This window comes from Curtobacterium sp. TC1, assembly GCF_019844075.1.
Taxonomy (GTDB): domain Bacteria; phylum Actinomycetota; class Actinomycetes; order Actinomycetales; family Microbacteriaceae; genus Curtobacterium.
The window spans coordinates 1537755-1651000 of record NZ_CP081964.1 but is presented as its reverse complement, the minus strand read 5'-3'; the positions used below and the strand labels follow the sequence as shown (position 1 = coordinate 1651000).

109 protein-coding genes, 2 pseudogenes and 1 riboswitch (1 of these 112 only partly in view) are annotated in these 113246 nt (G+C 70.4%); of the genes and pseudogenes, 50 read left to right on the top strand and 61 right to left on the bottom strand.

The window, feature by feature from the left end:
* Together mraZ and KZI27_RS08950 are read right to left on the bottom strand one after the other, a co-directional pair.
* Window positions 1-123, bottom strand: partial view of a division/cell wall cluster transcriptional repressor MraZ gene (mraZ, locus tag KZI27_RS08955; RefSeq protein ID WP_071254530.1) — the beginning only. 309 nt of this gene lie to the left of the window's left edge; 123 of the gene's 432 nt are visible here — the first part of the coding sequence; the start codon lies at window positions 121-123; the stop codon falls past the left edge of the window.
* Window positions 124-604: 481 nt separating this feature from the next.
* Entirely contained in the window at window positions 605-1000 is a 396-nt protein-coding gene (locus tag KZI27_RS08950; RefSeq protein WP_222660699.1) for a DUF3040 domain-containing protein, read from the bottom strand.
* A 110-nt stretch (window positions 1001-1110) separates the two neighbouring features.
* Here KZI27_RS08950 and KZI27_RS08945 point away from each other — a divergent pair, with 110 nt between their 5' ends.
* The gene (locus tag KZI27_RS08945; RefSeq protein ID WP_222660697.1) at window positions 1111-2229 is read left to right on the top strand and encodes a polyprenyl synthetase family protein; all 1119 of its coding nucleotides are present in this window, start codon (window positions 1111-1113) and stop codon (window positions 2227-2229) included.
* 70 nt (window positions 2230-2299) lie between these two features.
* Here KZI27_RS08945 and KZI27_RS08940 read toward each other — a convergent pair whose 3' ends face one another.
* Entirely contained in the window at window positions 2300-2656 is a 357-nt protein-coding gene (locus KZI27_RS08940) for an Rv2175c family DNA-binding protein (protein WP_222660695.1), read from the bottom strand.
* Between the two features lie 171 nt (window positions 2657-2827).
* On the opposite strand from KZI27_RS08940, the gene KZI27_RS08935 reads away from it, so the two are divergent.
* Together KZI27_RS08935 and pknB are read left to right on the top strand one after the other, a co-directional pair.
* Complete coding sequence (locus tag KZI27_RS08935; protein ID WP_261784189.1) at window positions 2828-4126, top strand: LysM peptidoglycan-binding domain-containing protein; 1299 nt, start codon at window positions 2828-2830, stop codon at window positions 4124-4126.
* A gap of 82 nt (window positions 4127-4208) precedes the next feature.
* Window positions 4209-6278: a Stk1 family PASTA domain-containing Ser/Thr kinase gene (gene pknB, locus KZI27_RS08930; RefSeq protein ID WP_222660693.1), complete on the top strand. Its 2070-nt coding sequence runs from the start codon at window positions 4209-4211 to the stop codon at window positions 6276-6278.
* A 171-nt stretch (window positions 6279-6449) separates the two neighbouring features.
* On the opposite strand, the gene KZI27_RS08925 is transcribed toward pknB, so the two are convergent.
* The 3 genes from KZI27_RS08925 to KZI27_RS08915 all read right to left on the bottom strand — a co-directional run bounded on the left by KZI27_RS08925 (window position 6450) and on the right by KZI27_RS08915 (window position 9669).
* Window positions 6450-7835: a class II 3-deoxy-7-phosphoheptulonate synthase gene (locus KZI27_RS08925; RefSeq protein WP_222660691.1), complete on the bottom strand. Its 1386-nt coding sequence runs from the start codon at window positions 7833-7835 to the stop codon at window positions 6450-6452.
* A 93-nt stretch (window positions 7836-7928) separates the two neighbouring features.
* Window positions 7929-8654 (bottom strand): lysophospholipid acyltransferase family protein, encoded by a 726-nt coding sequence (locus KZI27_RS08920; protein ID WP_222660690.1) that lies wholly within the window; start codon window positions 8652-8654, stop codon window positions 7929-7931.
* A gap of 61 nt (window positions 8655-8715) precedes the next feature.
* A complete protein-coding gene (locus tag KZI27_RS08915) occupies window positions 8716-9669 on the bottom strand; it encodes an ROK family glucokinase (RefSeq protein WP_111085799.1) in 954 nt (317 codons plus the stop codon).
* Between the two features lie 122 nt (window positions 9670-9791).
* Here KZI27_RS08915 and KZI27_RS08910 point away from each other — a divergent pair, with 122 nt between their 5' ends.
* Window positions 9792-11735 (top strand): AMP-dependent synthetase/ligase, encoded by a 1944-nt coding sequence (locus KZI27_RS08910; RefSeq protein ID WP_222660688.1) that lies wholly within the window; start codon window positions 9792-9794, stop codon window positions 11733-11735.
* 125 nt (window positions 11736-11860) lie between these two features.
* Here the strand turns inward: KZI27_RS08910 and KZI27_RS20230 are convergent, their stop codons facing one another.
* From KZI27_RS20230 to KZI27_RS08900, 3 genes are all read right to left on the bottom strand, one after another.
* On the bottom strand, window positions 11861-11992 hold the full coding sequence (locus tag KZI27_RS20230; RefSeq protein WP_260233057.1) for a hypothetical protein: 132 nt from the start codon (window positions 11990-11992) through the stop codon (window positions 11861-11863).
* 125 nt (window positions 11993-12117) lie between these two features.
* The gene (locus tag KZI27_RS08905) at window positions 12118-12621 is read right to left on the bottom strand and encodes a peptide deformylase (protein WP_222660686.1); all 504 of its coding nucleotides are present in this window, start codon (window positions 12619-12621) and stop codon (window positions 12118-12120) included.
* A gap of 1 nt (window position 12622) precedes the next feature.
* Window positions 12623-16033, bottom strand: a complete 3411-nt coding sequence (locus KZI27_RS08900) for a pyruvate carboxylase (protein WP_222660684.1) — start codon at window positions 16031-16033, stop codon at window positions 12623-12625.
* 60 nt (window positions 16034-16093) lie between these two features.
* Between KZI27_RS08900 and KZI27_RS08895 the strand changes: the two genes are divergently transcribed.
* Window positions 16094-16915: a ParA family protein gene (locus KZI27_RS08895; RefSeq protein WP_111085803.1), complete on the top strand. Its 822-nt coding sequence runs from the start codon at window positions 16094-16096 to the stop codon at window positions 16913-16915.
* Window positions 16916-17329: 414 nt separating this feature from the next.
* On the opposite strand, the gene KZI27_RS08890 is transcribed toward KZI27_RS08895, so the two are convergent.
* The 5 genes from KZI27_RS08890 to KZI27_RS08870 all read right to left on the bottom strand — a co-directional run bounded on the left by KZI27_RS08890 (window position 17330) and on the right by KZI27_RS08870 (window position 21413).
* Window positions 17330-17890, bottom strand: coding sequence for a MerR family transcriptional regulator (locus tag KZI27_RS08890; RefSeq protein ID WP_123312967.1), 561 nt, complete (start codon window positions 17888-17890; stop codon window positions 17330-17332).
* Window positions 17891-18074: 184 nt separating this feature from the next.
* Window positions 18075-18779, bottom strand: a complete 705-nt coding sequence (locus KZI27_RS08885) for a MerR family transcriptional regulator (protein ID WP_222660683.1) — start codon at window positions 18777-18779, stop codon at window positions 18075-18077.
* Complete coding sequence (locus KZI27_RS08880) at window positions 18779-19258, bottom strand: FHA domain-containing protein (RefSeq protein WP_111085805.1); 480 nt, start codon at window positions 19256-19258, stop codon at window positions 18779-18781. The genes KZI27_RS08885 and KZI27_RS08880 overlap by 1 nt, the downstream gene beginning before the upstream one ends.
* A 113-nt stretch (window positions 19259-19371) precedes the next feature.
* Complete coding sequence (locus KZI27_RS08875) at window positions 19372-20376, bottom strand: FecCD family ABC transporter permease (RefSeq protein ID WP_222660681.1); 1005 nt, start codon at window positions 20374-20376, stop codon at window positions 19372-19374.
* 2 nt (window positions 20377-20378) lie between these two features.
* A complete protein-coding gene (locus KZI27_RS08870; RefSeq protein WP_123312969.1) occupies window positions 20379-21413 on the bottom strand; it encodes a FecCD family ABC transporter permease in 1035 nt (344 codons plus the stop codon).
* A gap of 178 nt (window positions 21414-21591) precedes the next feature.
* Here KZI27_RS08870 and KZI27_RS08865 point away from each other — a divergent pair, with 178 nt between their 5' ends.
* Complete coding sequence (locus KZI27_RS08865) at window positions 21592-23100, top strand: S1C family serine protease (RefSeq protein ID WP_261784188.1); 1509 nt, start codon at window positions 21592-21594, stop codon at window positions 23098-23100.
* Here KZI27_RS08865 and KZI27_RS08860 read toward each other — a convergent pair.
* On the bottom strand, window positions 23097-24260 hold the full coding sequence (locus KZI27_RS08860; RefSeq protein ID WP_222660679.1) for a hypothetical protein: 1164 nt from the start codon (window positions 24258-24260) through the stop codon (window positions 23097-23099). The two genes, KZI27_RS08865 and KZI27_RS08860, sit on opposite strands and share 4 nt — an antisense overlap.
* Before the next feature lie 171 nt (window positions 24261-24431).
* Window positions 24432-24689, bottom strand: a complete 258-nt coding sequence (locus tag KZI27_RS08855; protein WP_222661532.1) for a hypothetical protein — start codon at window positions 24687-24689, stop codon at window positions 24432-24434.
* 33 nt (window positions 24690-24722) lie between these two features.
* Here KZI27_RS08855 and KZI27_RS08850 point away from each other — a divergent pair, with 33 nt between their 5' ends.
* A complete protein-coding gene (locus KZI27_RS08850; protein ID WP_123292446.1) occupies window positions 24723-25085 on the top strand; it encodes an RNA-binding S4 domain-containing protein in 363 nt (120 codons plus the stop codon).
* 43 nt (window positions 25086-25128) lie between these two features.
* Here the strand turns inward: KZI27_RS08850 and KZI27_RS08845 are convergent, their stop codons facing one another.
* From KZI27_RS08845 to KZI27_RS08830, 4 genes are all read right to left on the bottom strand, one after another.
* Window positions 25129-26094: a DnaJ domain-containing protein gene (locus KZI27_RS08845; protein ID WP_222660677.1), complete on the bottom strand. Its 966-nt coding sequence runs from the start codon at window positions 26092-26094 to the stop codon at window positions 25129-25131.
* 96 nt (window positions 26095-26190) lie between these two features.
* Window positions 26191-27282 (bottom strand): winged helix DNA-binding domain-containing protein, encoded by a 1092-nt coding sequence (locus tag KZI27_RS08840; RefSeq protein WP_222660675.1) that lies wholly within the window; start codon window positions 27280-27282, stop codon window positions 26191-26193.
* Window positions 27279-28025, bottom strand: coding sequence for a phosphotransferase enzyme family protein (locus tag KZI27_RS08835; protein WP_222660673.1), 747 nt, complete (start codon window positions 28023-28025; stop codon window positions 27279-27281). The genes KZI27_RS08840 and KZI27_RS08835 overlap by 4 nt, the downstream gene beginning before the upstream one ends.
* A 130-nt stretch (window positions 28026-28155) precedes the next feature.
* Window positions 28156-29058: an NUDIX hydrolase gene (locus KZI27_RS08830; RefSeq protein ID WP_222660671.1), complete on the bottom strand. Its 903-nt coding sequence runs from the start codon at window positions 29056-29058 to the stop codon at window positions 28156-28158.
* Between the two features lie 81 nt (window positions 29059-29139).
* Window positions 29140-29235, top strand: a riboswitch (TPP riboswitch).
* Between KZI27_RS08830 and thiM the strand changes: the two genes are divergently transcribed.
* The 3 genes from thiM to thiD all read left to right on the top strand — a co-directional run bounded on the left by thiM (window position 29224) and on the right by thiD (window position 32299).
* Complete coding sequence (gene thiM, locus KZI27_RS08825; RefSeq protein WP_222660669.1) at window positions 29224-30084, top strand: hydroxyethylthiazole kinase; 861 nt, start codon at window positions 29224-29226, stop codon at window positions 30082-30084. It overlaps the preceding riboswitch by 12 nt.
* On the top strand, window positions 30081-30824 hold the full coding sequence (gene thiE / locus KZI27_RS08820) for a thiamine phosphate synthase (protein WP_222660667.1): 744 nt from the start codon (window positions 30081-30083) through the stop codon (window positions 30822-30824). The genes thiM and thiE overlap by 4 nt, the downstream gene beginning before the upstream one ends.
* Window positions 30821-32299 carry a bifunctional hydroxymethylpyrimidine kinase/phosphomethylpyrimidine kinase gene (gene thiD, locus KZI27_RS08815; protein ID WP_222660665.1) on the top strand — a complete coding sequence of 493 codons (1479 nt, stop codon included), beginning with the start codon at window positions 30821-30823 and terminating at the stop codon, window positions 32297-32299. Before thiE ends, thiD begins: the two co-directional genes overlap by 4 nt.
* A 67-nt stretch (window positions 32300-32366) precedes the next feature.
* Here the strand turns inward: thiD and KZI27_RS08810 are convergent, their stop codons facing one another.
* From KZI27_RS08810 to KZI27_RS08795, 4 genes are all read right to left on the bottom strand, one after another.
* Entirely contained in the window at window positions 32367-32876 is a 510-nt protein-coding gene (locus KZI27_RS08810) for a metallophosphoesterase family protein (protein WP_222660663.1), read from the bottom strand.
* Window positions 32873-33343 (bottom strand): MarR family winged helix-turn-helix transcriptional regulator, encoded by a 471-nt coding sequence (locus KZI27_RS08805; protein ID WP_222660661.1) that lies wholly within the window; start codon window positions 33341-33343, stop codon window positions 32873-32875. Before KZI27_RS08805 ends, KZI27_RS08810 begins: the two co-directional genes overlap by 4 nt.
* A gap of 82 nt (window positions 33344-33425) precedes the next feature.
* Window positions 33426-33887: a VOC family protein gene (locus KZI27_RS08800; RefSeq protein WP_222660659.1), complete on the bottom strand. Its 462-nt coding sequence runs from the start codon at window positions 33885-33887 to the stop codon at window positions 33426-33428.
* Window positions 33888-33909: 22 nt separating this feature from the next.
* Complete coding sequence (locus KZI27_RS08795) at window positions 33910-34206, bottom strand: GNAT family N-acetyltransferase (RefSeq protein WP_222660658.1); 297 nt, start codon at window positions 34204-34206, stop codon at window positions 33910-33912.
* Between the two features lie 76 nt (window positions 34207-34282).
* Here KZI27_RS08795 and KZI27_RS08790 point away from each other — a divergent pair, with 76 nt between their 5' ends.
* Both KZI27_RS08790 and KZI27_RS08785 read left to right on the top strand, forming a co-directional pair.
* Window positions 34283-34918, top strand: coding sequence for an NADPH-dependent F420 reductase (locus tag KZI27_RS08790; RefSeq protein WP_222660656.1), 636 nt, complete (start codon window positions 34283-34285; stop codon window positions 34916-34918).
* A gap of 192 nt (window positions 34919-35110) precedes the next feature.
* The gene (locus KZI27_RS08785) at window positions 35111-36202 is read left to right on the top strand and encodes a hypothetical protein (protein WP_222660654.1); all 1092 of its coding nucleotides are present in this window, start codon (window positions 35111-35113) and stop codon (window positions 36200-36202) included.
* A 29-nt stretch (window positions 36203-36231) separates the two neighbouring features.
* On the opposite strand, the gene KZI27_RS08780 is transcribed toward KZI27_RS08785, so the two are convergent.
* Window positions 36232-37089 (bottom strand): LysR substrate-binding domain-containing protein, encoded by an 858-nt coding sequence (locus tag KZI27_RS08780; protein WP_123292823.1) that lies wholly within the window; start codon window positions 37087-37089, stop codon window positions 36232-36234.
* 146 nt (window positions 37090-37235) lie between these two features.
* Between KZI27_RS08780 and KZI27_RS08775 the strand changes: the two genes are divergently transcribed.
* A complete protein-coding gene (locus tag KZI27_RS08775; protein ID WP_123312984.1) occupies window positions 37236-38558 on the top strand; it encodes an MFS transporter in 1323 nt (440 codons plus the stop codon).
* Window positions 38559-38787: 229 nt separating this feature from the next.
* Here KZI27_RS08775 and KZI27_RS08770 read toward each other — a convergent pair whose 3' ends face one another.
* Window positions 38788-39435, bottom strand: a complete 648-nt coding sequence (locus KZI27_RS08770) for an NAD(P)-dependent oxidoreductase (RefSeq protein WP_222660652.1) — start codon at window positions 39433-39435, stop codon at window positions 38788-38790.
* Window positions 39436-39547: 112 nt separating this feature from the next.
* Here KZI27_RS08770 and KZI27_RS08765 point away from each other — a divergent pair, with 112 nt between their 5' ends.
* Window positions 39548-39910 (top strand): winged helix-turn-helix transcriptional regulator, encoded by a 363-nt coding sequence (locus tag KZI27_RS08765; protein WP_222660651.1) that lies wholly within the window; start codon window positions 39548-39550, stop codon window positions 39908-39910.
* A 170-nt stretch (window positions 39911-40080) separates the two neighbouring features.
* On the top strand, window positions 40081-41112 hold the full coding sequence (locus tag KZI27_RS08760; RefSeq protein ID WP_222660649.1) for an NADPH:quinone reductase: 1032 nt from the start codon (window positions 40081-40083) through the stop codon (window positions 41110-41112).
* Window positions 41113-41181: 69 nt separating this feature from the next.
* Here the strand turns inward: KZI27_RS08760 and KZI27_RS08755 are convergent, their stop codons facing one another.
* Window positions 41182-41367, bottom strand: coding sequence for a hypothetical protein (locus KZI27_RS08755; protein WP_205462139.1), 186 nt, complete (start codon window positions 41365-41367; stop codon window positions 41182-41184).
* Window positions 41368-41408: 41 nt separating this feature from the next.
* Window positions 41409-42218 (bottom strand): hypothetical protein, encoded by an 810-nt coding sequence (locus KZI27_RS08750; RefSeq protein ID WP_222660647.1) that lies wholly within the window; start codon window positions 42216-42218, stop codon window positions 41409-41411.
* Between the two features lie 113 nt (window positions 42219-42331).
* Here KZI27_RS08750 and KZI27_RS08745 point away from each other — a divergent pair, with 113 nt between their 5' ends.
* Together KZI27_RS08745 and KZI27_RS08740 are read left to right on the top strand one after the other, a co-directional pair.
* Window positions 42332-43228 (top strand): patatin-like phospholipase family protein, encoded by an 897-nt coding sequence (locus KZI27_RS08745; protein WP_222660645.1) that lies wholly within the window; start codon window positions 42332-42334, stop codon window positions 43226-43228.
* Window positions 43225-45285 (top strand): alpha/beta fold hydrolase, encoded by a 2061-nt coding sequence (locus KZI27_RS08740; protein ID WP_222660644.1) that lies wholly within the window; start codon window positions 43225-43227, stop codon window positions 45283-45285. The genes KZI27_RS08745 and KZI27_RS08740 overlap by 4 nt, the downstream gene beginning before the upstream one ends.
* Window positions 45286-45376: 91 nt before the next feature.
* Here the strand turns inward: KZI27_RS08740 and KZI27_RS08735 are convergent, their stop codons facing one another.
* Complete coding sequence (locus KZI27_RS08735) at window positions 45377-46570, bottom strand: acyl-CoA dehydrogenase family protein (RefSeq protein ID WP_222660643.1); 1194 nt, start codon at window positions 46568-46570, stop codon at window positions 45377-45379.
* Window positions 46571-46617: 47 nt separating this feature from the next.
* Between KZI27_RS08735 and KZI27_RS08730 the strand changes: the two genes are divergently transcribed.
* Together KZI27_RS08730 and KZI27_RS08725 are read left to right on the top strand one after the other, a co-directional pair.
* Window positions 46618-47229: a QsdR family transcriptional regulator gene (locus KZI27_RS08730; protein WP_222660642.1), complete on the top strand. Its 612-nt coding sequence runs from the start codon at window positions 46618-46620 to the stop codon at window positions 47227-47229.
* Entirely contained in the window at window positions 47226-47669 is a 444-nt protein-coding gene (locus KZI27_RS08725) for an acyl-CoA thioesterase (RefSeq protein WP_222660641.1), read from the top strand. The genes KZI27_RS08730 and KZI27_RS08725 overlap by 4 nt, the downstream gene beginning before the upstream one ends.
* Before the next feature lie 157 nt (window positions 47670-47826).
* Here the strand turns inward: KZI27_RS08725 and KZI27_RS08720 are convergent, their stop codons facing one another.
* The 3 genes from KZI27_RS08720 to KZI27_RS08710 all read right to left on the bottom strand — a co-directional run bounded on the left by KZI27_RS08720 (window position 47827) and on the right by KZI27_RS08710 (window position 52080).
* Window positions 47827-47976 (bottom strand): hypothetical protein, encoded by a 150-nt coding sequence (locus tag KZI27_RS08720; RefSeq protein WP_222660640.1) that lies wholly within the window; start codon window positions 47974-47976, stop codon window positions 47827-47829.
* A gap of 47 nt (window positions 47977-48023) precedes the next feature.
* Window positions 48024-48464, bottom strand: a complete 441-nt coding sequence (locus tag KZI27_RS08715) for a VOC family protein (RefSeq protein WP_222660639.1) — start codon at window positions 48462-48464, stop codon at window positions 48024-48026.
* Between the two features lie 157 nt (window positions 48465-48621).
* A complete protein-coding gene (locus tag KZI27_RS08710; protein ID WP_222660637.1) occupies window positions 48622-52080 on the bottom strand; it encodes a proline dehydrogenase family protein in 3459 nt (1152 codons plus the stop codon).
* Between the two features lie 105 nt (window positions 52081-52185).
* On the opposite strand from KZI27_RS08710, the gene KZI27_RS08705 reads away from it, so the two are divergent.
* From KZI27_RS08705 to KZI27_RS08690, 4 genes are all read left to right on the top strand, one after another.
* Window positions 52186-53088: a LysR substrate-binding domain-containing protein gene (locus KZI27_RS08705; protein ID WP_111086860.1), complete on the top strand. Its 903-nt coding sequence runs from the start codon at window positions 52186-52188 to the stop codon at window positions 53086-53088.
* Between the two features lie 135 nt (window positions 53089-53223).
* Window positions 53224-55080, top strand: coding sequence for a hypothetical protein (locus KZI27_RS08700; protein WP_222660635.1), 1857 nt, complete (start codon window positions 53224-53226; stop codon window positions 55078-55080).
* A 221-nt stretch (window positions 55081-55301) separates the two neighbouring features.
* On the top strand, window positions 55302-56927 hold the full coding sequence (locus KZI27_RS08695) for a putative Ig domain-containing protein (protein WP_222660633.1): 1626 nt from the start codon (window positions 55302-55304) through the stop codon (window positions 56925-56927).
* Window positions 56928-57051: 124 nt separating this feature from the next.
* On the top strand, window positions 57052-57684 hold the full coding sequence (locus KZI27_RS08690) for an FMN-dependent NADH-azoreductase (RefSeq protein ID WP_222660630.1): 633 nt from the start codon (window positions 57052-57054) through the stop codon (window positions 57682-57684).
* 2 nt (window positions 57685-57686) lie between these two features.
* Here KZI27_RS08690 and KZI27_RS08685 read toward each other — a convergent pair whose 3' ends face one another.
* The 3 genes from KZI27_RS08685 to KZI27_RS08675 form a co-directional block, all read right to left on the bottom strand.
* Window positions 57687-58067, bottom strand: coding sequence for a hypothetical protein (locus KZI27_RS08685; RefSeq protein ID WP_222660628.1), 381 nt, complete (start codon window positions 58065-58067; stop codon window positions 57687-57689).
* Between the two features lie 11 nt (window positions 58068-58078).
* A complete protein-coding gene (locus KZI27_RS20450; protein WP_410004031.1) occupies window positions 58079-58279 on the bottom strand; it encodes a type II toxin-antitoxin system HicA family toxin in 201 nt (66 codons plus the stop codon).
* Window positions 58280-58428: 149 nt separating this feature from the next.
* A complete protein-coding gene (locus tag KZI27_RS08675) occupies window positions 58429-59472 on the bottom strand; it encodes an MBL fold metallo-hydrolase (RefSeq protein ID WP_222660624.1) in 1044 nt (347 codons plus the stop codon).
* A 147-nt stretch (window positions 59473-59619) separates the two neighbouring features.
* On the opposite strand from KZI27_RS08675, the gene KZI27_RS08670 reads away from it, so the two are divergent.
* The 3 genes from KZI27_RS08670 to KZI27_RS08660 all read left to right on the top strand — a co-directional run bounded on the left by KZI27_RS08670 (window position 59620) and on the right by KZI27_RS08660 (window position 61103).
* Window positions 59620-60663 carry an ATP-dependent DNA ligase gene (locus KZI27_RS08670; protein ID WP_222660621.1) on the top strand — a complete coding sequence of 348 codons (1044 nt, stop codon included), beginning with the start codon at window positions 59620-59622 and terminating at the stop codon, window positions 60661-60663.
* A 138-nt stretch (window positions 60664-60801) separates the two neighbouring features.
* Window positions 60802-60963 (top strand): hypothetical protein, encoded by a 162-nt coding sequence (locus KZI27_RS08665; protein WP_159573681.1) that lies wholly within the window; start codon window positions 60802-60804, stop codon window positions 60961-60963.
* Window positions 60960-61103: a hypothetical protein gene (locus tag KZI27_RS08660; protein ID WP_185021377.1), complete on the top strand. Its 144-nt coding sequence runs from the start codon at window positions 60960-60962 to the stop codon at window positions 61101-61103. Before KZI27_RS08665 ends, KZI27_RS08660 begins: the two co-directional genes overlap by 4 nt.
* A gap of 6 nt (window positions 61104-61109) precedes the next feature.
* Here the strand turns inward: KZI27_RS08660 and ligD are convergent, their stop codons facing one another.
* Window positions 61110-62129, bottom strand: coding sequence for a non-homologous end-joining DNA ligase (ligD, locus tag KZI27_RS08655; protein ID WP_222660619.1), 1020 nt, complete (start codon window positions 62127-62129; stop codon window positions 61110-61112).
* Between the two features lie 32 nt (window positions 62130-62161).
* On the opposite strand from ligD, the gene KZI27_RS08650 reads away from it, so the two are divergent.
* The 3 genes from KZI27_RS08650 to KZI27_RS08640 are packed head-to-tail and all read left to right on the top strand — an operon-like array spanning window position 62162 to window position 64826.
* Window positions 62162-62998, top strand: coding sequence for a DUF429 domain-containing protein (locus KZI27_RS08650; protein ID WP_222660617.1), 837 nt, complete (start codon window positions 62162-62164; stop codon window positions 62996-62998).
* A 9-nt stretch (window positions 62999-63007) separates the two neighbouring features.
* Window positions 63008-64225, top strand: a complete 1218-nt coding sequence (locus KZI27_RS08645) for a glycosyltransferase (RefSeq protein WP_222660615.1) — start codon at window positions 63008-63010, stop codon at window positions 64223-64225.
* Between the two features lies 1 nt (window position 64226).
* A complete protein-coding gene (locus KZI27_RS08640) occupies window positions 64227-64826 on the top strand; it encodes a uracil-DNA glycosylase (RefSeq protein WP_222660613.1) in 600 nt (199 codons plus the stop codon).
* Window positions 64827-64844: 18 nt separating this feature from the next.
* Here the strand turns inward: KZI27_RS08640 and KZI27_RS08635 are convergent, their stop codons facing one another.
* A complete protein-coding gene (locus KZI27_RS08635) occupies window positions 64845-65273 on the bottom strand; it encodes a DUF6892 domain-containing protein (protein ID WP_222660611.1) in 429 nt (142 codons plus the stop codon).
* Between the two features lie 98 nt (window positions 65274-65371).
* Between KZI27_RS08635 and KZI27_RS08630 the strand changes: the two genes are divergently transcribed.
* Entirely contained in the window at window positions 65372-66826 is a 1455-nt protein-coding gene (locus tag KZI27_RS08630) for an APC family permease (protein ID WP_222660609.1), read from the top strand.
* Window positions 66827-67178: 352 nt separating this feature from the next.
* Entirely contained in the window at window positions 67179-67799 is a 621-nt protein-coding gene (locus KZI27_RS08625; RefSeq protein WP_123313009.1) for a hypothetical protein, read from the top strand.
* A gap of 28 nt (window positions 67800-67827) precedes the next feature.
* Here KZI27_RS08625 and KZI27_RS08620 read toward each other — a convergent pair whose 3' ends face one another.
* The 3 genes from KZI27_RS08620 to KZI27_RS08610 all read right to left on the bottom strand — a co-directional run bounded on the left by KZI27_RS08620 (window position 67828) and on the right by KZI27_RS08610 (window position 69467).
* Window positions 67828-68259 carry a hypothetical protein gene (locus KZI27_RS08620; protein WP_222660607.1) on the bottom strand — a complete coding sequence of 144 codons (432 nt, stop codon included), beginning with the start codon at window positions 68257-68259 and terminating at the stop codon, window positions 67828-67830.
* Window positions 68260-68601: 342 nt separating this feature from the next.
* Complete coding sequence (locus KZI27_RS08615) at window positions 68602-69087, bottom strand: DUF6264 family protein (protein WP_261784187.1); 486 nt, start codon at window positions 69085-69087, stop codon at window positions 68602-68604.
* On the bottom strand, window positions 69087-69467 hold the full coding sequence (locus KZI27_RS08610; protein ID WP_222660605.1) for a hypothetical protein: 381 nt from the start codon (window positions 69465-69467) through the stop codon (window positions 69087-69089). Before KZI27_RS08610 ends, KZI27_RS08615 begins: the two co-directional genes overlap by 1 nt.
* Window positions 69468-69543: 76 nt before the next feature.
* Here KZI27_RS08610 and KZI27_RS08605 point away from each other — a divergent pair, with 76 nt between their 5' ends.
* On the top strand, window positions 69544-69879 hold the full coding sequence (locus KZI27_RS08605; protein WP_222660603.1) for a hypothetical protein: 336 nt from the start codon (window positions 69544-69546) through the stop codon (window positions 69877-69879).
* A gap of 25 nt (window positions 69880-69904) precedes the next feature.
* On the opposite strand, the gene KZI27_RS08600 is transcribed toward KZI27_RS08605, so the two are convergent.
* The gene (locus KZI27_RS08600; RefSeq protein WP_410004027.1) at window positions 69905-70276 is read right to left on the bottom strand and encodes a DUF427 domain-containing protein; all 372 of its coding nucleotides are present in this window, start codon (window positions 70274-70276) and stop codon (window positions 69905-69907) included.
* Window positions 70277-70594: 318 nt separating this feature from the next.
* Between KZI27_RS08600 and KZI27_RS08595 the strand changes: the two genes are divergently transcribed.
* Window positions 70595-72028, top strand: coding sequence for an amino acid permease (locus KZI27_RS08595; protein WP_222660601.1), 1434 nt, complete (start codon window positions 70595-70597; stop codon window positions 72026-72028).
* On the opposite strand, the gene KZI27_RS08590 is transcribed toward KZI27_RS08595, so the two are convergent.
* Together KZI27_RS08590 and KZI27_RS08585 are read right to left on the bottom strand one after the other, a co-directional pair.
* Complete coding sequence (locus KZI27_RS08590) at window positions 72025-72201, bottom strand: hypothetical protein (RefSeq protein ID WP_185021381.1); 177 nt, start codon at window positions 72199-72201, stop codon at window positions 72025-72027. The two genes, KZI27_RS08595 and KZI27_RS08590, sit on opposite strands and share 4 nt — an antisense overlap.
* A 110-nt stretch (window positions 72202-72311) precedes the next feature.
* On the bottom strand, window positions 72312-72869 hold the full coding sequence (locus tag KZI27_RS08585; protein WP_222660599.1) for a hypothetical protein: 558 nt from the start codon (window positions 72867-72869) through the stop codon (window positions 72312-72314).
* Between the two features lie 83 nt (window positions 72870-72952).
* Between KZI27_RS08585 and KZI27_RS08580 the strand changes: the two genes are divergently transcribed.
* Window positions 72953-76369, top strand: coding sequence for a DEAD/DEAH box helicase (locus KZI27_RS08580; RefSeq protein ID WP_222660597.1), 3417 nt, complete (start codon window positions 72953-72955; stop codon window positions 76367-76369).
* A 36-nt stretch (window positions 76370-76405) separates the two neighbouring features.
* Here the strand turns inward: KZI27_RS08580 and KZI27_RS08575 are convergent, their stop codons facing one another.
* Window positions 76406-77185 carry an aldo/keto reductase gene (locus KZI27_RS08575; RefSeq protein ID WP_222660595.1) on the bottom strand — a complete coding sequence of 260 codons (780 nt, stop codon included), beginning with the start codon at window positions 77183-77185 and terminating at the stop codon, window positions 76406-76408.
* Window positions 77186-77332: 147 nt separating this feature from the next.
* Here KZI27_RS08575 and KZI27_RS08570 point away from each other — a divergent pair, with 147 nt between their 5' ends.
* The 4 genes from KZI27_RS08570 (at window position 77333) to KZI27_RS08555 (ending at window position 80243) form a co-directional block, all read left to right on the top strand.
* Window positions 77333-78112: an HNH endonuclease family protein gene (locus tag KZI27_RS08570; protein ID WP_222660594.1), complete on the top strand. Its 780-nt coding sequence runs from the start codon at window positions 77333-77335 to the stop codon at window positions 78110-78112.
* Between the two features lie 76 nt (window positions 78113-78188).
* Window positions 78189-78854, top strand: a complete 666-nt coding sequence (locus KZI27_RS08565; RefSeq protein WP_222660592.1) for a GOLPH3/VPS74 family protein — start codon at window positions 78189-78191, stop codon at window positions 78852-78854.
* A gap of 143 nt (window positions 78855-78997) precedes the next feature.
* Window positions 78998-79801, top strand: a complete 804-nt coding sequence (locus KZI27_RS08560; RefSeq protein WP_222660590.1) for an SDR family oxidoreductase — start codon at window positions 78998-79000, stop codon at window positions 79799-79801.
* A 25-nt stretch (window positions 79802-79826) separates the two neighbouring features.
* Window positions 79827-80243 (top strand): SseB family protein, encoded by a 417-nt coding sequence (locus tag KZI27_RS08555; RefSeq protein WP_222660588.1) that lies wholly within the window; start codon window positions 79827-79829, stop codon window positions 80241-80243.
* 126 nt (window positions 80244-80369) lie between these two features.
* Here the strand turns inward: KZI27_RS08555 and KZI27_RS08550 are convergent, their stop codons facing one another.
* The 6 genes from KZI27_RS08550 to KZI27_RS08525 all read right to left on the bottom strand — a co-directional run bounded on the left by KZI27_RS08550 (window position 80370) and on the right by KZI27_RS08525 (window position 86577).
* Window positions 80370-80786, bottom strand: coding sequence for a hypothetical protein (locus KZI27_RS08550; RefSeq protein WP_222660586.1), 417 nt, complete (start codon window positions 80784-80786; stop codon window positions 80370-80372).
* 64 nt (window positions 80787-80850) lie between these two features.
* On the bottom strand, window positions 80851-84345 hold the full coding sequence (locus KZI27_RS08545) for a TM0106 family RecB-like putative nuclease (protein ID WP_222660584.1): 3495 nt from the start codon (window positions 84343-84345) through the stop codon (window positions 80851-80853).
* 87 nt (window positions 84346-84432) lie between these two features.
* Window positions 84433-84933: a hypothetical protein gene (locus tag KZI27_RS08540; protein ID WP_222660583.1), complete on the bottom strand. Its 501-nt coding sequence runs from the start codon at window positions 84931-84933 to the stop codon at window positions 84433-84435.
* Between the two features lie 50 nt (window positions 84934-84983).
* Window positions 84984-85781 carry a hypothetical protein gene (locus tag KZI27_RS08535; RefSeq protein ID WP_222660582.1) on the bottom strand — a complete coding sequence of 266 codons (798 nt, stop codon included), beginning with the start codon at window positions 85779-85781 and terminating at the stop codon, window positions 84984-84986.
* Window positions 85772-86269: a hypothetical protein gene (locus KZI27_RS08530; RefSeq protein ID WP_222660581.1), complete on the bottom strand. Its 498-nt coding sequence runs from the start codon at window positions 86267-86269 to the stop codon at window positions 85772-85774. The genes KZI27_RS08535 and KZI27_RS08530 overlap by 10 nt, the downstream gene beginning before the upstream one ends.
* A 53-nt stretch (window positions 86270-86322) precedes the next feature.
* The gene (locus KZI27_RS08525) at window positions 86323-86577 is read right to left on the bottom strand and encodes a DUF1653 domain-containing protein (RefSeq protein ID WP_261784186.1); all 255 of its coding nucleotides are present in this window, start codon (window positions 86575-86577) and stop codon (window positions 86323-86325) included.
* 47 nt (window positions 86578-86624) lie between these two features.
* Here KZI27_RS08525 and KZI27_RS08520 point away from each other — a divergent pair, with 47 nt between their 5' ends.
* The 3 genes from KZI27_RS08520 to KZI27_RS08510 all read left to right on the top strand — a co-directional run bounded on the left by KZI27_RS08520 (window position 86625) and on the right by KZI27_RS08510 (window position 88370).
* Complete coding sequence (locus tag KZI27_RS08520) at window positions 86625-87224, top strand: TMEM175 family protein (protein ID WP_222660580.1); 600 nt, start codon at window positions 86625-86627, stop codon at window positions 87222-87224.
* A 226-nt stretch (window positions 87225-87450) separates the two neighbouring features.
* Entirely contained in the window at window positions 87451-87894 is a 444-nt protein-coding gene (locus tag KZI27_RS08515; RefSeq protein ID WP_222660579.1) for a thioredoxin family protein, read from the top strand.
* Window positions 87891-88370: a DUF4395 domain-containing protein gene (locus KZI27_RS08510; protein ID WP_222660578.1), complete on the top strand. Its 480-nt coding sequence runs from the start codon at window positions 87891-87893 to the stop codon at window positions 88368-88370. Before KZI27_RS08515 ends, KZI27_RS08510 begins: the two co-directional genes overlap by 4 nt.
* Before the next feature lie 181 nt (window positions 88371-88551).
* Here the strand turns inward: KZI27_RS08510 and KZI27_RS08505 are convergent, their stop codons facing one another.
* Window positions 88552-89493, bottom strand: coding sequence for an ADP-ribosylglycohydrolase family protein (locus tag KZI27_RS08505; protein WP_222660577.1), 942 nt, complete (start codon window positions 89491-89493; stop codon window positions 88552-88554).
* A 91-nt stretch (window positions 89494-89584) separates the two neighbouring features.
* On the opposite strand from KZI27_RS08505, the gene KZI27_RS08500 reads away from it, so the two are divergent.
* The 4 genes and pseudogenes from KZI27_RS08500 to KZI27_RS20445 form a co-directional block, all read left to right on the top strand.
* Window positions 89585-90229, top strand: a complete 645-nt coding sequence (locus tag KZI27_RS08500; protein WP_222660576.1) for an NUDIX hydrolase — start codon at window positions 89585-89587, stop codon at window positions 90227-90229.
* Window positions 90230-90462: 233 nt separating this feature from the next.
* Window positions 90463-91377 carry a MurR/RpiR family transcriptional regulator gene (locus KZI27_RS08495; protein ID WP_222660575.1) on the top strand — a complete coding sequence of 305 codons (915 nt, stop codon included), beginning with the start codon at window positions 90463-90465 and terminating at the stop codon, window positions 91375-91377.
* A gap of 8 nt (window positions 91378-91385) precedes the next feature.
* On the top strand, window positions 91386-92303 hold the full coding sequence (gene murQ / locus KZI27_RS08490) for an N-acetylmuramic acid 6-phosphate etherase (RefSeq protein WP_222660574.1): 918 nt from the start codon (window positions 91386-91388) through the stop codon (window positions 92301-92303).
* A pseudogene (locus KZI27_RS20445) lies at window positions 92275-93051 on the top strand (PTS transporter subunit EIIB); the annotation flags it as partial. The gene murQ and the pseudogene KZI27_RS20445, both read left to right, overlap by 29 nt.
* 30 nt (window positions 93052-93081) lie before the next feature.
* Here the strand turns inward: KZI27_RS20445 and KZI27_RS20440 are convergent.
* The 8 genes and pseudogenes from KZI27_RS20440 to KZI27_RS08460 form a co-directional block, all read right to left on the bottom strand.
* A pseudogene (locus tag KZI27_RS20440) lies at window positions 93082-93183 on the bottom strand (hypothetical protein); the annotation flags it as partial.
* A gap of 131 nt (window positions 93184-93314) precedes the next feature.
* Complete coding sequence (locus tag KZI27_RS08485) at window positions 93315-94040, bottom strand: M48 family metallopeptidase (RefSeq protein WP_222660573.1); 726 nt, start codon at window positions 94038-94040, stop codon at window positions 93315-93317.
* Window positions 94027-97113 (bottom strand): type I restriction endonuclease subunit R, encoded by a 3087-nt coding sequence (locus tag KZI27_RS08480; protein WP_222660572.1) that lies wholly within the window; start codon window positions 97111-97113, stop codon window positions 94027-94029. The genes KZI27_RS08485 and KZI27_RS08480 overlap by 14 nt, the downstream gene beginning before the upstream one ends.
* Window positions 97113-97838 (bottom strand): TIGR02391 family protein, encoded by a 726-nt coding sequence (locus KZI27_RS08475; RefSeq protein ID WP_222660571.1) that lies wholly within the window; start codon window positions 97836-97838, stop codon window positions 97113-97115. Before KZI27_RS08475 ends, KZI27_RS08480 begins: the two co-directional genes overlap by 1 nt.
* Window positions 97835-99058, bottom strand: coding sequence for a restriction endonuclease subunit S (locus KZI27_RS08470; protein ID WP_222660570.1), 1224 nt, complete (start codon window positions 99056-99058; stop codon window positions 97835-97837). The genes KZI27_RS08475 and KZI27_RS08470 overlap by 4 nt, the downstream gene beginning before the upstream one ends.
* A complete protein-coding gene (locus KZI27_RS08465; RefSeq protein WP_261784184.1) occupies window positions 99055-101151 on the bottom strand; it encodes an N-6 DNA methylase in 2097 nt (698 codons plus the stop codon). The genes KZI27_RS08470 and KZI27_RS08465 overlap by 4 nt, the downstream gene beginning before the upstream one ends.
* The gene (locus tag KZI27_RS20220) at window positions 101099-101503 is read right to left on the bottom strand and encodes a type I restriction-modification system subunit M N-terminal domain-containing protein (protein WP_261784226.1); all 405 of its coding nucleotides are present in this window, start codon (window positions 101501-101503) and stop codon (window positions 101099-101101) included. Before KZI27_RS20220 ends, KZI27_RS08465 begins: the two co-directional genes overlap by 53 nt.
* A 339-nt stretch (window positions 101504-101842) precedes the next feature.
* The gene (locus KZI27_RS08460) at window positions 101843-102589 is read right to left on the bottom strand and encodes a hypothetical protein (RefSeq protein ID WP_222660569.1); all 747 of its coding nucleotides are present in this window, start codon (window positions 102587-102589) and stop codon (window positions 101843-101845) included.
* Between the two features lie 163 nt (window positions 102590-102752).
* Between KZI27_RS08460 and KZI27_RS08455 the strand changes: the two genes are divergently transcribed.
* The 4 genes from KZI27_RS08455 to KZI27_RS08440 all read left to right on the top strand — a co-directional run bounded on the left by KZI27_RS08455 (window position 102753) and on the right by KZI27_RS08440 (window position 110073).
* Window positions 102753-104816: a nuclease-related domain-containing DEAD/DEAH box helicase gene (locus tag KZI27_RS08455; protein WP_222660568.1), complete on the top strand. Its 2064-nt coding sequence runs from the start codon at window positions 102753-102755 to the stop codon at window positions 104814-104816.
* A 44-nt stretch (window positions 104817-104860) separates the two neighbouring features.
* Window positions 104861-105853: a hypothetical protein gene (locus KZI27_RS08450; protein ID WP_222660567.1), complete on the top strand. Its 993-nt coding sequence runs from the start codon at window positions 104861-104863 to the stop codon at window positions 105851-105853.
* Entirely contained in the window at window positions 105846-107306 is a 1461-nt protein-coding gene (locus KZI27_RS08445; RefSeq protein ID WP_222660566.1) for a hypothetical protein, read from the top strand. The genes KZI27_RS08450 and KZI27_RS08445 overlap by 8 nt, the downstream gene beginning before the upstream one ends.
* A gap of 79 nt (window positions 107307-107385) precedes the next feature.
* A complete protein-coding gene (locus tag KZI27_RS08440) occupies window positions 107386-110073 on the top strand; it encodes a DEAD/DEAH box helicase (RefSeq protein WP_222660565.1) in 2688 nt (895 codons plus the stop codon).
* Window positions 110074-110145: 72 nt separating this feature from the next.
* Here KZI27_RS08440 and KZI27_RS08435 read toward each other — a convergent pair whose 3' ends face one another.
* Entirely contained in the window at window positions 110146-111417 is a 1272-nt protein-coding gene (locus KZI27_RS08435; RefSeq protein ID WP_222660564.1) for an exonuclease domain-containing protein, read from the bottom strand.
* A gap of 232 nt (window positions 111418-111649) precedes the next feature.
* Here KZI27_RS08435 and KZI27_RS08430 point away from each other — a divergent pair, with 232 nt between their 5' ends.
* Window positions 111650-112153 (top strand): HNH endonuclease, encoded by a 504-nt coding sequence (locus KZI27_RS08430; RefSeq protein WP_222660563.1) that lies wholly within the window; start codon window positions 111650-111652, stop codon window positions 112151-112153.
* Window positions 112154-112188: 35 nt separating this feature from the next.
* Here the strand turns inward: KZI27_RS08430 and KZI27_RS08425 are convergent, their stop codons facing one another.
* A complete protein-coding gene (locus KZI27_RS08425; RefSeq protein WP_222660562.1) occupies window positions 112189-113121 on the bottom strand; it encodes an NADP-dependent oxidoreductase in 933 nt (310 codons plus the stop codon).
* Between the last annotated feature and the right edge of the window lie 125 nt (window positions 113122-113246).

Genomic DNA, 113246 nt, shown 5'->3' with positions numbered 1-113246 from the left:
CACGACGCAGCGTTCCTGGCCGCGGGTCATCACGAGCCCCCCGGACAGTTCGTCCCGGAACTTGGCGGGGAGGATCACGCGACCCTTCTCGTCGAGCTTCGGGGCATGAGTACCGAGCAGCACGTCGGGCCTCCCCTCCGCTCCACCGGACCGTTGCAGGCCCCACTTTACTCCACTCCCCTCCCCATGCGCAGGAATCCGCTCCCTTTTCGCCCCGTGGCACCCCTTCTGGGGCCGTTTAGGCGCCGGTCGCGGCTGAGCCATCGCCGCGGATGCCTGTCATGGCGCGGATCCGGGCCGGAGCGGAGTGCGTGGAGGAAAGTGGAGGACTTTCGCAGCCGGTGGAGCGTCACGGCGGCGCGGCGGAGCACGGCTCGATGTGGCGCGGGGTGCCCGGCTGCTCACACCACGGCGCCGGCACCGCGCCGAGGTTCCACGACATGCCGTGCGCGAGTCGCCGAGGTTCTACGAACGGACGCCAGGGCGCGCGAGATCCCGAGATTTCGGAACCTCGACGACGCTCGCCCGCGCTCGCACCCGCGAACGCGAAAACGGGGCCGACCCGAAGGCCGACCCCGTCACGAGGGAGGAGTGTGGAGGGCTGTTACTGCCCCTGGTCGTTCCGCTTGTCCCAGCGGTCGTTCATCCGGTCCATGAAGGACCCACCGCCACCGCTGGCCGGACGAGCCGATCCACCGGACGCAGGAGCACCCGGTCGGGCGGGCTTCGCCTTCGGGGCACGCATGCCCGGGCGCAAGGCGAAGAGGACACCGGCGAGCATCACGACGAAGCCGAGGATGCCGAGCAGCGGGGCCTTGATCACGAGACCGACGATGACGATCGCGACGCCGGCGAGTGCACCGAGCACACCGAGCGTGATGGCCGTGTACGTCGGACGACCCTGTCGACGTGTGACACGCGCCACGAAATCGGAATCGTTCTGGTAGAGGCTGCGCTCCATCTCTTCGAGAAGGCGCTGCTCCTGTTCCGAGAGCGGCATCTGGGTTCCCTCTGTTCCTGGGATCGACGCGGGGTTGAACAACCGGGCTGGAAAACACTCGGTTGAATGGACCGATTCTATGTCCCAACCGCTCCACTAGGGTAGGGACTGTGGCTGAGAGTACGCGATTAGTGGACCTCGTATCGGCGCGTATCGACCGGGCACTCGACGAGCAGCGTGAGCGGCTCCTCGCGATCAGCCCCGATCTCGCCCCGTTCGACCTGTACGCCCGTGATCTGCTGTCCGGCGGCAAGCGCTTCCGGGCGCTGTTCTGCTACTGGGGATGGCAGTCGGTGGCGGGCCGTTCGGGCTCGTTCGACCCGCTCGCCGAGGGTTCCCGCCAGACCACGGCCGAGGCGATCGTCACGGTCGCCGCGGCGCTCGAGGTCTTCCACGCCGCGGCCCTCGTGCACGACGACATCATGGACCGCTCGGACACCCGTCGCGGGCGTCCCGCAGCGCACCGCCGCTTCGAGTCGCTCCACCAGGAGTCCGGTTTCGTCGGCGACCGCGGACAGTACGGCACGAACTCGGCACTGTTGCTCGGCGACCTGCTGCTCTCCCTCAGCGACTCGGTGTTCGACGAGGGCCTCGCACTCCTCGACCCGGTGCGCGGCCGCATCGTGCGCCAGGAGTTCCACGCCATGCGCCTCGACGTCACCGCGGGCCAGTACCTCGACGTGCACGAAGAAACAGCCTGGCCCGTCATCGACGAGTCCGAGCACCTGCTCCGCGCCCAGCGCGTCATCGTCTTCAAGTCGGCGAAGTACTCGATCGAGGCACCGCTCGTCATCGGCGCTCTGGTGGCCGGCGCGAGCGGGTCGCAGCTCGAGGGGCTCCGCGCCTTCGGGCTCCCCCTCGGCGTCGCCTACCAGCTGCGCGACGACATGCTCGGCGTGTTCGGCGACCCCGAGGTCACCGGCAAGCCCGCGGGCGACGACCTGCGCGAGGGCAAGCGCACCGTGCTCATCGCCTCGGCGCGCAAGGCACTGGCGAGCGGCCCGCGGCAGCTGCTGGACGAGCTCCTCGGCGACCCGGACCTCGACGAGGAGCAGGTGCAGATGCTCCGCGCCACCCTCACCGAGTCCGGTGCGGTCGCCGCCGTCGAGCGTTCCATCGACCGGCACGTGCAGCGCGCGAAGGCGGCGCTCGACGCGTCGCCGCTGACGCCGTCGGCACGCGAGCAGCTCGCGTCGCTGGCCGACACGGTCAGCCGCCGGTCGTCCTAGAGGCGACACCAGGACAGACGGGAGGCCCGTGGCGACACCGCCACGGGCCTCCCGTCCAACCGGAACGCGTCTAGAGCAGCGACTGCGCCACGCGACGCACCTCGGCCTTGCGACCGGCGCGCAGCGCCGCGATGGGCGAGACGCCCATCGAGTCGTCGACGGTGAGCATCCAGCGCACAGCCTCGTCGTCGGTGAAGCCGTTGTCGCCGAGCACGGTGAGGGTGCCACGCAGCTCGGGCAGGGGTTCGCGGTCCTCGATGAACTCGCTCGGCACGCGCAGGACGCCACCGACGCGAGCCGCCAGCAGGGTCCGCTCCTCGAACAGGCGGTGAATCCGACCGGGGCTGGTGCTGAACAGGTCCACCAGCTCGGGGACGGTCAGCCAGCGCTCGGAGAGGGTCAGGTCGTCGACGGGTGCAGCACTCACACGCCCATGGTGCCAGAGCGGGGCACCGAGTGAGTACGCCTCGTTCGTCACATTCGTCACACGCACCACATCCGGCTCTCTGGTTGACTTGGGAATCACACCATGCCAGCGTTGTGCCACCTGTGAGTGCGCGCATGCACGCGCACGGGACAGTCGAGATCAGGAGAAACCGTGGACAACGCCGCAGACGAAGCCGCCCGACGCGCACGATCCGCCCGGTTCGCGACCATGCCCATCGTCCTCGCGGGCACGATCGCGGTGACCGCCGGTCTGACCGGCCCGGTCGCCCACGCCGAACCCCGACACGACGACGCGGACGCGAACCACAAGCGCCACGTCGACCAGGACCGCAACGTCGGCAACCGCCCGGTCTTCGGTACCGCGGTCGCACGTCCCGCGCAGACCACCGTCAGGACGGTCGCCGCGACGACGAGGGCAGCGACCCCCACGACCTACACGGTCCGTCAGGGCGACACGGTCTCGGGCATCGCCGCCCGCTTCGGCCTGTCGGCGCAGGAGGTCCTGGTGCGCAACGGCCTCGGCTGGAACACGATCATCCACCCCGGGCAGACGCTGCACCTGGCGTCGACGCCCGCGGTGACGACGGCGCGCACGACCACGAGCGCCGGATCGACGTCCGGGTCGGGGTCCAGCACCTCGAGCTACCACGTCAAGTCGGGCGACACCGTGTCCGGCATCGCGTCGCGGGTCGGCGTGTCGACGACGGCGCTCCTCAGTGCGAACAAGCTCTCGCAGCGCAGCGTGATCTACCCCGGCCAGACCCTCCGGGTGCCGCACGGCTCGTCCGGTGGCGGCTCGGTGTCGACGGCCGCCGCGTCGTCGGGTTCGTCGGGTTCGTCGAAGTCGAGTGTGAAGATCTCCTCGGGCGACACGATCGGCTCGATCGCCGCGTCCCACCACGTCTCCGTCGCCGCGCTGTTGTCGGCGAACGGCCTGACCTACACGAGCACGATCTACGCGGGCAAGACCCTCGTCATCCCGTCGTCGAGCTCCGCCGCGGTGACTGCCGCCGCGCCGTCGCGTGCCGCGGTGAGCGCCGCCGTCGGACTGAGTGCCGAGCAGCGCCAGAACGCGGCCACCATCGTCGCCGTCGGTCGCTCTCTCGGGGTGTCCGACCGCGGCATCGTGGTGGCGTTGGCCGCGGCGATGCAGGAGTCGAGCCTGCGCAACCTGCCCCACGGTGATCGCGACTCGGTCGGGCTGTTCCAGCAGCGGCCGAGCCAGGGCTGGGGCAGTGCGGCGAAGCTGCAGGACCCGGCGTACGCGACGAAGCTGTTCTTCGGCGGGCGGAACAACCCGAACGCGGGCAAGACCCGCGGGCTGCTCGACGTGCCCGGGTGGTCGTCGATGAGCATCACCGACGCCGCCCAGGCCGTGCAGCTCTCCGCCTACCCGAAGGCCTACGCCAACTGGGCGAGCGCCGCCGAGGGCTGGCTGGCCACCCTCTGAGTCTTATCCGGAAGATCGAGATTGGGTCACGACCGGTGCGCCGGTGCGGTCCCGTGCAGTCTCGATTCGTAGAATGCCGCCGATGACCACCAACGCCGCCACGGATCCGATGATCGGTCGCATGATCGATCAGCGGTACCGCGTCCGCTCCCGCATCGCGCGCGGGGGCATGGCGACCGTGTACCTCGCGACCGACGTCCGCCTCGAGCGACGCGTCGCGATCAAGATCATGCACGGGCACCTGGCCGACGACCAGGCCTTCCGCGAACGCTTCATCCAAGAGGCGAGGTCGGCCGCACGGCTGTCCCACCCGAACCTGGTCGGTGTCTACGACCAGGGCGCCGAGGACGACACCGCGTACATCGTCATGGAGTACATCCCGGGCATCACGCTGCGGGACCTGCTGCAGGAGCACCACGCCCTGACGCCGGAGCAGGCGACCGACATCCTGCGGGCGGTGCTGGCCGGCCTCGCCTCGGCCCACCGCGCCGGGATCGTGCACCGCGACCTGAAGCCCGAGAACGTCCTGCTCGCCGACGACGGCCGCATCAAGCTCGGCGACTTCGGTCTGGCCCGGGCGACGACCGCGAACACCGCGACCGGGGCCGCCCTGCTCGGCACGATCGCGTACCTCTCCCCCGAGCTCGTCACCCGTGGCGCTGCCGACTCGCGCAGCGACATCTACGCGCTCGGCATCATGCTCTACGAGATGCTCACCGGCGAACAGCCCTACAAGGGCGAGCAGCCGATGCAGATCGCCTACCAACACGCGAACGACACGGTGCCCGTGCCGAGCGCAGCGGTGTCCGGCGTGCCGCCCGAGCTCGACGAACTCGTCGCCTGGTCGACCGCCCGCGACCCCGAGGACCGCCCGCGCGACGCCCGCGAGATGCTCGACCACATGGCCGGCAACCAGCAGCGCGCGACGGGCCAGTACCGGACCGCCGTGCTGCGGCCCGAGAACGCGACCGCGATCCTGCCGTCCGGCGGCGGCGCCACGGCCGGGGCCGGTGCAGCCGGTGCTGGTTCCCGCGCAGCTGCCGCCGACGCACCGGCGGCGGCGACCGACGCCACGGCCATCATCGACTCCCCCGAGCGGAGCCGCCCGGCGACCCGCAACCGCAACACCGGTCCGGGCCCCCGCCGCACCGGCGCGCAGCCCGGCGTGCTGTCCCCCGCTGGGCAGCGCCTGGCCGACCTGTCGGCGAAGCGCCGGAAGCGCGGCTGGATCGCACTGTCGGTCTTCGTCGTGCTCCTGCTCATCGGCGCGGGCTTCGGCTGGTACTTCGGGCCGGGGCCGGGTGGCAACGTGCGCATCCCCGAAGTGACGGGCAAGTCGGTCTCGCAGGCCCGGCAGCTGCTCGAAGCCCAGGGCCTGCACGCGGCGTCGAAGACCGGAACCCGGTTCGACGCCGTCGTCGCGAAGGGACAGGTGTCCGTCACGAAGCCGGCCGCGGAGCGCGAGGTGCAGAAGGGCACGTCCGTGCAGCTCGTCGTGTCGAACGGCCCGAGGATGATCGCGCTGCCGGCGATCGTCGGGCAGCCGATCTCCACCGTCACCGCCGCGCTCGACGACGACTTCGAACTGCAGGACAACCGGTACGAGTTCTCCGCCGACGCCGCGAAGGACACCGTCATCGCGGCGACCGGCCGAGCGTCGGGCGGCAAGGCGCTCGACTTGACCGCGGTCAAGGCCTACGGCGAGACCGGTCCGGTCACCCTCACGGTGTCCCTCGGAGCCGTGCCCGACGTCGTCGGCAGGACCGTCGACGAAGCGTCGGCAGCACTCGACGACGTCGGACTGATCCTCGGCGCGCGCACCGAGGAGTACAGCGAGACCGTCCCCTCCGGCCAGATCGTCTCCGCCGAGGTGCAGGACTCCCCCGCCGTGCGCGGCACCGCGATCGACGTCGTCGTGTCGAAGGGTCCGGCGCCGATCACCGTCCCGGAGGACGGCGTCGTCGGCGCGACGATCAACGAAGCCACCGCGACGCTCGAGGGCCTCGGGCTCAAGGTCGCCGTACCGGACTGCACGAACATCCTGTGCGGGTTGTACGACTGGAAGTCGAAGCTCCCGGTGACCGGCACCGACCCGGGCGCCGGTGCCACGGTGTACCGCGGCGACACGGTGACGCTCGCCTACGACCAGTAGCGGTCGCGCGCGCCCACCCCGAGTCTCGGCCTGAGCGACAGTCCTCGTGCTCGCGGGCCCGAGAACTGTCGCCTCCTCCGAGACTCGGGGCGGGCCCGGGGCGGGCCCGGAACGACGGACGGGAGGCGCGGTGCCAGCTGGCACCGCGCCTCCCGTCCGATGGTGGTCGCGCTACGCGCGCACGTGCGGGTGCGCGCCGAGCTCCTCGGCCACGAGGAACGCGAGCTCGAGCGACTGCATGTGGTTCAGCCGCGGGTCGCAGAGCGACTCGTACCGGGTGGCGAGGGTGGCCTCGTCGATGTGCTCCGAGCCGCCCAGGCACTCGGTGACGTCGTCACCGGTGAGCTCGACGTGCATGCCGCCCGGGTACGTGCCGACCTGGCGGTGCGCCTCGAAGAAGCCGAGCACCTCGTCCACGACGTCGTCGAACCGACGGGTCTTGTAGCCGGTGGGCGTGGTGAGGCCGTTGCCGTGCATCGGGTCGGTGACCCACAGCGGGTTGGCGTCCATGCCCTTGATCGCCTCGAGCAGCTTGGGCAGCTCGTCGCGGATCTTGCCGGCACCCATGCGCGTGATGAACGTCAGGCGGCCGGGCTCGCGGTTCGGGTCGAGCTTGTCGACCAGGGCCTTCATGTCGTCGACGCTCGTGGTCGGGCCGAGCTTCACGCCGATCGGGTTCCGCACCCGCGACAGGAAGTCCACGTGGGCACCGTCGAGGTCACGCGTGCGCTCCCCGATCCAGATGAAGTGGCCCGACGTGTCGTAGGCCAGACCCGAGCGCGAGTCGATGCGGGTCATCGGACGCTCGTAGTCCATGAGCAGGCCCTCGTGCGACGCGTAGAACTCGACGTGCTTGAGCGCCTCGAAGTCGGCACCGCAGGCGTCCATGAAGCGGATCGCGCGGTCGATCTCCTTGGCGAGGTGCTCGTACCGGGCGTTCGCCGGGTTCGACGCGAAGCCCTTGTTCCACGAGTGCACCTGGCGCAGGTCGGCGAAGCCACCCTGCGTGAAGGCGCGGACGAGGTTCAGGGTCGACGCGGCCGTGTGGTACCCCTGCACCAGGCGGCGCGGGTCGGCCGTCCGGCTCTCGGGCGTGAAGTCGTAGCCGTTCACGATGTCGCCGCGGTAGGCGGGCAGCGTGACGTCGCCGCGGGTCTCGAAGTCGCTCGAGCGCGGCTTGGCGAACTGCCCGGCCATGCGGCCCATCTTGATCACGGGCATCGAGGCGCCGTAGGTCAGCACGACGGCCATCTGCAGGATCGTCTTGACCCGGTCACGGATGGAGCCGGCGGTCGCACCGGCGAACGTCTCGGCGCAGTCACCGCCCTGCAGCAGGAACGCCTTGCCCTGGGCGGCGGCGGCGAGCCGCTCGCGGAGCTTGTCGACCTCGCCCGCGAAGACGAGGGGCGGCAGCGTGGCGATCTCGGCCGAGGCGGCTTCGGCCGCGCTCGCGTCGGGCCACGTCGGCTGCTGCTTGATGGGGAGCGTGCGCCAATAGTCGAGCCCCTCGATGACGTCCGGATCCTGCAGGGCGACGAAGTCGGTCGACTCGGACAAGGGCGTTACCTCGGTGTTCTGTGCGGGCGGCCCGCCTGGCCGTCGGAAGGCGGCAGAACGGGCGTCCTGGCGGGGTGCCGGGACCATCAGAGCCTAACGTGCGGGCGACGACTTCCGTTCCCGCATGACGGCCTCGCGTGCGGAGCTCGCGCGCTCCTTGACGCTGGTGGCGTAGACGTCGACGTACTCCTGCCGGCTCAGCCCGGCGAGCTCGTGCATGACCTCGTCGGTGACGCTCCGCAGGATGAACCGGTCGGTCTCGAAGCCCTGGAACCGCGAGAAGTCGAGCGGCTTGCCGAACACGACGCCGACGCGCTTGATCTTCGGGAACCGCTGCCCGATCTGCTGCACCTCGCGCGTGCCGACCATGGCGACGGGGACGACGAGGACCCGGCCCTCGAGGATCATCCGCGCGATGCCGGTGCGACCGCGGTAGAGCTTGCCGTCGGGGCTGCGGGTGCCCTCCGGGTAGATGCCGAGCTGCTCGCCGCGTGCCAAGACCTGCAGGCCGGTGCGGAGCGACGCCTCGGACGCCTTGCCGCCGGAGCGGTCGATGGGCAGCTGGCCGATGGCGTTGAAGAACGTCTTCGTCGCCCAGCCCTTGAGGCCGCGCCCGGTGAAGTAGTCGCTCTTCGCCAGGAAGGACAGCCGCCGGTCGAGCACGGCCGGCAGGATCACCGAGTCGATGAACGAGATGTGGTTCGACGCGAAGATGACCGGCCCCTTGGCGGGGACGTGCTCGCGGCCGACCACCCAGGGGCGGAACAGGGTGAGGATGAGCGGGCCGAGCACGAAGTTCTTCAGCAGCCAGTAGGTCATCGACGACTCCAGGTGGTGGGGCGGGCCAGAGCGACCTTACGCGGTGCGGACGAGGATGCGCCTACGCCGTGCGGGCGTGGATGCGGGCCAGGTCGGCGGCACCGACGACCCCGGCGTCGTTGACCAGCTCGGCGATCACGAAGTCCGGCTCGGGGTGGTAGCCACGCGCCGGCAGGTTGTTGAGGTACGCCTGCTTGATCGGGTCGAGCAGCCGGTCCCCCGCGCTGGCGACACCGCCGCCGAACACGAAGAGCTGCGGGTCGAGCACCGCCGACAGTGAGGCGCAGGCTTCACCGAGGTGCCGACCGAGACGGCGGAGGGCCGCGAGGGCACCCGGGTCGTCGGCCAGGATCAGGTCGCCAACAATGTGACCGTCGAGCTCGCCGCCGTTGGCTTCGCGCGCGTCGGCCAGGGCCGAGCCGATGCCGCCGGCGTCGGCGACGTCGTTCGCCATCCGCTGCAGGGCACGGCCGGAACCGTACTGCTCGATGCAGCCACGGGCACCGCAGCCGCAGGGCAGACCGTTCGGCACGATGCGCAGGTGCCCGATCTCGCCACCGGTGCCGAAGCCGCCGCGGAACAGGCGGTCCTCGGTCACGATGGCGCCGCCGACGCCGGTGCCGATGGTGAGCATGGTCATGTCGGAGACGAGGCGGCCGGCGCCGAAGCGGAACTCGGCCCAACCGGCGGCGTTGGCGTCGTTGTCGACCGTGATGTGCAGGTCGCCAAGGCGCTGCTGCAGCTTCTGGCGCAGCGGCTCGTTCCGCCACCGGATGTTCGGCGTGTAGTAGACGATCGACTGCGAGGCGTCGATGAACCCGGGAGCCGCGACGCCCACGGCGCCGACCTCGTGTCCCGAACTGAGTCGCTCGACCATCGAGACGACGTCGTCGAGCATGGCGTTCGGGTCCGCAGCGTTGGTGGCCACGCGGTCCTCGGCGATGATCTCGCCGAGTTCCGTCACGACCGCTCCCGCGATCTTGGTGCCCCCGATGTCGATTCCGATGGCGTGCACGGTCCAAGAGCCTACCGGTTCACCGCGAACTCACGGAACGCCCGGTCACGCGCCCTATGCTGGCTGTGACGCCTCGCAGGATGAGGCGCCCTCGAATCGAACCGGCAGACAAGGGAGTCACCGTGAACGATCAGCGACCCGAACGCGCCAGCGTCACCACCGACGGTGCTCTCGCCGACAGCGCAGTCACCGACAGCGTCGGCGTTCCGCCCGGGAGGCACGCATCGCGTCCGACCAGCGGCCCCGTCGCTCCTGACCACGGCTCCGCAGCGCGGCTGCTCGGCGACCGCGCCCGGCTGACGCCGTCGCGTCCGATCCTGGCCCAGCGCCACGGTGACACGTGGACGACGATCACCGCCAGCGAGGTCCTGGAGCGGGTCCGCGGCATCGCGAAGGGCTTCGTCGCCGCCGGCCTCGAGCCCGGCGCCCACGTCGCCATCCTGTCCCGCACGCGCCTCGAGTGGACCCTCGTCGACTTCGCGGTGTGGACCGCGGGGCTGGTCTCCGTCCCCGTCTACGAGACGAGCTCCCCCGACCAGGTCCGGTGGATCCTCTCCGACTCCGAGGCCGTCGCCATCGTCGTCGAGCAGGAGGAGCACGCGCGTCGGGTCGCCTCGATCGCACCGGACCTGCCGCACCTCGGACAGCACTGGACGATCGACGGCGGTGGGCTCGACGACCTGACCCGGCTCGGCGAGGACGTCACCGACGACGAACTCGACGCCCGGACGGCGACCGTGCACGGCCACGACGACGCGACCATCATCTACACCTCCGGGTCGACCGGGCGCCCGAAGGGATGCGTCCTGCGGCACGACAACTTCACCGCGACGGTCGAGAACGCCAGTGTCGCGATGCCCGAGGTCGTCGCGGACGGCGCCTCGACCCTGCTCTTCATCCCGATGGCCCACGTGTTCGCCCGGTTCATCGCGGCGATGTCGGTGTCGGCCGGTGTCCTGGTCGGCCACGAGCCGGACACGAAGGACCTCATGCAGGCGGTGTCGTCCTTCAAGCCGTCGTTCCTGCTGGCGGTCCCCCGGGTCTTCGAGAAGATCTACAACGCGTCCGAGCAGAAGGCCGACCTCGGCGGCAAGGGAAGGATCTTCCGGGCCGCGGCGGAGACAGCGGTCGCCCACTCCGAGGCGCTGGCCGCCGGGCGGGTGCCGCTCGTGCTCGGCCTGAAGTTCAAGCTCTTCGACAAGCTGGTCTACGCGAAGCTCCGGAACGCCCTCGGCGGTCGGACCGAGTACGCGGTCAGTGGTTCGGCGCCGCTCTCACCGCGGCTGTCGCACTTCTTCCGGTCGATCGGCGTGCTCATCCTCGAGGGCTACGGGCTCACCGAGACGACGGCCCCCGCGACCGTGAACCGCGCTGCAGAGCTCCGCATCGGCACGGTCGGCCGCGCGCTGCCCGGCGTCGAGATCCGGATCGCCGACGACCAGGAGATCCTGATCCGCGGCGTCGACGTGTTCGACCGCTACTGGCGGAACGACGAGGCCACGGAGCACGCCTTCACCGACGACGGCTGGTTCCGCACGGGCGACCTCGGGCGGCTCGACGCCGACGGGATCCTGACGGTCACCGGCCGCGCCAAGGAGCTCATCGTCACCGCCAGCGGCAAGAACGTCGCCCCCGCGCCGCTCGAGGACGGCATCCGCGAACACCCGCTCATCGGACAGGTCGTGGTCGTCGGCGAGGGCAAGCCCTTCGTCGCCGCCCTCGTCACGCTCGACCGCGAGATGCTCCCGGGGTGGTGCGAGAGCCGCGGGATCACCCCGGCGCTCTCCGCGCACGAGGCCGCGTACGACGAACGCGTGCTCAGCGCCGTGCAGGAGGCCATCGACACCGCGAACGGCCGGGTCTCACGAGCCGAGTCGGTCCGGTCGTTCACGATCCTGGACACCGAGCTGACCGAGGGATCCGGACACCTGACGCCGAAGCTCACGATCAAGCGGTCGGTCATCCTCCGCGACTTCGCGGCGGACATCGACCACATCTACTCGGGGTCGAAGGTGCAGACGACCGCGACGCCCGTCATCGAGGAGCGTCGCGGGCGCCGCGCGTAGCGCCCCGTCGTCTCGGCGTACCGGGGCGTTTCGGGCGTAGCAGGTCGTTTCTTCTGACCAGGTACGCCCGATTCCGCCAGGTGTGCGCGGGTTCCGGTGTGCGCGGGTTCCGGTGTGCGCGGGGCTCAGGCCTCCGGCGACTGCTCCGTCGCAGGGGCGTCGAGGACGGCGGTCGCACCAGTGGCGACGGTGGTGTCGGCCGGACGACGGTTGGTGCGGGTGCGGTGGGAGCTGAGCTCGTCAGTCTGACTGGTCATGCGGGAGTCCTGGGGGGATGGGATGGTCGTCGGTGTGAGGCCGACGCCGATACGGTACCCCTTCGTCAGGACAAAGCGACAATCCCCCGTGGGGGTGTCATGAGCAGGTGCTCAGCGGCACCCGGTCAGTGGAACCACTCCTGCGCCCGGATGTCCCGCAGCGCCTGCCGCCGCACCTCGGGATCGAGCGTCATCACGTAGACGGTGCCGTCGAGGTGGTCGACCTCGTGCTGCAGCGCCTCGGCCATCAGCCCGGTGCCCTCGAGCACCACCTCGGCGCCGTCGACGTCGACGCCGCGGACCCTGGCGTAGGGGTGTCGTCTCGTCGGGTAGCCGAGGCCGGGGACGGACAGGCACCCCTCCTCCATGAGTTCCGGCTCCCCCGAGACCTCGACGATCTCCGGGTTGAGGACGTAGCCGACCTCGCCGTCGACGTTGTAGGAGAACGCGCGGAGGCCGACACCGATCTGGGGCGCGGCCACGCCGGCGCGGCCGGGCTCCTTGACGGTGTCGATCAGGTCCTGCACGAGGTCGCGGACCCCGCTCGACCCGAGTGCGGCCGGAGCGATCGGGTCGGCGGGCGAACGGAGGACGGGGTCGCCGAACAGGCGGATGGGACGGACGGTCAATTTACTGCAGCACCACCAGGAGGTCGCCGGCGTCCACCTGCTGGGTCACCGGGATCGCGAGACGGCCGACGGTGCCCGCCACGGGCGCCGTGATGGCCGCTTCCATCTTCATCGCCTCGATGCTCGCCACGGCCGCTCCGGCCTCGACGACGTCACCGACGGCGACCTTGAGCGTCACCACACCGGAGAACGGTGCAGCGACGTGCTTCGGGTCGGACTTGTCGGCCTGCTCGGCGACCTTCGTCTCGACCTCGATCGACCGGTCACGGACCGAGACCGGGCGGAGTTGCCCGTTCATCGTCGCCATGACCGTGCGGATGCCCTTGTCGTCGACCTCGCCGATCGCCTCGAGCCCGACGAACAGGTTGACCCCCTTGCCGAGCGGCACGACGTGCTCCTGCCCGGGGCGCAGCCCGTACAGGTAGTCGACGGTCGGCACCACGGACAGGTCGCCGTACTGGTCGCGGACCCGCTCGAACTGCGCCGTGGGCTGCGGGAACAGCAGTCGGTTCAGCGCCTGCTGACGCTCGGGCCCCGGGGTGTCGAGGTGCGCGCGCTCGGCGTCCGGCACCGGCGTGATCTCGAGGCGGACGTCGCGGCCCGCCAGGACCTTCGTCCGGAACGGCTCCGGCCACCCACCCGGCAGGTCACCGAGCTCGCCGGCCATGAACCCGACCACGGAGTCCGGGATGTCGTACTTGTCCGGGTTCTGCTCGAAGTCGGCGGGGTCGGCGTCCACCGCGGCGAGCTGCAGCGCGAGGTCACCGACCACCTTCGACGACGGCGTCACCTTGGTCGGGCGTCCGAGGATCCGGTTCGCCTCGGCGTACCAGTCCTCGACCTGCTCGAACCGGTCGCCCAGGCCGAGCGCGATCGCCTGCTGGCGGAGGTTCGACAGCTGACCGCCGGGGATCTCGTGCTTGTAGACACGACCCGTCGGCCCGGGCAGCCCGGACTCGAACGGGGCGTAGGTCCGGCGGACCGCCTCCCAGTACGGCTCGAGGTCGCCGACCGCGTCGAGGGACAGGCCGGTGTCGCGCTCGGTGTGCGCCAGGGCGGCGACCAGGGCGGACATGCTCGGCTGGCTGGTCGTACCGGCCATCGGCGCCGAGGCCACGTCCACCGCGTCCGCACCGGCACGCGCGGCGGCGAGGAGCGTCGCGAGCTGGCCGCCGGCGGTGTCGTGCGTGTGCACGTGCACCGGCTGGTCGAAGCGCTCGCGCAGCGCGCCGACGAGCTTCTCGGCGGCGCCGGCGCGGAGCAGGCCGGCCATGTCCTTGATCCCGATGACGTGCGCGCCGGCCTCGACCATCTGCTCCGCGAGGCGGAGGTAGTAGTCCAACGTGTACAGGTCCTCGGCAGGATCGAGGAGGTCGGCGGTGTAGCAGAGCGCCGCTTCGGCGACGGCCGTGCCGGTCGCGAGCACCGCCTCCAGGGCCGGTCGCAACTGGCTGACGTCGTTGAGCGCGTCGAACACGCGGAAGACGTCGACGCCCGTGGCGGCGGCCTCGGCGACGAAGGCGTCCGTCACCTCGGTCGGGTACGGGGTGTAGCCGACCGTGTTGCGGCCGCGCAGCAGCATCTGGATCGGGATGTTCGGCATCGCCTCGCGCAGCGAGGCCAACCGCTCCCACGGGTCCTCGCCGAGGAACCGGAGGGCGACGTCGTACGTCGCCCCGCCCCAGGCCTCGACGCTGAGCAGCTGCGGCGTGAGCCGCGCGACGTACGGCGCGACCGCGACGAGGTCCTTCGTGCGGACGCGCGTCGCGAGCAGCGACTGGTGTGCGTCGCGCATCGTCGTCTCCGTCACCGCGAGCCGGGTCTGGGCGCGGAGTGCCCTCGCCCACTCGGCCGGGCCGGTCGCCAGCAGCAGGTCGCGCTGGCCCTCGGGCACCGGGGTACCGAGGTCGAGGGCGGGGAGCTTCGCGCTCGGTTCGGTGACCAGCGGCGACCGCTCGCCGTTCGGCTTGTTCACCGTGACGTCGGCCAGCCAGTTCAGGACCTTCGTGCCGCGGTCCTTCGACACGTGGCCGCTGAACAGCTGCGGGCGCTCCTCGATGAACTTCGTCGAGACGTCACCCCGGGCGAAGTCCGGGTCCTCGAGCACCGCCTGCAGGAAGGGGATGTTCGTGCTGACGCCGCGGATCCGGAACTCGGCGAGGGCGCGCTTCGCACGGGCGACCGCGGTCGGGAAGTCGCGTCCGCGGCACGTCATCTTGGCGAGCATCGAGTCGAAGTGCGGGCTGATCTGCGCACCGGTGGCGACCGTGCCGCCGTCCAGTCGGACGCCGGCGCCGCCGGGGCTGCGGTAGGTGGTGATGCGGCCGGTGTCCGGGCGGAAGCCCTGCGTCGGGTCCTCGGTCGTGATGCGGGTCTGCAGCGCGGCCCCGTGCACGGCGACCGTGTCCTGCGACAGGCCGAGGTCGGCGAGCGACTCGCCCGAGGCGATCCGCATCTGCGACTGCACGAGGTCGACGTCGGTGACCTCTTCGGTGACGGTGTGCTCGACCTGGATGCGCGGGTTCATCTCGATGAAGACGTGCTGTCCCTCGCGCTCGCCTTCGGTGTCCAGCAGGAACTCGACGGTGCCGGCGTTGACGTACCCGATGGACCGGGCGAAGGCCACGGCATCGCGGTGCAGCGCCCGCGCGATCGCGGGGTCGAGGTTCGGCGCCGGAGCGATCTCGACGACCTTCTGGTTGCGACGCTGCACGGAGCAGTCCCGCTCGAACAGGTGGATCGTGCCCGCCTCGGTGCCCGTCGCGTCGGCGAGGATCTGCACCTCGATGTGCCGGGGCCGGATGACCGCCTGCTCGAGGAACATCGTCGGGTCGCCGAACGCACTGTCGGCCTCGCGCATCGCCGCTTCGAGCGCCGCACGGAGCTCGGGCTTCGTCTCGACCCGGCGCATGCCGCGACCGCCACCACCGGCGACGGCCTTGGCGAACACCGGGAACCCGATGGCGTCGGCGCCGGCGAGGAGCTCCTCGATGTCACGACTCGCCGGGGTGCTCGCGAGGACCGGGACGCCGGCCGCGATCGCGTGCTCCTTCGCGGTCACCTTGTTGCCGGCCATCTCGAGCACGTGCTCACCCGGGCCGATGAACGTGATCCCCGCTGCGGCGGCCGCGGCGGCGAGCTCCGGGTTCTCGGACAGGAATCCGTACCCCGGGTAGATCGCGTCGGCACCCGACTCGCGCGCCACGCGGATGATCTCGGAGACGTCCAGGTACGCCCGGACCGGGTGGCCCCGCTCACCGATCAGGTAGGCCTCGTCGGCCTTCAGACGGTGCAGGGAGTTCCGGTCTTCGTACGGGTAGACGGCGACGGTGCGCGCCCCCAGTTCGTACGCGGCACGGAACGCACGGATGGCGATCTCACCACGGTTCGCCACGAGGATCTTGCTGAACACGACGTCCCTTTCAGCCCGGGTTGAGGTGAGACAACCCTAGTGGCGGTAACGTTGCTGATCGTGCATGTACTCAGCGTGAGCTCCCTCAAGGGTGGTGTCGGCAAGACGACGGTGACGCTCGGCCTGACTTCGGCCGCCTTCGCCAAGGGACTGCGCACGCTGGTGGTGGATCTCGACCCGCAGTCCGACGTCTCGACGGGCCTCGACATCAACCTCGCCGGACACCTCAACGTGGCCGACGTCCTCGAGAACCCGAAGGAGAAGATCGTCCGTCAGGCGATCGCCCCGTCCGGGTGGACGAAGGGGTCGCAGGGCAAGATCGACGTGATGGTCGGATCGCCCTCCGCGATCAACTTCGACGGTCCGCACCCGTCGATCCGCGACATCTGGAAGCTCGAAGAGGCGCTGGCCAACGTCGAGCAGGACTACGAGCTCGTCCTCATCGACTGCGCGCCGTCGCTGAACGCCCTCACCCGCACCGCGTGGGCAGCGTCCGACCGCGTCACCGTCGTCACCGAGCCCGGCCTGTTCTCCGTCGCCGCCGCCGACCGTGCGCTCCGGGCCATCGAGGAGATCCGCCGCGGTCTCTCCCCCCGCCTGCAGCCCCTCGGCATCATCGTGAACCGCGCCCGCGTGCAGTCGCTCGAACACCAGTTCCGCATCAAGGAGCTCCGCGACATGTTCGGCCCGCTCGTGCTCTCCCCGCAGCTGCCCGAGCGCACCTCGCTGCAGCAGGCGCAGGGTGCCGCGAAGCCCCTGCACGTGTGGCCCGGCGAGTCCGCGCAGGAGATGGCGCGCAACTTCGACCAGCTGCTCGAGCGCATCATGCGGACCGGCAAGATCGGTCCGTACGCCGACGGTGCGGGTGCGGCCGGAGCGTAGGCGGTAGGTCGTTCGGCGCCGGAGTCGTTCGGCGTCGGGGTCGTTCGGCGCTGGGTGTGCTCAGCGCCCGCTCTCGTTCGCCGAGGTTCCAGGACTCGCCGCTCAGGTTCGCCGAGGGTCCACTCCTGAGCTCCGAGCGCGCCGAGGTTTCGAGATTTCGGAACCTCGAGAGCGCACGGATCGAGGCTCCCGTCCGAGCATCCCGTCCGAGCATCCCGTCCGAGTGGCGCGCCCGAGTGTTGCGTCTACTGACGCCACGCGGCCGGTCGCTTGCGGGCGCGAGGTTCCAGGACACGCCGCTCAGGTTCGCCGAAGTTCCACTCCCGAGCCCCGACCGTGCCGAGGTTCCGAGATTTCGGAACCTCGGAGGCAGGCGTCTCGGGGCAGGGCGTCGGGGCGGGCGCGGACCCGGGGTCAGGACGCGCGGGAGGCGCGACGAGCGGCGAGCTCGTCGGAGGGATCGGCCGCCGCGGTGGCGTCGAGCTCGACCAGGGAGGTCTCGACCTCGCGCAGGACCTTGCCGACCGCGATGCCGAAGACACCCTGGCCGCGGGACACCAGGTCGATCACCTCGTCGTCCGAGGTGCACAGGTACACCGAGGCGCCATCGGACATCAGCGTCGTCTGGGCGAGGTCCGACACGCCCGACTCGCGGAGCTGGTTCACGGCGGTGCGGATCTGCTGCAGCGAGATGCCGGTGTCGAGCAGGCGCTTCACGAGCTTGAGCACGAGGATGTCGCGGAAACCGTAGAGACGCTGCGACCCGGAGCCGGCAGCACCGCGGATGGTGGGCTGCACGAGTTCGGTGCGGGCCCAGTAGTCGAGCTGACGGTACGAGATGCCGGCTGCCCGAGCGGCGACGGTGCCGCGGTACCCGTTCTGCTCGTCGTGTTCGGGGAGGCCGTCGGTGAAGAGCAGCCCGAGGTCGTACCGCGTCGTGTCCGACTCGGTGCCTGGGGTGTCGTTCCCACTCATGCGCTTGCCTTCCACGACGATCGAGCTCCCACCCGAAGGTTCAACGACGGGTTGAGAGTTGTTCCGAGGTCAACGGTAGCGACTCCGACCGCTCCCGCGCGGGACATCCGACTCGGCGCGTCCGGCGTGTCGAGGATACGCCCCACCCACTGACGCACAAGCCCCCGCGGAGCACCGGAACGGATCATGCGTCGAGACGACCGATCGCCGCGCGGATGAGGCTCGAGCGGATGACCTCGAGCTGGACGGCGATCTCGCGTGCCAGTTCGGTGGCCTTCGCCCGCGACGTGGCGTCGCCCCGGCGGGACACGGGCATGAGCGCGGATTCGATGAGCCCGACCTCGCGCTCGGCGGTGCTGCGGAGCGTGCGCAGGTGGCGCGGCTCGATGCCGGTCCGCTGCAGCTCGACGAGCGCCTTGAGGACGGACACGCTGTCCTCGCCGTAGGTCTCGGTGGCGGGGAGCAACGAGGCGGAGACCGCGTCCGCCAGGAGCATCGGGGACGCGCCGGCCGCGCGCGCGGCCTCGTCGCGGGTGTACCGACGTTCGCGCCCGAGGATCGAGGGGCGAGGGGCGTCCCCACCACCGGGGAGGACCGGTTCGCGCCCCGCGTCGAGGTCGGCGAGGTAGTCCTTGATGACCTTGAGCGGCAGGTAGTGGTCGCGCTGCAGGCCGAGGATCACCCGGAGGCGGTCGACGTCGGCCGCCGAGAACTTGCGGTACCCGCTGGCCGTGCGGATCGGCGTGACGAGCTCGCGCTCTTCGAGGAAGCGCAGCTTGGAGCTCGACAGGTCCGCGAACTCGGGCTTGAGGCGAGCGAGGACCTGCCCGATCGTGAGCAGGTCCGGTGCCGCTGACCCCGCCCGGGCCGCAGCGGACCGTGCGGCCACTACGCGTTCGCCAGGCGCGCCAGGTCGACCCGGGACGCGTAGAACGTCAGACGGAACTTGCCGACCTGGACCTCGGCCCCGTCGGTGAGCGGCGCTTCGTCGATGCGTGCACCGTCGAAGTACGTGCCGTTCAGCGAGCCGTTGTCCTTGACCGTGAAGGCCGTGCCCTGCCGCAGGAACTGCGCGTGCTTGCGGGAGACCGTGACGTCGTCGAGGAAGATGTCGGCGTCGGGGTGCCGACCGGCCGTCGTGACGTCGGAGTCGAGGAGGAACCGCGCACCCACGTTCGGACCGCGGCGCACGACGAGCAGCGCCGATCCGGACGGTAGGGCGTTGACCGCCTCGCGCTCTTCGGCTGAGACACCGGACTCGGCGGTGAGCGCCGCGCCCATGTCCATGCTGAAGGTCAGCGTGGTGTCGACCAGCCGCTGCTCCGGGGTCTTCTGACCGTCGGGCTGCGGGACCACTGGATCTGGCATCGGTGGACCTCCTCCTCTTGGCCCACCAGCGTATCGGAAAGGAGGGCTTCAGCGGCAGCCCCGAACTGGGCCTGTGGACGATCGTCCGCGGTGCGCGAACGCGCGGTCCGGGTTCAGCGCCCGCGCGCGAGCAGCCAGAGCAGGTACGGGGCGCCGACGACGCCCGTGACGACGCCGACGGGCAGGGCGTTGCCGGGGATCGCGAACTGGGCGATGAGGTCGCTGCCGAGCGTGATCGCCGCCCCGACCGCGGCGGCCGGCCCGAGGGCGACGCGGCCGCCCCCGACGAGGCGACGGGCGATCGGCGCCGCCATGAGTGCGACGAACGACACCGGGCCCGCCGTGGCCACCGCGGCTGCGGTCAGGCACACCGCGGTGAGGAGCAGGAGCACCTTCGCGCGGTCCGGCCGGAGCCCGAGGGCCGCCGCGACATCGTCGCCGAGCGTCAGGACGGTCAGGCGCGACGACTGCAGCAAGGCGAGCAGGAACAACACGACGAACGCCACACCGAGCACCCCGACCAGGTTCCGGTCGACGGCGTTCAGGCTGCCGGACAGCCAGAGCAGCGCGGTGCCGGCCTGGGTGACGGTACCGCTGGTGAGCATCCACCCCGTGATGCTCAAGCAGATCGCCGCGACGCCGATCCCGACGAGCACGACCCGGTTGCCGGTGATCCCCCGGCGCCAGGCCAGTCCGGCGATCACGACCGAGACGACGACCGCGCCGACGAGCACGACCGAGAAGAGCGTGCCGCCGGACGCCCCGAACAGCACGATCGCGGTGAGACCCGCCGCACTGGCACCCGAGGTGATGCCGATGACGTCCGGGCTCGCGATCGGGTTGCGGACCACGCTCTGCACGATGGCGCCGGCGACTCCCAGGCTCGCGCCGACCAGCACCGCACCGAGCACCCGCGGACCGCGCAGTTGCCCGATGACGAAGTCCGAGATGCGGTCGCCCTGACCGAACAGCGCGCCGGCCACCTGCGCCGGGGTGAGCGGGATCGAACCGACCCCGAGTCCGACGAGCACCAGCGCGACGAGCACGACGACGACGGCCGCCAGGACCACGAGCTCGCGCCGGGCACCGACGAGCGCACCCCGGAGGGACGTCGACACCGTCACAGGCCCCGCACCGCCCTCGACCGCACGAGCGCGATGAACACCGGCGCACCGATGAGCGCCGTGACGATGCCCACCTGCAGCTCGCCCGGGTACGCCACGACGCGCCCGATGACGTCGGCCACCAGCAGCAGCGCCGGGGCGACGATCGCGGAGAGCAGGATCGTCCACCGGTGGTCGGGGCCGCTCAGGCGACGGACGGCGTGCGGCACGGCGAGCCCGACGAACGCGACCGGCCCGGCTGCGGCCACCGCGGACCCGGCGAGCAGCACCGTCACGAGTCCGCCGACGGCTCGCACGAGCACCACCCGCTGTCCGAGCGACGCTGCGAGCTCGTCGCCGAGGGCGAGGGTGTTGAGCGACCGTCCGAGGCCGAACGCGATCACGAGACCGATCAGCACGGGGGCCGTGATGATGCCCGCGGTGCCGAGGTCCTTGCCGGCGAGTGCGCCGACCTGCCAGAACCGCAGCTGGTCGAGCAGGCTCGCGTTCGTCACGAGCACCGCGGTCGTGATCGACGAGAGCGCAGCGGCGACCACGGCGCCGGACAACGCGAGGCCGACCGGTGACAGCCCGCGGCGGGCGACGGCGGCGATCCCGTAGACGAGCAGTGCCGCGAGGGCCGCACCGACGAACGCGAACGGCAGGTACGCGGCCGTGCCGCTCACCCCGAACAGCGCGATGCCGGCCACCACGGCGAGGGCTGCCCCCGAGTTGATGCCGAGGACGCTCGGGTCGGCGAGCGGGTTGCGGGTCACACCCTGCATCACCGCGCCGGCGACACCGAGGGCCGCACCGGCGAGGAGCCCGACGACGGTGCGCGGGACGCGGTTGCCGAGCACGATGAGCCCGACCTCGTCGTTGCGCCCCGGGTGCAGGACGGTGTCGAGCACGGTGCCGAGCGGGATCGGCCGTGATCCGTAGGCGATCGACAGCGCACACGCCACGGCGAGGACGACGACGGCCAGCACGGTCGCCCCGACCAGGCGGGAGACGGAGGCGGGCGCCGGTGGCGCGGACGTGGAGGAGCGCATGGGGAGTAAGGCAACCCTAACGGACGCCTGCGCGACCGACCGGGCAGCGCACTCGGCGTCCCCCGAGCAAGCCCGGAGCATCCGCTGGGTCCGTTCATAGGCTCGTCATCGGATCGCCGCCTGTACTGGTCTCCATCGACACCCGCCCGGGTCGTCGAGGGACGACCGGAGAGCACCGATGAACGAGACCCCGAACCCCGCCGCCGACGCCGACCGCGAGCACGACGAGCAGGGCAGCGCCCGGACCGACGGCGCGGAGCAGCAGCGGCAGCAGCAGGCGTACGGGATGCGCTGGGAGGCACCGCACGCCGACCCCGCCACCCTCCGTCCGGCCTACGCCTTCGACGGCTCCGGCCCGTACCTCTACGGCCCGGACGGCTCCGGCCCCTACGCCTACTCCCCCGACGGCCGCGGCCCGTACCTGATCGGCAGCCCGGCGCTCACCGGCACCCACCACGCCTGGGCGCACACCGCGGCGACGGCGAACCACCCGGGTGCGGTCACGAAGCGCCCGCGGCGCCTCGGCCTGATGATCGGCTCCGGCATCGCGGCACTCGCCATCGTGGGCGCCGCCGGCGGCACCGCACTGGGTCTGTCCTCGCAGAGCACGACGACCACGTCGAGCCAGTCGCAGGGCACCACGACGCTGCCCGACAGCGGATCCGGTACCGGCGGCACCGGCAGCAGCGACGGGACGAACGGCTTCACGGTGCCCGGCGACGGCACCGGGAGCGGCACCGGGACCGGGACCGGGACGACCCAGTCCCCCGCCACCGCAGCGACGGCCGCCCAGAAGAAGGGCGTCGTGACGATCAACACCGTCCTGAACTACGACGAGTCCTCGCAGGCTGCCGGCACCGGCATGATCCTCAGCGCGAACGGCACGGTCCTGACGAACAACCACGTCATCCAGGGCGCCACGAGCATCACCGTCACCGACGAGACCACGGGCAAGGAGTACAAGGCCGACGTGGTGGGCACCGACGCCACGAACGACGTCGCCGTCCTGAAACTCGAGAACGCGTCCGGCCTGTCCACCGTCACGCTCGACGACGACGGCGAGCCGAGCACCGGCGACACCGTCACCGACGTCGGCAACGCAGAGGGCACGGGCAACCTCGTCGCCGCCGAGGGCACCGTCACGGCCACCGACCAGGACATCCAGGTGCAGAGCGAGTCCGGCACCGGCACCGAGTCGCTGTCCGGTCTGATCGAGATCGCGGCGGACATCGTCTCCGGCGACTCCGGCGGCCCCGTCGTCGACAGCGAGGGCGAGGTCGTCGGCATGGCGACCGCGGCGTCCTCGGGCACCGCGGACGTCACCGGGTACGCCATCCCGATCACCACCGCGAAGGCGATCGCCGAGAAGATCCTGGACGGGGAGTCCTCGAGCACGATCACCATCGGCCTGCCCGCGTTCCTCGGGGTCCAGGTCAGCAGCACCGCGGGCACCACGAATGGTGTGGCCGTCGCCGGCACGGTCGAGGGTTCCGGGGCCGCGAGCGCCGGCCTGACCGAGGGCGACACGATCACGAGCCTGGGCGGGACCACGGTCACGACCTCGGACGAGCTCACCGCCGCCGTGCAGTCGCACGCCGTCGGTGACAAGGTCGTGGTCGGCTACACCGACAGCACCGGAGCCGCCAAGACCGTCACCGTCACCCTGACCGCCGGCCCGGCCGCCTAAGCGGAAGGAAGCAGCGCCCGCACCACCGACCGGTACACGTTGGCCGGGGAGTCCGTCTGGAAGACGGTCTCCCCGGCCTCCGTCTTGCCCACCCGCGCGAAGCCGATCCCCTCGGCGCGCACGATCGTCACGGGCTTCGGCTTGCCCGGTCGCCGCAGGTACGACACCGTCCACGGCGCCGCCCAGAAGCGCGCGAGCCGCGGGTCCGCCTCGACGAGTGCCTCCGGCAGGTCCGGCGCGTCGGAACCGCCGGCCAGCCGACGGCCGAGCAGGTGCCCTGGCAGCGACCCCGTGCGGAACGGGAAGGTCCACGTCGGGCCGATGCCGAGCCTCCCGGCCGTCAGCGCGACCGCGCGGTCCGGCGTGACGGACGCGACCACCGCGCCCGCCTCGGCGGTCCCGTCCACGACGGTCTGCGACCAGGCCTGGAGGCGCGACTCGCCACCGTCGGGCAGGTGCTGTTCCAGCGTGATCGGCTGGGCATCGCCCTGCCACGGTTCGAGCAGTGTCTGGGTCGACTCCGGCAGCGTGCCGAGCCGGCCGACGAGGCCCGCCTCGATGAGTTCGCGGCCCGCCGCGGTGCGGAGGAGCGTCGGGTTCCAGCGGCGTCCGGCGAGGCTCTTGAGCGTGCCGACCGCGTCGGCGCTCAGGCGGGGGCCGTCGAGCTCCGGGCCGGGCACCGGGGCGGGCAGTGGTTCGAGGTCGCGCTCAGGGCGGACCGGGGACGGCTCGGTCGCGCGGACGCTCTCGAGGACCGCGAACACGAGTTCGTCGGTCTCGAGCAGTCGCGCCAGGGGGCGTTCGATCGTCAGGTCGACGCGGTGCCGCCCGGTGACGAAGAGCAGGTGTGCGCCGGCGACGTCGCCGTGTTCGTCGGGACGGACGTACTCGACCAGGCGCGCGGGAGCACCGGCGGCGGTCCAGGTGTCGCAGCCGACGAGCAGCAGGCCCTCGACGGAGCCGGGCAGTCTCGCGAGCAGCCCCGTGTTCTCGTCGCCGATCGCACGGTCGCTGGGGCGGGATCGGACGGTGAGGACGATGTCGTCGCCGGTGACGCGCAGGTCCGCCTGGGCTGAGTCCTCGCGGCGCCACTGGTCGGGGCGGCGGAGGGTGAGGCGGGCGGTGCGGTCCTCGGTGCCGAGCGGGACGGGGACTGCCATGGCACGAGGCTACGTCGGGTGCGGGGCGCGGAGGGGTGCGGCTCGCCGTGCACGCGCGGGCGGGCGGGGCGCGTGGCGTGCGCTTCGCATGGTGCGAGGTTGACCACTCCGTGCCGCGCAACAACCTCGCACCGGGTGAGCAACCTCGCACCGAGCCGCCAGTCGCACCCGTCAGCGGCGGGGCGCGCGCGGGGCCGGGGGCGGCGGGACGGGCTTCGCGGCGACGACGTCGGCGAGCCGGACCTCGACCGGGCCACGGCGGGTGGCGATCGTCACGGTGTCGGGGCTGCGGGCGACGAGGTCTCCGAGGGCGTCCTGTGCGCGGTCGCCCTGGTGCGCCCGGACCACGAGACGGTCTCCGACCTCGGCGTCGTGCAGCACGCCGAGCGCACGGGCCCGCGCGATCGCTGCCTGCTCCCCGGTGCTCACCCGCCCAGCGTAGGGGCCGCCTAGAGTGAGGGGATGGCCAAGGCTCGCGTGGACAGCTGGATCTGGGCGGTGCGGATCACGAAGACCCGCTCCGCTGCGACCGCCGCGTGCAAGGCCGGGCACGTCCGGGTGAACGGGGAGCGTGCGAAGCCTGCGCAGCCGATCGGCCCCGGCGACGAGGTCCGGGTCCGGCAGAACGGGTTCGACCGGATCGTCGTCGTGACGGGGATCATCCTGAAGCGGACGAGTGCGCCCGAGGCCGCGAAGCACTTCGAGGACAAGACGCCGCCGCGGCTCTCAAAGGAAGAGGCCGGGTTCGTCCCGATGCGTGACCGCGGTGCCGGACGCCCGAGCAAGCGGGAGCGCCGAGACCTCGAGAAGCTCCGCGGCTACTGACGCCGAGCACCGAGGCGCGCCGACCGCCGACGCCCGCCGGACGTCAGACGAAGCGGACGGTCTGCTGCAAGCGGTCGCGGATCTCGAACACGTCGACCGAGCCGGGCGGAGACCACACGCCGTTCAGGACCTGCCCGAGCGCACTGCGCCGGACGACGAGCGCGGTCGGCTTCTTCGGGGAGCCGACGAGCTGCACGTCGACCTCGACGGCGGAGTCCGGCACGACGAGCAAGCGGCCGGTGAACCGCACCCGGGTCTGCTTCTGCACGGCACGGGCGGCGCGGACCAGTTCCTTCACCGGCCGCTCGCCGGGTGCCAGGGTCTCGCCGACGATGTCGCCGTGCTCCACCCGCACCGGGGCGCCCCAGTCGATCGACTCGACGGCCCAGAGTCCGCTCGGGGTCAGGACGGCGTGGTCGAGCTTGCCCTCGGCGCCGGCGTCCAGGTCGTGCCACACCGTCACGCCGATGCCCATGTCCGAGACGATCGAGGCGGTGGCCTCCTCGGCGAGTGCTTCGCCGAGCAGCCGCCGGATGTGCCGGGGCGCGGACCGGATGAGGGTGGGGTCGTAGGGGTCCTCGATGGGGTCGCCGAGTCCGACCCATTCGCGTTCCGCCTGCAGGAAGACCTCGCGGGACCGTCCGCCGGGGTGTCCGTGGGACCGCGCGCGGGGGCGGGTGTCGCGACGGGCTGACGGAGGTGCGTAGGCGTCGCGACCGGAATCGGGCCTCCCGGTCGACGAACCGGACGCACCGGACGCGCTGAACGGCCCGGTACCGCTGCTGCTGAACGAGCCGCGGGAGCCGGCGTCGTACGCGCGGCGTGCAGCGGGCGTGCCGATGCGTTCCCAGGCGAGCTGGACGCGCCGGAAGTGCTGCGCGTCACCGCCGAGGTCGGGGTGGGATTCGCGGGCAGCGCGGCGGTAGGCGCGGCGGAGCGCGTCGTCGTCGGCGGTCGCGGGGACGCCGAGGACTTCGTACGGGGTGGCGTCGGCCGGGCTGTCGGTCATGGCCCTGCGACATTACCCGAGGCAGGGTACGAGTCCGCCGCGTGGTTGCTGGGGACGGCCTGGAGGGTTGGAAGGACTCGACACCACCGGCTGCGGTCAGCGGCTGGTCGCCTCCACCACCCCGAACGCGACGGGCGCGTCGAGGAACCGCGCGTACCGGGCGGCGGCCGCGTCGAGCGCGCGCACCGCAGCGGTGTCGAGCGCCGCGAAGGGCGTGACGGTGACGAGGACCCCGCCGGCGCGCTCGGTCCGCTTCCAGGTGCCGACGACCCGACCGCGGACGACGACCATCGGCAGGAACATCCCGTTGGCGCCGGGGACGACCCGGTCGGCGTGCGCGGGGTCGAGCTGAGCGGAGCGGTCGGCGTACCCGAGCAGGTACTCGTCGAACCCGGGCAGTAGGTGCACGATGGGTGTCCCGCCGGTGGTGGGACGGTCGGCGAGCGCGAGGAGTCCGTCGCCGAGGTCCTCGACGGCGTCGCCGGCTGCGGCTCGGGCACGGCGGAGGTCGCCGAGCGGGAGCTTCGTCCAGCCGGCGGCGTCGGTCTCGGTTGCGGGACCCCGGCCGCGCAGGTAGCCGACGAGGACGCGGCGGAGTGCTTCGTCGCGGTCCGGGACCTCGGCGGCCGCCGGTGCCCACTCGTCGAGGAGCACGAGTCCCTGGCCGACGCGGGCGGTGGGTCCCCAGGCGACGAGTCCCTCTTGGGAGAGCTGCAGCAGCAGGTGGTAGCCGCGGCCGGCGGCGGGGTCGATTCCGGCGGCGCGGTACTCCTCGAAGAGTTCGTCGCGGACGAGGGCACGACCGCCGGAGAGTGCGGCGACCGTGGCGTCCCGGGCTCGGTCGAGCAGGGGCCGGTCGATGCCGAGTTCGGTGGCGCGTCGGGCGATGCTCCGCAGGGTCCGTTCGGCGGTCAGGGAGAGCAGGAGTCGCAGGTCGTCGGGGCGCACGGCGTGCAGGGTGCCCCGCATCGGCCAGGAGCGGACGAGTCCACCGCGGTCGAAGGCGGCGCGGACGTCGTCGCGGCTTGCCCCGGGTGCGCGGACCCCGATGGCCCAGAGCGCCTGGCCGAGGTCCTGACCCTGCACGGCGGTCATCCGCTCGACGGCGGCGGTGGGGTCGAGCCCGGGGACCGCGATCCCCTGCGCGGCGAGCCGCAGCGTGCGGAGCTGCGCAGGGGTCGGGGTCACGCGACGGCGGCGGCGATGGCGTCGGCGTGCTGCTCGAGGTAGGCGACGTCGGCCCGGTACAGGTCGGCGTGCCCGTGTGCCAGGTCGCTGACGAACTTCGGGTTGCCCGCGGCGGCCTCGGTCTCCATGGTGGTGACCATCGCGACGAGGGACGCGGTCATCGTCTCGACAAGGACGCTGCGGGAGCGGGCGTCGAGGTCGTAGGCGCGGCAGAACTCCGCGGCACGGGCGAGCCGGTCCTCGAGGGCGGGGGCGGTCATGCCCTCGACGTCTCCGGTGGTGAACGGGGCGAACCGGTACACGGCACTCGCGACGTCCCAGACGCGGGGCCCGGGGTGTGCGGTGTCGAAGTCGATGAGCCCCACGGCCTGGATGCCGTCGTAGACGCAGTTGTACGGGGCGAAGTCGCCGTGCACGATCGTCTCGACGGGGGCACGGACCGCCTGTGACCAGAGGTCGCGTGTCGCGTCGAGCGGATACGTGGCTGCGGCGTCGTGGAACTGCCGGAGCAGCCGGGCGCTCGTGACGAGGGCGGCTTCGCTCGCGACGTCCTCGGTCCACGGGTACTCCCCCGCGACCCCGGGGACGAACGACACCGTCTCGAGGGTGTCGCCGTGCTCGATCGGCTCCGGTGCCGCGACGAACCCCTGTTCGTGCAGGTGTGCGAGCAGCCGGTGGACGGTCGGTGTCCACGGCCCGGCCGGGCGGTGGACTCGGTCGTCGGCCCTGGTGATCCGCTCCATGGAGAACCTCCTGTGTGTGCGTCTCCGTTGACGTCCGGCCAGCGTACCGACGAGTGGGTCGGCTCGTGACACAGCGGTGTGAACAACACGTCACAACGAAGGACACGGCGAGTCGTGCCGCGCCGCCCCGCTAGGACTGGTCGCGCAGCCAGGACGGTCCGTGCACGACAGCGTCGATCGCCTCGACGCGGGCGCGGAGCCCACGGTCGGCGGTGACCACCACGACGGGTCCGTCCCCCGCGTCCACCGCGGACTGCGCAGCCGAAACGATCGCGTCGTCGCCGGAGCCCGGCGCATGCACGACCTCGACCGGTCCGGACGCGTCGGTCCCGTCCGACGTGGCGCCACGGGCTGCGCCCTCGAGCACCACCGTCCACCGCGGCCACCACCGGGTGAACGGCAACGCGAGCAGGTCGGCCGCCACCCCGGACGCGGCGAGCGCCGTCACCGACGACAGCAGGCGCGCGGCGGCACCCGCGCGGTCCTTCCACCACCCGTCGGGCACGCTGCCGACGACGTTCGCGGCGTCGACGACGATGTGCGGCGTGGTGGTGATGGACGCGCGGAGGGCCGGCCACGACTTCCCGAACCCGGGGTGCAGCGGCAGGTCGTCGACGTCGTCGACGGGGATCCAGGAGAGCGCGATGCTCTCGCGGTCCGCGATGACCGGTTCGAAGGGCCGGGAGGCGCGCCCCACGACGGTCGTGTAGGTCCAGAACCCCAGGTCGAGCAGTGCGGTGTGGCGCAGGTCGACGCCGTCGTGCGGCACCCCGGCTTCCTCCGCGGACTCGCGGAGTGCGCCGGTGACGGCGTCCTCGCCCTGGTGTCGTGCGCCGCCGGGGATGCCCCAGGTGCCGCCGTGGTGGCTCCACTCGACGCGGTGCTGCAGGAGCACGCGTCCGGCGCCGTCGTCGACGAGCAGTCCGGCGGCGCCGAAGAGTCCCCAGGCCTTGGTGCCGTCGGGGCCGACCGCCCAGGCGTCGCCGGGGTCGCGGGGGCCCGGGGGCGGTCCGGGAGGCGTGGTGTCTGGCACCCGTCAACCCTGTCACACGGGGCCGGACATGTGACCGGAGACGACGGCCGTGGCACGACGCAGCGGCTCGTGTACGGTGTCGCTCGAGACACGGGGTGCCGCAACCAGCGGCTGAGATCACACCCGTCGAACCTGCTCGAGCTCGTACTCGCGAAGGGATCGTCCATGGAAACCGCTGCGCCCTCCCCTGATTGGGCCCACCGAACCGCCGAACTGCTCGAGGCCGTCCGTGCCCGGAGTCCGTTGGTGCAGTGCATCACGAACACCGTGGTGCAGAACGTCACCGCGAACGTGCTGCTCGCGCTCGGTGCGTCACCCGCGATGGTCGACGTCCCGACCGAGGCGGGGCCGTTCGCCGGGGTGGCGGACGCCCTGTTGGTGAACACCGGCACCCCGCACGCGGAACCGCGGGTGGCCGCGCTCGAGGCTGCTCGCGCCGCCCGCGACACGGGTACCCCGTGGGTGCTCGACCCCGTCGCCGTCGGCTCGCTGCCGGTGCGCACCGCCCTGGCCCGCGACCTGCTCGGGTTGCACCCGACGGTGCTGCGCGGCAACGCCTCCGAGGTGCTCGCCCTGCTCGGCGACTCGGCCGGTGGTCGCGGCGTCGACAGCACGGTGGGCACCGAGGACGCCCGTCTCGCGTCCGTGCAGGCGTCGGCCGGGAGGCTCGTGGCCGCGGTGGCCGTGTCGGGTCCCGTCGACCTGCTGGTCGCGCCGGGCACCGGTGTGGTGCGGGTCGCGAACGGCACCGACCTGTTGACGCGGATCACCGGGGGCGGGTGTGCCCTCGGCGCGGTCGTCGCCGCGTTCACGGCGGTCGCACCCGACGACGCCGGCGCGGCCGCGGTCGCCGCGACCGCGGTGCACACCATCGCCGCGGAGCTCGCTGCCCGCGAGGCCGGCGGCCCCGGCACCTTCCAGCCGCTGTTCCTGGACCGGCTGGCGTCGCTCACCCCGGAGGACGTCGTCCGCGAGGCCCGGATCACGGTCGAGGCTGAGCCTGCGTCCCCGGTGGTGCCGGCATGAGCGGGCCGCGGCGGGACGTCGGCGTCTACCTGGTGACCGACGGCGCGCTGGCCGACCGGCACGGTGTCGGGGTGCTCGGGGTGGTCCGCGCTGCGGTGCACGCCGGGGTCGGGATCGTGCAGGTGCGGGACAAGGACGCCTCGGCCCGTGACCTGCTCGCCCTGGCCGCCGCCGTGGCCGACGCTGTCGGGGACCGCGCGGTCGTGGTGGTCGACGACCGGCTCGACGTCGCCCTCGCCGCTCGGCACGCGGGGCACCGGGTGGCCGGGGTGCATCTCGGCCAGTCGGACGTGCCCGTGACCGTCGCCCGGGCGCTGCTCGGGCCGGACGCGCACGTCGGGTTGACGGCGAACACGCTCGAGCACCTGACTGCCGTCGAGCGGCTGCCCCGCGGTACCGTCGACCTGCTCGGCGTCGGGGTCGTGCACCCCACGGCGACGAAGGCCGACCACCCGCCGGCGCTCGGTCACGAGGGGTTCGCCCGGCTCGCGGCGGCGACCGAGGTACGGTGCGTGGCGATCGGCGGCATCACGCTCGACGACGTCGTGCCGCTCCGAGCAGCGGGCGCCGCCGGGGTCGCGATCGTGTCGGGCATCTGCGCCGCGGCCGATCCCGGATCCGCGGCGGCCGCGTACGTGACCGCGTGGGGCCCTGGAACCGGACACGCGGCGGAGGCGACGCGATCCGGTCGGGGCGATCCGTTCCTCCCGGCCTCCTCGCACCACGGGGCGGACTCGTGACCGTCCCGCGCGTCCTGGCCGTCGCCGGGACCGACCCGACGGGCGGTGCCGGGCTGCAGGCCGACCTCAAGGCGATCGCCGCGCACGACGGCTACGGCATGGGGGTGGTGACGGCCCTCGTCGCGCAGAACACGCACGGCGTGCGGTCGGTGCACGTGCCGGACGTCGCGTTCCTGCGGGAGCAGCTCGACGCGGTGTCGGACGACGTCACGATCGACGCCGTGAAGATCGGCATGCTCGGCACGGCACCGGTCGTCCGCGTCGTGACGGACTGGCTGCGGGAGCACCGGCCGCCCGTGGTCGTCGTGGACCCGGTGATGGTGGCGACGAGCGGGGACCGGCTGCTCGACGAGGACGCCGCCGCCGCGATGGGCACGTTGTTCGCCCTGGCCGACCTGGTCACGCCGAACCGGGCCGAGCTGGCGGTTCTGGCGGAGCTGGCCGGGGCTCCGTCGCGGGCTCCGCTGTCGTCGCTGGATGCCGCGCGGCTCGTGGCGTCGACGTGGGACGTCCTCGTGCTGGCGAAGGGCGGGCACGACGAGGGGCCGACCTCCGACGACGTGCTCGTGTCGCCGTCGGGGTCCGCTCGGCGGTTCACCGCTCCCCGCGTCGCGACGGCCAACACGCACGGCACCGGGTGCTCCCTGTCGAGTGCAATCGCGACGCTCGCTGCCCGGCACGGGGACTGGGAGCTCGCGGTCGGGGTGGCGAAGCCCTGGCTGACGGCGGCGCTGCAGGGAGCCGATGAGCTGCAGGTCGGGTCCGGCAACGGGCCGATCGACCACGGCGCCGTGGTCCGCGCCGCGCTGCCCGTGGTCCCGTCCACCGACGTGTGGTGGGAGGACGTCGGCTCCCTGCTGCGGTCGACGATCGCGTGCGGGTTCCTCGTGGGGCTGCGGGACGGGACGCTCGATGCGGACGTGTTCGCGGGGTACCTCGCACAGGACGTGCACTACCTGCGGGCGTACGAGCGGCACCTCGCGGCGCTGGCGGCGAGCGCTGCCGGTGCTGGTGCGGGTCCTGCGGCTGCCGCGTTCTGGGCTGCCGCGTCCGAGGGGTGCGCCGCCGAGGCCCGCGACCTGCACCACCGACGGCTCGCCGGCACCCACGCCGACGACCCCGTCCACCCGACGTGCGCCGGGTACCTGGCGCACCTGCAACAGGCGGCGGACTCCGGGTCGGCGGCCGTGCTCGCCGCGGCGGTGCTCCCCTGCTTCCGGGTCTACGCCTGGGTGGGCGCGCAGCTCGGCACGGCGCCGGACGGACACCCGTTCGCGGACTGGATCGCCGCGTACGGCGACGAGGGCTTCGCGGCGTCGAGCGCCGAGGCGACCCGGCTGGTCGAGGAGACGGCAGCAGCCGCGACCCCGGCCGAGCGGGGGCGGATGGCGCGGGCGTTCCGCCGCTCGACCGAGTGGGAGCTGGCGTTCTTCGAGATGCCGCTGACGGTTCCGGGGGCCCGAGTCTCGGCGTGAGCGACACTTCTCGCGGCCCCGGGCCCGAGAACTGTGGCCTGGCCCGAGTCTCGGCACCGCGGGTCCGTCAGCGCGCGGGCGGCGGCAGCCGCACCAGTTCGACGGTCAGGTCCGCGCCGGTCACCGTCCCGCGCATCCACGTGAAGTCCGGCTGCCGGCGACGATCGGTGGGCGACCCGGGGTTGAGCAGCCGCAGTCCGGACGGCGCGACGGTGTCCCACGGGATGTGCGAGTGCCCGAAGACGAGCACGTCGACGTCCGGGTACTCGGCGGCCATCCGGCGCTCCCGGCCCGTCGCGGCGCCGGTCTCGTGCACCAGGGCGAAGCGCAGGTCCTCGACGGCGAAGCGTGCGACGAGCGGGAGCCGGTCATCGAACTCGGGGCCGTCGTTGTTGCCGCGCACCCCCTCGAACCGGCGCGATCGGGCCTGCACGGCATCGAGGGTGGCGAGGTCGACCCAGTCCCCCGCGTGCACCACGAGGTCGGCGGCGTCGACGTCGGACCAGAGCGCCGCCGGTAGGTCCTTCGCCCGCTTCGGCAGGTGCGTGTCGGAGAGCAGGACGAACGAGGTCGTCACGTCGACGCGCGCCCGGGCGTCGGCAGCCCGGCCTCGTCCGAGGCGCCGAGCCGTTCCAGCAGGCCGGCGAGCAGGGCGATGTCGTCGTCGGACCAGCCGGCGAGCCGCTCCTCCAGCGCGTCGCGGTGCAGTTGCACGGAGCGTTCGAGCGCGGTGCGGCCGGCGTCCGTCGCCTCCAGGGGCTTCGCGTTGCCGGTGCCGCCGTCGGTCGTCCGGATCAGGCCCGTGGCGAGGAGCCCGGAGAGCTGGCGGGAGATCGTCGAGCGGTTCAGGCGCAGGTACCGGGCGATGTCGATGGCCATGCAGCCGGGGTGCTGCACCACGAAGTCGACGAGGGACTGGTCGACGACGCTCAATGCGTCGTCGGCCCCGCGGGCGCGGATGCTCGCGCGCCGGGTGATCCGGGCGAGTTCGGTGTAGGCCCGGCCGATCTCGCTGTTCCGGATCTGGGAGCTCGGGTGGTCCATCGTGGCTCCAGCCTGTCGGTGCCGGCGCCGGCCGGCGGTCTTCCGTGCCGACACCATACCGGGCGGTACGCGAGGTTCTGACTCAGTGGCCGGCGGCTGCGGCCCGGAGTGCGGGGATGTCGAGCTTCTGCATCGTCGTCATCGCCTGGAAGACACGGGCGTTCGCCTCGGGGTCGCCCGACCCGGTCATCAGCTCGCCCATCTTCGACGGCGTCACCTGCCAGGCGACACCCCAACGGTCGAACAACCAGCCGCACATGCTCGGCGTTCCGCCGTCGGCGAGCAGGGCGTCCCAGATGCGGTCGAGTTCGTCCTGCGTGTCCACGTCGACCTGGAACGAGACGGCGTCGGTGTGCGGGTGTCCCGGGCCGCCGTTCATCGCCCGGTACGGCTGCCCGAGCAACGTGAACTCGACGACCAGCGTCGCGCCGTCCGGGGTCTTCGCCACGCTGTCGATCGAGCTGCCGGGGAACAGGTCGACGTAGTACCGGGCGGCCTGCTCGGCCTGGTCGTCGTACCAGAGGAACGGGGTGATGGTGGGCATGTGGCCCTCTTCTCGCGTCGGCTCAGTCCGCGGCACTGCGGATGAGCAGGTCTGACTTCTCGGGGTGCTCGTCGAACCACTTGCCGACGAACCAGCACATCGGCACGACCCGCTTCGTCGAGTTCGACTCGACGTCCGCGACGGCGTACTCGACGAGCTCGGCCGCGTAGCCGTGCCCGCGGTGCTTCGGCACCGTGTACGTGTGCGGGAACGCGATCGCGTCGCCGTTCTCGCGGTAGTCGAGCACGCTCACGAGCTCACCGCCGACGTACATGGCGTAGCGGTCCTGGTCGGTCTCGTCGCGGAACTCGTGGTCCATGCCGCCATCATGCTCCGCCCGGGGCGCACGCGCTCCACGGGGAATGCTCGTGGCCGCCGAGCGTTGGATGGACACCATGACAACGATCGGCATCATCGGCGCAGGCAACATCGGATCCCAACTCGCACGACTCGCGGTGCAGCACGGCCACCAGGTGGTGATCGCGAACTCCCGCGGCCCCGAGACCCTGACCGACCTGGTGACCGAGCTCGGCGACCAGGCCCGTGCGGCCACCCGTGACGAAGCCGCCGCCGCGGGCGAAGTCGTCGTCGTCACCGTGCCGCTCGCCGCGATCGACACGATCCCGGCGGAACCGCTCGTCGGCAAGGTCGTCATCGACACGAACAACTACTACTGGGAGCGCGACGGCCACATCGCCGCGCTCGACGACGGGTCGACGACGACCGCCGAGCTGCTGCAGGACCACCTGCCCGGCGCGCGGGTCGTCAAGGCCTTCAACCACATCGGCGCCGCGGACCTCACCGGCCACGCCACCCCGGCCGGCACCCCGGACCGCCGCGCCCTCGTGGTCGCGGGCGACGACGCCGAGGCGAAGCAGGTCACCACGGACCTCATCGACCAGTTCGGCTTCGACGTCGTCGACGCCGGACCCCTCGCCGAGGGCTGGCGCATCCAGCGGGACACCCCCGGCTACGGCCCGCGCCTGACCGCCGACCAGCTGCGCGAAGCCCTGCAGGCAGCGACCCGCTGACGCCTCTGCGTCTCGGCCCCGCCCGGTCGCCGGTCATGCCCCGAACGGACCGGCGACCCCGGAACTGGGGCTGCGACATCCGCGACCGTTGCCGCTAGAACTGACGATGGATCAGTCGACGAAGGGAACACCGTAGTGGCGTCGCATCGCATGCAGGATTCGGAACGGCCGCGCCGTCCCGTCCCGTCCTGGGTGACCGCACCGGTCGTCGAACCGGCCGTGGCCGTCGAGCGGCTCGCCCCCGACGCCGCAGCGAGCACCGGCCAGGAGGCTCGTCACACCCCCGCCACGTCACGCACCGCCCACGGTGCGCCGGCACCCACCGCCGTGGTCGGCTCCGGCCCGCAGCCGACGGCCACGCTCGCCCCGACGGCCGTGCCGACGCCGGAGCCCGCGTCGATCGCGAGCCTCGTCGAGGACGACGTCGCGGTCCCCGACTACCCGCCGCAGCAGGACCTCCTGCCGCCGGCGCCGACCTCGCCGTCCGTGCACACCGTGCCGTTCGACACCGCCGCCGTGGCCTCCGCCCCCGCCCCGGTCTCGACGATCGACGCCGCTCCCCGCACCGCACCGGCTCCCGCGCCGTCGCCCGTTCCCACCGCCGGCCAGCCCCGGTTCTCGGTGCCCGGCCTGGAGCACGTCGTCGTCGAGGGCACCGAGCCCGAACCCGTCGGCCCGATCGGCTTCCGCACGCCCCGCCGCTTCGCCCACCAGCAGGCCGCCGCCACCGTGACACCGGCACCGACGCCGGCGTCCGCCCACGTGCGGTCCTTCGACGCGGTCCTGCAGGCGCCGTCGGCGCCGACCGCCTCGTCGACCGCACCGATGGCGCCGGACCCGGTCGTGCCCGTGACCGCACCCCGTGCCGAGGCGAGTGCGTCCGTCGGGGCCGAGCCGGGCCTCCCGACCGAACTGCTCGACCAGCCCGTGGCCGCAGCCGCCCAGCCGGAGCCGCGCCGTGCACTCGGTGCGACGCCCGGAGCGGTGCTGGGCGCCGTGGCCGGCATCGCGACGCTCGGACTCGCGGCGTGGTGGTTCACCGCGCCGGCGACCGTCCACGGTGTCGGTGTCGTGCTCGGACTCCTCGCGCTGGTGGTGTCGCTCGTGACGCTGCGCGACCGGGCGGCGACGTGGCAGCGGCCGGTCGCGCTGCTCGGCGCCGTGTTCGGTGGCGTCGGCACACTCGTGCTGCTGTGGGCCGTCGCCTCGGCGCTGCTGCCGCTCGCCGGTGTGACGCTGCCCGACCTGACCGGCACCGGGACGACTCCGACCCTCGCGCCGTAGCCCGCGCGTCCGCTGCACGCCGGTCGCGGTCAGACCGCGCGGACGACCCCGCGGGACAGGATCGCGTTCGTCAGGGCGTCGATCGGCTCGCGCTGCACCGTCGGGTTGGCGATGAGGACGTAGTCGACCGCCGGCAGGTCCGGCAGCCCCAACCGCTGCGACACCTTCACGAGGTCCGCCGGGATGAGCGAGTGCGGGAACACCGCCACGCCGATCCCCGCCCGCACCGCGGCCAGGACACCGTTGACGTCGCGGGTGTTGCAGGTGATCCGCCAGGTGCGGCCGGCGGCCTCGAGGGCGTCGATCGCCATCTGCCGGCTGATGCTCGGCGCCTGGTACGCGATGAGCGGCACGGGCTCGTCGCGTTCGACCGCGATGCCGTCCTGCGCCATCCACACCATCTGGTCGGTCGCGACGCGGGTGCCCTCGGCGGACTCCCCCGCGGTCTGCTTGATGAACACCAGGTCGAGCTGGCCGGCGTGCACCCGGCGCAGCAGCGGCGACGACTGGTTGACCGTCAGCTCGAGGTTCACCTGCGGGTGCAGCCGCCGGAAGTCGCGGAGGATGCGCGGCAACTGCGTGATCGCCAGGTCGTCGGCCGCGCCGAACCGGAGCCGCCCGCGGGTCGCCGACCCCGAGAAGTACGCGTCCGCGGTGGCGTGCGCGGCGAGGATCGTCCGGGCGAAGCCGGCCATCGCGTCGCCGTTGTCGGTGAGGGTGACGCCACGGGTGTCGCGTGCGACGAGGGTGCGGGACACCGCGGTCTCGAGCCGCCGGACGTGCTGGGACACGGTGGGCTGACTGATGCCGAGGCGGGCTCCGGCCTGCGTGAAGCTCTGCGTCTCGGCGACGGCGAGGAAGGTCTGCAGCAGGACCGGATCGAGCACGGGGCACCTCGTTCGTTCGCGGGCGTTCGCGCGGTCATTCGACATCGCAATGGATTGATAGCCACCATAGGGGTGTCGAATGGCCCTCGGTCACGTAGTTTCGTTGGGGTACCAGATCCGCAACGACGTCCGGAGAACCCCTCACCGTGAGTGCGTCATCGACGACCCTCCCCCCGCCCACCGAACCACTCCCGATCCAGGCCACCCGCCCGCCCTGGCGGCACACCCTCATCGCCCTGTCCGTGCCGAACTTCCGGCTGTTCACGGCCACCAACCTCGTCGCGATGACCGCCGGGTGGATGCAGCGCATCGCCCAGGACTGGCTCGTCCTGCAGCTGACCGGCTCGGTCGCGCAGGTCGGCATCACCGTCGCCTGCCAGTTCGCGCCGATGCTGCTGTTCGGGCTGCTCGGCGGGGTGCTCGTGGACCGGTTCTCGAAGCGCGCGCTGATGATGATCACGCAGGGCGCCTTCGCGGTGCTGTCCGCGCTGCTCGCCGTGCTGACGCTGGCCGGGGTCGTCGAGGCCTGGCACATCTGGGTGATCGCGTTCCTGGTCGGCATGGTCACCGTGATCGACAACCCAGCCCGGCAGGTGTTCGTCACCGAGATCGTCGGGCACCAGCACCTCCGCAACGCGATCAGCGTGAACTCGTCGGTGTTCCAGCTGGGCGGCATGATCGGACCGGCGCTGTCCGGCGCACTGCTCGTCGCCGTCGGGGCGGGGTGGTCGTTCGGCGTGAACGCGATCGCCTGCGTCGCCGTCGTCGTGACGCTCGGGTTCCTGAAGGTCTCGGAGCTGCACCGGACGCCCCCGGCACCCCGCGGCAAGGGGCAGCTGATCGAGGGGCTCCGCTACGCCGTGAACAAGCCGACGATCATCGTGCCGGTGATCCTCGTCGCGTTCTTCTCGGTGTTCGCACTGACGATGCCCGTGCTGCTGTCGGCCTTCGCGTCCCAGGTGTACGACGTCGGCGCCGCCGGGTACGGCGTGTTCAACTCCGCCGTGGCGATCGGCGCACTCGTCGGCGCCCTGCTCTCCACGCGGCGGGCGGTCGTGCGGCTCCGGACCATCGTGGGCGGGGTCTTCTGGACCGGGGTGCTGCTCGTGGTCTCCGGGTCCATCCCCGTGATCGCGCCGTTCACCGTGGCGCTCGTCGCCGTCGGGATGTCGCAGCTGCTGTTCCAGACCGCGTCGAACTCGCTCGTGCAGCTGTCCTCGAACGTGGCGATCCGCGGCCGGGTGATGTCGCTCTACGTGCTCGTGCTGCTCGGTGGTCAGGCGATCGGCGGGCCGCTCATGGGCCAGGTCGTCGACCACTTCGGGGCGCACGTCGGGATGATGGTCGCCGGTGGGGTGCCCGCGGCGGCCGCCGCCGTGATCGCGCTCGTCCTCGCCCGCCGCGGAGGCCTGCACGTGGCGGTGCGCATGCGCCACCACGTGCCGCTGCCGGCGATCGTCGCGCACTGAGCGGAGGGGTGGGCGCAGCCCGAGGCGCTGCGCGCCGACGCGTCGCGCCCCGAGGGTTGCGCGCGGACGCGTCGCGCCCCGTTGCGGGCGTCGCGCCCCGACTCACAGGGGCGCAATGCCCGCGACGGGGCGCGGACGCGGTCCGGGACGGGCGGGAGGGAGGCTCGGGGCGACCCCGCCACGCGCGTCCCGTCCCGTCCCGTCCCGTCCCGTCCCGCGAGCGGTTGCCTCAGTAGGCGACGCCGAAGCGCGTCTGGTGGTGTGCCGGGTTCGCGATCTCGTCGACGAAGGCCAGACCGAAGTCGTCACCGGAGATGTCCGAGTTGCCCTCGGCGTCGGCGAGCAGGACCTCGTCGGTCGTGCGGTACGTGCCGCGGCGCTCACCCGGGTTGTAGCTGCCGTAGCCGGCGGCCGGGCTGACGTAGAACCAGTCGACGTCGGTGTCCGAGGCACGGAGCGCGTCGAGGATCTGCGCGTGGCTCTTCGCCTCGCCCTTGAACGCGTCCGGGAACTCGGCCGAGTCGAACAGGCGCGGACCACCCTCGGCGACGAGCAGCGAACCGGCGCCGCCGACGATGCCGAGCCGCGCACCGGCGCTGGAGGCAGCGTCGACGAAGTGCTGGAACTTGTCCTTGAGCTCACTGCCGTCGGCCTGGACCGCGTGCAGCGCGACGACGATGACGTCGGCGTCCTTCGTGACCTCGGCCACGAAGTCGGCGTCGAACGCGTCGCCCTGCGCCAGGGTCAGGCCCTCTGCGGCGTCGAGCTTGCTCGTGTCGCGCGCGACGGCGGTGACGGCGATGCCACGGGAGAGGGCTTCGCGGGTGATGGCGGAGCCGGCGTAGCCGGTGCCTCCGAAGACGACGATGCTGGTCATGCTGTTCCTTTCGTGGGGCTGGTGCTGCTCACCGTACAAGAGTTACTCTCTTTGAGTAAGTAGGCACCTCACAGTGCGTAACGGAGCCCGTCGTCACGGAGGCCAAGCCAGCATGTCAGCACTCGAGTACAGCCCCTACGCGGCGGACTGCCCCAGCCGACAGTTGCTCGACCGCATCGGCGACCGCTGGAGTGTGCTGACAATCGGCACCCTCGCCGACGGGCCGCAACGGTACTCGGCGATCGCGAACCGGGTACAGGGCGTGTCGCAGAAGATGCTCACGCAGACACTCCGCGCGCTCGAACGGGACGGGCTCGTGACGCGGACGGTGTTCCCGGAGATCCCGCCGCACGTCGAGTACGAACTGACCGATCGCGGGCGGTCGCTCCGCCGGGTGCTCGAGCCGCTCGAGGCGTGGGCGACGTCCCACATGGACGACGTCGCCGTGTCGCGCGAGGAGTACGACGCGCGCTGACGGGCGCGGGCGGGCGCGGCGCGGGCGCGGGGGCGCGGGCGGACGGGCGCGGAGCACTTCGTGAGCAGGAATGGTCGGGTCGGCAGCGCGCACCCGACCATTCCTGCTCACGAAGCGTCGCCACGCCCACACTCGGAATCCCCGACGGCGGCGAGTGGTTGCCTGGGGACATGCGATCGATCGTCTACACGAAGCCCGGTGACAGCAGCGTCCTCGAACTCGTCGAGCGGGACGTCCCCGAACCCGGCGCCGGCGAGGTCCGCGTCCGCGTGGTCGTCTCCGGCGTGAACCCGACCGACTGGAAGGCCCGGGCCGGCGGCACCTACGGCGACGGCCTGCCGTTCCCCGAGATCACGCCGAACCAGGACGGCGCCGGCATCGTCGACGCGGTCGGCCCGGGTGTCGAGGACCTCGCCGTCGGTGACCGCGTGTGGCTCTTCATGGCCGCAGCCTCGCGTCCGACCGGCACCGCACAGGAGTACACCGTCGTGCCGGAGAGCCGCGCGGTCCGCCTGCCCGACGGCATCTCGTTCGACGTCGGCGCCTCGTTGGGGGTGCCGGCGATGACGGCGCACCGTGCCCTGACCACGCACGAGGACGGTCCGTCGCGACTCGGCCCCGGATCCCTCGACGGCTTCACCGTGCTCGTCGCTGGCGGTGCCGGCGCCGTGGGGCACGCCGCGATCCAGCTCGCCCGCTGGGCCGGCGCGACGGTGATCACGACCATCAGCTCGGACGACAAGGCCGCGCTCGCCACCGCCGCGGGCGCTCACCACGTCGTGAACTACCGGCAGGACGACGCCGCGGCTCGCATCCGCGACATCGCTCCCGACGGCGTCGACATCGTGGTCGAGGTGTCGATCCCACAGAACGCCGCCCTGGTCGCCGACGTGCTCGCGAACCACGGCGTCGTGTCGATCTACGCGAACAACGGCGGCGACGAGGCCTCGCTGCCGATCCGCCCGAACATGAGCGTCAACGCGCGGTACCAGTTCCTGCTGCTCTACACGATCGGCGACGAAGCACTGGCAGCCGCGGCCGAGGACGTCACCGAGGCACTGCACGACGGCGTGCTGCCGGTCGGCGAGGACGCCGGGCTCCCGCTCACGCGGTTCGACCTCGCCCGCACCGCGGACGCGCACGACGCCGTCGAGCAGGACACCGTCGGCAAGGTGCTGATCGATGTGCCCGAGGCGCAGTAGCCCCGAACCCGGACGACGAACGGCTCCCACGCACGTGGGAGCCGTTCGTCGTGGAGGATGCGGGAAGGGTCAGCGACCCAGGCGCGCGGCGATGGCTGCGGCGACCCGGATCCGGGCTGCTTCGCGCTCGCGCTCGAGGTTGGCGGCGATGACGTCGAGGTCTTCGTAGTCGGCGTCGGTGGTGGTGTCGTTCCAGTTGGGCGATGAGATCCGGGCACGCCCGAACGACGGCGGAGCAGGGTTCACGGTCGTCATGAGGGCATCGTACGTCGAGCGTCCGACAGAGCGTGTGAGCATCACGGGCCTTTCCTTGGATTGCGGTCGCGCTCGGGGAACGAGTAGGTCAACGAGAACGCCACGGCCATGAACGACGCCATCATCGCGATGTTCTTCGCGTCGAGATCGGTGAAGGCGTCGGGGACCGGGGAGTCGACGGTGAGCATGCCGAACGAGTACTGGTCGGACCGGATCACCACCGAGACGTACGAGGAGTACCGCGGTTCGAAGCCCGACACGTCCTGGTCGACATCGACGTCGGCGGAGCGGTCGCCGACGATCCGGGGTGACCCTCCGACCAGCACCCACTCGAGGTTGCGGTCGCCGTAGGGCGTGCCCGCGCGGAAGACCCCAGCGGTGTCGCCGGCGCCCCCGTGACCGATCGGTTCGAGCGCACGCAGATCGGTGGACAGCTGGTACACGTTGGCGCGGACGTCGGGCACCTTCGGCAGCAGGTAGAACGCCAGGGCCACGGCGATGCGGTCGGCGACGACGGAGAGTTCGGCGTGACGCTCGGAACGGGGCAGTTCGGCGAACCGGACGAGCCGGGTGGCGATCTGGCCGAACGCGTACCGGACCGCCGTCGACTGTTCGAGCTCCGCCGCGGTCGCGTTCTCCTCGGCCACCGCCCGCACAGCGTCGCTGCGTCGGGTCCGGACCACCTGCACCGCCACGGCACCGACCAGCACGACGAGCCCGAACACGACGAGCGACAGTCGGACCGCCGGAGTGACGAACAGGTTCGGCAGCTGGAACGCCGCGGTGGGCGCGGCCGCCACCACGATCGGCCACCCGACCGTGCCGACCCGTCCTGAACGCTGTTGCCCCATGACCACGACGCTAGGTCACGCCACCGACGCGATCGGAGTTGTCCACAGGGCAGTTCTCCACAGCGAGACCGGGTCTCCACCAGCGCGTCGCCGGCAGCTGGTAAGCAGGACCCATGACCGACGTCGCGACGCCCGTACCCGGAACCAGAGCCCTCGTCCTCGGCGGTGGTGGTGTCGCCGGGATCGCGTGGGAGGTCGGTGTGCTCTCCGCCCTGCAGGACGCCGGCGTCGACCTCGACGCAGCAGACCTCGTCGTCGGCACGAGCGCCGGCAGCGTCGTCGGGGCCTTCGTCCGAAACGGTGCGGTACAGCAGGCGTACGACCAGCAGCACACCCCGGCGCCGACGACCTACGTCGAGCCGCCGGCCATCGACACCGACGCCGTCCAGCAGCGGATCGGCGCCGCGCTCGAGGGGGCGACCGGCGAGCAGGATGCCCGCGCCCGCCTCGGCCTCGCCGCCCAGCAGGTCACCGACGGTCAGACCGACGACGAACGCGTGGCGACCTTCGCCGAGACCCTGCCGTCCACCGAATGGCCGGGCAAGCCGCTCGCGATCACCGCGGTCGACGCCACCGACGGCACGTTCCGGCTGTTGACCGCGGCCGACGGCGTCCCGCTCCCCCGCGCGGTCGCCGCGAGCTGCTCCGTGCCCTTCGTGTGGTCGCCCGTCGGCATCGAGGGCCGACCGTACGTCGACGGCGGGGTCCGGTCCGGCACGAACGCCGACGCCGCCGCCGGCCACGAGCGTGTCCTCGTCATCGCCTGCGGTCCCGAGGGTCCGTCGCCGGTCGGCCCCTGGCTCGACGTCGCGGTCGAGTCGCTCCGCGCCGGCGGCAGCTCGGTCGAGGTCGTCGTGGCCGACAGCACCGCCCAGGAAGCCTTCGGCACGAACTCGCTCTCGCTGGCCACCCAGGCGCCGTCGGCGGAGGCCGGCCGCACCCAGGGCACGGCGGTCGCCGAGCAGATCGCCGCGTTCTGGGCGGACGACCTGGTGAGCGTGGACGCATGACGACGCCGTTCGCCGACCTCGACCAGTACATCGCCCTTCCCCGGGTCGACGGGATCGCGATCAGCCCCGACGGTGAGCGCGTCGCCCTGACGGTCAGTGCGCTCGACCCGGACCGCACCGGGTACCGCCGTTCGATCTGGCAGGTGTCAGCAGGGAACGACGCCGACGCGGCCAGCGGATACGCACCTGGTAGCGCCGTCCGCCTCACCCGTTCCGCCAAGGGCGAGGGCGGCGTGGCCTTCACCCGCACCGGCGACCTGCTCTTCGTCTCCACCCGCCCCGATGCCGACGCGGCCGACGTCGAGGCCGCCCAGCTCTGGGTCCTTCCGGCAGCCGGTGGTGAGGCACGCCCCCTCACCCGGCTCACCGGCGGGGTCGGCGGTGTGCTCGCGACCGCTGCAGCCGCCGACACCGTCGCGCTCACCGCCGACCTGCTGCCCGGGGCCGGTTCCGACCCGACGACCGTGCTCGACGCGGACGCCGAGCTCCGCAAGGCCCGTAGGGACAAGAAGGTCCGCGCGATCCTGCACGAGACGTACCCGGTCCGGTACTGGGACCACGACCTCGGCCCGGACCAGACGCACGTGCTGACGCTCGACCTGGCAGACGGCCACACCGAGGACGCCGGGGACGCCGCACTCCCCCGCCTCACCGACCGCACACCGGCCCCGGGCCGGTCGCTGGACCACGTCGCCGGAGCGCTCACGCCCGACGGATCGGTCCTGCTGGCAGCCGTGGGCGTCCGGGAGGCCCGTGGGGACCGCTCGACGCTCGTCACGATCGACTGCGCCAGCGGCCACCGCACGGTGCTCTTCGACGACGTCGACGTCGACCACGAGATGCCCGCCCTGAGCCACGACGGCCGCACGATCGCGTGGGTCAGGACGGTTCGTTCCACGCCTGCCGGCGCGGCCCAGCAAGAGGTCTGGACCGCCGGCATCGACGGGTCGGACCCGCACCGCATCGCCACCGACTGGGACCGCTGGCCGAGCGAGCTCGTGTTCGAGCACGGCGACCGGGCCCTGTTGGCCGTGGCCGACCAGGACGGCCGGGCACCGGTCTTCCGCATCCCGCTCGACGGCGCAGCCGTCGAGCAGCTGACCCACGACGACTGGGCGTACTCGAGCTTGCGCGTGGCGGAGGCGACCGGTGCGGTCGTGGCGCTCCGGGCCTCCTGGGCGGCGCCGCTGCACCCCGTGCGGATCGCGACGGACGGGGTGGTGACCCCGCTCGCGACGCCGGCGGCCCTGCCCGACGTCCCCGCGCACCTGGAAGAGGTCGAGACCACGGCGGCCGACGGTGCGCGCGTGCGCGGCTGGCTGGTGGTGCCGGAGCGCGACGGGCCGCACCCGCTGCTGCTCTGGATCCACGGCGGACCGCTCAACTCGTGGAACCAGTGGTCGTGGCGGTGGAACCCGATGCTCCTGGCGGCGCGTGGGTACGCCGTGCTGCTGCCGGACCCGGCGCTGTCGACCGGCTACGGGCTCGACTTCGTGAACCGCGGGTGGAACGCGTGGGGGCAGGCTCCGTACACCGACCTGATGGCGATCACCGATGCGGTCGAGGCGCGCGGCGACATCGACGAGACCCGCACGGCCGCGATGGGCGGTTCGTTCGGCGGCTACATGGCGAACTGGGTCGCCGGGCACACCGATCGGTTCCGCGCGATCGTCACGCACGCCAGCCTGTGGGCGCTCGACCAGTTCAACGGCACCACGGACTCGTCGCAGTACTGGTCGTCGATCTTCGACGCCGCCGGCATCGAGGCGAACGACCCGCACCGCTTCGTGGCAGACATCACGTCCCCGATGCTCGTCATCCACGGCGACAAGGACTACCGGGTGCCGATCGGCGAGGGGCTGCGGCTCTGGTCCGAGCTCGCCGAGCACCACGCGGCGCCGGACGGCACGATGCCGCACCGGTTCCTGTACTTCCCGGACGAGAACCACTGGGTGCTCTCGCCGCAGCACGCCGTGGTCTGGTACGAGACCGTGTTCGCGTTCCTCGGGCAGCACGTGCTCGGCCAGGAGTGGGAGCGGCCGGAGCTGCTCGGGTAGTCGCGGCCCTGGTCGACCCGGAACGACACGATCGACGTCGTACGACATCGTGGATGTCGTTCCGGGTCGGATCCACCCGAGCAGGCCCGGCCTAGACGAACGCGGCCTGTCCGGTGATCGCCCGTCCGACGATGAGCGTGTTCACCTCGCGTGTGCCCTCGTACGAGTAGATCGCTTCGGCGTCCGCGAAGAACCGGGCGACGCCCTTGTCGAGCACGATGCCGTTGCCGCCCTGGACCTCGCGGCACCAGCCGACGGTCTCGCGCATCTTCGCGGTCGCGAACGCCTTCGCCAGGGCGGAGTGCTCGTCGCCCCCGACACCGGTGTCCTGCATCGCCGAGGCCTGCGTGCAGAGCGCGATCGACGCGGTGATGTTCGACAGCGACTTCACGAGCAGGTCCTGCACGAGCTGGTGCGACGCGATCGGCTTGCCGAACTGGATCCGTTCGCGGGCGTAGGAAAGGGCTGCTTCGTACGCGCCGACCGCGATGCCGACGGCCTGCCAGGCCACCTCGGTGCGGGTCAGGCGCAGCACCTCGGCCGTTGCCCGGAACGAGTCCGCGCGCTGCAGTCGACGCGACTCGGGCACGCGGACGCCCTGCATGACGATGTCGGCGTTCTGCACCCCGCGCAGCGCGATCTTGTCCTCGATCTTGGTGGCGGTGAAACCGGGGGTGTCCGTGGTGACCAGGAAGCCCTTCACCTGCTCGTCCGCGACGTCCTTCGCCCAGATGACGACGACGTCGGCGAAGGTGGCGTTGCCGATCCAGCGCTTCTCACCGTCGAGCACCCACGTGTCGCCGTCGCGCCGGGCGGTGGTGCGCAGGCCGCGGGCGGAGTCGCTGCCGGACAGCGGTTCGGTCAGGCCGAACGCCCCGATGAGTTCGCCGGCCGCCATGCGCGGCAGCCACTCGCGCTGCTGCTCCTCGCTGCCGGCCACCGCGATCGAGTTCATCGCCAGGCCGGACTGGACGCCGATGAACGTCGCGACGCTCGCGTCGACCCGTCCGAGTTCGAGCGCCGCCCACCCGCGGTACACGGCCGAGTTCTCGAACTGGCGCACGAGCGGGATCCCCGGCCCGTACATCCCGAGCTCGGCCAGAGGGGCGATCACCTGCATCGGGAACTCGGCGCGTGCCCAGTACCCGTCGGCGATGGGCGCGACCTCGTGCTCGAGGTACTCGCGGAGTCGCCCGATCGACGCGCGCTCCGGCTCGGTCAGCTGCTGTTGGAAGCCGTAGAAGTCCGATTCGAGGAGGCCCGTCGTGGGCGTCAGCGTTGACATGGAACCAACGATGCATCATTCTCGAAAACGTTGCAAGGGAGGGTCGCGTGTACACATCGGATTCTGCGCTGCGCGCCTTCCGGGAGGCCCGCCACACCTTCATCGACGGCGCACGGATCGACATGGGCGCCTTGGCTGCCGCACTCGGCGTGGACCGTACGTCGCTGTTCCGGTGGGTGGGCAACCGTGACCGGTTGCTGTCCGAGATCCTGTGGTCCCTCGCAGTCCCGACGCTCGACCGGGCGTCCCGCGCTGCCGACACGATCGGGTCGACCGGCGCAGCACGCATCGTCGACGTGCTCGACCGGTTCACCGCCGACCTCATCGACGCCACCTACTTCCGCGCGTTCCTCACCCGCGAGCCCGCGCGGGCGATGCGCCTGCTGACCACCTCGGAGAGCGACGTGCAGAGCCGGTTCGTCGACCGGATCACTGCACTCGTCGTCGAGGAACAGTCGTCCGGCGAGTTCGATCCAGCCCCGCTCTCCGCCGAGGAGCTCGCCCGGCTGCTCGTCCGGATCTCAGAGTCGTTCACCTACGCTGAGTTCATCTCCGGTGAGGCCCCCGACCCTGTCCGGGCACGCGCCGCGTTCGAGTACGTGCTGCGCCCCGCCGCCGATCACGCCACACCCGCACCTCCTCCGATCGGAGACCGATGACCATCGACGAATACCCGTTCCGCCGCCTCTACCCCACGCGGTGGAACGACAACGACATGTTCGGGCACGTCAACAACACGATCTACTACTCGGCGATGGACAACGCGTCGACGTACTGGTTCCGCGAGCAAGCGGGGCTCGACCCGTTCTCGTCGGACTGGATCGCAGTGCTGGTGTCGTCGAGCTGTCGGTTCGTCGAGTCCGCCGTGTGGCCGGATGTCATCGAGGTCGGGATGCGGTCCAAGCACCTCGGCAACACGAGCCTGTCGTGGGAGTTCGGCCTGTTCCGCCAGTCCGACGGCGCGCTGCTCGCCACCGGCGAGTTCGTGCACGTGATCATCGACCGCGAGGGCGCCCGTCGGCCGATCCCCCTGCCTTCGGCGCTCCGCGAGCTCGTGACCGGCACGATGGTCGCCCAGGAGCCCGCCGTCGCCGACTGACGCTGGCGACGTGCCCGACGTCAGCCCGCGCCGCGGTTGCGCCGACCCCGGCGCACAACCAAAGTGCCCTCGAACCGCACAATCGCGTGGTTCGAGGGCACTTTGGTGGTGCAGGCCGGGTCGGCACCGGGCTCCGAGGGCCGGCGCAGCGAGCAGGTCAGGGGCGGTAGTCGTCGCGGCTCGGCCGGTTCAGCCGTGCGGCGAGGTCGTCGCCTGCGGGCTTCCCGCCGTTCAAGGTCCCGAGCACCTTCGCGACGGTCGACAACACGAAGCCGATCCCTCGGCCGATGGCGTGTACGAAGCGCATGACGTCCCCTCTCGTCACCCCATGCTAGCCCGCGGCCCGAGGACTACTCAGGACTTGAGGGCTGCGAGTTCGAGGTTGATGTCGTCCGGGTCCTGCACGGACAGGATCACCATGCCGGCGTCCCCGAGGTCGGTCACATCGCCGTGCTCGACACCCGCCGCATCGAGACGTGCGGCCGCCTGGTGCAGCTCGTCGACGGACCCCACGACGAAGCTGACGTGGTCGAGGCCGACGGTGTCCGGGTTGAACGTCTGCCCCGCCGGAGCGACCGGGCGCAGGCCGAAGACCTGGTCGCCGAGCTGGAACACGGATCCGCCGTAGAAGCGCTCGCGGTCCTCGCGCACGCCGGGCTCGTCGACCTGGTCGCTGAAGTCGATCGCCGGGTCGGTGCCGAGCAGCTGCTGGTAGAACGCCTTGCTGCGGTGGATGTCGGTCACGGTGACGCGGACGTGGGCCAGGGCGGTCGGGCGTGCGAACGGTTCGGTCATGGTGGAGCTCCTCCGGGTTCGACCCGACGCAGGGCCGTCGGGTGCGCGCCGTGGTTGCGACGCACACCCGAGGCAACCCCTGCCACCTCGGTGCATCCCGACACCGTGCGGCGACCGGACAGCGGCGCTGGACCCGAACGCCAGCGCCGCGGTCCGGTCAGATCAGGTCGTCGGTCAGGTGGTTCGGCGTGCCGAAGCGGTGTGCCGTGATCGACACCGCCTGCTCGCGGACGAACGGCAGGATCTCGAGCCGCCCGGCCTCGGTCACGGGGCCGCCGTACACCGCGACGTCGGGACGCCCACCGATCGCCGAGTAAAGCGCCGAGGTGTCGCCGCCGATGAGCCGGACACGGGTCGACGGACCCGCCGCGATCGACGATGCGAAGGCCTCGTCGGGGACCGACTGGGACACGGATCGCACGATGGGCAGCGAGCGGATCGCCGAGGCGACGGCCGAGGGCAGCGCCCGCGCCGTCGAGACCTCGATCGTCGTGCCGGCCCGGAGTGCGGCGGCGACGACACGGACGAACTCGGGCACAGCGTCCTCGTCCTGGGACGCGAGCCGCACCTGCACCGACGGGAACGGCAGGTACCGCGCGATGTTCCGCTCGGCGCTCAAGGCCGAGACGTCGATCGCGGTGCCGAACAGCGTCGACCAGGCCTGCTCGTCGGACGCCAGCGCACGGTCGAGCACCGGCGACGACACCTCGGCCGCCCGGACGAACGCCCGGATCGGGGCGGACGGAGCCGCCGAAGCGGTCGCAGCAGCAGGCGCCCACGACCCGAGCCCGAGCAGGTAGTTCAGCCCACCGGCCTTCGTGCCGGCGCCGACGGCAGACTTCTTCCACCCACCGAACGGCTGGCGGCGGACGATCGCACCGGTGATGCCGCGGTTGACGTAGAGGTTGCCCGCCTGGATCCGGCCGAGCCACGTGCCGATCTCGGCCGGGTCGAGCGAGTGCAGGCCCGAGGTCAGGCCGTAGTCGACCTCGTTGACGATGTCGATCGCTTCGTCGAGGGTGTCGGCGGTCATCATGCCGAGGATCGGACCGAAGTACTCGGTGCGGTGGAACTCCGAGCCGCGTCGGACGCCCTGACGGACACCCGGGCTCCAGAGCTTGCCGGTCTCGTCGAGCTGCTTCGGCTCGACGGCCCAGGACTCGCCCGCGCCGAGCGTCGTCAGGCCGTCGAGCAGCTTGCCCGACGCCGGCTCGATGACCGGGCCCATCTGCGTCGCGGCGTCGGTCGGGTAGCCGACGGTGAGTGAGGACACGGCGTCGAGGAGCTGGTTGCGGAAGCGCTTCGACTTCGCGACCGACCCGACCATCACCACGAGTGACGCGGCCGAGCACTTCTGACCGGCGTGCCCAAAGGCCGAGGCGACGACGTCCTTCACCGCGAGGTCGAGGTCCGACGACGGGGTGACGATGACGGCGTTCTTGCCCGAGGTCTCGGCGAGCAGCGGCAGGTCGGGACGGAACGAACGGAACAGCTCGGCGGTCTCGTACGCGCCGGTGAGGATCACTTGGTCGACCATCGGCGAGGCGATGAGCTGCTCGCCGAGCTCGTTCTCGGACACCTGCAGGAACGCGAGCACGTCGGCCGGGGCGCCGTGGGCGTCGAGCGCGGTCTCGATGATCGAGGCGAGGACTGCCCCGGAGCGCTCGGCGGGCGGTGCCGGCTTGAGGACCACGGCGGACCCGGCGGCCAGCGCGGCCAGGGTCGAGCCCGCGGGGATCGCGACCGGGAAGTTCCACGGCGGCGCCACGAGGGTCAGGCTCGCCGGGGTGAAGGTCGCGCCGTCGACCTCGTCGAGCTGCGACGCGAGCGTGCCGTAGAAGTGCGCGAAGTCGATCGCCTCGGACACCTCGGGGTCGGCCTGGTCGATGGTCTTGCCGGTCTCGGCGGCCATGACCTCGATGAGTGCGGCGCGGTTCGCCTCGAGCGCGTCGCCGACGGCGTGCAGCACGGCGCCACGAGCGCCACCGGACCAGGTGCCCCAGACCGCACCGGCGGCCTTGGCGCGGCCGAGCGCGGCGTCGAGCGCCGTGGCGGAGTCGACCCGGGCCTCCTGGACGGCGCGGACGCCGAGCGTCGACGACGCGATCCGGTCCGTGATGGCCGAACCCCACTGGCGCACCGATGCGACCGACGGGTCGCTGTCCGGCGTGTTCTCGAACCGGTCCGGTCCGGGGCGCCCGACGGCCGCGTAGCGGTCGGCGACGCGGTGGGACGCCGGGGCGGCGAGGCCCTCCGGCGTGGCGAGCGGCACGAGCGAGGCGCGGAACCGCTCTTCTTCGCGGGCGAACAGCGGCGGTGAGGACACCAGCGAGAAGACCGCCGACATGAAGTTGTCCTGCGAGGCGCCTTCTTCGAGGCGGCGGATCAGGTACGCGATGGCGACGTCGAACTCACCGGGGTGCACGACCGGCGTGTACAGGAGCAACGAACCGACGGTGCGGCGGACGGCTTCGGCCTGGCCTTGCGCCATGCCGAGCAGCATCTCGAACTCGATGCCGTCCCGCACGCCACGCTCACCGGCGAGCAGCCACGCGTGCGCGACGTCGAACAGGTTGTGCCCGGCGACGCCGACGCGGACGTTCTCGACGCGCGACGGGGTGAGCGCCCAGTCGAGCACGCGCTTGTAGTTGGTGTCGGAGTCCTGCTTGGTGTGCCAGGTGGCGAGCGGCCAGCCGTGCACCGAGGCCTCGACCTGCTCCATGGGCAGGTTCGCGCCCTTGACCAGGCGGACCTTGATGCCGGCACCACCGCGGGCCCGGCGAGCGGCGGACCACTCCTGCAGCTGCTCCATCGCGGCGAGGGCGTCGGGCAGGTACGCCTGCAGCACGATGCCGGCTTCGAGGCCGAGGAACGCGGGCTCGTCGAGGAGCTTCGTGAAGACCGCGATCGTCAGGTCGAGGTCCTTGTACTCCTCCATGTCGAGGTTGATGAACTTCGCCGGGGTCGCGGCGGCGGCACGCTCGAACAGCGGGCGGAGCTGCTCCACGATGTCGTCGACGGCGTGGTCGAACGCCCACGGCGAGTGCGGGTGCACGGTCGACGAGACCTTGATCGACACGTAGTCGACGTCGTCGCGGGCCAGGAGCTTGTGCGTGCCCTCGAGCCGGCGTGCCGCCTCGCGCTCACCCAGCACGGCCTCACCAAGCAGGTTCACGTTGAGCCGGACGCCGTCCCGCTTGATCTTGGCGATCGCGGGGCCGAGCTTCGAGTCGGTCGCGTCGACGATGAGGTGGCCGACCATGCCGCGCAGCACCCGGCGGGCGATGGGCACGACGACGTTCGGCAGGACCGGTGCCATGCCGCCACCGAGGCGCACGAGTCCTCGCATCGCGGCGGGCAGGAACCCGGGGGCGCCGGGCGCGATCTGCCGGAGCTTGCGCGCGGCGACGGCGAGGTCTTCCGGGCGGACGACGCCGTCCACGAAGCCGACCGCGAAGTCCAGACCGGCGGGGTCGGCGAGCACCCCGGCGAGCTGCTTGGCAGAGCCGTCCACCGGGAACGACTCGGCCTCGGCCAGCCACTGTCGGACGAGTGCGACGGACTGGTCCGCCAGGGCGTCGTGGTCGGTGGCGGGGTGCTCCTGCAGGGTCGTCATGGGATCAGTGTGGAGGCCCGGGATACGGTAGCGGAAGCGACCGTTCCTGATGGGTACCGTTCAGTTGCACTACCGAATCCGCTGCGACCCCGCTACCGTCGGATCATGCTCGACGTCCGCCGCCTGGTCCTGCTCCGCGAGCTGTCGATCCGCGGGACCATCGCGGCCGTCGCCGAGGCCATGAACTTCACCCCGTCGGCGGTGTCACAGCAACTCAGCGCCCTGGAACGCGAGGCCGGTGTCCAGCTCCTGCGCAAGGCCGGACGGCGGTTGCAGCTCACCCCGCAGGCCGAGGTGCTCGTCGCCGCCGCCGGCCACGTGCAGGACGTGCTCGAGCAGGCCCAGGCGCAGGTCGAGGACACCCTGCCGTCGGTCCAGGGGCGGGTGCGGGTCGCCGTGTTCCAGTCCGCCGCCCTTGCACTCATGCCGAACGCCCTGCACGAGATGGCCACCGAGCACCCCGACGTCCGCGTCGAGATGGTGCAGCGCGAGCCCGAGACCGCGCTGAACGAGACGTGGGCGCGCGACTTCGACATGGTCATCGCCGAGCAGTACCCGGCGCACGCCGCACCGCACCTGTCCGGGCTCGACCGCTCCGACCTGACCACCGATGCGGTCCGGTTGGCGTTGCCGCCGCTCGACACGGCGCTGTTGCCGGTCTCGAGCCTCGAGGACGCCGAGGCCCTGCCGTGGGTGATGGAGCCGCGTGGGACGGCCTCGCGGCACTTCGCCGAGCAGGTGTGCCGACGCTGGGGCTTCGAGCCGGACGTCCGCTACGAGACCGCCGACCTGCAGACCCAGATCCGCCTGGTCGAGTCCGGCAACGCCGTCAGCCTGATGCCGGACCTGATGTGGACCGGACGCACGACGACCTGCCGGCTGCTCGAACTGCCCGAGCAGCCCCGCCGGACGATCTTCACCGTCGTGCGGGCCGCCGGGGCGTCCTCGCCCGCGGTCCGTGCGCTGCGCGCAGCCCTCGAACGCGCCGCGGCGGCCGTCGGCGACTGACGGCTCCGTCCCCGATCCGGCTGACCACACCGAGACCGAACCGAGACCTGACGGGCCGTCAGGATCGCGGGATCGACGACACCTCCTTGGTGAGGGCACTTCTCGGTGCCCCGTCCGGCATCCGAGGGGGATCCCATGAGTCAGCCCTGCACGTCCACCACGCGTCGCGTCGCCGCGATCGGCGCCGCCGTCGCCATCGTCGCCGCCTCGTCGGCCCTCGGCATCGGCGCCACGACCGCCGTCGCCGCCGAGGAACCGACCGCGACCAGCACCGTGACACCGGCGGCGGCGAGCGCCGCGACACCGGCGGCGACGAGCGCCGCAACACCCGCTGCGTTTGCCTCGCCCGAGACGCCCGTCCCGACCGACGCCCCCGACGCCCCTGACGAACAGCCAGGAGGCGCGACTCCCGATCCGACGCCGGCTCCCGCCGCCGCGTCGGAGACCCCACTGCCCGCTGCGCCCGCCGCCGATGACGGCAGCGACCTCGCGTTCACGGAACCGTCGACCGAAGACGCCCCGCTCGCCCTCACCGCGACCGCCGGCACCCCGTTCTCGCACACCTTCGAGACCACCGGCGGCAACGGCACCGTGGGCTACGCCATCCAGGACGCCCCGTCAGCGGCGTACAGCGTCGACGTGGAGACCGGTGTCCTGAGCGGCACCCCGACAGAGGCCGGCACGTTCGACTTCGAGGTCGTCGCCTTGAGCGGCTCGACCCAGATCACCGAGTACGTGGAGCTCACCGTCTCCCCCGGTGCCCCCGTGGGCGTGACGTTCGGGGTCGCCACTCCCGACCACGACGGACTCTGGCAGGTCGACGCCGACGGCACGATCTGGGAGCAGGCCGCCGGGCAGGGCCGAGTCCGCATCGTGCCGGACGTCCCCGTCGCCGAGGACACCCCGCTCACCCTCGCCGGGCTCGCCGTCGACGCCTACGGCAACCGGACCACCCCCGGCGGTGACGACGACTACCCGCGGTCGACGGTCACCAGCACGGACGACTCCGACGTGGCGACGTGGAACGACGGAGACTCCTCGACGACCGTGACCTTCGGCGGGACCGGTACCCGGACCGTGACGGTCTCGGAGGGCGGCGTCTCCACGGCGTTCGACGTGGTGGTCGGGGCCGACGGCGCCGACGAACCCGCCGCTCCGGACACCATCACGTTCGACGAGCAGTCGACGCCGGAGTCCCCGATCCGCATCGAGACGATCGCGGGCGAGCAGATCGAACGCACCTTCACCGCCACCGGGTCCTCGAGCGAGCTCCACTACGTGCTGCTGACCGGCGCGACCGCGTTCCCCGTCCCGGGCAACGAAGCCCCGATCGCGCCGCTCGGGCTCACCGTCGGCGACACCAGCGGGGTCCTGAGCGGCGCCCCGACGGTGGCCGGTGAGTACGACTTCCAGGTCATGGCGACGAACGGCTCCCGCGCAGCCACCCAGTACGTGCACCTGTCGATCCGTCCGGCCGCCACCGAGGAACTCAGCCTGCTCGTCGGCACGATCGGGTCCCCGAGGGGCTGGCTCCGCGACACCGAGGGGCTGCGCGAGGTCTTCGCGGAGAGCGGGGAGTCGATCCCGTTCGACGCGGTCCCGGTGACGCAGGGGTCGACGATGGCCATCCGTGTGACGGCCCTCGACGCGTTCGGGAACAGCACGCAGGAATCGGACGGCGCTCAGCCAGTCGTGACGAGCACCGTGTCCAGCGACGAGGTCTCGCTCCCGTACGGACCGTGGGAGCCCCGCGTCGCGTTCCCGCATGCGTCGCCGCACACGATCACGGTCGCGCTCGGTGACGTCTCGACCTCGTTCGACGTGGACGTGCAGCCCACGGCCGCCACCGTCGGCACCACGACCCCGACCGCGGGTACCGGCACCCTCGCGTTCACGGGAGCGGAGACGTCCGGCCCGCTCGCCTGGGCGCTCGGCCTGCTGGCCGCCGGCGGCGGCCTGCTCGTCCACCGCCTGCGTCGCCGACGCGCCTGACGCGGTGCACCGCGCCGGATGACGGACGGGAGGCCCGTGGCGGATCCGCCACGGGCCTCCCGTCCGACGCGGGTTCCCGCACGGACCCCCAACCATGGTCACATTCCGGTCACCGACGCCTGAACGGCCCCGCAGCCGCACTACGATCCGAGCAGGCCGAAACTCTCGGCAGATTCTCACGATCCGGCCGCCCAGCCGGACCTGAACATGGGGGGGAACCCGTGCACCGCAGCACCTCCGCCGTTCGTCGCGCATGCGCCGTCGGCACCACCGTCGCACTCGTCGGTCTGACCACCGGTCTCGGCATCATGTCCGCGACCGCCGCCAGCGCCGTCGAGCCGGTCGACTCGACGCAGCCCGTCGTCTCCGAGGAGACCCCGGCACCCGTCGACGCGACGGAGACGCCCGCACCGACCGACGACCCGACGGTCCCCGCAGACGAGACCACGGACGTCCCCGCCCCGGCCCCCGCCGAGGAGACCCCGGCTCCCACCCCGAGCGACGACGCGACCGCCCCGGCCGACGAGCCGGCCGCTCCGGAGACCACGGCTCCGGCCGCCGAGACCCCGGCGCCGACCGCGACGCCGACGCCGGACGTGACCACCAAGGCCGCCGACGCCACCGTCACCATCGACGGCGCGGCGAAGGTCGGCACGCTCCTGAGCGCCGTCGTCACCGGCTTCGACGAGGACTCCTCGTACAAGTACGTCTGGGCTGACCAGGACCGCAACGTCCTGTCGAAGACCGCGACCTACCGCATCGACCCCACCGACGTGCGCAAGACGATCACCGTCACGGTGACCGGCACGCTGCCCGGCGCCACGGACACCACCTCGGTGACCTCCGACGCGACCGCTCCGGTCACCCAGACCCCCGCCTTCCTCGGCGAGGACGGCAAGCCGACGAAGGCCGGCGCCGACGCCGACCACCCGCTCGAGCTGAGCACCGCCGCCGGCGACGCGTTCTCGTACACGTTCCGCGCGCAGGGCTTCCCGGAGCCGACGTACGCGCTCGCGTACTCCTTCGACGAGGACGCCGAGTTCTACGATTCCCCCGCCGACCAGCTGCCCGACGGCCTGACCTTCGACGCGTCGACCGGTGAGCTGAGCGGTGTCACGACCTGGAGCTCCGACTGGACCTTCGCCGTCACCGCGACCAGCGGTACCGAGACCGTCACGCAGTACGTCGACCTGACCGTCGAGGCAGCAGCACCGCTGGGCGTGGTGGTCTTCACGACGGACCGTGCCGGCGCGTTCGACTTCGACGACGACGACACGAGCACCCGGACCACCTGGGTCATCGACCCGGAGGGCAAGGTCTACACGATCACCATGAAGGGTGACGGCGAAGGTGGGTCCGTCGGGACCGAGGTCGACGGTGGTCGACCGACCATCAAGCAGGGCGGCACCCTGGTCGTCTCCGGCAACCTGGTCGACCGGTACGGCAACGAGATCCTCGACGAGAACGACGAGTCGATCGTCCCGACCGTCACGTCCGACGTCGCCAGCGACGTCATCGCGCCGGACCCCGACCTGGACTTCTTCGGTCTCGTGAACGTCACGTTCCCGCACGCGTCGATCCACAACCTGACCGTCGCCGCCGGCGAGTTCAGCACCTCGTTCGCGGTGGACGTCCAGCCGACCGCGGTCCCGGCCGTCCCCGGCGTCGCCACGCCGGTCACCCCGGTCCCCGCGGCCGCACCGGTCACCCCGACGAACCGTGGCGGCCAGCTCGCCTACACAGGTTCGGACGCCACCGGCGCCCTGCCCTGGGCCCTCGGCCTGCTCGTCGCCGGTGCCGGCCTGATCGGCGCCCGCACCCTGCGCCGTCGCCGCGCACAGCGCTGACGGCCCCGTCGCCTCCCGTCCGTCGCGTGCCCGCGTGACGGACGGGAGGCCCACCTCGGCCCCGCCTGACCCCGCACCGGGGCGGCGGGGCCGTTTCCGTGCCACCGTCGGTAGCGTGGGCACCATGCCCACGCTGCTGCACATCGACTCCTCGGCCGATCTCGCTCACTCCCGTTCGCGCGCGCTGACCGCCGCGTTCGCCGACGCCTGGCGCGCCCGCGGACCGGAGTACACGGTGGTCCGCCGCGACCTGTACGTCGACCAGCTCCCGCACCTCGAGACCTCGGCGCTGCACTGGGCGGCAGCGGACCGCACCGCGGACGAGACCGTCGCCCCCGAGGCCGAAGCGCTCCGCCAGGAGGTCATCGACGAACTCCTCGCCGCCGACGTCGTGGTGGTCGGTTCGCCGCTGTACAACTACACGGTGCCGTCGACGCTCAAGGCGTGGATCGACCGCATCCACGTCCCCGGCGTCCTGGCCGGCGACGTGCAGCCCCTGGCCGGCCGTCCGGTCGTCACCGTGGTCAGCCGCGGCGCGACGTACGACGCCGGCACCCCGACCGAGGACTGGGACCACGGATCGCCCGTCCTGCACCTCATCCTCGGCACGGCGCTCGGCATGAAGCCCTACCCGATCACGGTCAGTGCGACCCTGGCCGACCGGCTGCCTGACCTCGCGCCGCTCGCCGAGCACGCGTCCGCCGAGTTCGCCGACGCGAAGACGACGCTCGAGCGCTTGGCCACCACCCTCGGCTGACGTCAGGAGGCGTTCGCGAGCTGGTGCACCCGTTGTGCGGAGAGCCCGAGCACGGACGCCATCTCCGCGTACGTGTACCCCTCCGCCCGCATCCGCGTCACCACGTTCCGCGCGAGACGAGCCGCTTCGGCCCCGTCCTGCCGTGCCTGCTCAGCGAGTGTGCGGGACGCTTCCCAATCGGCACGGGCGTCGTCGGGAAGGACGAACTCGACGTCGATCGCAACGTCCTCCTCCGGGACGTCCAGTGTCAGGGCGACGCACTCCCGCGCCATCCACTCGACGTCGGCGACTCGCCGTGCCTGTGTGACCGCGCCGGCCGCGGGGATCTCGATCGCCCACCAGCGGCCCTCTCGACGCGCATTCGCTCGGTACGTCGTCGTCATCGTTCCTCCGTTCATCGCCAGCTGTCCGGTGCATCCGGGAAGACCCTGAGCACCTGCCGCACCACGCCGGGGCTCAGCTCTCGGTGCCTCGGTACGACGAGGCGACCTCCGTCGGGTCCGCGCCAGACCTCGTGGCTCCCTCGGGTTCGGTCCAGCCACCACCCCCGATGCCGGAGGAACGTCGTGACGGCCCGGTGCTGAACAGCTCGCACCACGATATCAAGCCCTTCTAGTCAGGTCCATCAATGGCCACTAGAAATTCCGGCCTCGACACGAGTCTTCCGAAGCACTGTTCGTGGATCACACGGGTGGCGCCGACCTGTGTAGACAGGCGGTCACCCACACGGCTGTGGAGGAACGATCAGGCAGGACGGATCTCGTCGGAACGTCCGAGCAGCTCCGCGTGGAACGCCGTCTGCGTCAGCGCGCTCGCGAGCAGGAACCCGGTCATCGACTCGATCCCGCCGCTGAACGGCACGCGCGCGGCGACCTCGAACAGCGTGGGCCGGACGAGCACGTCGAGCGCCTCGGCGACGTGCCGTGACCGTTCCTCGCGGTGCCGCGCCAGCGTCCGCGCGCGGGCGATGACGTCGGTGAACCGGTACTCGTGGCCCGGGCAGACCTCGAGCCCGGCGTACCCGTCGAGTCGGCCGAGCGACGCCAGGTAGTCGCCGAGCGGGTTCGTGGCGGTCCGACCGCCGAGGCCGATCCCGGAGTTGATCCGCGGCAGCACGTGATCGCCGGTGAACAACAGTCCGTCGGCCTCGTCGACGAAGCACACGTGACCGGCGGTGTGCCCGGGCGTCCAGAGCGTCCGGATGGTGCGACCGGGGATCGGCAGCACGTCGCCGTCCGCCAGCAGCAGGTCGGCGTACGGCGCCTCGCTCCGCCCGAGCCCGATCCGTCGCCCGCTCCCCCAGGCCGCGACGACGCCGTCGTGCAGCTCGGGCGGCAGGCCCCACGTGGCGATGTCGGCGTCGTTCTGCACGGCGTCGGTGCGCTCGCGGTCCAGCGCCTCGACCTCGAGCCCGTGCATCGCGATCCGCGCACCGATCGCTCGGCGGATCGCGGCGGCGGCGCCGAGGTGGTCGGCGTGCAGGTGCGTGACGGCCACCAGGGACACGTCGTCGAGCGACCGGTCGATCGCCGACAGTGCGGCGCGGACCTCGTCCAGCCCGCCGTCGGCCGACCACCCGGGGTCGATCAGCGCGAGCGAGCCGTCCGCCCCCTCGACCGCGTAGACCAGGGTCGCGTCGGGCACACCGAACCGGAACGGTACCGCGAAGGTCCAGGTGCCCGGCCGCACCTGTTCGACGGGCGGCAGGACGCCGTCGCGGAGCGCGGCGGCCTGCACGGGGCTGATCGGTTCCGGAGCCGGCGCTGCCGACGGAGGCACGGTCGTCACCCGCACCACCCTACTGACGCGCGCCGAGCCGCCCAGGGCGAGCCGGGCCTCCCGGCCGCACTTCGTGAGCAGAAATGGTCGAGTCGTCGCGCCGGACCCGACCATTCCTGCTCACGAAGCGAGGGACCGCCCGAGTAGACAGGGCCCATGGAGATCGCACCGATGCTGGCCAAGGCCGTCGCCGACGTCCCGGAACCCGACAGCGTGACCGGCGGCCTGCGGTACGAACCGAAGTGGGACGGCTTCCGCGGCATCGTGACGATCGACGGCGACGACGTCGAGATCGGCAGCCGCGGGGCGAAACCGCTCACCCGCTACTTCCCCGAACTCGTCGAGGCGTTCCGCGCCCAGTTCGGCGGCCGCGACCATCCTGTCGTGCTCGACGGCGAGGTGATCCTGCGTTCCGGCGAGCCCGGAGCCGAACGCCTCGACTGGGAGGCGCTGTCGCAACGCATCCACCCGGCGGCGTCGCGGATCGCGAAGCTCAGCGCCGAGACGCCGGCACAGTTCGTGGCGTTCGACCTGCTCGCGGCGGACGGCGACGAGCTGGTCGACCTGCCGTTCGACGAGCGCCGCGAACGCCTGGAACAGCTCACGAGCGGTATGGCCGACCCGCTGTTCGTCACGCGCACCACGCTCGACGTCGAACAGGCCCGCGAGTGGCTCACCACCTTCGAGGGCGCCGGACTCGACGGCGTCGTCGCCAAACGCCGGGCCAAGCCGTACGAGCCGGGCAAGCGGACGATGCTCAAGATCAAGCACCACCGGACGGCCGACGTCGTCGCGATCGGGTACCGCGTGCACAAGAGCGGCTCGGGGGTCGGGTCGCTGCTCGTGGGGTTGTACGGCGACGACGGCGAGCTCCGCCAGGTGGGCGGCGTGTCCGCCTTCTCCGACGAACGCCGGCTCGCCCTGGTCGACGAGCTCGAGCCCGTCGTGCTCCGCGATGCGGACGGGAGGCCCGTCACCGGCGACGGGGAACGGTCGCGTTTCTCGTCGGGTCGCGACACGTCGTTCGTCCGGCTGGCGCCGGAGGTCGTGCTCGAGGTCCGGTACGACCAGATGGAGGGCGAGCGGTTCCGGCACACGGTGCAGTTCGAGCGGTGGCGCCCGGACCGCGACGCGGAGTCGTGCGGCTTCGACCAGCTCGAGGTGCCCTCCGCGTACGACCTGCGGGATGTCCTGTCCTGACGCCTCCTTGTCCGTTTTTCGACGTGTTCGCGGCACCAGCAGGAAAGTAGTTAGGCAAACTAGCGACGCGCTGCCAGCATGGTGATCAGCAGCACGAGGCACCCATCCCGGGAGCCCCAGGATCGAAAGCGGATCGACATGAGCACCAGCACGCTTGTCCGCCACTCGCAGCGGAACCCCTTCACCGAGGTGCGCGAGGCACGCCGCCAGCGCACCCTCCAGCTCAGTGCGGTCATCAGCGCCATCGCCGGCGTGACCGCCACGGCGCTCGCCCTGGTCACGATCGGTCTGGGCTCGTGATCGTCGACGGCATCAGCGACGCGCACCGCGGCACCTGGTCGCGGCTGACCCGCCTGCACACGGCGAGCGTCGGACTGCCCCTGCAGACGTCGCGTGTCGACGACCCGGATCGTTCGACGGACACGCTGCCCGCCGTCTGACTCGGTTCAGGGCTTCTTCGCTCGCGACGGCTGCACGCGCGGTGGTTCGCCGGGCATCTTCGGGAAGTCCGGCGGGAAGGGCAGCTCGCCCTCACCGTTCTCCAGGTCGCGCTCCCACCACTCCAGCAGCGGGGCGATGCTCGCGTGCTCGTCGTGCATCGACTGCCACGGATCACCGATCGTCGCCAGACGTTCCGGGGCCGTCCCGATCGTGAACGTCGTCGGGTCGGCTGTCGGCAGTTCGTCCCAGGTGATCGGCGTCGACACCGAGGCGTGCGCCAGTGCCCGCGGACTGTAGGCACCGGCCATCGTGCGGTCGCGGTTCGCCTGGTTGAAGTCGACGAAGACCCGCTGGCCGCGTTCCTCCTTCCACCACGCCGTCGTGACCCGGTCGGGCATCCGGCGTTCGAGTTCGCGTGCGGCGGCGATCACGGCGTGCCGGACGTCGAGGAACTCGTGCTCGGGTGCGATCGGGGCGAACACGTGGAGACCGCGGTTGCCGCTCGTCTTGATCCACGCCGTCAGACCCGCTTCCGCCAGGACCTTCCGGAGCTCCTGCGCCACCGGCACCGTGTCCGAGAAGTCCGTGCCGGGCTGCGGGTCGAGGTCGATGCGGAGCTGGTCCGGGTGGTCGCTGTCCTCGGCGCGCGACGCCCAGGGGTGGAAGACCACGGTGTTCATCTGCGCGGCCCACACCGCCACGGCCGGCTCGTCGACCACGAGCTGCGGGTGCTTCCGGCCGCTCGGGTACGTCACCGTGACCGATCGCACGTACTCCGGGGCGCCCTTCGGCGGGTTCTTCGAGAAGAACTGCTCGCCGTCGACACCGCCGGGGAACCGCTGCAGCGAGATGGGCCGGTCGCCGTTGGCCCGGACGAAGGCGTCGCCCACGGTCACCAGGTACTCGGCGAGGTCGAGCTTCGTGATCCCGGCGTCCGGCCAGAGCACGCGCGATGGACTGCTGATCCGGACCTCGCGGCCCCCGTCGGGCCCGGGTACCCGCACCGTCGTCGCTTCGCTCGCCATGCAGCGGAAGGTACTCGGTGCACGATGGACGAGTGAGCGCGTACCTCGGAGTGGACCTGGCGTGGGGGCTCGGCACCGCGAGCCGCGCGCCGAACGAGACCGGACTGGTCGCGATGGAGTCCGACGGCACGATCACCGATGCCGGATGGGCCCGCGGGGTCGACGACGTCGCCGACTGGATCGCGGCACACCTCGGGCCGCGGTCGCTCATCGCGGTCGACGCCTCACTCGTGGTGACGAACCCGACGGGGATCCGCGAAGCGGAACGGCAGGTCGGGCAGCGGTACGGCCGGTGGAAGGTCGCGGCGAACCCGACGAACCAGGCCTCTGCGGCGAGCGCCGGCACCCAGCTGCTCGACCGGCTCACCGAGCTCGGCGTCGACTACGTGTCCGACACCGCATCGATGCACGACAGGACCGGGCCGGCGGTGTTCGAGTGCTACCCCTACACGACGCTCGTCGGGGTGGAGGAGCTCGGGTACGACGTCGAGCGTCCCCGCTACAAGCGACTCGACCTCCGGATCCCCGCCGCCGAGGCACGTGCCCGTCGCGCCGAGGCGTTCGACGAGCTCGTCCGGCGTCTGCGAGTGACGCCGCTCGACCCGGCGCTGCTGCTCGACTCGCACCCGCTGACAGCGCGGCTCGCCGACCCGTCGGTGCTGCACGGTCCGACGCACAAGCACCGCGAGGACCTGCTCGACGGCGCCCTCTGTGCCTGGACGGCGGCGTTCTGGGAGCGACACGGCGACCAGCGCGTGCAGATCCTGGGAGGCGAGCCGCGCCTCCCCACCGATCCTGCGGACGAGGCGGGCCGCCGGCCCGTCGTGGTGGCGCCCGCGCGCCCGTCGCAGCGGAGGCCGCGCGGCTAGGGTTGACCGGTGAGCACGACGAGCGAACCCCTGCACATCGGGCTGGTGTCGCTGCACACCTCCCCCGGAGACGAACCCGGATCGGGCGAGGTCGGCGGCATGAACGTCGTCGTCCGACACCAGGCCGAGGCGTTGGCCGACCGTGGCCACCACGTCGACATCATCACGCGGCGTTCGGCGCCGACGCAGCCGGACTCGGTGTCGCTCGTGCCGGGTGTGTGTCTGCGGTTCCTGTCGGCGGGTCCGGCGGAGCCGGTGCCGAAGGGCGAGCACGACGCGTTCATCGAGCCGTTCCGGCGCGAGCTCGAGCAGCTCGGGCCGTTCGACGTCCTGCACTCGCACCACTGGTTCTCCGGTGCCGCTGCGCTGCCGGTCGCCCGTGAGCGCGGCATCCCGCACGTGCAGTCCTTCCACTCGATCGCGGCCGGCCCCGAGACACCGCTGTCCGAGGGCGAGCGGCCCGAGTCCGCCGGGCGCATCGCGGGCGAACAGCTGCTGGCTCGGGAGTCCGATGCAGTCGTCGTGGTGTCCGAGGCCGAGGCCTCGACGGTCCGGACGCGGCTCGGCGGTGCCGACGCGCGCATCTGGATCGTGCCGCCTGGGGTCGACGGGTCCGTCTTCCGCCCCGCGGCCGTCGGGGCACGCCGAGCCGCCACCCCCTACGTCGTCGCGGCGGCTCGCGTCCAGCCGTTGAAGGGGCTCGACCTGGCCATCGAGGCGATCGCGGGCATCAGCCAGGAGGCCCGCCCCACGTTGGTCATCGCGGGTGATGCCTCGAGTGAGGCGGGTGACTACGTGGACGAACTGCGTCGGCTCGCCGCCGCGCGTGGCATCGCCGACCGCGTCACCTTCATCGGGCCGCAGTCGCGTGCCGACCTGGCGTTCCTGTTCCGTGGCGCGGCAGCCGTGCTCGTGCCGTCGCACTCCGAGACGTACGGTCTCGTGGCGCTGGAGGGCTCGGCGTCCGGCGTGCCGGTCGTGGCGGCCGCTGCCGGGGGTCTGCGCGAGGCCGTGGTCGACGGGGAGACGGGCGTCGTGCTCGAGTCCCGTGAGCCGTCGGTGTGGGCTGCCGAGATCGAGCGGATCCTGACGGACTCCGGGTACGCGGCGGGGCTGGCCTCGGCGGGCCGCGAGCACGCGGAGCGTCTGAGCTGGGAGCGGTCGGCTTCGGGCCTCGAGGACGTGTACCGCCGGGTGCTCGGCAGCGGGTCGCGGGTCGGATCGTGAGGTGACGGCGTTCGACGCGTTCTGGGCGGCGCTCGACGCCGTGCCGGTCGAGCCCGACGCCGAAGCGCTGTACGACCTCGGTTCGGCCGAGGGACGACTGCGCCGGTCGAACCTGCAGCGGTACCTGGAGCGCTTCGGGCCGGCGGCGGACACCCTGCTCGTGGCCGAGGCGCCCGGGTGGCGCGGCATGACGAACACCGGCATCCCGTTCACGAGCATGCGCGAGCTCGGACCCGGGTACTCCGCACCTCCTGAGCCGACGGCACCGTGGGAGGCGTCCTCGCGCGTCGTGCAGGCTGCGCTGTCCGACTGGACCGGACCGCTGCCCGTGGCGTGGGCGATCTTCCCGCACCACCCCTTCGTCGCACCGGACCGCCGGACGAACCGCACACCCCGTCCGGCCGAGGTGCGTTCGGGAGCACCCGTCGCCCTCGCACTGCTCGAGGCACTCGGTGGCGTCGACCGGGTCCGGGTCGTCGCCGTGGGTCGGAAGGCCCAGGGTGCGCTCGCGCTGGCCGGCATCGAGGCGATCGCCGTCCGGCACCCGGCACAGGGCGGCGCGAAGCAGTTCACCGAGCAGCTGCAGGCGCTGGCCCGGTAGCCCAGGTCGGGTGCCCGCTCAGGCCGAGCGGACCTCGATGTCCTTCGCGGCCAGGGCCTCGGCGACGTGGGCGGGCAGCGGTGCCGCGGCGTACACGGTGCGGAGTGCCGGCAGGTCGAGGACGTCGTCCCAGTTCTGCGGGTCGAAGCGGTCGTCGGAGCCCTCCCAACCGGGGTGCACGTCCTGGAGCACCTCGAGGTCGGTGTCGACGGTGAGCTCCGTGACGAGCGACAGGTGCGACGGCAGGAGTTCCAGGTCGTCGTAGTACTCGCGGGCGCGGTCGTCCTGGCCGTCCACGTCGAGGTCCTCGTCCGTCTCGTCGGCGGTCTCCGGGTCGTACGGGTCGAGGACGTCGAGGTCGTAGCAGAGGACGTCGAGCACCAGCAGCTTCGCGTTGAAGTCGGCGAACTCGACGGGCTCTTCGGTGGTGTTCGGCTCGTGGTCCATGGCCCGGAGAGTATCCGTCGCCGAGCGACCGTGTTGCGATCGCGAGAAACCTTCCTGTGGGACTAGACAGCAAGGTGTCCCGCGCGCAAGGGTGACGCATGGCCACCACGAAGACGGACCGACCACAGCAGGAGCAGCCCGAGCTCCGCCGGGTCATCGGTCCCAAGCTCCTGCTGCTGTTCATCGTCGGCGACATCCTGGGGACGGGTGTCTACGCGCTCACCGGTCAGGTTGCGGCAGAGGTCGGAGGAGCAGCGTGGCTCCCCTTCCTCATCGCCTTCGCGGTCGCCCTGCTGACGGCGTTCTCGTACCTGGAACTCGTGACGAAGTACCCGCAGACCGCGGGCGCTGCGCTCTACGTGCACAAGGCGTTCGGCGTCCACTTCATCACCTTCATCGTGACCTTCATCGTGATGTGCTCCGGCATCACCTCGGCGTCGACGGCGTCGCGCGCGTTCGCCGCCAACCTCGGCGTCGGGTTCGGCCTCGAATTGCCGAACGTCGTCGTGATGCTGATCGCCATGGGCTTCATGCTCGCGGTGATGGCGATCAACTTCCGCGGCGTCAGCGAGAGCGTGAAGACGAACGTCGTCCTCACCCTGGTCGAACTGTCCGGTCTCGTCATGGTGATCCTCATCGGTTTCTGGGCCATCGCGGGCGGCAACGCGGACTTCTCGCGCGTGGTGATGTTCGAGACCCCCGAGGACAAGACCCTGCTCATGTCGATCTCCACGGCGACGTCGTTGGCGTTCTTCGCGATGGTCGGCTTCGAGGACTCGGTGAACATGGCGGAGGAGACGAAGGACCCCTCGCGGATCTTCCCGAAGGTCATGCTCACCGGCCTCGGCATCACGGCCGTGATCTACACGCTCGTGTCCATCTGCGCCGTCGCTGTCGTGCCGATCGGTGAGCTCGCCGGCAACGAGACCCCGCTCGTGACCGTCGTGCAGACCGCGGCGCCGGACTTCCCGATCGCCGACCTGCTGCCCTTCATCTCGATGTTCGCCGTGGCCAACACCGCCCTGATCAACATGATGATGGCGTCGCGCCTGCTGTACGGCATGAGCAAGCAGGGCGTGCTGCCGGGCTTCCTGGCCCGCATCTCCCCCGCCCGTCGCACCCCGTCGAACGCGATCGTCTTCACCACCGCGATCTCCCTGCTGCTCATCGGCTGGGTCTCGCTCGACCCGGACTCCCCGATCGTGGTCGTCCTCGGTGGCACGACCTCGCTCCTGCTGCTCACCGTGTTCGCCGTCGTGAACCTGACGGTGCTCGTGCTCCGCCGCGACAAGGTCGACCACAAGCACTTCCGTGCCGGCGTCATCATCCCCGTCATCGGCATCATCACCTGCCTGTGGCTCGTGCTGCCGTTCTCGTCCGGTCGTGACCCGCAGCAGTACCAGATCGCCGGCGCACTGCTGGCCCTCGGCGTGGTGCTGTGGGCGGTGACGTGGTTCACACACGGCCGCAAGCAGCCGGAGAAGGCCCCGACCGGCCTGGTCACCGAACCGACGAAGGTGCAGCACCCGCCGCACGACCACCGCGACGTCTGATGGACGCGACCGCCGTCATCTGGACGATCGTCATCGCGGCCATCGCGCTCGTCTCGCTCTCCGCCGGCGGATGGGGTCGGAGCAGGTCACGCCGACGCCGCCGCTGACGTCGGGCCGCCGCTGACGTCGGACCGAAGCTGACGTCGGACCGAAGCTGACGTCGGACCGAAGCTGACGTCGGACCGAAGCTCGTGTTGCCGCTGGCGGTCCTGGTTCCCGAACCCCGCATTCGGCGAACCACGACCGGCAGCGGGTCACCGCGGCCCCCGATCGGGCGGGTGCGGTTCCCAGGCGGCGCACGTACGCTCGTCGTGCTCCGCCTGCCCCGCCCCGTCCGTCGAGAGGTCCCGTCATGCGCCGTGTCGGCATCACGCTCGCGTCGGTGTTCGGCGCCGGCATCGTGGTCGTCGGCATCGGGGTCGTGGTGCTCGTCGTCATCGCGGTCAACTCGATCGCGGGGATCGCGAAGTCCAGCGCCGCCGACGCCACCCCGACGTGCCCGAAGGTCGCCTCGAAGACCGTCGGTGGCATGGTCGTCCCCGCCGGTCCCATCGCGGGTTTCTGCCAGGACCGCCTGGTCAACGCTGCGTCCGTGATCCAGGCCGCGAAAGCGCTCGGTATCGGGCCGCACACCCAGGCCGTCGGGGTCATGACGGCGATCGGCGAGTCGAGCCTGGTGAACCTGGACCACGGCGACGCCGCCGGCCCGGACAGCCGCGGCCTGTTCCAGCAGCGCGACAACGGCGCCTGGGGCACGTACGAGCAGCGAATGGACCCGTACACGGCGGCGTCGATGTTCTACGCGAAGCTCGTCAAGGTGCCCGGTTGGAAGACGATGACGCCGACGCAGATGGCGCACGCGGTGCAGATCAACTCGGACCCCGAGCACTACGCGAAGTCCTGGCCCGCGGCCAAGGCCGTCGTCGAAGGGCTGACGGGCGAGACCGTGCCCGACACCGCGCCACAGGGCTGACCGGTCACGAGACGACCGGGCCCGACGGTCATGCCGCTTCCTGGTCGTGCTCGTCGAGTTCGATCATCGCGGCGCCGCCGTCGTGGACGATCACCTGGGCGCGCAGCCGGATCGCGTGCTCGTCGAGGGCGCAGGCGCACGCGTCGACCCACTCCCAGTCGACCGGGTGCACCCGGTCGACGCCGGGCCGCTCCCACGCGAGCACCACGTCGACCGCGCCGAGCTGCCCGACGATCTCGGAGATCAACGACGCGAAGTCGTTGACGTGCTCGTCCGGCTGGTACGGCAGGTCGGCGATGGGCAGCAGGAACGGGATCGACATCCCGCGTTCGTCGAGGAACACCACCCAGCACTGCCGACGCACCGGGCGGTCGACCAGGGCGGCGACGAGTTGGACGACGTCGTCGTCGGTACGGACAGGGGTTCGGATCAGGCGGTCGAGGGTGTCGGTGTCAGGCATGCCTCCAGCGTCGCGAACACCACCCGCTCACCGACGACCATCGTGTGCATCTGTGGACAACCTCGCCGCCGCAGTCACCTGTGGAGGACGACCTTGAGGCCGCGGGCCGTCCGACTTCGGCCAGCGCGATAACGACGTTGGACGGGGCTTCAGTCCAGACCTGACCGGCTCGCCGAGGTTCCACGACATGCCGCCTGATGATCGCCGAGGTTCCAGACCTCGACGAATGGGACGCCGACATGCCGAGATTTCGGAACCTCGGGACGACTCGGAACCTCGGGACGACTCGGGACGACTCGGGACGACTCGGGAAGCCTCGGAACCTCGGGACGGCAGCGCCGCTCAGATGCCGTGCGTCACCGAGCTCTCGATGAGCAGCAGCGCCGCGAAGAACACCGCGACGACGGCGGCCATCCCGACGAGCACGACCGGCCACGCCAGCCGACGCCGCACCAGCCGCAGGATGCACACCACGATCGAGGCGACCAGCACCAGCGCGATCAGTATCGGCCCGACGGTCACGACCGAGTCGCCCAGCCCCACGTTGCAGGTGTTCCCCGGGGCCGCGCACGACACGAACGCCAACGACATGAGCTTGATGCCCCACCCCGCTGCCAACGCTTCGAGCGTCAGCACGACGAGCAGGGCGATGGAGGCGACCATGTCAGCGACGCGGCGGCGTCCTGCCAACGGGTGGCGGGCCTCCCGTCCGAACCGTGCCGGAGCCGACCCGAGCGGATCGAGAGCCGAACCCGGAACCGACCCTCGGACCGACTCCGGACTCGACCCGACGTCGGCCGGGCCGGACGACCGGGCGGGCGCGTCCATCAGGACCGCCGACCGCGCGTGGACCAGAGGGCAGCAGCGATGAGGAGCGGCTGACCGAACAGGCGCGCGACCCGCTTCTCGTCGCTGTCGAGACCGAAGGCGTCGCGGCGGTTCACCCACTGCGACAGGTTGCCCGGGAAGATCACCGTGAAGAACAGCGCAGCGACGGAACCGACGAAACGCCGAGCCGGCTTCGGAGCGAGGACGAGCGCCGAACCGAGGGTGATCTCCGCGACACCCGAGGCCAGCACGGTCGTGTCCTCCGACAACGGCACGAACTCCGGCACCTGGGCCGTGAACTCCTTGCGCGCGAAGGTGAGGTGGCTCGTGCCGGCGAACACGAGCGCCAGGCCGAGCAGGACGCGGAGGAAGGAACGCATGCCTCCATGGTGCCCGCTCCCGGACGACGGCGCTCGGGCGTGTACGGAACGCGGCCCGCTCGGTAGATTCAGACGCATGGGAGCACCCGCTCGGGACCACGAACCGCCAGCAGCCCCCGCGACCTTCGCCGTGCTGCTCGGACCGGTCGCGTTCTACCTCGGCATCATCGTGCCGGCGCAGGGCACGGTCCGGCACGTCCTGCTCGGCGCCGCGTTCGGCATCGTCTGTGTGCTGAGCGGCTGGCGCGCGATCACGATCGCCGGCCGCCGTCGCCGGGCGGTGCAGGTCTGGGCGTGGATCGGCATCGTCATCGGTGCGGTCGGGCTGGTCATGATCGTCTGGCAGTTGTTGGTCATCGCGACCGCCGGCGCGTTCCCGCCGCCGTTCTGGTCGCCCTACGCGAACCGCTGACGCGGTTCACCCGCGGAGCGACGGGTCACCAGCCGAGCGTGCCCGGCGCCCCCTTGAACGGTCCGACGACGTCCGACGTGATCCAGCCGCCGTAGAAGTCGCCGTCCTGCGACTGCACGACCTCGCCGCCGACCTCGCACGAGTCCATCGCCGACGGGTAGATCGCGACGCGGTCCCGGAGCGATTCGTAGCCGGGCTCGGGCGTCGGGTAGTTCCACGCGGCACGGCTCGCGACGGCGCCGTCCCCGCCGACCACGTCGAAGTACCGCGCACGGCCCTTGAACTCGCACATGCTCGACCCCTGGGCGGGCCGGAGGTCGAGGTCCGCCATCGGCAGGTAGTACACCGGCGGGTGCGAGGTCTCCAGGACCCGCACCGCGTCAGTCGTGTCGGCCACGACGGCGCCACCGAACCGGACGACGACGCGGGCGGTGACGGGCTCGACGGCGGGCGGGCGGGGGTAGTCCCAGACCGATTCCTGTCCGGGGCCGGGTTAGATCCGTTTCGGATGGCGCATGAGGTCATGTGTACGCCGCGCGGCTGCGGTCGGGCTGCGGAGCGGGCGGGCGGGCGGGCCCGAGTCTCGGCCGGGTGGCCCCGAGTCTCGGGGCGAGCGACACTCCACGGGCCCGGCGGCGCGAGGACTGTCGCTCAGCCCGAGTCTCGGCCCGCCGACCGCCGCGCGCGGAGCCGCCGCAAGGTGCACCATGGGCGGGTGACGACGACGACACGCACGCTCTTCCGACGGAAGCCCATCGAGACGATCGATGACGACACCGGAGCCGAGGGTGGCCTGAAACGGCACCTCGGCCTCTGGCAGCTCACCGCGATCGGCATCGGCGGCATCATCGGCGCGGGGATCTTCACCCTCGCCGGCACCGTGGCGAACGGTGTCGCCGGTCCCGCGGTCCTCATCAGCTTCCTGGTCGCCGGCGTCGCGAGTGCCGCCGCAGCACTGTCGTACGCCGAGTTCGCCGGCCTGATCCCGAAGGCCGGCAGTGCGTACACGTACGGCTACGCGGTCCTCGGCGAGATCGTCGGGTGGTTCATCGGCTGGGACCTGCTGCTCGAGTACACCGCGATCGTGGCAGTGGTCGCGATCGGCATCTCGGGGTACGTCGGCTTCCTGGTGGGCCAGTTCGGCATCGACCTGCCCGCCTGGATGCTCGGCGCACCCGGCACCGGCGACGGCCACGTGATCGACGTCTTCGCGATCATCCTGTGCCTCGTCACCGCGTTCGTCCTCACCCGGGGCATCCGCAGCGCCGCCCGGTTCGAGTTCGTGGCCGTCGGCATCAAGGTGGCGCTCGTCGTGCTCATCGTCGTGCTCGGTGTGTTCCACATCAACAGCGCGAACTACTCCCCGTACTTCCCGTTCGGCTTCGGCGGCGTGATGACCGGTGCCGCGACGGTGTTCTTCGCGGTGTTCGGCTACGACGCCATGTCCACCGCGGCCGAGGAGTCGACCGACGCCCGCAAGCACATGCCGAAGGCGATCCTGCTGTCGCTCGGCATCTCGATGGTCCTGTACGTGCTGGCGACCCTCGTGCTGACCGGCATGCAGAAGTACACCGACATCGACCCGGCTTCGGGCTTCTCGTCGGCGTTCGCCTCGGTCGGGCTCGGCGGGGTCGCGAACGTCATCGCGATCGGCGCCATCGTCGGCATCGTCACGGTGCTCGTCACCTTCATGCTCGGCGCCAGCCGTGTCTGGTTCTCGATGAGCCGCGACGGCCTCATGCCGAAGTGGTTCGCGAAGACCGACCCGAAGCGCCACGTCCCGACCCGCGTGACCTGGATCCTCGGCATCGCGTCGGCGATCCTCGCGGGCGTCCTGCCGATCGGCGTCGTGGCCGAGCTCACGAACATCGGCATCCTGCTCGCGTTCGTGGTGGTCTGCTCCGCCGTGATCGTGCTCCGCTACCGGCAGCCCGACCTCGACCGCCAGTTCACGCTGCCGTTCATGCCGGTCATCCCGGTCATCGGCGTCATCGCGTCGCTGTGGCTCGTGACGTTCCTGCAGTGGGAGACGTGGGTGCGGTTCGCGATCTGGTTCGCGATCGGCCTGGGCGTGTACTTCGGGTACTCGCGGAAGCACAGCAAGCTGGCGGCAGCCGAGCCCGGGAACACCGAGAAGCGGTCGGCCTAGCGTCCGCTCCAGCGTACCCAGCCCTGCACCTGCGCCGCAGCGCTCTCGAGCGACGAGTGCGCCCCGGCGATCGAATTGTCGGGCGAACCGACGGTGAACTGGTCGGTCCGGGTGACGTCGCAGACGACCTCGGAACCCAGCCACACGTTCCAGTGGTCTGCAGAATCGTGCACCCACCGCAAGCGGTCCGGCATGAGCGTGTCCAATCGAGTGGAGAGCGGCGAGCAGTCGTCGCCCGTCCACACAGACGGTAGCCCCGTCCGATGTGTGCCGTTCGGGTCCGCTACGACAGGGGCTCGTAGTCCATGACCTGGCCGTCGTCGGTGCACACGGTCGAGGTCGCGCCGGAGTCGTCGATGACGGTGTACTTCGGCGACCACCAGGTCGGGGTGAGTGCGTCGTCCTTCGGGAACGTCCCGACGATCGTGTCCCCCGAAGTCTCGGGTTCACCGTCGATCGGGTCGACGTCGTTCGATCCCTGCGGCATGACGCCGTACGTGGTGCCGGTGACGGTGTCGTACTCGATGTACAGGTCGACGCCGCCCTGCATCTCGTCGTTGCCGAGCTGCACCTCGTAGGTGGTGCGGTTGTCGTCCGAGTCGACGGGGACACCCGTCCACTCGATGCGGTACGCGTCGGCAGTCTCCTCGAGCGTCACGCTGCCGCGGCCGGTGACGAGGTCGCAGGATGCGGTCCCCGGCGTCGTCGCCGCGGTGGTCTCGGTCGGTGTCGGTCCCGCGTCACCGGACCCGTCCGTCCCTCCGGACGCGCACCCCGCGAGCGCAGTGGTCACGAGCGCCGCTCCCGCGAGCAGCATGCCGATCCGTCGGTTCGTCCCCATGGTGTTCCCCCTGTCGTGGTGCGCCGCTCCGGCGCGGTTCCACCGTAGCAACGGACGTCGGTGGCACCTGGCACGATTGACCCGTGCCAGCAGCCCCGATGATCGACGCCGTCGACGTCATCCGCTTCGTCGGGCCGCAGACCTTCGGTCGCGCGCGCGACGTCGTCCGCGCGGGCCTGGTCGACGACGCCGTCTGGAACGCCGACGACGGCACCGTCACGGCGACCGTGTCCGGCACCGCCGACGACCCCTACGCGTGCCGCATCGACATGACCGTGGCCCGCGGCGACTTCATCCGGCCGGTCCGCAGCACGTGCAGCTGCCCCCTCGGCGGGGACTGCAAGCACGTCGCCGCTGCGCTGCTCACCATCAACGCCCGCGCCCTGGCCGCGAACGCCGGCCCGCGTCCGGAAGCGCCGGCTCCGCCGCCCTCGGACTGGAGGCACGACCTCGCCCGCCTCGCCGGTGACGACGCGCAGGCGGTCACCCCGCAGAGCACCCGCATGGGTCTGCAGTTCGAGTTGCGTGACGCGGTCCCCGCTGCGCTCGCGGCCCGAGCCCGGGCCGCCGGGCGCGCCCTGCCGGCGCCGTCCCGCAGCGTGCGGCTCGGGGTCCGGCCGGTGACCCGGAGCGACGCCGGCAACTGGGTGCGCGGGCAGCTGACCTGGGGCACGCTCCCCTACTCGCAGAACCGCCTTGGCCTCGGCGCCGAGCAGCACGGGTGGTTCATGCAGCTCGCGGCCCTGCACCGCGCCGGGCAGCTCGCTGGGCTGCCCGGCGAGAGCGACTGGCTCCACCTCGACGACTTCCGCAGTCCGCTGCTGTGGCCGTTGCTCCGGCAGGCGTCGGCGCTCGGCATCGCCTTCGTGACCGGCAAGCGCGAGGGTGGCGCGGTCCTCGGCGAGCAGGCCCAGGTGCTGCTCGACGTCGCCCGGCACGACGACGCCGTGGTGATCGGTGCGAGCGCGGTGCTCGACGGCCGCCCGGTCGTCCACGGTGCAGCGCGGATGGTCGGCGACCACGGTGTGTACGTGTTCCGCGAGAGCCCCGAGTTCACGGTCGGACTCGCACCGACCCCGACGCCCGTGCCCGAGGACCAACGCCGCATGCTCCTCGAGGGCACCCGCATCACGGTGCCGACGGCCGAGGTCGACGAGTTCCTGGCCGACTGGTCCCCCCGACTGCGCGGTGCCCTCGGACTCGTCAGCTCCGACGGGTCGGTCGAGCTGCCCGAGCGCACGCCGCCCGAGCTCGTGCTCACGGCGACGTTCGAGCCGGCCCGCGCGCCCCGCACCGACGACCGGGTGCACCTGCACTGGCGCTGGCACGTCGACGGCCGCAAGGACCCGGTCTCGCTGCACGGGCCGCTCCCCGACCTGTCCGGGCTGCGCGCCGCGGACGATCCCGCCAGCACCGACGATCCTGCGGACGCGGCCGAAGCCCTGGACCCGGCCACGTCGACGGCGCCGGCCGACGACGCGACGGCAGCCGAGCCTCCCGTCCGCCCTGCCGGCCCCGGTGGCGGACTGGACTGGTTCCAGGACGGCACCGTCGACGGAGCCGACGTCGCGGTGTTCGCGAACGAGTTCCTGCCCGAGCTGCCGGCGTTCGGCGTCCGGACCGTCGTGCAGGGCGAGCGGCTCGACTACGAGCGGCTGAGCGGGCGGCCACACATCCGCGTCACGACGATGCCGTCGGACAAGCACGACTGGTTCGACCTCGGGATCATCGTCAGTGTCAACGGCAAGCAGATCCCGTTCACGCCGCTGCTCACCGCACTCGCGGGTCGACAGCGGCGACTCAAGCTCGTCGACAACTCCTACCTGTCACTGGCCGACCCCGCGTTCGACCGGCTCAAGGAACTCATCGACGAGGCCCGCGACCTCGACGAGTGGGAGCCCGACCAGCCGATCCAGGTGACGCCGCTGCAGGCCGGGCTGTGGACCGAGTTCGACCTGCTCGCCGACGAGACCTCGCACGACGAACGCTGGCAGGAGATCACCGCGGGGCTGATGGGGGCGACTCCCCCGGGCGACGTCCCCGTGCCGGACACCGTGCACGCCGAACTGCGGCCGTACCAGCACGCCGGGTACGCGTGGCTGTCGTTCCTGGCGTCGCACGGCATCGGCGGGGTGCTGGCCGACGACATGGGCCTCGGCAAGACCCTGCAGGTGCTCGCGATGGTCGCCGCCCGCCGTGCAGCAGACCCCGAGGCGCCGCCGTTCCTCGTCGTCGCGCCCACCTCGGTCGTCGGCAACTGGGTGGCCGAGGCCGCGAAGTTCACGCCGTCACTGCGGGTGTCCGCCGTCACCTCGACGTCACTGAAGGACCCCGGGCTCGTCGCCCGCACCGCGTCGCAGGCCGACGTCGTCGTGACCTCGTACGCGCTGCTCCGGCTCGACTCCCCGGCGTGGACCGACCTGCCGTGGTCGGCGCTCGTGCTCGACGAGGCGCAGTTCGTGAAGAACCCGCAGTCGCAGACCCACCGGGTGGCGTCCGAGCTGCAGGCACCGGTGAAGTTCGCGATCACCGGCACCCCGCTCGAGAACGGGCTGACCGACCTGTGGGCGCTGTTCCACATCGTCGCGCCCGGACTGCTGTCCACGTGGACCCGGTTCGGCGACGACTACGTGAAGCCGCTCGCCTCGCCCGACCTGCGGGGCGAGGCCCGTCAGCAACTGACCGCGAAGCTCCGGCGTCGGATCCGGCCGCTCATGCTCCGCCGGACGAAGCAGGCCGTCGCCGCCGACCTGCCACCGAAGCAGGAGCAGGTCGTCCGCGTCACGCTCGACCCGGCGCACCGCGAACTGTACGAGCGCACGCTCAACCGCGAGCGGCTGAAGGTCCTCGACCTCATCGACGACCTGTCGAAGAACCGGATGATCGTGTTCCGGTCGCTGACGCTCCTGCGGATGCTCGCGCTGTCGCCCGCGCTGGTCTCGAACGGTTCGGGCTCAGCGGATCCGGACGTCACGTCTCCGTCGACGCCGATCCCCTCCGCAAAGCTCGACCTGCTGCTCGACGAGCTCGAACAGCTCGCCGCCGAGGGCCGCCGCGCCCTGGTGTTCAGCCAGTTCACGTCGTTCCTGCGGATGGTGTCGGACGCCCTCGACGAGCGGGGTGTCGGCTACGAGTACCTCGACGGGTCGACCCGCAAGCGCCCGGAGGTCATCGAGCGCTTCCGGCAGGGCACCGCGCCGGCGTTCCTCATCTCGCTGAAGGCCGGCGGCTTCGGGCTCACCCTGACCGAGGCGGACACCGTGTTCGTCCTGGACCCGTGGTGGAACCCCGCCGCCGAGTCGCAGGCCGTCGACCGCACCCACCGCATCGGGCAGACCCGGTCGGTCAGTGTGCAGCGCTTCATCGCCGAGGACACCATCGAGGAGAAGGTCCTCGCCCTCGCCGCGCGCAAGGCCGAACTGTTCGCCACGATGATCGACGACGACGCACTGTTCGCCGAGGACCTGACGGCCGACGACATCCGCTCGCTGCTCGCCTGACGCGCCGGAGCGATCAGGCGAGCGCGGGTGCGGGCGTCAGCGTGCGAGCGCGTCGATCGCCGTGACCTCGTCCGCCGAGAGCTCGATGCGGGCCCCGGCGGCGTTCGACCGGATGCGCTCCGGGTTCGACGACTTCGGGATGACGACGAAGCCGTGCGCAACGTGCCACGCGACGATGACCTGGGCGCTGTCGGCGTCGTGTGCGGTCGCGATGTCGAGCAGCGTCGGGTCCTGCAGGTTGCTCGCCTTGAAGGGGCTGTAGCCCTCGAGGACGACCCCGCGTTCGGCGAGACCATCCGCGATCGTCCGGTCGTACTCGACCGGGCTCCACTTGATCTGGTTCACAGCGGGAGTCGTCCCGGTCGCTGTCACGAGCTCGTCGATCTGGTCGAGCGAGTAGTTGCTCACACCCACGGCTCGGGTCAGCCCGTCGGACTGGGCCTGCACGACCTGCTCCCACACGTCGGGACGGGCTGCACCGTTCGGCGGCCAGTGCACGAGCCAGAGGTCCAGGTGGTCGAGGCCCAGCTGGTCGAGGCTCTCCTCGATCGTCTCGCGCACGCGGTCGGCGTTGTCCGGCGGCAGCTTCGTCGTCACGAACACGTCTTCGCGGGCGAGGCCGGACGCGGCGAGGGCTTTCCCGACGCCGCGCTGGTTGCTGTAGCCCGTGGCGGTGTCGATGTGGCGGTACCCGGCCGCCAGCGCTTCGCCGACGGCGGCGGGCGCCTCGCCGTCGGGGATCTGCCAGGTGCCGAAGCCCAGGAGCGGCATCGACCCACCGGTGACGGACACGGACGGATTCGCGTAATCGGTCATGCGGACCTGTCTACGCCGTGGTCGTGCGTCGGTTCGGAGCGTGGCGGTCCACGGCCATGTCCGAGGTCTCCGCCATGATCGTCGAGGCCACCCGGCCCGCACCACAGCACCACAGCACCACCGCACCACCAGGAGTTCCACGCACCCATGACGTCCCGCCGACGCCGCCGTACCCGCATCAGCCTCACCTCCGTCCTCGTCGTCCTGGCCCTCGCGGTCGGTGGCTACGCGCTCGACGCCACCGGCGTCCTCGGACCGGATGCCGACGCGGCCGCCGGTCCCACGGCAGTCGCCACGGCCACCGTCGGCACGGACAGCGGCGCACCGGAGCCGAGCCGCGCCTCCAGTCCGACCGTCAGCTCGTCGACCGACACCGACGCTGCGGACGCCCGCGCGCTCCTCGCCACGCTGCCCGTCAAGGGCAAGGCCGCCGGCACCGGGTACGACCGCACCGGTGAGTTCGGCAGCGCGTGGATCGACGTCGACCACAACGGCTGCGACACCCGGAACGACGTGCTCGCGCGCGATCTCAGCCGCATCGTCCGCCAGGGTCCGTGCAAGGTGGTGACCGGCACGCTCGTGTCGCCGTACACCGGGGCGACGATCGACTTCGTGCGCGGGAACACGACCTCGACCCTCGTGCAGATCGACCACGTCGTCGCGCTCGAGAACGCCTGGCGCACCGGCGCGCAGCAGCTGAGCCAGTCGGAGCGGGAGGCCCTGGCGAACGACCCGTCGAACCTGTTCGCCGTCGACGGCCGGTCGAACTCCCAGAAGCGCTCGGGTGACGCCGCGACCTGGCTGCCCGCGAACACGGCCTTCCGCTGCACCTACATCGAGCACCAGGTCACGGTGAAGGCGAAGTACCGCCTGTGGGTGGCTCCGGCAGAGCGGGCCGCGATGGTTCGGGTGCTGGACGCCTGCTGACGTCGGGCGGGCTGGCGCCGCTGGGTGTCGGCCTGGAGGCCCGGCGCACCTCCGCCCCGCGTGGCAGGCTGCGGACATGGCTGAGCAACTCACGGTCCCGCAGGCGTTTGCGCTCCTCCAGATCGAACCCGATGGCCGGAAGTCCCTCGACGGGCAGACGTTGGACACCGGTCTCGCGGGAGCGGTCCTCGCCGACCTGGCGCTCCGCGGTGCGGTCTCGCTGCAGAACGGCCTGGTCACCGTCGTCGACGGCGCTGCCACTGGCGACCCGGTACTCGACGGCGTCGTCGGCTCGATCGCGGCGGCCGGTACACCGCGCAAGGCGAAGTGGTGGGTGAGCCGGCTCGGCAAGCAGCGGCTCCGCGACGACGTCTTCGCCGGACTCGTCGAGCGAGGGATCATCAGCGTCGAGCAGGGCAAGGTGCTCGGGCTCTTCCCCACCACGAAGCACCCGGAGCGCGACGGAGCCCCGGAGGCACTGCTGCGATCCGGCATCGCGGACGTCCTGGCTCGGCGCGCGGGCCCGACGCCGTTCTCCGCCGCGGTCGTCGGGCTGCTCGACGCGACGAACACGCTGCGCAAGCAGTTCGGCGCCGCCGACAAGGACCTGGTGAAGGAGATCACCTCGGGCACCTGGGCGAGCCCCGCGGTGAAGGCAGTTCTCGAGGAGATCCAAGCCGCGGCGATGATCGCCATCATGGCGGCGACCACCGCGACGACGACCACGATCGTCACGAGCTGAAGCCGGTGGCGCGATGGGCCCTGGTCGCTATGTAAAACAACAGGTGTAGTCTAGACGTCTCGATGCAGATGCATCGATCGGACTCGCTGCCCCACTGCGGACCCCGAGCCCTTCACCGTCGAAGACCTCAGGAGGCCTCCCCCATGCCCGGAACCAACGCCGTCACGTCCCGCTTCGCCGACCGCGTCGTCCTCATCACCGGCGGCGGCTCCGGCCTCGGCCGCGCCACCGCCGTCCGCCTGGCCGCCGAGGGCGCCGCACTCTCCCTCGTCGACGTCTCCGAGCAGGGACTCGACGTCACGAAGGCCGCCGTGCTCGAGGCCACCCCGGATGCACAGGTCCTGACGACCGTCGCCGACGTCTCCGACGAGGCCCAGGTCGACGCCTACGTCACAGCCACCACCGAGCGCTTCGGCCGCATCGACGGCTTCTTCAACAACGCCGGCATCGAGGGCAAGCAGAACCCCACGGAGTCCTTCACCGCCGCCGAGTTCGACAAGGTCGTTTCGATCAACCTGCGTGGCGTGTTCCTCGGCCTCGAGAAGGTGCTCAAGGTCATGCGTGAGCAGGGCTCCGGCATGGTCGTGAACACCGCGAGCGTCGGCGGCATCCGCGGCATCGGCAACCAGTCCGGGTACGCCGCCGCCAAGCACGGCGTCGTCGGCCTGACCCGCAACTCCGCCGTCGAGTACGGCCGCTACGGCATCCGCATCAACGCCATCGCCCCCGGCGCCATCTGGACCCCCATGGTCGAGAACTCGATGAAGCAGCTCGACGCGGAGAACCCCCGCAAGGCCGCCGAGGAGTTCATCCAGGTCAACCCGACGAAGCGCTACGGCGAGGCCCCCGAGATCGCTGCCGTCGTCGCGTTCCTGCTGTCCGACGACGCGTCCTACGTCAACGCGACGGTCGTCCCCATCGACGGCGGGCAGTCGGCCGCGTACTGAGTCGCTCCGTGACAGCATGGCTGGCGTGAGCACCAATGAGACCAACGGATCAGCCTTCGGCCGAGGCGTCGACAAGGCCCCGCCGACCGCGGCCGCCGAACTCCGCCGCCGGATGGCAGCCTCGCCAGCGGGCTTCCTGCGGAGTGCGGCGTGGGTCCCCTGGAAGCCGGCGGGCGGTCCGGAGGCCGGCAGTGTCGCTCACGTCATGATCCGTGACAAGCCGTTCGTGCCCGTCTTCACCGACCCGGACGAACTCGCCGCCGGCCTGCCCGACGCCGAGGGCCGTCCGGTTCCGATGTCCGAGCTCGTGTCCGCGCTGCCCGAGGAGTTCGGGATCGTGGTCGACCCGACGAGCGCTGCCGAAGCGAACTTCCTGCACGCCGATGTCCTCGCCGAGATGCGGGCGCAGATGCAGAGCGGCGTCCCGACCAACGACGAGTGACCCGCTCCGTCTGACCGCCCGCTCCGTCTGACCGCCCGCTCCGGGGCGAGTGCGAGGCATTTCCGCTGGGTGACGGTTCTGGTTCGCGATCCTCGGGGTTCGTGAACCGAAACCGTCAAGCGGGCGTCAGGAACCCGACGCCGCCCCCATCACCGCAAGCGTCAGTGCGATCGCGATCGCTACCGCCGCAGCCGTCCCGAGCGCGACGAGCCACCCGAGCGGCCGCTTCCGACGGACCTTCGCCGCGAGCACTCCGCCCGCCGTGCACACGAAGACCACGACGATCGCCTCGACCACTGCGGTCTGCATGCCCATGGACCGGTTGCACACGCGCGTCGAGGACTCCCAGTCACACCCGTACTGCGACATCGTCCCGAGGACCCAGCCGAACAGCACCGCGAAGCCGCTGAGCATCGCGATGACCACGAACAGGGCGACGGTGACGACGAGGTCAACCGTCCGAGCCACGTTCGGCTTCGGTGCCGCGACCGTGTCCGGCGCTGGTCCCCCGGCCGGCAGTGATCCTTGCGATCCTGCAGACATCGCCCCCCGCTCCCCTGGCCCCCTCGGCCGTCTGCAGCCTAGAGGACTCGGCGCGTCGCCTCGGTCAGCGAGCCGGGTCGACGAGCTCGATGAAGCGGGACAGCAGGGACAGCCCCGCGATCGACGGCGGCAGCCCCGTGGTGAGCGCCGGCGAGTGCACGAGGTAGGCCGCCCACTTCGCCCGCGAGATCGCGACGTTCAACCGGTTCGGCATGAGCAGGAAGTCGAGGCCGCGCGGGATGTCGGCCGCACTCGATGCCGCCAGGGACACGATCGACACCACGGCCTCGCGGCCCTGGAACAGGTCGACCGTGCCGACCTGGGTGCCGGTGAAGCCCGCGCGGTCGAGCTCCTGCCGGATCAGGGCGCCCTGTGCGTTGTACGGCGCGACGACGATGACGTCCTCGTCGGTCAGGGAGCGGGTCTCGGAACCGTCGGTCCACGTGCGGCCGACGACGTCGACGACGAGTGCGACGACCCGTGCGGCCTCTTCAGCAGAGGACGTCGTGTTGCCCCCGTGCACGACCGGCACGGGGTGCACCCCGGCATCGATGCCGTCGAGGTGCCGACCGGAGACCATCGACGCCAGCTGCCCGTCGTAGGACAACGCCGACACGGACTCGGTCAGCGCCGGCTCCATGCGCCGGGTGCGGGCCAGGAAGTAGCCGAACTCCGGTGGCAAGACGTGCTCGCCGTCCGCGAGCCAGCCGAGCGCGGACTCGTCGACGGGCTCCGGGTGCGAGCCCTGGGACACCTGCGGGAGCTGCTGCGGGTCGCCGAGCAGCAGGAGTCGGGTCGCGGCGATCGAGGACGCGATGGTCGGGGCGAGGGAGAACTGCCCGGCCTCGTCGACGACGAGCAGGTCGAGGGACCGGCGCTCGATCGTCGACGCGTTCGCGAACGTCCACGCGGTCCCGCCGACCACGCCACCGGTGCCGGACACCTCGCACGATGACAGGAACGCGGCGACGGCGGCACCGTTCTTCAGGGGCGTCCACGCGGCGGCGTCGAGCTCGTCCTCGGTCGCACCGGACTTCGGCACCTTCACGACCCGGTCCGCGGGGACGCCGGCGTTCACGACCGACGACAGGAAGTTCTCCGACGTCGCGTGGGACTGCCCGACGACGCCGACGCGCCAGCCGTACTCGCGGACGAGCCGTGCGACGACGTTCGAGCCGACGTAGGTCTTGCCGGTGCCGGGAGGCCCCTGGATCGCCAGGTACGAGTGGTCGAGGCCGAGCAGCGTCGACACCACGGCGGACACCGTGTCGTCGCCCTGCACGGGCACGATGGCACCGCGCGGCGGCACCCGGCGCAGCAGGTCGAAGGCCGGGTCCGCCACCATCGAGGGCAGCTCGTCGAGGACCTGCTGCCCCCACTCGGCGATCGCCTCGGGCTGCGGCTTCGCCCGGGGCGGAGCCGACGGTGCGAGCGCGACCGGGAACTCGTGGTGCGGCTCCGCTCCGACGGGCAGTCCCTCCTTCACGAGCACCTCGACGGCATCGCCGTCGTCCCACACGTCCACGATCACGGCGCGGGACGACGCGCCCTTCGACCCGGGGCCCGGAGACACGACCGACGGCGGGAGTGGGTCGTCGTAGACGAGGTGGGGCGTGCCTCCCGGCCGGAGCCGCGAACCGGGCGCGAGCGTCCCCGACAACCGGAGTTCTCGCGACTGCGAGCGGGCACGCGGCAGCGTGTCCCAGTCCCGCTCGACGGACGCACGCTCCACGACGAGCACGTCGCGGGTGTCGGCCCAGTCGTCGACCGGGTTGCGCAGGCGGTCGAAGTGGTCCTGCCAGAAGGTCTTCGCCTCGCGCCGGTGGTATTCGATCGCGGCTGCGGCGAGCGCCAATGCGGTCTCGTCGGGCGTGCGGTCGAGGGCGTCGACACCCTCCAGGTGCGACGCGAGCGCGACGTACACCGGGTTCGGCTCTCGCTCGACGGGGATCGGCGGGAGCTCGAGTTCGAGCGCGGGGTCGGCTGCGTCCGGGTCGTCGGTGCGCAGCGATCGGAGCCAATCGCGCAGGCGCAGGGTCGAGCGGCAGTCGTAGGCGTTGTAGTCGGCGACCTCGTCGAGCATGTGCTGGCCGGCGGCGGGGTCGCCGTTCCGGAGCTCCTCGATGGCGTCGACGTAGGCGGTGATGCTGTCGGCGGCGTTCGTGACGTCGCTCTCGCGCAGGTCGTCGCCCATGTACAGCGGCTCGAGCTTCTTGATCGAGTAGCTGTGGCTGCCGACGATCAGGGCCTTGCGGACGATCGGGTACAGGTCGACCAGGACGCCGGCACGCAGCAGGTCGTCGACGGCCTCTTCACCGACGCCGTGCCGCGCGGCGAGCGACAGCAGGTGCGTCCGCTCGTAGGCCGCGTAGTGGTAGATGTGCATGCCCGGGTACTGCTGCCGCCGGGCCTCGATGAACGCGAGGAACTGCTCCAGCGCAACTCGCTCGTCGCGGATCGTGTGCGCCCAGAAGGCGGTGAACTCCGCGCGGTCGTCGACCAGGCCGAACAGGTAGTCGAGGCCCCAGTGCACGCCGTCCTCGGTGTGCAGCGGGTCGCCCTCGAAGTCGAAGAAGACGTCGCCCGGGTCTGGTGCCGGGATCGCGTCGAGCGCGCGGGCATCGAGGACCTCGAAGCGCGGCTTCGCGGGCTGGTCCGGCCCGTCGGCGCCGTTCCGTCGGGCGGTCTCCGTCTCGATCTGGAGGCTCGCCTGACGCACCAGCCGATCCTGCGTCGCGCGGGACAAGCCCGGCACTGCCCGGGTGCGGACCGCCAGGTCGTCGATCGTCCGCACCTCGTGCTTGATGAGCTTCGCCCGCTGATCCAGACGCATGCCCGCGACGAGGACGAGGTCGCGGTGCTCGGCCACCTGGGTCGAGCAGACGTCGCAGCGGCCGCACGACGAGTAGCGCGGGTCACCCCACTGCAGCGGCTCGTCGGCGGCGATGCGCTCGGCGATCACCCGCTGCAGTTCGGCGCGCTGCGTGCGGTACACCGGCGCGATGTCGGCGAGGCCGTGCGTGGTCGTCGTGCGGTCGCCGAGCACCAGGTGCACCTGCTGCCCGGTCGGGATGCCGTGTGCCTGCATCTGCTCGGCATAGGCGGCGAGCTGCAGCAGGGCGCTGATCTTGGCGTGCCGGGCGAGCTTGGTGTCGTAGACCTCGTACTCGCCCTGGTCGTTGCGGATGATGAAGTCCGCGAACCCGATGAAGCCCGGGGTCTCCGTCGAGGGTGCCGCGTGGAACGTCGGTTGGTACAGGACGTCTGCGCCGTCGGCGAAGGCCTGTCGCGCTTCGGCTGCGGCGTGTGCGTAGTCCGGCGGGGCGGGGCGGTCGAACTCGACGACGTCGCGGGTCTGCTTGAGGATGTCGAGGTAGTCGAGTTCGTGCTGGTCCCCCAGCCGGGCGGTGCGCTCGAGCATGTCGTCGTGTGCTTCGGGCAGGGGTTCCCCGCGACCGAGCTTGACGTCGAGCCGGCGCAGGAACGCCCACTCGCAGGCCGACCACGTGCTGAGGTCGCTCGGGCTGAGCAGCACGTGCCCGTCGACGCCGATCTGCATGCGTTCCCCCGTCTCTCTGGTGCCCTGCGAGCCTAGGGCCGCCCGCCGACACCGGCGCCGCGCGCGGTCAGACGGCGGCGGCCGGCGTCAGCGCACCTCCGCGGAGTCCCAAAGGCGGCGCGCCAGCCGACCGGCCTCAAGGACGGCAGGCCAAGCGACCACGGCGAGCAGACAGCCGTCCGTGACGGCGCGCGTCAGCGGAACGAGCAGCAACGGTACCTGCGTCCAACTCGCGAGCGTCCAGCAGCCCGCGGCGATCCCGATGATGCACCCGAGACGCCGCAGTGCCGTGGAACCGGCCCGACGGGCGATCACCACGCCGATGGCGAGCGCGAGGACCGGCCCAAGCATGTGCGCAACCGACACCGACCAGTACACGGCCTCTGGTTCCACATCGACAGCCATGCGACCAACCACCTGAACAGCCAGGGCACCGAGCGTCCAGCACACGATCCGGTCTCCACGCCAGCTGAGCACGCCCCCGATCAGCAGCAGCACGATGCTCGCACCCGCCACCACGGCGGACGAGCCAGCCATCGGACTCGCGAAGAAGATGCGGGTGAAGTCATCGGCCGCCTGGATCGTCACTCCGAGAGCCCCCAGCGCCCCGGCGCTTCGTCCGATCGACTCAACGCGCATCAGTCCCGCGCTCCAGACCGGAGCAGGTCGTCGTGCCGTGACATGGCTGTCAGACACACCTGTTTCCACGCGGGGCCGCGCTCGGACAGCATCGATGGCCATCGCGCCTCGTCGTCCTCCGCACGGAGGAGCGCGAGATCACGCTGGTCCAACGACGCTCGCACGGCTTCGCCGACGCCAGAGAACGCCCGGTCGTAGTACGCACCGTCCGTCTCCGTTACCCGCTCACCGCGGATCGCGCGGACGGCCTCGTCGAACGTGTACTGGGAGCAGTTGGTCAGGAACTCCTGCTGCGCCGTCGGGGCAGGGGCGGATGTCGACGACGACCGCACCTCGGGATCCTCGCGAGGCGGGTCGACCTGGGAGATCAGATCGCGCGGTCCGACGACGAACCAGTTCACGCCGCGCCGGGCTCCGCGTCCGTCCACGAGAGCGTCAGCCCAGGACGGGAGGATTTGGTCGACGGACCGGCTACTGCCGTACACACGAACGGAGACCGTGTCGGCCGCGTCCACGCAGTCGTAGCCACGCATCGAGTCCCAGAACGTCAAGTCGTCCTGGTAGTCGTCCCGGTCCTCACAGGGGAGCCCCGCAATGAGCACATCGGCAAGACGCTGCTGCGAAACGGTCTCGATGATCCGGGCGCTTTCCGTCGCCGGGCGAACGGTTGTGGTGGTCCGGGGCGTTCGGGTCGTCGTCGGGTCGGGAGCGCCGCACCCGGTCGCGGCGACCGCGACGGCGCAAGCGCCCACCCATATGAGCGAGCGCCTGCGCCGACGTGTCGCGATCAGCCCCACTGCACGCCCGCGACGCCCGAAGCAGTCATTCCCCGGATCTGCTTCGATGCCGCAACGTTGCCCCAGTTGATGACCACGCCACGGCGACCGGTCCCGCATCCCGACGCGGTCCACGTCGTCTGCGCACGAGCGTTGAAGCCCTTGCTCCACACGCAGACCCCGACCCGGCCTTGGTCGCGGTACCAGCTGTACGTGACCTTCGTCTTCGTGCTCGACCCGATGATGCTGCACCCCGACACGGACGTGAGCATCTTCGGGATCGCCGTGAACGCGCGGTCATGGCAGGGATTCTTCCGGCTGATCGAGTTCCCGTCCTCGTCGACCCGGGTCGCGTTCGCGGGGTCGAAGGTCGGGTCGACCACCACGTTGTCGGGAACGGCCGACGATGGGTCAGGTTCGGCCGCGACCGCCGGGCCAGCTGCCAGCAACGGTGAGACCACCGCGGCGACCGCGGCGACGACCAGCATTTGCTTCATGGTGTGCTGCACTGCACACCCCCCTCTCAGTCAGACAACCGCCCTGGTTGCCGCTGCAAGGTATATCAATGTGGTGACTGAAATGACAAATCCGGCTCGTCCGCGCTCGGTACCGGCACGAACCGCGGCCCGTCGTACCCGTCGCGGGTCACGTGCGCCGTGAAGTCAGCGAGCGTGCGAACCCAGTGCCCCCGCTCGCCGTACAGCGCCTGGTAGACGACGACCGGTTCCTCGGTCTCGACGTCACGGGCAACGAGCTGCACCTCGTAGTCGTTGCCCTTGAAGTGGCGGTACCGGCCAGGAGTCACGTCGTCGCTCACACCCGCGATGCTAGGGCCGGGTGGCAGAGCGCTCCTACACTCGGGCCATGACCGAGCACGCTCGAACGGACCGCGGCCTCGACCGACTCGTCAACTTCTCGGACGCCACCGTCGCCATCGCGATCACGCTCCTGATCCTGCCGCTGGTCGACATCGCCAGTGACCTGCGCGACGGCAAGGGCGCAGGCGACCTGCTCAGAGCGCACTGGCCCGCCCTGCTCGAGTTCCTCATCACGTTCTGGTTGATCTCGAGGTTCTGGATCCTCCACCACCAGGTGTTCGAGCACGTCCGCTCCTACAACGCCCGGGTCATGCAGCTGAACTTCGTGTGGCTCATCAGCATCGTGTTCCTGCCCTTCGCCGCGAACCTGCTCAACAGCGGCGAGAACGACGACCGCGTGGCGCACGCCCTCTACCTCGGCAGCATGGTCGTGACGAGCTTGGCCCTCACCGGCATCGAACTCGTGCTCCGACGGAACCCAGAGTTGCTCGCCACACCGCTGGGCGACTCGGCGCGAGGGCTCATCGCTGCCGGCCTGCTGTCGCTCGCCCTGATCCTGTCGGTGGTGTTCCCGAACATCGGTCTGCTCTGGGCCTTGCTCCTCGTGCTGCAAGGCACGGTTGCCCGGCTGCTCCGCCGCGTCTGAGCACGGTACGGGCGGCGCGTGGCCGTCGTCGTCAGGGGCGTACGGACGTTCGTCGAGCGGCGCCGGGGGCCGGGCCGGGCCCTTGAACAGTATGCCTGTTCACGGGGACGGAGACCGGCGAGCGGAGCTCTGAACGCGAGCCCCGCCGACCCCGCCGCGCTCCTCCGAGACCGTCACGTTGGGTCACGTTCGCCTGCGTCGCACCGGAACGACGTACCGTCACGGCATGACCGTCATCGTGGCCGTCGCCGTCCTGGTGGGAGTCCTCGCACTCGCCACCGTGATCGGCCTGCTCCTGCGCGCAAGCACTGGCCGCGCGCGGAACACGGAAGCCAGTACCGACAGCAGCGTCGCCGACATCGCGCCGTCGACCGCCTTCGGCACCCGCGCCACCCTCGTCCAGTTCTCCACGCCGACCTGCGCGCGCTGCCCCGCGACGGCCCGCCAGCTCGACAGCCTCGCAGCGCAGTACGCCGGCGTGACTCGGCTCGAGATCGACCTGACCGAGCACCCGCACCTCGCCACCCGCTTCAACGTCCTGCAGACACCCACGGTCCTGCTCGTCGACGGTTCCCACGCCGTCCGCACCCGCTTCGGAGGGCCACCCCGCCCACCGGAACTCGCCGCAGCCCTCGACACCGTCCTCACCGGCCCACAGGAGTCCCGATGACCAGCACCCCCGACACCGCCCGCGGCATCGACCCGCGCTCCCCACGCTTCGGCGCCGCCGTCACGACGGTGCTCCTCGCCGCGACGATCGTCCTCACGCTGATCCCCGCCACGTGGGTCGTCGGCATCGTCCTGCTCGCCGTCATCGTGGCGCTCTTCGCAGTCGGGGGCATCGCCGGCATCCGCCGCCACCCCTACGGCGCGCTCTTCCGTCGCTTCGTCCGCCCACGCCTCGCCCCGCCCGCCGAACTCGAGGCTCCGGAACCCCCGACCTTCGCCCAGCAGGTCGGCCTGTTCGTCACCGCGGTCGCGCTGCTCCTCGCCCTGCTCGGCGTGCCCTACGCGGCCCCCATCGGCGCCGCCGTCGCTCTGGTCGCCGCGTTCCTCAACGCCGTCTTCGACGTCTGCATCGGCTGCCTGCTCTACGTGTGGCTGGTCCGTGCGGGCGTCTTCCGTCCGCGACGCGGCATCGCCTGACGGCGGTCGACCGGGAGGCCCAGCCCGCTTCCGCCCCGCCGCCCGCGCCGTCGGTCTGGTTCCGTCCGCCGCCCGGCGAACAACCGGAATCACCTCGCGCCGCGCGATTCCGCGGTTCAAGGTGACTCCGGTTGTGCGGCGGCGGAGGCTCCCCCCACGGCAGCCTCCGACGCCGGGTCGGTCAGATGGCGAGCGCCTGCTCACTGAGCGCGACGAGGTCGTCCGCGCGCAGGTTCGGCCAGCCGTGCAGCAGTTCGCGCCACTGGGCCGGCAACGACGACGCCCCGTACAGCGCACCGGCAAGGCCACCGGCGATCGCGGCGACGGTGTCGGTGTCGTTGCCGGTGCGCACTGCACGGACCAGGGCGTCCTCGAGCGAGGAGCTCAGCTTGACCGCGGCGTAGGCGGCCTGCAGCGCGGACACCACCCACCCGTTCGACTCCGTGAAGTCGACGGGGTCCGAGTGCTCGGCCGTGACTATGCGGTCCACCCACAGTCGGCGCCGGTCGAGGTCAAGCAGGTCGATCCCACGCAGGACGTCGAGTTCGCCGTTCAGCACCGCGTGCCGGATCGCCACGCACCAGAGCACGCACGCGTCCCCCGCGTCGGACTCGTAGTGCGTCAGGTCGCTGATCGCGCGAGCCGCCGAGGCGAGCCGCTCCTCTTCGCCGGCGTCACCGCGGAGGTAGGCGAGCACCAGCGGTGCGGTCCGCATGAGCGACCCGTTACCGGCGGAGCGGCCCTTGAACTCGTGCTCCTGTCGGGCCGCAGCCCGCGCGACGGAGGCGATCCGCGCCTCCAGACCGGTCAACACGTTGCGCGTCTGGATGCCGACGTCGGGCGCGTTGACCGACCACGCTGCCCAGGCGGCCACCAGGCCGTCGAGAGCTGGCTCCGACGCTGGGTCGCCGCCGCGGGCGACCGTGCGGAGGATCGGAACGGCCATGCTCGTGTCGTCGGTCCACTCCCCCGGCGCCCAGCCGAAGGAGCCGCCGCCGGTCATCGTGATCGGGGTCGGCTCGGGCACTGCTGGTCGGAACTCGTACCCGGCGCCGAGGGCATCGCCGGCGGCGGAACCGAGGACGGCACCGACTGCTCGGTCGTGGATCTGCGGGGTGGTCATGTGGACCTCCGGATCGGGTTTGCGCGGAACTGCGTAAAACTGAGACTGCACCGTCCGCCGCGTTTACGCAAGTGTGCGTAAACTCACGACCATGACCGACGAGTACCGCGACGCGAGCGGCCGACGACTGACGGACTACCCGCGACCGTCCGTCGCCGTGGACACCGCCGTGCTGACCGTCCCCGTGGGCAGTCCACTGTCCGTCGTGCAAGTGCGCGATGCCACTGAGTGCGACTGGCGACTCCCCGGGACGTTCGTGCACGAGGGCGAGCGGCTGGCGGACGCGGTGTTGCGGTCGCTCTCCACGAAGGCGGGCGTGACGGGGCTCGCACCGCAGCAGCTCCACGTGTTCGACGACCCGGCGCGCGATGATCGCGGATGGGTGCTGTCGGTGGCGCACCTCGACGTGGTGCCGGCTCATGCTCTGGACGTGGACGAGTCCCAGGTGCGACTCGCGCCGGTGATCGAGGCGCGCGGGATGGTGCACGGACACGACGACATCCTCGAGTTCGCGGTCGCTCGGCTCCGGTCCGTCCACAGCGATGCTCCGGATCCGCACGGGCTGCTCGACGAGCCGTTCACGATGTCGGAGTTGCGGCAGCTGCACGAGGCAGTTCTCGGCGAGCGCCTGCTGCCGGACTCGTTCCGTCGAGCGATGCTGCCGAAGCTGGTCGCGACGGACACGAAGCGGGCGGACGGGCCGGGGAAGCCTGCGACGCGGTACCGGCGGGGATGACGGAGCCGGCCGGTCGCCGGCCCCAGACCCGTCCGTCGGTTCGTCCGGCCGTCCGGCCGTCCGCACAACCAAAGCGCATCCGCGCCGCGCGATCCCGCGGCGCGAGCTGACTCCGGTTGTGCGAACCGGAACCGCACCGCGCCTCGCCGCCAGTCCCGGCACGCTCACCACCCGTAACACGGAATTTACTTTCACCGCTGGCGCTCGCGCACGAAAGACGCTTTCATAGCGGAATGACGATCACCGAGCGGTCAGAGCGGTCAGAGCGAGCCGACCGGGTCGAGCGCGCCGACGCCTTCGCCCTCGTCCGCACCCAGTCGGCCACGATGCCGTCGAGCATGCGCGCCATCGCCGACGCCGTCCTCGAGGACCCGGCAGCCGCAGCCACCACGAACGCCGCCGAACTCGCCGGCCGCGCGGGCGTCTCCCCCGCCACGGTCTCCCGCTTCGCCCAGCACCTCGGCTTCGCGAACTTCGCCGGCCTGCAGCGCAGCATGACCCGGGCCGTCGAACGCGGCATCCACGAGCGCGAGCACACCGAGATCCACGCAGGGGTCGCCGTCGACGACGACGTCGTCACCGTGATCGCGAAGGTCACCGAGGACGTCCGCGCCGTGATGGCCGATACCCGTGCCGCGCTCGACCCGCACGCGCTCGACGCAGCGGCCGCAGCCGTGAGCGAAGCCCGCCGCGTCGTCCTGTACGGCGTCGGCGCGAGCGGCATCGTCGCCCGTGACCTCCACCTCAAGCTCGAACGCATCGGCATCGTGAGCTCGATCGCCGACGACCCGCACAACGCCCTGACCCTCGCGAGCGTCATCGGCGAGCACGACGTCCTGGTGCTCGTCAGCCACTCGGGCTCCACCACCGAGACGCTCGAGGTCGCCCACGCCGCCGCAGCCCAGCGGTCGACGATCGTCGCGATCACCGGCCACGCCAACGCCCCGCTCGCCACCGCGGCCCACCACGTCCTGCTCGGCGTCGCCGGTGCCGAGAGCGCCCTCCGCCCCGCAGCCATGGGCAGCCGCATGAGCCAACTCGCCATCGTCGACGCCCTCTTCATCGTCGTCGCGCAGCGCACCGACGAGCGGTCCCAGCCGCTCCTCGCCCGCAGCCGTGACGCCGTCCGCACCCACCACCGGAACTGAGCACCACCATGACCCACACCCACGACGCCCTCCGCGACGAACTCGCCGCCCTCACCACCGAGGCGACCGACCACTCGCTGGACGACATCGACACGATCTCCACGCTGGAAGCTGCCCAGCGCATGAACGCCGGCGACCGCAGCGTGCCTGCGGCACTGGAGCCGTGCCTCCCGGCCATCGCCCTGGCGGCAGACTCGATCGCCGCAGCGTTCGCGCGCGGCGGCCGACTCGTCTACGTCGGCGCCGGCACGCCGGGCCGACTCGGCGTCCTCGACGCCAGCGAGTGCCCGCCCACCTTCGGCACCGACCCGAGCCAGGTGGTGGGGCTCATCGCCGGCGGCGACGTCGCCCTGACCACCGCCGTCGAGGGCGCGGAGGACGACGAAGCAGCGGCCGTCCGCGACCTCGACGCGCTCGGCCTGACGGCCGACGACGTGGTCGTCGGGATCAGCGCGTCCGGCAGGACGCCCTACGTGATCGCAGCCATCCTGGAGGCCCGGCGCCGCTCCGCCCTGTCGGTCTCCGTCGCGTGCAACCCCGACTCGGCCGCGGGGCGGGAGGCGGACATCGCCATCGACGTCGTCGTCGGCCCCGAGTTCATCGCCGGCTCGACCCGCCTGAAGGCGGGCACCGCGCAGAAGCTCGTGCTCAACATGCTCACCACGCTCGCGATGGTGCGCAGCCACAAGACCTACGGCAACCGCATGGTCGACGTGCGGGCCACGAACGCGAAGCTCGTCGCGCGGGCGTTCTCGCTCGTGCAGGACGTCACCGGCGCTTCCGACTCGATCGTTTCGTCTGCGTTGTCCGAAGCCGACGGCGAGGTGAAGACCGCCATCGCCGTCATCCTCACCGGCGCATCTGCTCCTGACGCCCGTGAGCGCCTCGTCGCTGCCGATGGTTCCCTGCGCGCCGTCATCTCCTGACCCGTTCTGCCTTTCCTCCGTTCGTTTCCTTTCCCCCGAGGAGCACCCCATGCCCGATGCACAGCAACTCGCCCAGCAGATCCTCGACTCCGTCGGTGGCTCCGCGAACATCGCCGACGTCGAGAACTGCATGACCCGGCTCCGGGTCGAGGTTTCGTCTCCCGCGTCGGTCGACCTGCCTGCGCTGCAGGCCACCGACGGCGTCATGGCCGCCATCGCCGCCGGCTCCAACTTGCAGATCGTGCTCGGCCCGGGTCTCGTCGATCGTGTGGCCGACGACTTGGAGGCCCTGCGCGCGGCCGCCCCGGCGGCTGCGGCTGGCGGATCTGGTGCGTCGCCCGAGGAGCTCGCCGCTCGCGGCGCGTCGATCAAGGCCTCCGCGCGGTCTCGCTCCGATGGCCGCACCATGCGCGCGATCCGGAAGATCTCCGCGATCTTCATCCCGCTCATCCCCGCGCTGATCGCCTGCGGGCTCATCGCCGGGATCAACGGCATCCTGACGAACCTCGGGTGGGTGCCCGGGGTGACGCCGTTCCTCGGTGTGCTGTCCAGCGAGTTCCTGTCGCTGCTCGCCGTGTTCGTCGGGATGAACGCCGCGAAGGAGTTCGGCGGCACGCCCATCCTCGGCGGTGCGGTCGGCGGCATCATCGTCGCGGCCGGCGTCGCGAACGTCACCGTGTTCGGCGAGACCTTGGCGCCCGGGCAGGGCGGTGTGCTTGGTGGTCTGGCGGGTGGCATCCTCGCCGCCTATGTCGAACGGTTCAAGCGAGTGCTCGACCACGCGGTTTTCGTGATCGTCCGCAACGCGCCCCAAGATGCTGCTCTTGCCGACGCCGTAGCTACCGGAAAGCGCGATGTTCAGGACATCGTCCTTCTTCAAGTTCTCGGCGATGGCTTAGGCGTATCACGCGTGCTCGGACTCGATGAACTCCGGCGTGAGCGCGGTGAGATCCCACCCTGCAGATCCGGGTTTCTCGTATGTTGCGCCTTCGGGCGCTTGAGCGCGCTCGGTCATACTTCCCAGTCCTCCTCCGCGAGCGGCGCCCCGTTCAGTTCGTCGCGACGCAGCCGCCAGTCAGGAAGGTTGCGGTCCATGAGCGTCGAGAATCGCCCTCCGTGGCTTCCCTCAAAGTAGTGAGTGAGCTCGTGCACCACGATGTACTCGAGACAATCGGGGTGCTTCTTCGCGAGCTCCAGGTTGAACCAGACACTGTGCGTATCGCGGTTGCACGAGCCCCATTTCGTCTTCATCTTGCGGATAGTCCACTTGGGGACCGTCACTCCGAGCCGATGCTCCCACTTGCTCACCAGGTCGGGAACCACAGCTCCGAGCTGCTCGCGGTACCACCGCTCGAGATATCTGCGGCGTTGGTCGGCGGAGGTTTCTACCGCGACGTAGAGCGCAAGTCTGTCCCCGTCGACCTCAACGTTCGCGCGCCCCGGTCGCTCGACAACTTTGAGCCGCTTGCGCACTCCCCACACATAGTGGGATTCACCGGTCACCATCTCGCGGGTTGTCTGCCTGGCAGCATCCTGAAGCTCTATCCTCTGACGACGAATCCACGCAAGACGCTGAACAATGGCGAGCCGGATCTGATCGTCATCGACGCGAAGCGGCGCCGCAATACGGACACGTCCAGCTGGCGGGTAGACCCCGATATGTAGGTGTTTGATGTCTTTGCGAACGACTTCGATATCGAGCCCGCGGACGGTGAGGTACGCGCTAGCGATACTCATCACGAGACCTCACGAGATCGAACAGCGTTTCCACCCGCTCATCACCCGCGGGCAGAAGCCGTGCGATCGCTCGCTTCACTTGCTTCTGCTTAATCGGGTTATCGATCCAACCGTGCTGCTTCACGTTACGGATCGCAGAGTCGATTGCGAATGCGAGGTCAGCATCATCATCGAGCGTGTCCATAAGTGCCGTCTGCCCTCCGTGCTTAGCCCATGATGGATAGGTCTTGCCGGTGTCCTTGGTTCCCAGCTGCTGCGCGGCCTGCAGGATCTTGGCCAGATACTGCTCGTAGTCGAGCGCCTGCTTGCGGCGCTCCTCGAGGATTGCGTCGAGAAGTTCACTCATCCGGTCGTAGAACTTCGGGTTAAGCGCATGCTCGTCGATGATCACCTTGCGCATGTTGTTGATGATGACCTCGGCGACCGCATCCTTGCTCTGCTTGACACCGGGGGGGAGCTTGTCGAGCGCGTTCGGACCGAGCTTGACGAAGAGATCGATGAGACCGGTGTCCTCGAAATCCGACACAACCTGCGAGGCACCAGCCTTGATGTACGTGTCGAGCAGGAACCGCATATCAGCTTCGTAGGCCTTGAAATTGACGTCCTCGCCGGCGGAGAGTTTCACCTCTGCCCGGACGTCGCTGTAGTGCGCGATCTCTTTCCTGATCTTCTCGACATCCGCTGGGCTATACCCGACCTCGGTCATGTCGTTCGCGAGGTTGGTAAATGCGCGGGTAACTGCTGAGACAGCCTTGTAGAGCTCAACTCGCTTCGGTTCGTTGGCCTTGATCTGGGCCGCGTTCCCTGCCTCGTTCGCGACGAAGTAGGCGCGGTACTGGTCTGTGCCCTTCGGTGGCAGCACCGGCTCGCACAGCGCACGGATGCGCTCAAGGGCATCCTCAAGGTCTTCCTGCGCCTTCTCGATTCGATCAGAGAGAAGTCCTTCGATGTCCTGCTTCTCGTAGCCTTCAAGCGCGCCCGACGTGTAGTCATTGATCGCGCTTTCCAGGGAGTTGAAGAGGTCACGGTAGTCGACGATGTAGCCGTAATCCTTATCGTCGCCGTCAAGTCGGTTTACTCGGCAGATCGCCTGGAAGAGGCCATGATCCTGCATCTTCTTATCGATGTACAGATATGTCGCGCTCGGCGCGTCAAAGCCTGTTAGCAGCTTATCCACCACGATAAGAAGCCGCATCTGTCCTGGTTCTTCGACGAATTGCTTCTTGACTGCGGTTTCGAACTCCTCGACGCGGCCCATCGCAGCGTCCTCGGACTCATCGAAGTAGTCCGCGAGCATGCGACGGTACGTGTCGTACTGCGCGAACTTTTCTGTCTTGCCAGCCCCTGAGTCTTCTTTGGAGATCTCTGAGATATTGGGCTGGTAGCTCGTGACGATTGCGCACTTACCCTTGAACCCGGCAGCGACGAACAGGTCATAGAACTTGCACGCCTGGTAGATGCTCGCCCCAACGAGCATGGCATTGCCACGACGATCCATCAGCCGTGGCTTGGTGTCCATGTCCAAGAGGATGTCGGCCACGATTTGCTCGGCGCGAGACTTGCTGGATACCACCTTTTGCATGGTGCCCCAGCGCTTTTTGAGTTCGGCGCGAGAGAGATCCGTCATGCCCTTGGTCTTGGCCTCGAACCACTTATCAACATGGGCCGGCGACGTCAGAGCCTGATCGATGTCTCGGGCTTCGTAACGTAGGTCGAGCACGACGCCGTCGTTGACAGCCTCATTGAACTTGTAGGTGTGGATGAACGAGCCGAAGGTCTCGATGCTGGTCGCCTTGTCCGCTTTCAGGAGCGGGGTGCCGGTAAATCCGATGAACATTGCGTCCGGCAGAAGCTGCTTCATGGCGCGGTGCATTCGGCCAGATTGCGTGCGGTGGGCTTCGTCGACAAACACAAAGATGTTGCCCTTGGCGCGGAAGTCTTTCGGGAGCGAAGCGCTCAGCTCCGCGATGTAGTCATCCGCGTCGGCATCACCGTTGTCGCCGCTATTGCGGAACTTGTGCACGAGCGACCCGATGAGCCATTCCTCGGACGTGTTGAGCGTACTGATGAGGTCGGCGCCGCTCTTCGTCCGATAAATCGACTCGTTGACACCCTTGAAGACATTGTCGATCTGCTCGTCCAGCTCGGTGCGATCCGTAATGATCAGTACACGCGGATCGGTCCCGACCTGCGATTCGCGGATCCACTTCGCCAGCCAGACCATGGTCAGGCTCTTGCCCGACCCCTGGGTGTGCCAGATGATGCCACCCTCGCGCCGAGCAATGCGCTGCTGCGCAGCTCTGACACCGAAGTACTGATTGTGACGCGGGCCCTTCTTGACTCCTTTGTCGAAGACGACGAAGTCGTGAATCAGTTCGAGGAAGCGGTCCTGCGCGCACATTTGCAATAGCGCGCGGTCAAGCGGAGAGTCGACGTCGGAGTCTTCTTTCCATTCCAGCCAGTACCTCTCCGGCGTATCGATCACGCCGTAGCGAAGTCCCTCAGCATCGTTGCCCGCGAAGAGGTACTGCACCGTCGAGAAAAACGGGCGAATGAAATCCTTGCTTTGGTTGCCGATGGACTGGCGGATACCTTCAGTTAGCGAGACCTTCGATCGCTTGAGCTCGATCACCCCGAGCGCCAGCCCGTTCACGTAGAGCACGATGTCCGGGCGCTTCGTGTGCTGACCGAGGACGGTCACTTCCTCCGCAACGGCGAAGTGGTTGGCGGACGGCGTCTGCCAGTCAATGAACCAGACAGTCTGCGTCGACTCCCCCACCGCTGCCTTGACCTTCACGCCGTAGCGCAACAGCTGATAGACGTCACGGTTCGCCTCGTAAAGGTTGTGACCAACGCCAACCGCCGCGGCTTTCTGGAGCTGGTCCAGAGCGCGAGTGATGAGCGTCTCGTCGTAGTTGCGAGCGCGTAGATTCTGCGTCAGGACATCGACTTCGATCCCAGTGGCGCGGTTTCCGTCGTGCCAATCCCCGAAATAGTCGTAGTCCAACCGCTCGGTGAACAGCTTCACGACGCGGTCCTGCGTCTTCTTCTCGATCTGTCCTACTGCGCTCATTACACTCCCCCTGCGTGCTTAACTAACGAATCATCGACCCACCGCGCGAGCACGCTCAGGGCTACTAGGTACTCGAGCGCGACCTGTTCGGTGAGCTCTTGATCCGCCTCATGCGAGAGCGGGTTCCGGATCCCAGCAAACACACCCTCAGCAAAGGCCATCGCCCCGCGCTGTGCGGATCGATACGTGTCGCTATCCTCGGGCGGAATCCGTCGCAGTCGCAACCTCCCCGGCTTCGCCTCATCGAGCGAGAAGGACTGCTTCAAGAGATCTGTTTCGCTCACTTCTTGGCGCCCGACCTTGTTTTGGGTCTCGGCGTTGAGCTTAGTTACGGCGTCGCGCACGGTCTGAACGACGTGGCCAGACTGCCAGAACGAACGAGCTCCGCTCCAGATCCATGGGTGGATGTCGGCAGCTGAGATTCGCGGCGCATCGTCCGCGAGCATCTCGTCGAGTTCCTGCGCCCGATCAATCTGTGCGAGACCTCTGCTTGCGGCTTGCCGGAGGCCCTGCCATCTCCGACCGCCTTCGATCACCTGCCCCCGCCGTTGCGGAGTCGCCCGATCGAGGTCTTGCGCGACGACCTGAGCTTGACGGGCGATGTCTTCCTCCCGTCCTCTGGCGAACGAGCCGAAGACGCCAGGAGAGGACGATACGACGCACTCAGTCATGTGGATGAAGGCCGTCAATTGTTCCGCGGCCCAAGAGTTGTTTAGGCCGCTCACGTTGTTACCTCCGCGGGGAGACGCACGCGACCGGTAAGGAGCTGCTGCATCATGCCCTGCTTGATAGCACGGGCTTTGTCAAGTCGAGAGTCGAGCGCTGAAAGTTCGCGATCCACTTCCTCGATGACGGCTGCGATTGCGTCCTGCTCATCGCGATCGGGAACTCTCATGCGCAAATCTGCGAGAGCTGAGCTGCTGATGTGGACAACAGCGTCCCCCTGCCCCTTACGGGCCTTTTGCGATGCAATCGATGGTGTATTCAGCAGAGACGCGAGAAATACCGGGTTGAAGCTTTCTCCGCGAAAAATCACGATGTCTCCGCCAGCGACCGCCTCTTCATCACCAACGTACGCCAGACTCATTCCAATCTCAGCCTTAGTTTCACCAGAGCCCGCGAACAGCACATCTCCCCGGCGGAGCGGAACAGCGGAGGCCGCCACATCGGATGCGACGAAGGAGCGTGTTCGATCCGTGTAGTCACCGAATGCCGTGTAAATCTCACCGTATCGAATGCAAGGCACCCCTATCGCTCGAACGTCATCGCGTTTGATGCCACGGCCTTTGAGGAATGAACCCAACGCCCCAAGTCGACTCGAAATCCACGCATCCGAAAATCCATGTAGCCGAGTACTTCCGCTAAGGAGCCGCTGCAACATGCCCTGTTTGATTGCTCGCTTCTTGGCGATAAGGCGTTCGAGAGCACTAATCAAATCATCAGCGTCGGTGAGCGTTGATGAAATCTGACGCTGCTCGGAGAGCTGGTTGGGCACAAGCAGCGGAATGGATCGAAGTTGTCCGCCATTCAAAGACGGCAGCGCCCCCACTGCGACAAGATCCGACATCCTGAATGCCGTCAGAAGGTGGTACGCGAAGCGAACGTCCAACTTGCTCTCATCCACGATGAAGGCAGCCATGTTATTGTCGATGCAACTATCTTGGGCAAGGATACGTTTCCGCTCTTGGAAGACGGCGGCACCGACCTTTGCAAACACGATCGCTCGCTTGGGCATGCGGACTGCGCCTAGCGCCTTGCGCCGGGCTTCGCTGATGTAGTTGTTCGCCCGCGTCATGAACTGCTCGTTGCCTTCACTGTTCATGTCGGAAACCTTGAAGAATGGTAGATCCCCGGATTTCTTGCCTTGATATCGCACAGGAAAGCCGCTGCCACCCCGGAAGGTCCCCAGCTCGCCTGCCGTCAGGACTTGGCTGACTGCGTTCATGATTCGATCCCCATAGCGGCAATGTGGCTCGCTACCCTAGCTTCGAGCCTCTTTAGCTGTGTATCGATTTCACCGATGGTCTCGGCATATCGTTCGCCGAGCTGATGGATACGAGCAACGAGAGCAAGCGTCAACGCATTGACCTCACTGTCGACCTTCGCCGCAATAGTGGCGTGCCACTTGTCGTCGAGAACGATTGACTTCGCATCCTCGTCAGTGAGCTCGCCGTACTTCTGAAGCGTCGCCTCGTCGAGTGCAGCCTGCACCTCCTTTGCCCCCTTCTTGGCCGCAACTTCGGCATTCACGAGGCCAAGTGCGGCATTGGCGCAGGCGAGAGTCTCGCAATCGCCGCTCGCGTTGGCTTCACGGATCACCGCGCTGACTAGCTGCTTGGTGTACACACCCTTGTCGTTGGTCGCCTCGGAGAGAAGTGCCTCTTCGACGCCGTGCTCCTCGGCGTGTCCTACCACTGCGACCGAGGCCGACTCGAGCTTTGCATTGAGCTCATCGACATGAGCCTGCTCGTCCGCGAGGTAGCGAGCCACGATCAGGTCGGGTGGGACGAGGTCCATCTTGAACTTCGTCTTGCTACGGCCGGCGCCGATCTCGAGGTCCGGATCCTCCGAAAGCTTTCGCTCTTTGTCCTCAATCGTCTTGCGCGGCTTGGCGGCAGTAGCCCAAGTCTCGCCGCTATCGAGTTCAGTCATGAGCAGGTACATGTCGTCGTGCATGACCCCGTTCCAGTAGCTCATGAGCTGCTGGTAGACGTCGTACTCGTCAAGCAGCGGCATGGTCTTGAACCGCTCAAGGAGCTCGTCGCCGAGGGTGCGAACGAGGTCGTTCGGCCTGGTGTTCGCGTCGATCGCAAGCAGTGCCGCGCGATGGGCCGCGAACCAGTCATCGACGACCTGCTCGACATCCGCACGCATGAACTCGAGACCGCCACGGTTGAGCGCGTAGTCTTGCACCTCGGAAAGGTCGACCCGGAGCTTTGAGTAGCCCTGCCGAAGCGGTTCAAACAGAGCGTCCTTCAGCGCGGGCAGCGCATCCCAGTAGTCCTGCAGTGCATCGATGTCGTGATTCGGGATGCCGCCGTGCAGGTGAGCTGAGAGGTCCTGGAGATCCTCGGGCTCCGAGCTATCGATGTAGCGCGGGATGTTGAGGTTGTAGGCGTTCTTCTCATCCGCAATCTCGCTCATCGGCACCTTGCGTGAGTAGCCATCTACCGGCAGCTGACGATTGAACGTGTCGACAATCTTGTGGATGTCCTGATCGCGAAGACGGTTCTTGTTGCCGTCTTTGATGAAGCCCTTGCTTGCGTCCACCATAAAGACGTCGGTGCGACTAACCGCGTTCTCCTTATCGAGAATCACGATGCATGCGGGGATGCCAGTGCCATAAAAAAGATTCGCTGGAAGCCCAATGACTCCCTTGATGAAGCCCCGCTTGAGGAGCTCGCGGCGGATGTTCCCCTCCGTGTTCCCACGGAACAGGACACCGTGCGGCAGGATGACCGCTGCTTTGCCTTCCGCTTTTAGCGACGTGAGTGCGTGCAGCAGAAAGGCGAAGTCTCCGTTCTTCTCCGGCGGCATGCCGTACTCGAAACGCCCATACTCAGTGTCCAGCCCGTTGGACCATGATTTCACTGAGAACGGTGGGTTCATGACGACATAGTCGAAGGTGCTCAGCCTGTTGCCGTTCGTGAGCTTAGGGCTCGTGATCGTGTCGCCCTTGTGAATCTCCGCGGTCTCGTTGCCGTGCAAGATCATGTTCATACGGGCGAGCGCCCAGGTCGCGTTGTCCTTCTCCTGGCCGTAGATCGTCATGCCGCGGGGCGCCTCAGCTGCGGCTTTCAGAAGCAGTGAACCGGACCCGCAGGCCGCGTCGTAGACAGTTTCGTCCTGCCTGGTCTGGCCGTTGATCCCTACGACCTTCGCCACTACGCGTGAGACCTCGGCGGGCGTGTAAAACTGACCTTTGCTCTTGCCGGACTCTGTAGCGAAGTGCCGCATCAAGAACTCATACGCATCACCGAGGAGGTCATCCCCCTCGGCTCTTGATCCGCCGAACTCGAGGTCTTTGAAGATCGTCAAGCTTGGAGAGGCGATCCTGCATCTCCTTGCCGTTGCCGAGCTTCTCAGCGTCGTTGAAGTCGGCCTGATCGATGACGTTGCGAAGGCCGTTCGCGGCGGCGAGCTTGCCGATGATCTTGTTGAAGCGATCACCGATCTCGACATCGCCCTTCGCGGCGAGCATGTCATCGAAGGATCCGCCTTCGGGGACATCGATCAGGCTGTCCGGATCAGACTTAGCCTTGTCGGTGACATACTTCATGAAGAGCAGCGTCAGCACGTAGTCCTTGTACTGACTGGCATCCATGCCGCCTCGGAGCTCGTTGGCTCCAGCCCAGAGCGAGCTGTACAGATCAGATTTCTTGAGAGCCACCGTCAAGCCACCACCCTCGCGGCCTCTACTGGCTTCTGTGTTCCGCTGCTGTACTGGATGCCCATTACGGTCTACGTCTCCTTGGCGCCATCGTGGCGCAGATTAATGCTGTCGAGTCATTCCGTCTCAAGGTATCGGCCGACTATGACATTCGAGCCGACGACACCTCGGGTGAGACTTCGTGTCGCGTTCCGGCCGGGGGGGGGGGGGGGGGGGGGGGGGGGGGGGGGGGGGGGGGGGGGGGGGGGGGGGGGGGGGGGGGGGGGGGAGCAGCTCGCCTTGCCTGATGCCGATAACTGCCCTGAGTATCTCCTGAACAGGGCTTTTCGTGAATAGCGATCACGGATGGCGCTGTCCGGTGTCGCGCTCTACCTCGATCGAAACTGGTTCGGCTGTCGCGTCCTCATCGATCTCCGGCGCTGCCTCGAGCATCAGCGCCACCTGCCGAACGACAGCCTCCGGGCGGTTGCGCGTCATTTCACGCTGCAGCTCGGCGATTGCTTCGTCGTCCGCGACCTGCACCGATGACAGGAGCTTCCACTGCTCGTCAGCAAACTTGCGCGCCTCGAACATCGCGCGGAAGCGGGCATACCACTCGTCCGGGCTCATCTGGGGCTTCGTGATGGCGGCGTCGGTTCCGGGAGCTGCCACCTTCCCACGCGCGGGCGGAGTGTGGACGAAGATGACGCTCGTCTCGTCTTCGTCAGCCCCTCCGACTTCACTACCTTGGCCTCGCACCTTCTTCCAGAATGACCGAACTGCTGGCAGCGCCCGCTCGTTGATCATGCGCTGCACGTGCGGCGCCGCCTTGCGGATCAGCGCATACCCGCCCGCCGCAGCGCCGATCACAGCCAGGATGAGGAGCGCCGCGGCCTGTGCATCCGCCTCTGCGTCTGAATCATCAGTCCGCGTCGTCGAGTCATAGCTGTTCTCGTCCTCGTCGTCCGGATCCTCGGGATGGAACGACGCATGATCCGACAGCTTCCCTTCGCTATCGAAGAGCAGTTGGCTCACTCCGCCGTCCTTCGCCTGCCCTGGCGTTAGCGAATCGTCGTCGTACTCGTAATACCCGTGGATCTTGACCATGTACTCCCCCCAGCGCTCGTCGAGAGTCAGTCAACACCATCGGGCCGATGGGAATTGAACTCACCGGCCAGGTCCGGCGGTTCTGCCGGCCACCGACACCATCCGGAGATCCGCTCACCACCCCGAAACGGGTACTCCCGCCTGCTCCCGCCCACCCACGAGGATGGTTCAACACCACTCGTCCCGGGGACGACGAGCGGCACCGAGGACCAGGGGCGCCCCGAGGGACCACCACGACGATGGCCCGAGCGAGACCGCCCGCATCCTCGCCCCACTCACCGGCATCGGGTACCACCTGCTCGCCGACCGCCGCTGGCCCGGCAGCCGCACGGCCCAAGTCGACATGGTCGTCGTCGGTCGCGCCGGTGTCTTCATCGTCGACACGAAGGCCTGGCGCGAGGTCGCGGTCCACGGTGACCGGATCACCCGCGGCCAAGAGGACGTCACCGACGACATCGCCCGCCTCGCCGACCTCGCGTACAGCACCGAGGCAGCACTGGCGGACACGGGACTCGCACCCGGCGAGGTCCACGCGGTCGCCGCACTCGCCGGCCAGAAGAAGATGCACGCCCGCGTCGCCTCGGTCGACGTCATCGGCGCGCACGACCTCGTCGGGCACATCACGAAGCGCGGAGCCCGACTGTCGGCATCCCGCGTCGACGAGGTCCTCGCCGCGATGCTGCACCACTTCCCCGTGATCGGCGACGGCGGAGCAACACCGCCACAGGTCGTCGTCCCGGCACCGGTACTCCCCCGCGAACCCGACGTACTCGTCCCGACGATCGATACCGCGGACGACGAGCTGACGGAACAACTGCTCGACGGGGTGCTGGAAGCGCCGATCGAGGACTGGATGGCATTCCTCGATCCGGCACAGGCCAAGCTCGTCCGCCGCAGCTTCAACGGCCCGGCACGCATCCGCGGCGCTGCAGGTACCGGCAAGACCGTCGTCGGCCTGCACCGCGCCGCGTACCTCGCACGCGCGACCGGCGGCCGCGTGCTCTTCACGACGTACATCAGCACCCTGCCGAAGGTCCTCGAATCACTCCTCGAACGCCTCGCGCCCGACATGGTCGGCCGCGTCGACTTCATGGGCGTCCACGCGTTCGCCACGCGCCTGCTGAAGGAACGCGGGATCGCGTTCCGCGCTCCTGGACGGGAGGCCCAGCTCGCGTTCGACGACGCGTGGAACGCAATCCGCGCCTCCAGTCCATTGCGGTCGTCGCGATTCTCACGCTCGTACTGGGAAGACGAGATCAAGCACGTCATCAAGGGCCACGGCCTGTCGCGGTTCGACGAGTACGCGGACCTGGCTCGCATCGGGCGCAAGCACGCGCTCCCGCTGGAGACGCGGCAAGCCGTTTGGGACCTGTACGAGGCGTACGCGCGCGGGCTGCGCGAGCGCCGGGCGCACGACTGGGAGGACATCGTCCTCCTCGCTCGCGACGCGGTCCGCGCGGTGCCGCTCGAGCGGTACGACGCGGTCATCGTCGACGAGGCGCAGGACCTGTCCTGCGCGATGGTCGCGCTGGTGCACCAGCTCGTCGGTGACCGTACCGACGGACTGACACTCATCGGTGACGGCCAGCAGACCATCTACCCCGGCGGGTACACGCTCGGCGAGGTGGGCATCAACCTGTCGGGTCGCGGCGTGGTGCTCGACGTCAACCATCGGAACACCGCTGAGATCCTCGAGTTCGCGAAGGAGATGGTGGCGGACGACCAGTTCGTGGACATCGAGGGCGTCGACGGGGTCGGTGACGCGGTGTCCGACGTCTCGCGCTCCGGTGCTGCTCCGACCGTGACGCGCTTCGCGAGCCGCGCGGACCACGACCGCGCGATGCTCGACCGGCTGACCGAGGTTCTTCGGTTTGTCGGGACGGGTCACGGGGACGTCGGCATCCTCACGGCGACGAACCGACAGGCGGACGACGTCTTGGAGGTTCTTGGGCGAGCCGGTGTGCCGACCGTCTCACTGCAGCAGTACGCGGGTCGAAGCTCGGACGCGGTCCGTGTGGGGACCGTCAAACGTGCGAAGGGCCTCGAGTTCAAACAGGTGCTGCTCGCGCACGTCGATCCCCGGCTGCTCGATGCTGCCCCGGCCGAGCCGACCGAGACCGAACGAGAGCGGCGGGAGCGAGGCCGCCGGGAGCTCTACGTTGGGATGACACGAGCACGAGATGGTCTGTGGGTGGGCGTCCGGAGCGGTGCCCCGCGCAGCCGCTGAGCGTTCCCGTGCACGTCGAAGTCGAGCGATCCAGGAGAGGCGCGTTGGTCGAACCGTTCAACCCGAAGAAGGTCCGGGACACCTTGGCGAAGTCGCTCGACGACGTCGGGAAGGTCGCCCGCGGCGCCTCGGCACACATCGTCGACCAGGCGACCGATCTCCGGGACGCCACCGTGCACGTTGTCGAGAAGCTGACGGCGGACGATCCACTCTCGTACGAAGAAGCAGTCGTCGCGTACAACGGCGCGTTCACGGCGATGAACGACAAGGGCTTGTCGCTCCTCCGACAACGTGAGCGCTCGGCAGACCTGCTCGAACTCGTCGAGTTGCTCGTGAACAGCATCGCCAACACCCCGAAGTCCTTCGCGACCGCGTTCGAGGTGGTGGACCTGCACCGGGCCGCGTTCCTCGATGCGGAGGAGTTCGCACGGATGGACCTCGAGGCCGCGCGGGCATCCGCAGCGGGTGCCGGCGCCGGGCTCTCGGCGGGAGCGGCGGTCGCGAGCATGGCCCCGAGCGCTGCGATCTGGGTCGCGACGACCTTCGGCGCAGCGTCGACGGGCACCGCGATCTCGACGCTCTCGGGCGCTGCCGCCACCAACGCCGCGCTGGCCTGGCTCGGCGGTGGAGCGGTTGCGGTCGGCGGCGGTGGAACCGCCGCGGGGACGGCACTCCTGGCGCTCGCCGGCCCGATCGGCTGGACGGTGGCGGGCGCGGCGTTGCTCACGTCGATCGTGCTCTTCACGAAGAAGCGGTTCGAGCACCGCGAGGCGAAGCAGCAGGCGCTGACCGCCGTCAAGCAGAACACCGCGATCGTCGACGGACTGGACGCGCAGATCGCCGATCTCCTCCAGCGGAGCACGTCCGCCCGCGAACTCGTGCGCACCAACTACGTCTCGGCGCAGGAGCTGTTCGCGAGTGACTTCCGTGCGCTCTCCGCGACCCAACGCTCCCGGCTCGCAGCGCTCGTGAACACGGCGACGGCGGCTGCGGGCCTGCTCAGCGAACGAGTCGTGCAGCGAGTCGCCGATGCGTGACAGGACGGAGCACGTCGAGCACTCCCAAGGGCAAGCGGTCGCGGCCTGGGTGGCGCACCTCAACCAACTCCGACTCGACGCCCTGGTCCAGCGCTTGCGTGCGCAGACCGGCAACCTCGAGGACGCCCTTGCCACCGTCGATGCAGCCATGCGGAAGATCGACACCGAGATCGTGGCCAAGAACCGAGGTGCGACGAAGGGCATGCACGGGTTCATCGCCGAGATCGCCGAGGTCGGTGTCGGCAACGCGCGGGCGCAGGTCGTCGGCGAGGACGGCGTCCACCAGTGGGTGAACGACAACAGCCCGGTGGACCTCCTGCGCGACGGGGTGGCCATCCAGCAGAAGTTCAGCGCCTCGGGCGGGTGGTTCAGTCTCCGCGCGGTCGAGCAGCACCTCGACAAGTACCCCGACTACATCAGGAACGGCGGGCGGTATCAGATCCCGGCGGACCACTACGAGACGGTGCGGACGCTCCACACGATGGCGCCCACCGATGCGGGAAGGCTCGTGACGAGCGGCGACTCCGGACCCTCGTTCACTGACTGGCAGCGCGTGCAGGAGTTCTTCGCGACGAGCGACGTCTCGATCGAGTCCCTCGAGCCATCGACGTTCGACTACCGAGACGTGCAGCGTGGCGTGTACGACCGCACGCTCGACGCCGAGCGAGACTCGCTCCGTGCGACGGATCGCACACGCCGTGAAGACGCCCACGCCGCGAGCCGTCCGACACTGCGACAGGGGGTGGCGACCACCGCGATGGCGTCGGCTGTCGAAGGCGGGACCGCGTTCGTGCTCGGCGTCGTCCGGAAGCGCCGTGCGGGGAAGGGGATCGCGGACTTCACCGACGAGGACTGGACCGAGATCGCGGCCGAATCCGGTACCGGGTTCCTCACGGGTGCCGTCCGAGGCGCCAGCGTCTACTCGCTCACGAACCTCACCGCGACCCCTGCGGCCGTCGCGAGCGCGATGGTCACGTCGGGATTCGGCATCGCGGCGTTGGCCAACAGGCTGCGCGGTGGTGAGCTCACAGAGGCCGAGTTCATCGAGGGTGCGGAGCTCATCTGCCTGGAGAGCGCGATCAGCGCGCTGTCCTCCGTCGTGGGCCAGGCAGTCGTCCCGATCCCGGTGCTCGGTGCCGTCATCGGCTCCACGGTCGGCACGGTCATGTACCAGTCGGTCTCGTCCTCGCTCGCACACCGTGAGGCAGCGCTCATCGACCGGTACCGCGCCGAACAGCGCGCCCTGGAAGAACAGCTGGCTGTCGAACACCAACGGCTCCTCGAACAGCTCCGGTCGACCACGTCGGTGTACCTCGCCGTGCTCGACCGGGCGTTCTCGCCGGACGTCGACGTGGCTCTGCAGGGGTCGATCGAACTCGCGGTCCACGTCGGCGTGGCTCCGGAGCAGGTCCTCGATACGGAGGACAAGACGTGGGCCTACTTCACGGAGTGATCCGCCGCACCAAGCGTCCCGAGGACAGCGATGTCGGGGTCCCGTGCCACGATGAGACCGACAACCGGGGAGGGCGGCGATGGTCGAGAGAGTGATCCGCGAGCGGCTGCAGGTGCTGGCGGAGGTCGCAGCTGAGGTACGACGCCATCGTGCGTCCGTGGAGGACGCCGCCGCCTCGGCTCGCGCGGAGCTGCTCGGCCGTCGCTTCACGGTGCGCGGTCCAGCGCTGTCGTGCTCGGTGCTCCCGCTGCGCGCGGACGACGGCGGTCTGGCTTCGGCACTCGCCGACGCCGCGCGACTCCCCCGCACCGATCTCCACGCCGATTCCGTCGTGACGGTGCTCACGACGGACGTACCGGCGGCGCTCGAGGACGACCGCGCCGCGTCCGGCATCGCCGGCTTGCTCGCGGGCAGAGACCGCCGTGCAGCCGGTGTCCGCGCCGAGCAGTTCCTCACGACGACCCACGCGTGGCTGGAGGAGACCGGTGCCGTGCGCACGCTCAAAGCGCTCGACACCCGTCATCGCCGTGGTGCCGACCTGACGGTGGAGGCGCTCCTCGAGACCGACGGGCCGCTCCTCACCGCCACCAAGGACCTCGGCCCAGCAGCGCTGCTCGACCTCGGCGCGATGGCGCACCTGCCCACGACGGTCGAGACGCTCCGGACCGTGATCGACACGGAGCGCGCCGCGCGAGCGAGCGTCCTGGATGCCAGTCACCGCGTCCGTTCCGACGCGGCCCGACGCGAACTCCGCGGCATGGACATCGATCGGCTGCGCGACGTCACCCGAGACCAGCTCCGCCTCGGTGCCGTTCGTGACGCCGGCATCAGCACGGTCGGCGATCTCCTCCGTTCCCCGGTCGTCGCCGGGCAGCTCCCCGGGATCGGTGAGACCACCGCGGCTCGCATCAACGCCGCCGCCCGGTCCCTGCAGGACGCAGCGCTCGACGGGGCAGCGGTGCAGATCGATGCGCGGTGTCAGGACACGGCGAGCGTCGCCCTGGTCTCGTCACTCCGCCGCTGGGAAGCAGCCAAGTTCGGCGCTGGCGAGCACACCGCGTCCTTGGTCGAGGAACTCACCCCGATCGCGGATGCGGTGTCGCGGGGCGCGGTCCTCGGCATCGTCCACCAACCCGGTGCTCTCGCATCCGGCTCCTTCAACCCTGCCGAAGGCGCAGCTGAGCGAATCGAGGTGGACGTCGACGACGCCCGGCAGCGTGCGATCGCCGTCGTCGGTGACCGGGACCGGGTCGCGACGACGGACGACTGGAGCGACTTCCTGGATCGCCCGGCGAGCTACTTCGCGTTGCTCGACGAGATCGGGGTCACCGACTCGACGACGGCCGGTCGCGGGCTCCTCCCCGAAGGGCTCATCGAGCAGGTCGAGCAGTTCCGTCTGGACACCTCGTTGCTGTCGGCATCGCTGCGCGGCTACCAGCGCTTCGGGGCGGCGTTCGCCCTGGTGCAGGACCGGGTCGTCATCGGGGACGAAATGGGGTTGGGCAAGACCGTCGAAGCCCTCGCCGTCCTGGCGCACATCGCTGCCACGACCACCGGCTCTCTCCCGCACTTCGTCGTCATCTGCCCCGCTGCGGTGGTCGCGAACTGGCTGCGGGAGACCGAGCGGCACACCTCGGTCCCCGCCTTCCGGCTGCACGGGCCTGAACGTTCTCGTGGCGTCGCCGACTGGCTTGCCGCCGGTGGCGTCGCCGTCACCACGTTCGAGACCCTCGGATGGGTGCGGACCCAGGTCCCCGAGGACCTCGGATTCGCCACGGTGATCGTCGACGAGGCGCACTACGTCAAGAACCCGGATGCGAAGCGCACGAAGAACACCAGAGCGCTGCTCGAACGCTCGGAGCGGGTCCTGCTCATGTCCGGCACGCCGCTGGAGAACCGAGTCGAGGAGTTCCGCGTCCTCATCGACCACATCCGACCGGACCTCGTCGTGGACGGCGGCGACGACAGCCCGCTGACCTTCCGGAAGCAGATCGCCCCGGTGTACCTGCGTCGGAGCCAAGCGGACGTCCTCACGGAGCTCCCGGAGCTGGTGGAGGTCGAGGAGTGGACGGACCTGACGCAGGTCGAGGCCGACCGGTACGTCGCGGCCGTCGATGCCGGCGACTTCCACGGCATGCGGCAGCTCGCGATGCTCGAGGGCTCGTCGTCGAGCAAGGTCCAGTCGCTCCTCGACGTGGTCGAGGAAGCGCGCGCGAACGGGAGGAAGACGATCGTCTTCTCGCACTACCGCGCTGTCCTGCAGGCGGTGCTCCGGTCGGTGGACGGCGTCACGTTCGGTCCGCTGAGCGGGTCGACCTCACCCTCCGAGCGACAAGCGATGGTCGATGAGTTCTCCGCTGCCGCCCCGGGAGCGGTGCTCGTCGCACAGATCATCGCCGGCGGAGTGGGTCTGAACATCCAGGCCGCCTCGGTCGTCGTCATCTGCGAGCCTCAGTTGAAGCCCACGACGGAGTGGCAGGCGATCGCCCGGGCACGACGGATGGGGCAGCTCGACACCGTGCAGGTGCACCGCCTGTTGTCGGAGGACGGCGTCGACGCTGCGCTCGTGCGGCTGCTCGCCCGCAAGTCGAAGACGTTCGCCGACTTCGCGGCGGTCAGCGAGACCGCGCACGCGTCAGTCCAGGCGTTCGACATCTCGGAGACGCAGCTCATCACCCAGGTCCTCGCGGGAGAACGCGCCCGTCTCTCCGAAGTGCCCCAGCGCGAAGCGCCGGAGTCTGCGGCTGACGAGAACCGATCCGCCTGAGCCCCGCTCGTCGGGCCTCGCGACTCCGTCGCGTAATCGGAGTTGCGGGCCGACACTCCGACGATGGTGAGATCAGGCGCGTGCCGCCGCCGCGAGCGCGCCTTCCAGGACATCTTCCTCGATGATCGGGATCCCGTACTGCCGCGCCTTGCGGGCTTTCCCCGAAAGGCTGTCCGCGTCCGCCGCGATCAGCACGGTCGTCTTCTTCGTGACGTTCGGGGCGGTTCGGATGCCGAGTCGAGCGAGGTCCGCCTCGATCTCGTTCCGGCCACGTCGCATGTCGCCGGTGAGCGTCACGATGCTGTTCTCGTCGAGGTCGATCGCACCGGTCGCATCCCCCGAATCAGCGATGTGTGCCGCCGAGAACGAGTTCGCGCCCATCCGCGCGGGCTGCCGGCCGTGGACCGCACGCTCGAGCTGGTCGTTCGACACGCCGAGGAGGCGCGCAACCCGCTCCAGCTGCAGGTGGTCCTGGATCGACAGCACGCCGTCGGCCCACACGGCGTCGACGAGGTCCCCGAAGTACTGCTGGTGCAGAGCAGCCCGCATCGGAGCTCCGAGCCCGAACTCCGCAGCGAACTCGTTGACCTGTTCGGCGTCCGTCGCCGCGAGCATGTCTCCGGAGACCGCCCTGTCGAGGACGGCCGCGTACAGCAGTGCGCCAGTGTTGCCCTCCAGCGCCGGCAGGAAGTCCGTCGCGCGGTCGACCCGACTGCGTTCGGCAGTCGCGCCGCCGCGCCGACGGGCGGTCCACGGCTGATCGGTGCCGCGGACGCCCGGCCACTGCAGCCCGACCGCGGCTTCGCCCCACGTTCCCCACCGCGGATCGTGCGGTGCGGAACCGATGTAGGCGCCGAGCAGCTGAGCGGTGGCTCGTGCGTCGGCGAGCGCCTCGTGCGCGTCGACGAGGTCGATGTCGTACGCGCTGCAGCAGTCGGCGAGCTTCCGGCCGGAACCGGGCAGGAACTCCTGCGCGAGTCGCATGGTGCAGAGCGCAGTGCTGGCCTGCTTGAACGGCGAGCGATGGCCGAGTCGTTCGAACTCGGCGTGGAGGAAACGTGCCTCGAAGGCGGCGTTGTGGGCGACCACGACTCGTCCGCGCAGACGGTCGACGAGATCACCGGCGATGTCGGCGAAGGCGGGAGCCCCGACCATGTCGGCACCGCGGATCTGGTGGATGTGCACCGGCCCGAGGTCGCGCCCCGGGTTCACGACGGTCTCGAACGTGCGCTCGATCGCCCCGTCCGGTGCGACGTGCACGATGCCGATCTCGATCACCCGATGCCCGTACGACGGGGCGAGCCCGGTGGTCTCGAGGTCGATGACGGCGTACCCGTTGTGCATTGTCTTCCCCTCGTCGCGCGCGCGGACGACATCCCCGGTCCGCGGAACCATCTTGATGCCACCCACTGACGCTCCGCGAGTTCCCGTTCGAGGGTGAGGCGAGCGGCCGCCCTCCCCGAACTGGGTGCTAGCCGACCAGTTCGCCGTCCCGCCATGATGGTCGGCGGAAAACGACAGCGACCGAGGGGAACACGTGCTGCGTAGGGCTGAGAACGTATCGATGAGGCATCGCGTGAACGTGTTCACGCGCAAGGGGCGGGTCGAACTCACCGTCGGTCGGTCCACGTACTACGTCGGTTCCAAGCTGCGGAAGGACGAACTCAGCGCTGCGTTCGCGACGTCGGACGACCGCCCGGTCAAGATCGGCCGAGTCAAGGAACGGCAGTACTGGTGGTTCCGGGGCCGCTGGTTCTGGGACAACGACGGCTTGCTGTCTGAACAGGTCTTCGCCCTACTCGAGACCCGAGACCGCCGACAGGCCGCCACCATCGCCCGCGCGCACACGATCGCGAACAGCCCGGTCGAGCCCGTGCAGCGCCGTCGCGGAGCAGTTCCCCGAGACATCCAGGAGCTGGTGTGGGCCCGCGATGGTGGCCGCTGCAACTGGTGCGGTACGACGTCGGAGCTCCAGTTCGACCACATCATCCCGTTCTCCAGGGGTGGCAGCAACGAGCCGGAGAACCTGCAGGTGCTCTGCGGACCGTGCAACCGCAGGAAGGGCGTCGCCCTGGGCTGAACGAGGACTTGCTCAAGTCGCGTGAAAAGTGAGGGTCACCAAGTCAGCACGAACCTCCCCCGCGTTCCCCCAGCCTCCAACCGCTCATGCGCCTCCCCAGCCCGCGCAGCCGGCAGCACCTCCGCCACCCGCGGCGTCAACGTCCCACTCTCCACCGCGTGCCGCAGCTGCTCGAGCTTGTCGAACGACCGGTACTCCGAGAACACCATGACCCGCACGAACTCGATCCCCCGAGCCCCGTCGCCCTGCCACCCACGCACGTCGAAGAACACTCCGCCGTCGCGAACGGCATCGACGACGACCCCACGCTGCACCGCAGCATCGGCGAGCGCATCGACCCCGTCCGGCACGAGCGCACGCACAGCGGCGGCGAACCCATCGCCGCGCGGCACGATGTGGTCCGGCCCGAGCGACCGCACCAGCGCCTCGTCCTTCTCAGCTGCATCCGCGATCACGATCATCCCGGCGGCCTTCGCCAGCTGCACCACGTAGTTCCCGAGCAGCCCAGCGGCCCCGGTCACGGCGAGCGTCTGTCCCGGCGCGAGCGAGGCGTGCGACAGGATCTGCAACGCCGTCAGCCCGTTCATCGGCACTGTGGCGGCAAGCGGAAGCGACGTCCCACGAGGGATCCGCGTGAACGACCCAACCGGCGCGACGAGCTCCTGCACGTAGGCGCCACCGTGGGCGGTGAGCGGCAGCGCGATCGCCATGACCTCGTCGCCGACCTGCCATCCGGTGACGTCGGGCCCGACCTCGTCGATGACGCCGGCGGCGTCCATCCCGGGCACGTACGGCGGTGAGGCCTGCGAGCTGTCCCGCTCCCCGGCACGCACCCCTGTATCGGTCGGGTTCACGGCGAACGCCTGCACCCGGATCCGCACGGACCCCGCGCCGGCGTGCGGCTCCGGCATCTCGTGGATTGCGAGGGCCTCCGGCCCTCCGAACTGTTCGACTCCGACGACCTGCATCCTCCCGGTCTACGCGGACGTTGCTTGACGCAACCTGACGCGACCCGCGATCGGACGGGAGGCACGGCGCCAGGCCGCCACGGGCCTCCAGTCCGTCACGGGGTGACGTCCACTGCGCGTGGTGC

What these genes read in the sequence shown, in the direction of transcription:
- KZI27_RS08950 (WP_222660699.1), bottom strand. Translation starts at nt 1,000, where the DNA reads ATGCCGCTCTCGGAACAGGAGCAGCGCCTTCTCGAAGAGATGGAGCGC.
- pknB (WP_222660693.1), top strand. Translation starts at nt 4,209, where the DNA reads ATGACCACCAACGCCGCCACGGATCCGATGATCGGTCGCATGATCGAT.
- KZI27_RS08920 (WP_222660690.1), bottom strand. Translation starts at nt 8,654, where the DNA reads ATGACCTACTGGCTGCTGAAGAACTTCGTGCTCGGCCCGCTCATCCTC.
- KZI27_RS20230 (WP_260233057.1), bottom strand. Translation starts at nt 11,992, where the DNA reads ATGACCAGTCAGACTGACGAGCTCAGCTCCCACCGCACCCGCACCAAC.
- KZI27_RS08890 (WP_123312967.1), bottom strand. Translation starts at nt 17,890, where the DNA reads ATGAGTGGGAACGACACCCCAGGCACCGAGTCGGACACGACGCGGTAC.
- KZI27_RS08880 (WP_111085805.1), bottom strand. Translation starts at nt 19,258, where the DNA reads ATGCCAGATCCAGTGGTCCCGCAGCCCGACGGTCAGAAGACCCCGGAG.
- KZI27_RS08870 (WP_123312969.1), bottom strand. Translation starts at nt 21,413, where the DNA reads ATGCGCTCCTCCACGTCCGCGCCACCGGCGCCCGCCTCCGTCTCCCGC.
- KZI27_RS08865 (WP_261784188.1), top strand. Translation starts at nt 21,592, where the DNA reads ATGAACGAGACCCCGAACCCCGCCGCCGACGCCGACCGCGAGCACGAC.
- KZI27_RS08860 (WP_222660679.1), bottom strand. Translation starts at nt 24,260, where the DNA reads ATGGCAGTCCCCGTCCCGCTCGGCACCGAGGACCGCACCGCCCGCCTC.
- KZI27_RS08850 (WP_123292446.1), top strand. Translation starts at nt 24,723, where the DNA reads ATGGCCAAGGCTCGCGTGGACAGCTGGATCTGGGCGGTGCGGATCACG.
- KZI27_RS08845 (WP_222660677.1), bottom strand. Translation starts at nt 26,094, where the DNA reads ATGACCGACAGCCCGGCCGACGCCACCCCGTACGAAGTCCTCGGCGTC.
- KZI27_RS08835 (WP_222660673.1), bottom strand. Translation starts at nt 28,025, where the DNA reads ATGGAGCGGATCACCAGGGCCGACGACCGAGTCCACCGCCCGGCCGGG.
- thiM (WP_222660669.1), top strand. Translation starts at nt 29,224, where the DNA reads ATGGAAACCGCTGCGCCCTCCCCTGATTGGGCCCACCGAACCGCCGAA.
- thiE (WP_222660667.1), top strand. Translation starts at nt 30,081, where the DNA reads ATGAGCGGGCCGCGGCGGGACGTCGGCGTCTACCTGGTGACCGACGGC.
- KZI27_RS08805 (WP_222660661.1), bottom strand. Translation starts at nt 33,343, where the DNA reads ATGGACCACCCGAGCTCCCAGATCCGGAACAGCGAGATCGGCCGGGCC.
- KZI27_RS08800 (WP_222660659.1), bottom strand. Translation starts at nt 33,887, where the DNA reads ATGCCCACCATCACCCCGTTCCTCTGGTACGACGACCAGGCCGAGCAG.
- KZI27_RS08795 (WP_222660658.1), bottom strand. Translation starts at nt 34,206, where the DNA reads ATGGACCACGAGTTCCGCGACGAGACCGACCAGGACCGCTACGCCATG.
- KZI27_RS08790 (WP_222660656.1), top strand. Translation starts at nt 34,283, where the DNA reads ATGACAACGATCGGCATCATCGGCGCAGGCAACATCGGATCCCAACTC.
- KZI27_RS08770 (WP_222660652.1), bottom strand. Translation starts at nt 39,435, where the DNA reads ATGACCAGCATCGTCGTCTTCGGAGGCACCGGCTACGCCGGCTCCGCC.
- KZI27_RS08765 (WP_222660651.1), top strand. Translation starts at nt 39,548, where the DNA reads ATGTCAGCACTCGAGTACAGCCCCTACGCGGCGGACTGCCCCAGCCGA.
- KZI27_RS08760 (WP_222660649.1), top strand. Translation starts at nt 40,081, where the DNA reads ATGCGATCGATCGTCTACACGAAGCCCGGTGACAGCAGCGTCCTCGAA.
- KZI27_RS08755 (WP_205462139.1), bottom strand. Translation starts at nt 41,367, where the DNA reads ATGACGACCGTGAACCCTGCTCCGCCGTCGTTCGGGCGTGCCCGGATC.
- KZI27_RS08750 (WP_222660647.1), bottom strand. Translation starts at nt 42,218, where the DNA reads ATGGGGCAACAGCGTTCAGGACGGGTCGGCACGGTCGGGTGGCCGATC.
- KZI27_RS08745 (WP_222660645.1), top strand. Translation starts at nt 42,332, where the DNA reads ATGACCGACGTCGCGACGCCCGTACCCGGAACCAGAGCCCTCGTCCTC.
- KZI27_RS08740 (WP_222660644.1), top strand. Translation starts at nt 43,225, where the DNA reads ATGACGACGCCGTTCGCCGACCTCGACCAGTACATCGCCCTTCCCCGG.
- KZI27_RS08735 (WP_222660643.1), bottom strand. Translation starts at nt 46,570, where the DNA reads ATGTCAACGCTGACGCCCACGACGGGCCTCCTCGAATCGGACTTCTAC.
- KZI27_RS08725 (WP_222660641.1), top strand. Translation starts at nt 47,226, where the DNA reads ATGACCATCGACGAATACCCGTTCCGCCGCCTCTACCCCACGCGGTGG.
- KZI27_RS08720 (WP_222660640.1), bottom strand. Translation starts at nt 47,976, where the DNA reads ATGCGCTTCGTACACGCCATCGGCCGAGGGATCGGCTTCGTGTTGTCG.
- KZI27_RS08715 (WP_222660639.1), bottom strand. Translation starts at nt 48,464, where the DNA reads ATGACCGAACCGTTCGCACGCCCGACCGCCCTGGCCCACGTCCGCGTC.
- KZI27_RS08710 (WP_222660637.1), bottom strand. Translation starts at nt 52,080, where the DNA reads ATGACGACCCTGCAGGAGCACCCCGCCACCGACCACGACGCCCTGGCG.
- KZI27_RS08705 (WP_111086860.1), top strand. Translation starts at nt 52,186, where the DNA reads ATGCTCGACGTCCGCCGCCTGGTCCTGCTCCGCGAGCTGTCGATCCGC.
- KZI27_RS08700 (WP_222660635.1), top strand. Translation starts at nt 53,224, where the DNA reads ATGAGTCAGCCCTGCACGTCCACCACGCGTCGCGTCGCCGCGATCGGC.
- KZI27_RS08690 (WP_222660630.1), top strand. Translation starts at nt 57,052, where the DNA reads ATGCCCACGCTGCTGCACATCGACTCCTCGGCCGATCTCGCTCACTCC.
- KZI27_RS08685 (WP_222660628.1), bottom strand. Translation starts at nt 58,067, where the DNA reads ATGACGACGACGTACCGAGCGAATGCGCGTCGAGAGGGCCGCTGGTGG.
- KZI27_RS08670 (WP_222660621.1), top strand. Translation starts at nt 59,620, where the DNA reads ATGGAGATCGCACCGATGCTGGCCAAGGCCGTCGCCGACGTCCCGGAA.
- KZI27_RS08665 (WP_159573681.1), top strand. Translation starts at nt 60,802, where the DNA reads ATGAGCACCAGCACGCTTGTCCGCCACTCGCAGCGGAACCCCTTCACC.
- ligD (WP_222660619.1), bottom strand. Translation starts at nt 62,129, where the DNA reads ATGGCGAGCGAAGCGACGACGGTGCGGGTACCCGGGCCCGACGGGGGC.
- KZI27_RS08635 (WP_222660611.1), bottom strand. Translation starts at nt 65,273, where the DNA reads ATGGACCACGAGCCGAACACCACCGAAGAGCCCGTCGAGTTCGCCGAC.
- KZI27_RS08630 (WP_222660609.1), top strand. Translation starts at nt 65,372, where the DNA reads ATGGCCACCACGAAGACGGACCGACCACAGCAGGAGCAGCCCGAGCTC.
- KZI27_RS08625 (WP_123313009.1), top strand. Translation starts at nt 67,179, where the DNA reads ATGCGCCGTGTCGGCATCACGCTCGCGTCGGTGTTCGGCGCCGGCATC.
- KZI27_RS08620 (WP_222660607.1), bottom strand. Translation starts at nt 68,259, where the DNA reads ATGCCTGACACCGACACCCTCGACCGCCTGATCCGAACCCCTGTCCGT.
- KZI27_RS08615 (WP_261784187.1), bottom strand. Translation starts at nt 69,087, where the DNA reads ATGGACGCGCCCGCCCGGTCGTCCGGCCCGGCCGACGTCGGGTCGAGT.
- KZI27_RS08610 (WP_222660605.1), bottom strand. Translation starts at nt 69,467, where the DNA reads ATGCGTTCCTTCCTCCGCGTCCTGCTCGGCCTGGCGCTCGTGTTCGCC.
- KZI27_RS08605 (WP_222660603.1), top strand. Translation starts at nt 69,544, where the DNA reads ATGGGAGCACCCGCTCGGGACCACGAACCGCCAGCAGCCCCCGCGACC.
- KZI27_RS08585 (WP_222660599.1), bottom strand. Translation starts at nt 72,869, where the DNA reads ATGGGGACGAACCGACGGATCGGCATGCTGCTCGCGGGAGCGGCGCTC.
- KZI27_RS08575 (WP_222660595.1), bottom strand. Translation starts at nt 77,185, where the DNA reads ATGACCGATTACGCGAATCCGTCCGTGTCCGTCACCGGTGGGTCGATG.
- KZI27_RS08570 (WP_222660594.1), top strand. Translation starts at nt 77,333, where the DNA reads ATGACGTCCCGCCGACGCCGCCGTACCCGCATCAGCCTCACCTCCGTC.
- KZI27_RS08565 (WP_222660592.1), top strand. Translation starts at nt 78,189, where the DNA reads ATGGCTGAGCAACTCACGGTCCCGCAGGCGTTTGCGCTCCTCCAGATC.
- KZI27_RS08560 (WP_222660590.1), top strand. Translation starts at nt 78,998, where the DNA reads ATGCCCGGAACCAACGCCGTCACGTCCCGCTTCGCCGACCGCGTCGTC.
- KZI27_RS08550 (WP_222660586.1), bottom strand. Translation starts at nt 80,786, where the DNA reads ATGTCTGCAGGATCGCAAGGATCACTGCCGGCCGGGGGACCAGCGCCG.
- KZI27_RS08545 (WP_222660584.1), bottom strand. Translation starts at nt 84,345, where the DNA reads ATGCAGATCGGCGTCGACGGGCACGTGCTGCTCAGCCCGAGCGACCTC.
- KZI27_RS08520 (WP_222660580.1), top strand. Translation starts at nt 86,625, where the DNA reads ATGACCGAGCACGCTCGAACGGACCGCGGCCTCGACCGACTCGTCAAC.
- KZI27_RS08515 (WP_222660579.1), top strand. Translation starts at nt 87,451, where the DNA reads ATGACCGTCATCGTGGCCGTCGCCGTCCTGGTGGGAGTCCTCGCACTC.
- KZI27_RS08510 (WP_222660578.1), top strand. Translation starts at nt 87,891, where the DNA reads ATGACCAGCACCCCCGACACCGCCCGCGGCATCGACCCGCGCTCCCCA.
- KZI27_RS08505 (WP_222660577.1), bottom strand. Translation starts at nt 89,493, where the DNA reads ATGACCACCCCGCAGATCCACGACCGAGCAGTCGGTGCCGTCCTCGGT.
- KZI27_RS08500 (WP_222660576.1), top strand. Translation starts at nt 89,585, where the DNA reads ATGACCGACGAGTACCGCGACGCGAGCGGCCGACGACTGACGGACTAC.
- KZI27_RS08495 (WP_222660575.1), top strand. Translation starts at nt 90,463, where the DNA reads ATGACGATCACCGAGCGGTCAGAGCGGTCAGAGCGAGCCGACCGGGTC.
- murQ (WP_222660574.1), top strand. Translation starts at nt 91,386, where the DNA reads ATGACCCACACCCACGACGCCCTCCGCGACGAACTCGCCGCCCTCACC.
- KZI27_RS08485 (WP_222660573.1), bottom strand. Translation starts at nt 94,040, where the DNA reads ATGAGTATCGCTAGCGCGTACCTCACCGTCCGCGGGCTCGATATCGAA.
- KZI27_RS08480 (WP_222660572.1), bottom strand. Translation starts at nt 97,113, where the DNA reads ATGAGCGCAGTAGGACAGATCGAGAAGAAGACGCAGGACCGCGTCGTG.
- KZI27_RS08470 (WP_222660570.1), bottom strand. Translation starts at nt 99,058, where the DNA reads ATGAACGCAGTCAGCCAAGTCCTGACGGCAGGCGAGCTGGGGACCTTC.
- KZI27_RS08460 (WP_222660569.1), bottom strand. Translation starts at nt 102,589, where the DNA reads ATGGTCAAGATCCACGGGTATTACGAGTACGACGACGATTCGCTAACG.
- KZI27_RS08455 (WP_222660568.1), top strand. Translation starts at nt 102,753, where the DNA reads ATGGTTCAACACCACTCGTCCCGGGGACGACGAGCGGCACCGAGGACC.
- KZI27_RS08445 (WP_222660566.1), top strand. Translation starts at nt 105,846, where the DNA reads ATGCGTGACAGGACGGAGCACGTCGAGCACTCCCAAGGGCAAGCGGTC.
- KZI27_RS08440 (WP_222660565.1), top strand. Translation starts at nt 107,386, where the DNA reads ATGGTCGAGAGAGTGATCCGCGAGCGGCTGCAGGTGCTGGCGGAGGTC.
- KZI27_RS08435 (WP_222660564.1), bottom strand. Translation starts at nt 111,417, where the DNA reads ATGCACAACGGGTACGCCGTCATCGACCTCGAGACCACCGGGCTCGCC.
- KZI27_RS08425 (WP_222660562.1), bottom strand. Translation starts at nt 113,121, where the DNA reads ATGCAGGTCGTCGGAGTCGAACAGTTCGGAGGGCCGGAGGCCCTCGCA.